The sequence below is a fragment of the Kurthia sp. FSL E2-0154 genome (assembly GCF_038003625.1).
GTDB classification, from domain to species: Bacteria; Bacillota; Bacilli; order Bacillales_A; family Planococcaceae; genus Kurthia; species Kurthia gibsonii.
The window spans coordinates 576,713-692,055 of record NZ_JBBOPO010000001.1; the positions used below are offsets into that span (position 1 = coordinate 576,713).

107 protein-coding genes, 1 other RNA gene and 1 riboswitch (1 of these 109 cut by a window edge) are annotated in these 115,343 nt (G+C 36.0%); of the genes, 79 read left to right on the forward strand and 29 right to left on the reverse strand.

What is annotated here, in order from left to right; translation table 11 throughout:
• Nucleotides 1–465 carry the 5' portion of an asparaginase gene (locus MHB75_RS02745; protein WP_141272559.1) on the reverse strand. It extends 510 nt beyond the left edge of the window, so 465 of the gene's 975 nt are visible here — the first part of the coding sequence; the start codon lies at nt 463–465; its stop codon lies beyond the left edge, outside the window.
• A gap of 74 nt (nt 466–539) precedes the next feature.
• On the opposite strand from MHB75_RS02745, the gene prsW reads away from it, so the two are divergent.
• The 28 genes from prsW to MHB75_RS02885 all read left to right on the forward strand — a co-directional run bounded on the left by prsW (nt 540) and on the right by MHB75_RS02885 (nt 26,394).
• A complete protein-coding gene (gene prsW, locus MHB75_RS02750; RefSeq protein ID WP_340995819.1) occupies nt 540–1,211 on the forward strand; it encodes a glutamic-type intramembrane protease PrsW in 672 nt (223 codons plus the stop codon).
• A gap of 126 nt (nt 1,212–1,337) precedes the next feature.
• Entirely contained in the window at nt 1,338–1,994 is a 657-nt protein-coding gene (locus MHB75_RS02755) for a flagellar brake protein (RefSeq protein ID WP_340995821.1), read from the forward strand.
• Nucleotides 1,995–2,115: 121 nt separating this feature from the next.
• On the forward strand, nt 2,116–2,790 hold the full coding sequence (gene cmk, locus MHB75_RS02760) for a (d)CMP kinase (RefSeq protein ID WP_174795781.1): 675 nt from the start codon (nt 2,116–2,118) through the stop codon (nt 2,788–2,790).
• A 1-nt stretch (nt 2,791) separates the two neighbouring features.
• Entirely contained in the window at nt 2,792–3,391 is a 600-nt protein-coding gene (locus MHB75_RS02765) for a lysophospholipid acyltransferase family protein (RefSeq protein WP_340995823.1), read from the forward strand.
• 69 nt (nt 3,392–3,460) lie between these two features.
• The gene (rpsA, locus tag MHB75_RS02770) at nt 3,461–4,639 is read left to right on the forward strand and encodes a 30S ribosomal protein S1 (protein ID WP_141272569.1); all 1,179 of its coding nucleotides are present in this window, start codon (nt 3,461–3,463) and stop codon (nt 4,637–4,639) included.
• Nucleotides 4,640–4,868: 229 nt separating this feature from the next.
• Nucleotides 4,869–6,179: a ribosome biogenesis GTPase Der gene (gene der / locus MHB75_RS02775; RefSeq protein ID WP_068454440.1), complete on the forward strand. Its 1,311-nt coding sequence runs from the start codon at nt 4,869–4,871 to the stop codon at nt 6,177–6,179.
• A 16-nt stretch (nt 6,180–6,195) separates the two neighbouring features.
• Nucleotides 6,196–7,209, forward strand: coding sequence for an NAD(P)H-dependent glycerol-3-phosphate dehydrogenase (locus MHB75_RS02780; protein ID WP_141272571.1), 1,014 nt, complete (start codon nt 6,196–6,198; stop codon nt 7,207–7,209).
• Nucleotides 7,210–8,161: 952 nt separating this feature from the next.
• Nucleotides 8,162–8,434 carry an HU family DNA-binding protein gene (locus tag MHB75_RS02785; RefSeq protein WP_068454434.1) on the forward strand — a complete coding sequence of 91 codons (273 nt, stop codon included), beginning with the start codon at nt 8,162–8,164 and terminating at the stop codon, nt 8,432–8,434.
• 200 nt (nt 8,435–8,634) lie between these two features.
• Nucleotides 8,635–9,219, forward strand: coding sequence for a GTP cyclohydrolase I FolE (gene folE, locus MHB75_RS02790; protein ID WP_255314695.1), 585 nt, complete (start codon nt 8,635–8,637; stop codon nt 9,217–9,219).
• 61 nt (nt 9,220–9,280) lie between these two features.
• Nucleotides 9,281–9,502 carry a trp RNA-binding attenuation protein MtrB gene (gene mtrB, locus MHB75_RS02795; RefSeq protein ID WP_141272575.1) on the forward strand — a complete coding sequence of 74 codons (222 nt, stop codon included), beginning with the start codon at nt 9,281–9,283 and terminating at the stop codon, nt 9,500–9,502.
• Nucleotides 9,503–9,563: 61 nt separating this feature from the next.
• The gene (locus MHB75_RS02800) at nt 9,564–10,328 is read left to right on the forward strand and encodes a heptaprenyl diphosphate synthase component 1 (RefSeq protein ID WP_170214692.1); all 765 of its coding nucleotides are present in this window, start codon (nt 9,564–9,566) and stop codon (nt 10,326–10,328) included.
• 20 nt (nt 10,329–10,348) lie between these two features.
• A complete protein-coding gene (locus tag MHB75_RS02805; RefSeq protein ID WP_068454425.1) occupies nt 10,349–11,053 on the forward strand; it encodes a demethylmenaquinone methyltransferase in 705 nt (234 codons plus the stop codon).
• Nucleotides 11,054–11,073: 20 nt separating this feature from the next.
• Nucleotides 11,074–12,048: a heptaprenyl diphosphate synthase component II gene (gene hepT, locus MHB75_RS02810; RefSeq protein WP_174795782.1), complete on the forward strand. Its 975-nt coding sequence runs from the start codon at nt 11,074–11,076 to the stop codon at nt 12,046–12,048.
• 100 nt (nt 12,049–12,148) lie between these two features.
• Nucleotides 12,149–12,571 carry a nucleoside-diphosphate kinase gene (gene ndk, locus MHB75_RS02815; protein ID WP_068454418.1) on the forward strand — a complete coding sequence of 141 codons (423 nt, stop codon included), beginning with the start codon at nt 12,149–12,151 and terminating at the stop codon, nt 12,569–12,571.
• A 248-nt stretch (nt 12,572–12,819) separates the two neighbouring features.
• A complete protein-coding gene (locus tag MHB75_RS02820; protein WP_068454413.1) occupies nt 12,820–13,593 on the forward strand; it encodes a CheR family methyltransferase in 774 nt (257 codons plus the stop codon).
• Between the two features lie 179 nt (nt 13,594–13,772).
• Nucleotides 13,773–14,954 carry a chorismate synthase gene (aroC, locus tag MHB75_RS02825; RefSeq protein WP_340995826.1) on the forward strand — a complete coding sequence of 394 codons (1,182 nt, stop codon included), beginning with the start codon at nt 13,773–13,775 and terminating at the stop codon, nt 14,952–14,954.
• Nucleotides 14,955–14,956: 2 nt separating this feature from the next.
• Nucleotides 14,957–16,030 (forward strand): 3-dehydroquinate synthase, encoded by a 1,074-nt coding sequence (gene aroB, locus MHB75_RS02830; protein ID WP_340995827.1) that lies wholly within the window; start codon nt 14,957–14,959, stop codon nt 16,028–16,030.
• 12 nt (nt 16,031–16,042) lie between these two features.
• The gene (aroH, locus tag MHB75_RS02835; RefSeq protein WP_340995829.1) at nt 16,043–16,405 is read left to right on the forward strand and encodes a chorismate mutase; all 363 of its coding nucleotides are present in this window, start codon (nt 16,043–16,045) and stop codon (nt 16,403–16,405) included.
• Nucleotides 16,406–16,435: 30 nt separating this feature from the next.
• Nucleotides 16,436–17,536: a histidinol-phosphate transaminase gene (hisC, locus tag MHB75_RS02840; protein WP_340995830.1), complete on the forward strand. Its 1,101-nt coding sequence runs from the start codon at nt 16,436–16,438 to the stop codon at nt 17,534–17,536.
• Complete coding sequence (locus tag MHB75_RS02845; protein ID WP_340995831.1) at nt 17,533–18,633, forward strand: prephenate dehydrogenase; 1,101 nt, start codon at nt 17,533–17,535, stop codon at nt 18,631–18,633. The genes hisC and MHB75_RS02845 overlap by 4 nt, the downstream gene beginning before the upstream one ends.
• Before the next feature lie 13 nt (nt 18,634–18,646).
• Nucleotides 18,647–19,933, forward strand: a complete 1,287-nt coding sequence (gene aroA / locus MHB75_RS02850) for a 3-phosphoshikimate 1-carboxyvinyltransferase (RefSeq protein ID WP_445666991.1) — start codon at nt 18,647–18,649, stop codon at nt 19,931–19,933.
• A gap of 192 nt (nt 19,934–20,125) precedes the next feature.
• On the forward strand, nt 20,126–21,382 hold the full coding sequence (locus MHB75_RS02855) for a tetratricopeptide repeat protein (RefSeq protein WP_340995834.1): 1,257 nt from the start codon (nt 20,126–20,128) through the stop codon (nt 21,380–21,382).
• Nucleotides 21,383–21,439: 57 nt separating this feature from the next.
• Entirely contained in the window at nt 21,440–21,979 is a 540-nt protein-coding gene (locus MHB75_RS02860; RefSeq protein WP_340995836.1) for a ReoY family proteolytic degradation factor, read from the forward strand.
• A gap of 55 nt (nt 21,980–22,034) precedes the next feature.
• Nucleotides 22,035–22,196, forward strand: a complete 162-nt coding sequence (locus MHB75_RS02865) for a hypothetical protein (RefSeq protein ID WP_340995838.1) — start codon at nt 22,035–22,037, stop codon at nt 22,194–22,196.
• A gap of 80 nt (nt 22,197–22,276) precedes the next feature.
• Complete coding sequence (locus MHB75_RS02870; RefSeq protein ID WP_340995839.1) at nt 22,277–23,845, forward strand: IS1182 family transposase; 1,569 nt, start codon at nt 22,277–22,279, stop codon at nt 23,843–23,845.
• Nucleotides 23,846–24,022: 177 nt separating this feature from the next.
• Entirely contained in the window at nt 24,023–24,628 is a 606-nt protein-coding gene (locus MHB75_RS02875) for a DUF1405 domain-containing protein (RefSeq protein WP_141272596.1), read from the forward strand.
• Nucleotides 24,629–24,678: 50 nt separating this feature from the next.
• Nucleotides 24,679–25,359 (forward strand): zinc metallopeptidase, encoded by a 681-nt coding sequence (locus tag MHB75_RS02880; protein ID WP_087680177.1) that lies wholly within the window; start codon nt 24,679–24,681, stop codon nt 25,357–25,359.
• A 327-nt stretch (nt 25,360–25,686) separates the two neighbouring features.
• Entirely contained in the window at nt 25,687–26,394 is a 708-nt protein-coding gene (locus MHB75_RS02885) for a C40 family peptidase (protein ID WP_082701448.1), read from the forward strand.
• Between the two features lie 165 nt (nt 26,395–26,559).
• Here MHB75_RS02885 and MHB75_RS02890 read toward each other — a convergent pair whose 3' ends face one another.
• On the reverse strand, nt 26,560–27,189 hold the full coding sequence (locus tag MHB75_RS02890) for a nitroreductase family protein (protein ID WP_340995841.1): 630 nt from the start codon (nt 27,187–27,189) through the stop codon (nt 26,560–26,562).
• 135 nt (nt 27,190–27,324) lie between these two features.
• On the opposite strand from MHB75_RS02890, the gene MHB75_RS02895 reads away from it, so the two are divergent.
• Nucleotides 27,325–27,684 carry a winged helix-turn-helix transcriptional regulator gene (locus MHB75_RS02895; RefSeq protein ID WP_340995842.1) on the forward strand — a complete coding sequence of 120 codons (360 nt, stop codon included), beginning with the start codon at nt 27,325–27,327 and terminating at the stop codon, nt 27,682–27,684.
• Between the two features lie 63 nt (nt 27,685–27,747).
• Here the strand turns inward: MHB75_RS02895 and MHB75_RS02900 are convergent, their stop codons facing one another.
• Nucleotides 27,748–28,617, reverse strand: coding sequence for a YitT family protein (locus MHB75_RS02900; RefSeq protein WP_340995843.1), 870 nt, complete (start codon nt 28,615–28,617; stop codon nt 27,748–27,750).
• 209 nt (nt 28,618–28,826) lie between these two features.
• Between MHB75_RS02900 and dapB the strand changes: the two genes are divergently transcribed.
• The 12 genes from dapB to MHB75_RS02960 all read left to right on the forward strand — a co-directional run bounded on the left by dapB (nt 28,827) and on the right by MHB75_RS02960 (nt 41,642).
• The gene (gene dapB, locus MHB75_RS02905; RefSeq protein ID WP_340995844.1) at nt 28,827–29,621 is read left to right on the forward strand and encodes a 4-hydroxy-tetrahydrodipicolinate reductase; all 795 of its coding nucleotides are present in this window, start codon (nt 28,827–28,829) and stop codon (nt 29,619–29,621) included.
• Nucleotides 29,622–29,633: 12 nt separating this feature from the next.
• Entirely contained in the window at nt 29,634–30,041 is a 408-nt protein-coding gene (gene mgsA, locus MHB75_RS02910; protein ID WP_340995845.1) for a methylglyoxal synthase, read from the forward strand.
• A gap of 19 nt (nt 30,042–30,060) precedes the next feature.
• A complete protein-coding gene (bshA, locus tag MHB75_RS02915) occupies nt 30,061–31,200 on the forward strand; it encodes an N-acetyl-alpha-D-glucosaminyl L-malate synthase BshA (RefSeq protein ID WP_340995847.1) in 1,140 nt (379 codons plus the stop codon).
• Complete coding sequence (locus tag MHB75_RS02920) at nt 31,200–32,369, forward strand: CCA tRNA nucleotidyltransferase (RefSeq protein WP_340995849.1); 1,170 nt, start codon at nt 31,200–31,202, stop codon at nt 32,367–32,369. The genes bshA and MHB75_RS02920 overlap by 1 nt, the downstream gene beginning before the upstream one ends.
• Nucleotides 32,353–33,339: a biotin--[acetyl-CoA-carboxylase] ligase gene (locus MHB75_RS02925; RefSeq protein ID WP_340995850.1), complete on the forward strand. Its 987-nt coding sequence runs from the start codon at nt 32,353–32,355 to the stop codon at nt 33,337–33,339. The genes MHB75_RS02920 and MHB75_RS02925 overlap by 17 nt, the downstream gene beginning before the upstream one ends.
• A gap of 44 nt (nt 33,340–33,383) precedes the next feature.
• The gene (gene panB, locus MHB75_RS02930) at nt 33,384–34,223 is read left to right on the forward strand and encodes a 3-methyl-2-oxobutanoate hydroxymethyltransferase (RefSeq protein ID WP_340995851.1); all 840 of its coding nucleotides are present in this window, start codon (nt 33,384–33,386) and stop codon (nt 34,221–34,223) included.
• Nucleotides 34,220–35,050, forward strand: a complete 831-nt coding sequence (panC, locus tag MHB75_RS02935; RefSeq protein ID WP_340995853.1) for a pantoate--beta-alanine ligase — start codon at nt 34,220–34,222, stop codon at nt 35,048–35,050. Before panB ends, panC begins: the two co-directional genes overlap by 4 nt.
• 181 nt (nt 35,051–35,231) lie before the next feature.
• Nucleotides 35,232–38,006, forward strand: coding sequence for an ATP-dependent DNA helicase DinG (gene dinG / locus MHB75_RS02940; protein ID WP_340995854.1), 2,775 nt, complete (start codon nt 35,232–35,234; stop codon nt 38,004–38,006).
• A 30-nt stretch (nt 38,007–38,036) separates the two neighbouring features.
• The gene (locus MHB75_RS02945) at nt 38,037–38,519 is read left to right on the forward strand and encodes a cell wall elongation regulator TseB-like domain-containing protein (RefSeq protein ID WP_340995855.1); all 483 of its coding nucleotides are present in this window, start codon (nt 38,037–38,039) and stop codon (nt 38,517–38,519) included.
• Between the two features lie 108 nt (nt 38,520–38,627).
• A complete protein-coding gene (asnS, locus tag MHB75_RS02950; RefSeq protein WP_141272617.1) occupies nt 38,628–39,923 on the forward strand; it encodes an asparagine--tRNA ligase in 1,296 nt (431 codons plus the stop codon).
• A gap of 178 nt (nt 39,924–40,101) precedes the next feature.
• The gene (gene epsC, locus MHB75_RS02955) at nt 40,102–41,031 is read left to right on the forward strand and encodes a serine O-acetyltransferase EpsC (RefSeq protein WP_141272619.1); all 930 of its coding nucleotides are present in this window, start codon (nt 40,102–40,104) and stop codon (nt 41,029–41,031) included.
• A gap of 62 nt (nt 41,032–41,093) precedes the next feature.
• The gene (locus MHB75_RS02960) at nt 41,094–41,642 is read left to right on the forward strand and encodes an NUDIX hydrolase (protein WP_340995857.1); all 549 of its coding nucleotides are present in this window, start codon (nt 41,094–41,096) and stop codon (nt 41,640–41,642) included.
• A 116-nt stretch (nt 41,643–41,758) separates the two neighbouring features.
• On the opposite strand, the gene MHB75_RS02965 is transcribed toward MHB75_RS02960, so the two are convergent.
• Nucleotides 41,759–42,862 carry an ABC transporter ATP-binding protein gene (locus MHB75_RS02965; RefSeq protein ID WP_340995858.1) on the reverse strand — a complete coding sequence of 368 codons (1,104 nt, stop codon included), beginning with the start codon at nt 42,860–42,862 and terminating at the stop codon, nt 41,759–41,761.
• A 510-nt stretch (nt 42,863–43,372) separates the two neighbouring features.
• Here MHB75_RS02965 and ahpC point away from each other — a divergent pair.
• Both ahpC and ahpF read left to right on the forward strand, forming a co-directional pair.
• Nucleotides 43,373–43,936, forward strand: coding sequence for an alkyl hydroperoxide reductase subunit C (ahpC, locus tag MHB75_RS02970; protein WP_141272625.1), 564 nt, complete (start codon nt 43,373–43,375; stop codon nt 43,934–43,936).
• Between the two features lie 275 nt (nt 43,937–44,211).
• The gene (gene ahpF / locus MHB75_RS02975) at nt 44,212–45,762 is read left to right on the forward strand and encodes an alkyl hydroperoxide reductase subunit F (protein ID WP_141272627.1); all 1,551 of its coding nucleotides are present in this window, start codon (nt 44,212–44,214) and stop codon (nt 45,760–45,762) included.
• A 163-nt stretch (nt 45,763–45,925) separates the two neighbouring features.
• Here the strand turns inward: ahpF and MHB75_RS02980 are convergent, their stop codons facing one another.
• The 6 genes from MHB75_RS02980 to MHB75_RS03005 form a co-directional block, all read right to left on the reverse strand.
• The gene (locus tag MHB75_RS02980) at nt 45,926–46,519 is read right to left on the reverse strand and encodes a 4'-phosphopantetheinyl transferase family protein (RefSeq protein ID WP_340995859.1); all 594 of its coding nucleotides are present in this window, start codon (nt 46,517–46,519) and stop codon (nt 45,926–45,928) included.
• The gene (locus MHB75_RS02985; RefSeq protein WP_340995860.1) at nt 46,485–50,018 is read right to left on the reverse strand and encodes a non-ribosomal peptide synthetase; all 3,534 of its coding nucleotides are present in this window, start codon (nt 50,016–50,018) and stop codon (nt 46,485–46,487) included. The genes MHB75_RS02980 and MHB75_RS02985 overlap by 35 nt, the downstream gene beginning before the upstream one ends.
• Nucleotides 50,019–50,102: 84 nt before the next feature.
• Complete coding sequence (locus MHB75_RS02990) at nt 50,103–51,179, reverse strand: methyl-accepting chemotaxis protein (RefSeq protein ID WP_340995861.1); 1,077 nt, start codon at nt 51,177–51,179, stop codon at nt 50,103–50,105.
• 142 nt (nt 51,180–51,321) lie between these two features.
• On the reverse strand, nt 51,322–52,539 hold the full coding sequence (locus tag MHB75_RS02995) for a hypothetical protein (RefSeq protein WP_340995862.1): 1,218 nt from the start codon (nt 52,537–52,539) through the stop codon (nt 51,322–51,324).
• Nucleotides 52,540–52,820: 281 nt separating this feature from the next.
• Nucleotides 52,821–55,124: a 5-methyltetrahydropteroyltriglutamate--homocysteine S-methyltransferase gene (gene metE / locus MHB75_RS03000; RefSeq protein WP_340995863.1), complete on the reverse strand. Its 2,304-nt coding sequence runs from the start codon at nt 55,122–55,124 to the stop codon at nt 52,821–52,823.
• A 152-nt stretch (nt 55,125–55,276) separates the two neighbouring features.
• Nucleotides 55,277–55,456: riboswitch (cobalamin riboswitch) on the reverse strand.
• 582 nt (nt 55,457–56,038) lie between these two features.
• Complete coding sequence (locus MHB75_RS03005; RefSeq protein WP_340995864.1) at nt 56,039–56,575, reverse strand: TetR/AcrR family transcriptional regulator; 537 nt, start codon at nt 56,573–56,575, stop codon at nt 56,039–56,041.
• Between the two features lie 224 nt (nt 56,576–56,799).
• Here MHB75_RS03005 and MHB75_RS03010 point away from each other — a divergent pair, with 224 nt between their 5' ends.
• The 7 genes from MHB75_RS03010 to MHB75_RS03040 all read left to right on the forward strand — a co-directional run bounded on the left by MHB75_RS03010 (nt 56,800) and on the right by MHB75_RS03040 (nt 61,188).
• The gene (locus MHB75_RS03010; RefSeq protein ID WP_141275087.1) at nt 56,800–57,534 is read left to right on the forward strand and encodes a glucose 1-dehydrogenase; all 735 of its coding nucleotides are present in this window, start codon (nt 56,800–56,802) and stop codon (nt 57,532–57,534) included.
• A 222-nt stretch (nt 57,535–57,756) separates the two neighbouring features.
• The gene (locus MHB75_RS03015; RefSeq protein WP_340995866.1) at nt 57,757–58,002 is read left to right on the forward strand and encodes a LacI family DNA-binding transcriptional regulator; all 246 of its coding nucleotides are present in this window, start codon (nt 57,757–57,759) and stop codon (nt 58,000–58,002) included.
• The gene (locus MHB75_RS03020; protein WP_340995867.1) at nt 57,932–58,438 is read left to right on the forward strand and encodes a substrate-binding domain-containing protein; all 507 of its coding nucleotides are present in this window, start codon (nt 57,932–57,934) and stop codon (nt 58,436–58,438) included. Before MHB75_RS03015 ends, MHB75_RS03020 begins: the two co-directional genes overlap by 71 nt.
• Before the next feature lie 4 nt (nt 58,439–58,442).
• Entirely contained in the window at nt 58,443–59,321 is an 879-nt protein-coding gene (gene rbsK, locus MHB75_RS03025) for a ribokinase (protein ID WP_340995869.1), read from the forward strand.
• Nucleotides 59,322–59,462: 141 nt separating this feature from the next.
• Nucleotides 59,463–60,185, forward strand: coding sequence for a DnaD domain-containing protein (locus tag MHB75_RS03030; RefSeq protein WP_340995870.1), 723 nt, complete (start codon nt 59,463–59,465; stop codon nt 60,183–60,185).
• A gap of 2 nt (nt 60,186–60,187) precedes the next feature.
• Nucleotides 60,188–60,847 (forward strand): endonuclease III, encoded by a 660-nt coding sequence (nth, locus tag MHB75_RS03035; RefSeq protein WP_068454306.1) that lies wholly within the window; start codon nt 60,188–60,190, stop codon nt 60,845–60,847.
• Nucleotides 60,844–61,188 carry a YpoC family protein gene (locus MHB75_RS03040; protein ID WP_141275089.1) on the forward strand — a complete coding sequence of 115 codons (345 nt, stop codon included), beginning with the start codon at nt 60,844–60,846 and terminating at the stop codon, nt 61,186–61,188. Before nth ends, MHB75_RS03040 begins: the two co-directional genes overlap by 4 nt.
• A gap of 321 nt (nt 61,189–61,509) precedes the next feature.
• Here MHB75_RS03040 and MHB75_RS03045 read toward each other — a convergent pair whose 3' ends face one another.
• Nucleotides 61,510–64,116 (reverse strand): transglycosylase domain-containing protein, encoded by a 2,607-nt coding sequence (locus MHB75_RS03045; RefSeq protein WP_340995872.1) that lies wholly within the window; start codon nt 64,114–64,116, stop codon nt 61,510–61,512.
• 28 nt (nt 64,117–64,144) lie between these two features.
• On the reverse strand, nt 64,145–64,759 hold the full coding sequence (gene recU, locus MHB75_RS03050; protein WP_340995873.1) for a Holliday junction resolvase RecU: 615 nt from the start codon (nt 64,757–64,759) through the stop codon (nt 64,145–64,147).
• Between the two features lie 210 nt (nt 64,760–64,969).
• Between recU and MHB75_RS03055 the strand changes: the two genes are divergently transcribed.
• The 9 genes from MHB75_RS03055 (at nt 64,970) to MHB75_RS03095 (ending at nt 75,398) form a co-directional block, all read left to right on the forward strand.
• Complete coding sequence (locus MHB75_RS03055; RefSeq protein ID WP_141274754.1) at nt 64,970–65,347, forward strand: YppE family protein; 378 nt, start codon at nt 64,970–64,972, stop codon at nt 65,345–65,347.
• Nucleotides 65,322–67,673: a DEAD/DEAH box helicase gene (locus MHB75_RS03060; RefSeq protein WP_340995875.1), complete on the forward strand. Its 2,352-nt coding sequence runs from the start codon at nt 65,322–65,324 to the stop codon at nt 67,671–67,673. The genes MHB75_RS03055 and MHB75_RS03060 overlap by 26 nt, the downstream gene beginning before the upstream one ends.
• Complete coding sequence (locus tag MHB75_RS03065; RefSeq protein ID WP_255314784.1) at nt 67,630–68,856, forward strand: ribonuclease H-like domain-containing protein; 1,227 nt, start codon at nt 67,630–67,632, stop codon at nt 68,854–68,856. The genes MHB75_RS03060 and MHB75_RS03065 overlap by 44 nt, the downstream gene beginning before the upstream one ends.
• Nucleotides 68,857–68,932: 76 nt before the next feature.
• Nucleotides 68,933–69,250, forward strand: a complete 318-nt coding sequence (gpsB, locus tag MHB75_RS03070) for a cell division regulator GpsB (RefSeq protein ID WP_340995877.1) — start codon at nt 68,933–68,935, stop codon at nt 69,248–69,250.
• Nucleotides 69,251–69,328: 78 nt separating this feature from the next.
• Nucleotides 69,329–69,717: RNase P RNA component class B (gene rnpB, locus MHB75_RS03075), an RNA gene on the forward strand.
• A gap of 110 nt (nt 69,718–69,827) precedes the next feature.
• Nucleotides 69,828–71,561: a putative bifunctional diguanylate cyclase/phosphodiesterase gene (locus MHB75_RS03080; RefSeq protein WP_340995879.1), complete on the forward strand. Its 1,734-nt coding sequence runs from the start codon at nt 69,828–69,830 to the stop codon at nt 71,559–71,561.
• A gap of 2 nt (nt 71,562–71,563) precedes the next feature.
• Nucleotides 71,564–72,700 (forward strand): THUMP domain-containing class I SAM-dependent RNA methyltransferase, encoded by a 1,137-nt coding sequence (locus tag MHB75_RS03085; protein WP_141274751.1) that lies wholly within the window; start codon nt 71,564–71,566, stop codon nt 72,698–72,700.
• Between the two features lie 72 nt (nt 72,701–72,772).
• Nucleotides 72,773–74,677 carry an ATP-dependent DNA helicase gene (locus tag MHB75_RS03090; protein WP_340995880.1) on the forward strand — a complete coding sequence of 635 codons (1,905 nt, stop codon included), beginning with the start codon at nt 72,773–72,775 and terminating at the stop codon, nt 74,675–74,677.
• A gap of 505 nt (nt 74,678–75,182) precedes the next feature.
• Nucleotides 75,183–75,398: a dihydrofolate reductase family protein gene (locus MHB75_RS03095; protein WP_340998543.1), complete on the forward strand. Its 216-nt coding sequence runs from the start codon at nt 75,183–75,185 to the stop codon at nt 75,396–75,398.
• 30 nt (nt 75,399–75,428) lie between these two features.
• On the opposite strand, the gene MHB75_RS03100 is transcribed toward MHB75_RS03095, so the two are convergent.
• From MHB75_RS03100 to MHB75_RS03115, 4 genes are all read right to left on the reverse strand, one after another.
• On the reverse strand, nt 75,429–76,067 hold the full coding sequence (locus MHB75_RS03100; protein ID WP_340995881.1) for a hypothetical protein: 639 nt from the start codon (nt 76,065–76,067) through the stop codon (nt 75,429–75,431).
• Nucleotides 76,068–76,590: 523 nt separating this feature from the next.
• Nucleotides 76,591–78,234: a b(o/a)3-type cytochrome-c oxidase subunit 1 gene (locus MHB75_RS03105; RefSeq protein WP_141274748.1), complete on the reverse strand. Its 1,644-nt coding sequence runs from the start codon at nt 78,232–78,234 to the stop codon at nt 76,591–76,593.
• Nucleotides 78,231–78,713, reverse strand: coding sequence for a cytochrome c oxidase subunit II (locus MHB75_RS03110; protein WP_141274747.1), 483 nt, complete (start codon nt 78,711–78,713; stop codon nt 78,231–78,233). Before MHB75_RS03110 ends, MHB75_RS03105 begins: the two co-directional genes overlap by 4 nt.
• A 439-nt stretch (nt 78,714–79,152) precedes the next feature.
• A complete protein-coding gene (locus tag MHB75_RS03115) occupies nt 79,153–79,608 on the reverse strand; it encodes a chemotaxis protein CheX (RefSeq protein WP_340995882.1) in 456 nt (151 codons plus the stop codon).
• A 502-nt stretch (nt 79,609–80,110) separates the two neighbouring features.
• Here MHB75_RS03115 and MHB75_RS03120 point away from each other — a divergent pair.
• The 4 genes from MHB75_RS03120 to MHB75_RS03135 all read left to right on the forward strand — a co-directional run bounded on the left by MHB75_RS03120 (nt 80,111) and on the right by MHB75_RS03135 (nt 86,364).
• Entirely contained in the window at nt 80,111–83,725 is a 3,615-nt protein-coding gene (locus MHB75_RS03120; RefSeq protein ID WP_340995884.1) for a dynamin family protein, read from the forward strand.
• A gap of 80 nt (nt 83,726–83,805) precedes the next feature.
• Complete coding sequence (locus MHB75_RS03125) at nt 83,806–84,789, forward strand: CAP domain-containing protein (RefSeq protein WP_340995885.1); 984 nt, start codon at nt 83,806–83,808, stop codon at nt 84,787–84,789.
• A 12-nt stretch (nt 84,790–84,801) separates the two neighbouring features.
• Nucleotides 84,802–85,617: a sulfurtransferase gene (locus tag MHB75_RS03130; RefSeq protein ID WP_340995886.1), complete on the forward strand. Its 816-nt coding sequence runs from the start codon at nt 84,802–84,804 to the stop codon at nt 85,615–85,617.
• 72 nt (nt 85,618–85,689) lie between these two features.
• Nucleotides 85,690–86,364, forward strand: a complete 675-nt coding sequence (locus tag MHB75_RS03135) for a TerC family protein (RefSeq protein ID WP_340995887.1) — start codon at nt 85,690–85,692, stop codon at nt 86,362–86,364.
• A gap of 87 nt (nt 86,365–86,451) precedes the next feature.
• Here the strand turns inward: MHB75_RS03135 and MHB75_RS03140 are convergent, their stop codons facing one another.
• Entirely contained in the window at nt 86,452–86,661 is a 210-nt protein-coding gene (locus MHB75_RS03140) for an HTH domain-containing protein (protein WP_340995889.1), read from the reverse strand.
• 219 nt (nt 86,662–86,880) lie between these two features.
• Between MHB75_RS03140 and MHB75_RS03145 the strand changes: the two genes are divergently transcribed.
• Entirely contained in the window at nt 86,881–87,369 is a 489-nt protein-coding gene (locus tag MHB75_RS03145) for a hypothetical protein (RefSeq protein WP_340995890.1), read from the forward strand.
• Between the two features lie 15 nt (nt 87,370–87,384).
• On the opposite strand, the gene MHB75_RS03150 is transcribed toward MHB75_RS03145, so the two are convergent.
• From MHB75_RS03150 to gdhA, 4 genes are all read right to left on the reverse strand, one after another.
• On the reverse strand, nt 87,385–87,942 hold the full coding sequence (locus MHB75_RS03150) for a hypothetical protein (protein ID WP_340995891.1): 558 nt from the start codon (nt 87,940–87,942) through the stop codon (nt 87,385–87,387).
• A 60-nt stretch (nt 87,943–88,002) separates the two neighbouring features.
• On the reverse strand, nt 88,003–89,811 hold the full coding sequence (gene pepF, locus MHB75_RS03155) for an oligoendopeptidase F (RefSeq protein WP_340995893.1): 1,809 nt from the start codon (nt 89,809–89,811) through the stop codon (nt 88,003–88,005).
• Between the two features lie 125 nt (nt 89,812–89,936).
• A complete protein-coding gene (locus MHB75_RS03160; protein WP_141274872.1) occupies nt 89,937–90,626 on the reverse strand; it encodes a phosphoribosylaminoimidazolesuccinocarboxamide synthase in 690 nt (229 codons plus the stop codon).
• A gap of 780 nt (nt 90,627–91,406) precedes the next feature.
• Nucleotides 91,407–92,774: an NADP-specific glutamate dehydrogenase gene (gene gdhA, locus MHB75_RS03165; RefSeq protein ID WP_141274871.1), complete on the reverse strand. Its 1,368-nt coding sequence runs from the start codon at nt 92,772–92,774 to the stop codon at nt 91,407–91,409.
• A 194-nt stretch (nt 92,775–92,968) separates the two neighbouring features.
• Between gdhA and MHB75_RS03170 the strand changes: the two genes are divergently transcribed.
• Nucleotides 92,969–93,427, forward strand: a complete 459-nt coding sequence (locus MHB75_RS03170) for a YaiI/YqxD family protein (protein ID WP_141274870.1) — start codon at nt 92,969–92,971, stop codon at nt 93,425–93,427.
• Between the two features lie 908 nt (nt 93,428–94,335).
• On the opposite strand, the gene MHB75_RS03175 is transcribed toward MHB75_RS03170, so the two are convergent.
• Nucleotides 94,336–95,163, reverse strand: a complete 828-nt coding sequence (locus MHB75_RS03175) for a squalene/phytoene synthase family protein (RefSeq protein ID WP_174795803.1) — start codon at nt 95,161–95,163, stop codon at nt 94,336–94,338.
• Nucleotides 95,164–95,380: 217 nt separating this feature from the next.
• On the opposite strand from MHB75_RS03175, the gene coaW reads away from it, so the two are divergent.
• From coaW to MHB75_RS03190, 3 genes are all read left to right on the forward strand, one after another.
• Nucleotides 95,381–96,217 (forward strand): type II pantothenate kinase, encoded by an 837-nt coding sequence (gene coaW / locus MHB75_RS03180; protein ID WP_141274476.1) that lies wholly within the window; start codon nt 95,381–95,383, stop codon nt 96,215–96,217.
• A gap of 113 nt (nt 96,218–96,330) precedes the next feature.
• Nucleotides 96,331–96,729: a MarR family winged helix-turn-helix transcriptional regulator gene (locus tag MHB75_RS03185; protein ID WP_141274477.1), complete on the forward strand. Its 399-nt coding sequence runs from the start codon at nt 96,331–96,333 to the stop codon at nt 96,727–96,729.
• Nucleotides 96,730–96,735: 6 nt separating this feature from the next.
• Entirely contained in the window at nt 96,736–97,926 is a 1,191-nt protein-coding gene (locus MHB75_RS03190) for an MFS transporter (RefSeq protein WP_255314770.1), read from the forward strand.
• Nucleotides 97,927–97,955: 29 nt separating this feature from the next.
• Here the strand turns inward: MHB75_RS03190 and MHB75_RS03195 are convergent, their stop codons facing one another.
• Nucleotides 97,956–98,354 carry a reverse transcriptase-like protein gene (locus tag MHB75_RS03195; RefSeq protein WP_141274478.1) on the reverse strand — a complete coding sequence of 133 codons (399 nt, stop codon included), beginning with the start codon at nt 98,352–98,354 and terminating at the stop codon, nt 97,956–97,958.
• Nucleotides 98,355–98,468: 114 nt separating this feature from the next.
• Here MHB75_RS03195 and MHB75_RS03200 point away from each other — a divergent pair, with 114 nt between their 5' ends.
• The 3 genes from MHB75_RS03200 to MHB75_RS03210 all read left to right on the forward strand — a co-directional run bounded on the left by MHB75_RS03200 (nt 98,469) and on the right by MHB75_RS03210 (nt 101,799).
• Entirely contained in the window at nt 98,469–98,663 is a 195-nt protein-coding gene (locus tag MHB75_RS03200) for a zinc-finger domain-containing protein (RefSeq protein WP_141274499.1), read from the forward strand.
• Between the two features lie 240 nt (nt 98,664–98,903).
• Nucleotides 98,904–100,265: an aspartate kinase gene (locus MHB75_RS03205; RefSeq protein ID WP_141274479.1), complete on the forward strand. Its 1,362-nt coding sequence runs from the start codon at nt 98,904–98,906 to the stop codon at nt 100,263–100,265.
• Nucleotides 100,266–100,482: 217 nt separating this feature from the next.
• Nucleotides 100,483–101,799 (forward strand): hemolysin family protein, encoded by a 1,317-nt coding sequence (locus tag MHB75_RS03210; protein WP_340995897.1) that lies wholly within the window; start codon nt 100,483–100,485, stop codon nt 101,797–101,799.
• A gap of 115 nt (nt 101,800–101,914) precedes the next feature.
• On the opposite strand, the gene MHB75_RS03215 is transcribed toward MHB75_RS03210, so the two are convergent.
• Nucleotides 101,915–102,121: a cold-shock protein gene (locus tag MHB75_RS03215; RefSeq protein WP_068454205.1), complete on the reverse strand. Its 207-nt coding sequence runs from the start codon at nt 102,119–102,121 to the stop codon at nt 101,915–101,917.
• 232 nt (nt 102,122–102,353) lie between these two features.
• Between MHB75_RS03215 and MHB75_RS03220 the strand changes: the two genes are divergently transcribed.
• Nucleotides 102,354–104,033 carry a formate--tetrahydrofolate ligase gene (locus MHB75_RS03220; RefSeq protein ID WP_340995898.1) on the forward strand — a complete coding sequence of 560 codons (1,680 nt, stop codon included), beginning with the start codon at nt 102,354–102,356 and terminating at the stop codon, nt 104,031–104,033.
• A gap of 307 nt (nt 104,034–104,340) precedes the next feature.
• Here MHB75_RS03220 and MHB75_RS03225 read toward each other — a convergent pair whose 3' ends face one another.
• Nucleotides 104,341–104,598, reverse strand: a complete 258-nt coding sequence (locus MHB75_RS03225; protein ID WP_170214769.1) for a GntR family transcriptional regulator — start codon at nt 104,596–104,598, stop codon at nt 104,341–104,343.
• 130 nt (nt 104,599–104,728) lie between these two features.
• Between MHB75_RS03225 and MHB75_RS03230 the strand changes: the two genes are divergently transcribed.
• Nucleotides 104,729–106,117, forward strand: a complete 1,389-nt coding sequence (locus tag MHB75_RS03230; protein WP_340995899.1) for a right-handed parallel beta-helix repeat-containing protein — start codon at nt 104,729–104,731, stop codon at nt 106,115–106,117.
• Between the two features lie 56 nt (nt 106,118–106,173).
• Here MHB75_RS03230 and MHB75_RS03235 read toward each other — a convergent pair whose 3' ends face one another.
• Entirely contained in the window at nt 106,174–107,475 is a 1,302-nt protein-coding gene (locus tag MHB75_RS03235) for an aminotransferase class I/II-fold pyridoxal phosphate-dependent enzyme (protein WP_141274484.1), read from the reverse strand.
• Nucleotides 107,476–107,663: 188 nt separating this feature from the next.
• Here MHB75_RS03235 and MHB75_RS03240 point away from each other — a divergent pair, with 188 nt between their 5' ends.
• From MHB75_RS03240 to MHB75_RS03255, 4 genes are all read left to right on the forward strand, one after another.
• Complete coding sequence (locus tag MHB75_RS03240) at nt 107,664–108,293, forward strand: HD domain-containing protein (protein ID WP_068454168.1); 630 nt, start codon at nt 107,664–107,666, stop codon at nt 108,291–108,293.
• On the forward strand, nt 108,290–110,179 hold the full coding sequence (locus MHB75_RS03245) for an ABC-F family ATP-binding cassette domain-containing protein (protein WP_141274485.1): 1,890 nt from the start codon (nt 108,290–108,292) through the stop codon (nt 110,177–110,179). The genes MHB75_RS03240 and MHB75_RS03245 overlap by 4 nt, the downstream gene beginning before the upstream one ends.
• 15 nt (nt 110,180–110,194) lie before the next feature.
• Nucleotides 110,195–111,325 (forward strand): conserved virulence factor C family protein, encoded by a 1,131-nt coding sequence (locus MHB75_RS03250; RefSeq protein ID WP_340995901.1) that lies wholly within the window; start codon nt 110,195–110,197, stop codon nt 111,323–111,325.
• Nucleotides 111,326–111,418: 93 nt separating this feature from the next.
• Nucleotides 111,419–111,652, forward strand: a complete 234-nt coding sequence (locus tag MHB75_RS03255) for a hypothetical protein (RefSeq protein WP_338838788.1) — start codon at nt 111,419–111,421, stop codon at nt 111,650–111,652.
• Nucleotides 111,653–111,885: 233 nt separating this feature from the next.
• Here MHB75_RS03255 and MHB75_RS03260 read toward each other — a convergent pair whose 3' ends face one another.
• The 3 genes from MHB75_RS03260 to MHB75_RS03270 form a co-directional block, all read right to left on the reverse strand.
• Nucleotides 111,886–112,167, reverse strand: a complete 282-nt coding sequence (locus MHB75_RS03260) for a hypothetical protein (RefSeq protein WP_141274487.1) — start codon at nt 112,165–112,167, stop codon at nt 111,886–111,888.
• Between the two features lie 301 nt (nt 112,168–112,468).
• Nucleotides 112,469–112,621, reverse strand: coding sequence for an HAD family hydrolase (locus MHB75_RS03265; protein WP_340995903.1), 153 nt, complete (start codon nt 112,619–112,621; stop codon nt 112,469–112,471).
• A gap of 5 nt (nt 112,622–112,626) precedes the next feature.
• The gene (locus MHB75_RS03270) at nt 112,627–113,121 is read right to left on the reverse strand and encodes an HAD family hydrolase (protein WP_340995905.1); all 495 of its coding nucleotides are present in this window, start codon (nt 113,119–113,121) and stop codon (nt 112,627–112,629) included.
• A gap of 325 nt (nt 113,122–113,446) precedes the next feature.
• On the opposite strand from MHB75_RS03270, the gene MHB75_RS03275 reads away from it, so the two are divergent.
• Both MHB75_RS03275 and MHB75_RS03280 read left to right on the forward strand, forming a co-directional pair.
• Nucleotides 113,447–114,007 carry a GNAT family N-acetyltransferase gene (locus MHB75_RS03275; RefSeq protein WP_340995906.1) on the forward strand — a complete coding sequence of 187 codons (561 nt, stop codon included), beginning with the start codon at nt 113,447–113,449 and terminating at the stop codon, nt 114,005–114,007.
• Nucleotides 114,008–114,097: 90 nt separating this feature from the next.
• Nucleotides 114,098–115,270 carry a hypothetical protein gene (locus MHB75_RS03280; RefSeq protein ID WP_340995907.1) on the forward strand — a complete coding sequence of 391 codons (1,173 nt, stop codon included), beginning with the start codon at nt 114,098–114,100 and terminating at the stop codon, nt 115,268–115,270.
• Nucleotides 115,271–115,343: the final 73 nt, after the last annotated feature.

The window sequence follows — 115,343 nt, forward strand, 5'->3', positions numbered from 1 at the left end:
AGCATGAATTTCATCATTCATAACAACTAAAACACCTAATCCATGGGCTTTTTCTTCACTAGCAACACGAATCGCTGCAACTAAATTATAAATACCATCTGAACCAATTTCGTTAGATGAACGCATGGCGCCTGTTAAAATAATGGGGATGTCTGTATGAATAGTTAAATCTAAGAAATAAGCTGTTTCTTCTAATGTATCAGTGCCATGTGTAATGACAATACCATCATAAGCTACTTTTTTTAGTTGCTTTTCAATTATTTTACGTAGTGTCAACATGTGCTCAGGTGTCATATGTGGAGAAGGAAGATTGAAGGCATCAATCTCTGTAATATGTGCAAACTGTTCTAATTTTTCACTCTCTTTTGTTAAAGGGTTGACTTCATCAGGGACAACCGCACCATTTTCTTCAACGTGCATCGAAATTGTACCACCTGTATGAATCAATAAAATTTGTTTTTTCAATATGAATACCTCCTATTAATATCGCGTTTGCTAATGCTATAATAAGCAGTAATAAAGGTGAGAGGAGCTTAATTATGTTCATCTTATTATCTGTTGCGATCGCACCAGGACTTGCTTTATTTAGCTTTTTTTATTTACGCAATCAAATGGCAACAGAACCTAGAAAAACATTGCTACAGTCATTTATCTATGGCGTAATTTTAACATTTCCAATTATGTTTTTACAGTATGTATTTAAAGAAGAACAAGTTTTTCAACATATAATTGTGCAAGATGTCTTTTTTACAGGTGTTATTGAAGAATTTTTTAAATGGATTTTTCTTATTTTAGTTATTTATCATCATGTTGAATTTGACGACCCCTATGATGGCGTATTGTACGGGGCAGCTGTATCTTTAGGTTTTGCAACGGTTGAAAATGTGATTTATTTAATGTCTTATGGCATGGATACAGCGTTTTTACGCGCAATTTTACCTGTTTCAAGTCATGCTTTATTTGGTGTTGTGATGGGTTATTATCTCGGTAAAGCGAAATTCCAATCTTCTCAGGGGAGTTTACGTTACAGGGCACTTGCCTTATTTGCACCGATGACCTTACATATTTTATACAACGCGATTTTCATTTCTCAAAATCACTGGGTATATTATATGGTTCCATTCATGCTCTTTTTATGGTGGTTTAGTTTACGAAAAGTAAAACAAGCACATAAAGCACTCGTTCAACTCATGATTCAAAAAGCGAATTAGTCCAAAGGTTGTGTATCTGTATTCTAATATGTGTAAATCGAAAGGTTTTTTTGAAAGAATTGTGGAAAAAGTTGTGTTATAATGCCATTATATATACATATAATTAAACGGATATGGGTGAAAAGTATGGAGATCAAATTAGGTACAAACTTACTGTTAGCGCCTTATGATGAAGAAACAGATGAAAAGTTTAAATGCAAAGTAGTTGATCAACAAGGAGATATCTTATTTATTGATTATCCTGTTAGTACGCTGACGCATCGTACAGCCTTTTTAATGGAAGGAACTCGTTTTCGTGCATCTTATATTGATGAAGCGAAAATTGGGTTCAGTTTTAAAACAACAATTATAGGACGCGAAAAGGGGAACATTCCAACGTTAAAGCTTACTGTCCCACCAGATGAAGAATTTGAAAAAGTACAGAGACGAGAATATGTACGCGTCGAGACACCAGTTGATGTTGCAATCTATCGTAATGAACATTATAGTCAATATGTATCAGAAGATATTAGTGCAGGTGGATTAGCGATTATTGCTGCACAAGCAGATCAATTTAAGCCATTAGAACAAGTTGAGCTTACGATTGCACTTCCCTTTGAAAACCGAGAAGAAGGTGTAAAATACGTACAGACTTCAGCTGAAGTAATTCGTGTCATTGATCAAGAAGGTGTTATTATTGTACCGCTTAAATTTATGAATACAGACGAAATTGACAAGCAGCATATCTTACGTTTTTGTTTTGAACGTCAGTTGTTAATTCGAAAAAAAGAAACAAAAATTTAATTTTAAAAATGACATTTCATGGACAAATTCGTCATGTTGAAATGTCATTTTTTCATGTTCTCAAGTAGTACAGTTACGCATTTTTTATGGTACAATGTTACGAAAGAAAGGGTTGAACAAAGTGACAAAGAAAATTCAAATTGCAATCGATGGACCAGCTGGAGCTGGTAAAAGTACAATCGCAAAAATTGCGGCTGAAAAATTAGGTTATACGTATATTGATACAGGTGCGATGTATCGTGCTTTAACATATAAAGCATTACAACATCAAATTGATTTATCAAGTGAAGAAGCAGTAACAACATTACTAAAACAAACAGTAATCGAACTACAACCGTCTCCAAATGGCCAACTTGTATTTTTAGATGGACAAAACGTATCAAGTGAAATTCGTTCAAATGAAGTAACAAGTCAAGTTTCAACTGTTGCAGCTCATGGCACAATGCGTGAAATTATGGTTGAACGTCAATATGAGATGGCTGAAAAAGGCGGCGTCATTATGGACGGTCGTGATATTGGAACAGCTGTATTACCAAATGCAGAGTTAAAAGTATTCATGTCTGCAACAGTAGAAGAACGTGCACGTCGACGTTATGAAGATAATAAACAACGTGGTATTGACTCGTCATTTGAAGAATTAAAAGAAGAAATCGCACTTCGTGACAAGATGGATAGTGAACGAGAAGCTTCTCCGCTTGTACAAGCAGAAGATGCTATTTATTTAGATACGACGGAATTATCAATTGATGAAGCGGCAAATGCAATTTTAAAATTAGCGAGTGAAAGGATGGCATAAGATGGACTTTTACCATTTTGCACGATCAGTTGTTTATGCAGCACTAAAACCACTCTACCGTATTCAAATTATCGGGCAAGAAAATTTCCCTAAAGAGGGTGGTGTCCTACTTTGTTCAAATCACATTGACGAATTAGACCCGCCAGTTGTTGGTATAACAGCTCCTCGACCAGTTAATTTTATGGCGAAAGAAGAATTGTTTAAGCTACCAATCCTTAAGGGTATATTACCAAAGGTACACGCTTTCCCTGTAAAACGTGGTTTAAGTGACCGTCAAGCATTACGAACAGCAATCTCTTTATTAAAAGAGGGGCAAGTTGTCGGTTTATTCCCAGAAGGAACGCGAAACCGCACAGGACAATTAGGAAAAGGTTTCTCAGGTGCAGGCTTTTTTGCACTACGTGGTGGTGATGCAGTCGTCATGCCATGTGCAGTTATTGGACCCTATAAGATGTTCCGTAAAGTAACGGTAGTTTATGGTCAACCAATCGATATGACACCTTATCGTGAAAATAAGGCAAAACCTGAGGAAGTAACTGAATTAATTATGGCGAGTATTCAAAAATTGTTAGATGAATATCACCCAGATAATAAAAAATAAAGGGTAATTTTTGTCTTTCTGTTAGAAATCTACTAAAATAAAGGTAACTGAGGCGAAGGAGGATTACATATGTCTGAAGAGATGAATGTGAATGAATTACCAGAAATTCAAGAAGGTACGGTTGTAAAGGTAAAGGTTGAAACGGTTGAAGATAATCGTGTCATTGTTTCGATTCCAAATGCAAAGTACGATGGTATTATCCCTATTAGCGAGTTATCCAGTTTACATGTGGAAAAGGCATCAGATGCTGTATCAGTAGGTGATGAATTTGAAGCTGTAGTTACAAAAGTGGAAGACCCAGCAACAGATGCAGATGAAAAAACAGGTAACTATGTTTTATCAAAAAGAAAAGTGGACGCAGAACATGCGTGGGAAAAACTTGAAAAGCAATTTGAAGCGGGAGAAATTCTTGAAGCAGAAGTCAAAGATGTTGTTAAAGGTGGCCTAGTTGTTGATTTAGGCGTTCGCGGTTTTGTGCCGGCTTCTTTAGTAGAAGATCACTTTGTTGAATCATTTGAAGATTACAAAGGAAAAATGATTTCATTCAAGATTGTTGAAATGGACCGAGAAAAAAATCGTTTAATCTTATCACACCGCGCAGTTGTTCAAGAACAAAAAGAAGAACAAAAAGGCGAAATTATTCAAAATTTACAAGCTGGCGATGTCGTAGATGGTATTGTGCAACGTCTTGCAACATTTGGTGCGTTTGTTGATTTAGGTGGCGTAGATGGTCTTGTACACATCTCACAACTATCACATGAACATATTGAAAATGTGGAAGATGTACTAGAAGAAGGTCAAAAAGTAAAAGTGAAAATCTTAGCTGTTGACCCAGACGAAGGACGCATCTCATTATCAATTAAAGATACACTACCAGGACCATGGGAAAATATTCAAGAAAAAGTACAAAAAGATGCCGTTCTTGATGGTGTTGTACGCCGACTTGTCACATTCGGTGCATTTGTTGAAATTTCACCTGGCATCGAAGGGCTTGTGCATATCTCACAAATTTCTCATAAGCATATCAACACACCACATGAGGCTTTAAAAGAAGGTCAAGATGTGCAAGTGAAGGTACTTGAAGTGAATGAGAACGAAAAACGCATCGCATTAAGCATTAAAGCGTTACTCGAAGATGATACAGTAGTTGAAGAAGTAGTTGAGTATGAACTACCTGAACAAGAAACTGGCTTCTCATTCGGGGATTTACTAGGTGACAAATTAAAAGACTTCAATAAAAAAGACTAATAATAGAGCGTGTATAGCATCCTATAAAGACATGTTATGCACGCTTCTTTTTGTTATGTAATGAGATATGAAAAAGCAGAAAGTTTCTTTATATACGGTTTTCCTTTTCATAGTGCTTTATTTTTGATAAAATAGAAGCACTGTAAACAATGAGTGGTTAGGTGATGGAACCCCCATCATCTTTTTTATTGTATAATAAGTAATTTTGAAAGTGGAAGGATGAAACAAAATGACGAAACCAGTTATAGCAATCGTCGGCCGTCCTAATGTCGGAAAATCGACAATCTTTAACCGAATTGTAGGCGAGCGTATATCAATCGTTGAGGATGTTGCGGGCGTAACACGTGACCGTATTTATAGTTCAGCGGATTGGTTAACACATGAATTTAATATTATTGATACAGGCGGTATTGATATTGGTGATGAACCATTCTTAGATCAAATCCGTGAACAAGCTGAAATTGCCATGGATGAAGCAGATGTGATTATCTTTATGACGAATGGTCGTGAAGGTGTAACATTAGCAGATGAGCAAGTAGCGAAAATTTTATATAAAACAAAAAAACCAGTTGTCTTAGCTGTTAATAAAATTGATAACCCTGATATGAGAGATATGATTTATGATTTCTATTCATTAGGATTTGGTGATCCATTCCCAATTTCTGGTTCACACGGTTTAGGGTTGGGTGATTTATTAGATGAAGCAGCAAAACATTTCCCAGAACAAGATGAAGTAGAGTATGACGAAAATGTCATTAAATTCTCTTTAATCGGTCGTCCAAATGTAGGGAAATCATCTTTAGTAAACGCATTCTTAGGTGATGATCGTGTTATCGTAAGTGATGTTGCAGGCACAACACGTGACGCAATTGACTCAGAATACGAATACGACGGTCAAGAGTATGTCATCATTGATACTGCAGGTATGCGTAAGAAAGGTAAGGTATACGAGAGCACAGAAAAGTACAGTGTATTGCGTGCATTACGTGCAATCGAACGTTCCGACGTTGTTTTAGTCGTTTTAAACGGTGAAGAAGGTATCCAAGAACAAGACAAGAAGATTGCTGGTTATGCGCATCAAGCAGGTAAAGCAGTTATCATTGTTATGAATAAATGGGATGCTGTTGATAAAGACGAAAAAACAATGAACGAAAAAACAAAAGAAATTCGTGAACAATTCCAATTCTTAGATTATGCACCAATCGTTTTCACATCTGCTAAAACAGGTAAGCGTGTACACAATTTATTACCAGTTATTAATCGTGTAAGTGAGAATCACGCAATGCGTATTCAATCAAGTATCTTAAATGAAGTTATTTCGGATGCAGTTGCGCGTAATCCTGCACCAACAGATAAAGGTCGTCGTCTACGTATTTACTATGCAACACAAGTGGCAATTAAGCCACCGACATTCGTTGTGTTCGTAAATGATCCAGAGTTAATGCATTTCACATACGAACGTTTCTTAGAGAATCGTATTCGTGATACGTTTGAATTTGAAGGTACACCAATTCGAATTATTACTAGAGCGCGCGATTAGAGGAGGAAATGGACAGATGAGTAAAGTTACAGTATTTGGAGCTGGCTCATGGGGAACAGCATTAGCGACTGTTCTTGCCGAAAATGGACATGATACATTACTATGGTCTCATCGAGAGGACCAAGCACAAGAAATTCAACAGCAACATACAAATGAAAAGTATTTGCCAGGAATAGTACTACCGCAAAATCTTTGTGCAACTTCAGATGTAGCATCTGCAGTGGAACATGCTGAAGTTCTTGTGATGGCTGTGCCTACTAAGGGAATTCGTGAAACGTGCCAAAAAATTATGAAGACGTTAAACCGCCAAATTATTTTTGTACATGTTTCAAAAGGAATTGAACCAGATTCATTAATTCGTATTTCCGAAATTATGAAAGAAGAATTAGCAGAAGAAGTTGTAAAAGATATTGTGGTCTTATCTGGACCAAGTCATGCGGAAGAAGTTGTTAAAAAACATCCAACAACAGTTGCATCTTCTTGTGAAAACCTGGAATCAGCTGTCGTTGTACAAGATTTATTTATGAATCATTATTTCCGTGTTTACACGAATGAAGATGTTGTTGGTGTAGAACTAGGTGGCGCATTAAAGAATGTTATTGCTCTTGCGGCAGGTGTTTCAGATGGTATTGGCTTTGGTGACAATGCAAAAGCAGCGCTTATTACACGTGGTTTAGCTGAAATTTCACGTTTAGGTATTAAAATGGGCGCAAATCCAATGACATTCATGGGCTTAGCGGGTATGGGTGACTTAATTGTAACGTGTACATCTGTTCATTCCCGTAACTGGCGGGCAGGTAATTTATTAGGTAAAGGTTTGAAATTAGAAGAGGTATTAGAGCAAATGGGTATGGTTGTAGAAGGCGTTCGTACAACAAAAGCAGCGCACCAACTTGCTGATAAATACGAAGTTTCAATGCCGATTGTTCAAGCCTTATACGCAGTATTATTTGAAGATCAATCTGCAAAAGAGATGGTTGAGAAACTTATGTTGCGTATGAAAAAGTCAGAAATGGACGGACAATACTAAAAAAAGTTTCTACTATTATATAGTAATTTACAAATTAACACATAATGTTACAAGTTATATGTAATGTTATGTGTTTTTTTTTAGATTTTAGATTCCTTTTATGCAAATGATATAAAAATTTATCATTTCAGAAAAAAATTTTAACGAAAAAAATAGCAATATTACAAAGGAAATAAGCTGTAGAAAATATATAATTTTAAAAAAGAGGTATTTTTTATGGTTATCTCAAGAGAAAATATATACTTAGAAAATAAAAAGAAGTGAAAAACCTTTAAAAGATAACTCTTTTTTTGAGATAAAAAGTCTATTTACTTACAAAAAATAAAAAGAAATATATGTATTTAAAACGCATATTCGAGTGTATGAAAGTGATTAAGAGAAAGAATGATTTTTTTGAGAAATTCACTTTGTTTTATTTAAGAAAAAATAATCTTTTCTAATATATATACATTTCTATAAAAGAAATAAAAATATACAAGTTAAAATGGTATGAAAAGGTATTTTTTGCGCTTTAAACCCTTATAAAATCAATGTTTTCAAATAGAAATAAAAAAATAAAGTAAATGTGTTTAAAAGTTCTAAAGAACGGTAATCTATAAGGTGTAGAACGGTAATATGTGGTAAATGTTGGTGTAGCAATGTTTTAGAAAAAAATAAAATCATTTTTATTCATATATTTGAATAAAAAACCGATTTATTAAAACTTTAATTTTTTTCTGAAAAATGATGTGGTTTGTAAAATAAAGTTATTTTTGTTTCAATGAATGTTATGAGAAGTTATTTTCTGGTTATTTGAAATTTATATTTACTTTGAATTGGCATGAAGTAACTAAATAGTTTACAGTTGATTAAAGTTGGTAAAAGAAGTATAAATATTATTGCGAAGTAAATCGTGTTTATGATACTCTTTTACATGATTTAAAACAAAAGTCTTTGAGAGGAGGTGAATGGTGTGAACAAAACAGAATTAGTAAACTCAGTAGCAGAAGCTGCAGAACTTTCTAAGAAGGATGCTGCGAAAGCAGTTGAATCTGTATTTGAAACAATCCAAGAGGCTCTAGCTAAAGGTGATAAAGTACAGTTAATCGGTTTCGGTAACTTCGAAGTTCGTGAACGTGCTGCTCGTAAAGGACGTAACCCTCAAACAGGTGAAGAAATCCAAATCGATGCAAGTAAAGTACCTGCTTTCAAACCAGGTAAAGCACTTAAAGACGCGATTAAATAATCGAATCGAATGTGGTACATAAGAGTAGTTAATCTTTTGATTAGCTACTCTTTTTGTATGCTCTTTTATGTAAATCGAAAAAATTGCATATTTTCACAGAAATAATAAGTCTTAGCCCTTTGCCTTGCATGGTCGTATATGCTAACATCAAAAAGAGAATTTAACAGGCAGATTGATTAAGTGATAATGGGGGAGTAATTTTGACAAAGGAAATCAGTTCACAAGTTGACATAAATAAAATTCAAACAGCTGTAAAAATGATTTTAGAAGCCGTAGGAGAAGATCCGTCACGCGAAGGATTAATTGATACACCAAAACGTGTAGCTAAAATGTATGCAGAAATGTTTGAAGGTTTACATAAAGATCCAAAAGAGTATTTTGAAACGGTATTTCATGAAGGACATGATGAAGTAGTACTTGTAAAAGATATTCCATTCTTTTCAATGTGTGAACATCATCTTGTACCGTTCTATGGTAAAGCACATGTAGCATACATACCAAAAGACGGTGTTGTAGCTGGATTAAGTAAATTAGCGCGTACAGTTGAAACAGTCGCACGTCGTCCACAACTACAAGAACGTATTACAGATACAGTCGCACAAACACTTATGGATATGCTATCTCCACAAGGTGTATATGTAGTCGTAGAAGCGGAGCATATGTGTATGACGATGCGTGGCATTAAGAAGCCAGGCGCTAAAACGATTACATCTGTTGCTAAAGGTGTCTTCGAGGAAGATTCTGTAAAAAGAAATGAAATTCTCTCGTTCATTCAAATGCCTTAATTTTAATAGGCTTTTGTGGTATGATAGAATGAGAAAATTCGAATGATAGGAGAGCTGTCTTATGTCTCAAAATGATTTTATTGTAATTAAAGCAAAAGAAGATGGTGTACACGTAATAGGCCTTACACGAGGCGATGACACAAAATTCCATCATTCTGAAAAATTAGATCAAGGCGAAGTTATGATTGCGCAATTTACCGAACACACATCTGCGATGAAAATTCGTGGTAAAGCGATTATTCAATCTGCAAATGGTACAATTGAAAGTGACGCAAAAAAATAACAAGTATTAAACATCGTGTTGATTGAAACATCAGGAAATGAATTGAATGGAGATTTTTTTTATGAATGCAGCTAACATGGAGCAACTTGTAACAGAATTAAAAGATGAAATTTACAATAAATTGCATCATAGAACCCTCCTAGCATATACAGGTCAGCCACCAATTTGGGATGATCAATTATTTTATTTATTGCTACCAAGAGTAAACGGTGAACAGTGGACGAAACAACATCAAGTAGCTGCTCAAAGTGTTGCCATGATTCAGACAGCTTTAACAACGCATGATTTGGTAAAAGAACAACAAGCGACGTCAAAAGCACAACAATTGATGGTATTAGCTGGAGATTACTATAGTGGCATGTACTATGACACCTTAGCAAAACTACCAGATATTCAGTTTGTACAAAAATTATCAAATGCCGTAGCAGAAATCAGTGAGCAAAAAACTGCATTCTATGAACCGGAAGAGTGTACACTAGAAGAGTTGCTCCTTCGCTATGAAACCATCGTTAGTAGAGCAGTAGAACAATTTATGGGACATTTTGGCTTTACAGTATATATTGAATTGATGAAAAAGGGCATGTTACTTAGTCGTTTATCAGCAGAACTCAAAAAAGTAATAAATGATACAAGTACAATACGCCTTTTTCGTGTAATTTCAGAAAGATTTTCTTCAAAGGATGAAGCCATCCGAGTAATCCAACAAGAAATTACCACACGAGCTACAAAGCTAACAGAAGAAATTCATACTATGGAATTTTTAACGAATGTTGCAAAAACTGCCGTTTTAAGTCGAATTGAGGCGCTTAATCACAGTGCAACGTAGGAAGAGGGAAGGTTGAAAAATTGGCACAATCAAAATCAGAACGCGTACATGAAGTCTTTGAGAATATTTCAGGTGACTATGACAAAATGAACTCGGTGATTAGTTTCCAGATGCATAAAAGCTGGCGTAAAGATACGATGCAGCAAATGAACATCCAACCAGGAACAAAAGCATTAGATGTTTGTTGCGGTACAGCAGATTGGACAATTGCGCTTGGTGAGGCAGTTGGTAAAGATGGCGATGTTATTGGTTTAGACTTTAGTCAAAATATGCTGAATGTCGGCATCGATAAAACAAAAGATATGGACAATGTGAATTTAATTCAAGGGAACGCAATGGAACTGCCTTTTGAAGATAATTCATTTGACTATGTAACAATTGGATTTGGTTTACGTAATGTACCGGATTATATGCAAGTGTTGCGTGAAATGAATCGTGTTGCAAAACCAGGCGCAAAAATTGTTTGTCTTGAAACGTCACAATCAGAGATCCCAGTCTACAAACAGCTATTTAAATTTTACTTTAAATATATTATGCCGATTTTTGGTAAATTATTAGCTAAAAGTTACAAAGAGTATTCTTGGTTACAAGAGTCGGCAGATACGTTCCCAGGACGTAAAGAGTTGAAGAAAATGTTTGAACAAGCAGGTATGGTGAATGTATCTTATACCTCTTATAGCGGTGGGGCAGCTGCAACACATATTGGCTATAAAAAAGAAAAATAGGCGGGAGAAGGTTTATTCACGTGGAAAAGATGAAGCTAAAGATGCTCTACTCTGGTATGAAATCAGAGATTGACATCATCGAAAAAGAATTAGAAACGGCGCTGAATTCCTCTTCACACTTTTTGAATGAAGCTTCTTTGCATCTTTTAAAAGCTGGGGGAAAACGCATTCGCCCAGTTTTTGTTTTGCTCGCTGCAAAATTTGGACAATATGATATTCAACAAATCAAAAATGTTGCTGTGCCACTCGAATTAATTCATATGGCATCACTTGTTCATGATGATGTAATTGATAATGCGGAATTACGTAGAGGTCGCGAAACAGTAAAAGCACAGTATAATAACCGAGTAGCAATGTATGCAGGCGATTTTATTTTTGCAAAAGCATTAGAATATATGACGCAAATAAAAAAACAACAAGCACATCAAGTATTATCGAATACAATGGTTGAGATTTGTGTGGGAGAGATTATTCAAATTGAAGATAAACAGGTGCTTAAGCAGAACTTACGTGATTACTTCCGCCGGATTAAGCGTAAAACAGCTGTTTTAATTTCTTCAAGCTGTGAGTTAGGTGCAATCGCTTCAGGTGCATCGCCAGAAGTTGTGCGTCATATGCGCCGTTTTGGATATTATGTAGGGATGTCATTCCAAATTATTGATGATATTTTGGATTTTACGGCAACGGATAAGCAGCTAGGTAAACCAGCAGGAAGCGATTTAATGCAAGGGAACGTTACATTACCAGCGTTATATGCTTTAGAAGATGACCAAATTCGTCCAATGATTGAAAAAGTGATTGAAGGGCCGATTACTGAAAGCGAACGTCAACAATTATTGAAGGCGATTCGAAAATCTGACGCAATTCAAAAAGCAAATCATATAAGTGATTTATATTTACAAAAAGCGTTAAAAGAAGTAGACAAATTACCGAATCATCCAGTGAATAAATCACTTGTAGATATTGCAAATTTCATGGGGAAACGTAAATTTTAACCAAATTGTCATAGTATTTGTTGAACATTATGGCATTCAATGATAGAATTTTACGGTAGGTAAAATACCTGTAGATATTATTAAGGAGTGTAATTTAAACATGGCTATCCAACAAACATTTTTAATGGTTAAACCTGACGGCGTAAAACGTCAAGTAGTAGGTGATATCGTAGACCGCTTCGAACGTCGTGGCTTCGAATTAAAAGGCGCTAAACTAATGAACATCACAAAAGAATTAGCAGAAAAACACTATGCAGAGCATGCAGAGCGTCCATTCTTCGGTGAATTAGTAGAATTCATCACTTCTGGTCCAGTATTCGCAATGGTATGGGAAGGCGAGAACGTAATCGCTTTAGCTCGTCTTATGATGGGTGCTACAAACCCAGCTGAATCTGCTCCAGGAACAATCCGTGGTGACTACGCTACAACTGTAGCTGAAAACATCATTCACGGCTCTGATTCTTTAGCATCTGCTGAACGCGAAATCGGTCTATTCTTCGGTGAAGAAGGTTTAGTAAAATAATTTTCATCTACGAGATGAAAATTATAAGTAAAGTAAAAACATCTTTACTAACCGTAAAAATGATTTGATACTTTGAATGAAAGAGTTGCACATCTGTGTGGCTCTTTTTTTATTGTGCTTCAGATTATGTCCGTTTTTTAAAAATAAATGAATGAAAGCGCTCTGATAAACATCTTTTCACGTTACACTATTTCAGAATATGAAAAAATGTTTTATAATGGTAAGTATGAATAGAGGGAGGAAAAGGTATGACAGATTATGAAATGTTCGTTGAACGTGTAAAGACGAAAACCGGCATTGATTTAGCTCTTTACAAAGAGGCACAAATGAAACGACGCTTAACGTCTTTATATGAGAAAAAAGGTTTTAGTAATTTTGTAGACTTTTTCAAAGAGATGGATGTTAATCGTGAACTTATGGACGAATTTTTAGATCGTATGACGATTAATGTATCTGAATTTTATCGTAATGGTAAACGATGGGAAGTTTTGGAGAAAAAGATTTTACCACGTCTTTTGAAAGCAAGCCCACGCTTAAAAGTATGGAGTGCAGCTTGTTCAACAGGTGAAGAACCGTATTCACTTGCGATGGTACTATCAAATCATCAGCCATTATCTCAAGTATCTATTTCAGCTACAGATTTAGATGAGAATGCAATTGCTAAAGCAAAAGCAGCCATCTATCCGGAGCGCTCCCTTGCCGAAGTTCCAGCACAAATGAAACAAAAATATTTTGAGCAAGAAGGTTCTTTTTATAAAGTAACGCCTGATATTAAAAGAACGGTTACATTTAAAAAACATAACTTATTAAATGATCGATATGAACAAAATCATGATTTAATCGTTTGTCGTAATGTCATGATTTATTTTACAGAAGAAGCGAAAGATCAAATTTATCATAACTTCAGTAAAGCTTTGAAACCAGGCGGTGTACTATTTGTTGGAAGCACTGAACAAATTTTTAATCCAGCACAATATGATTTTGAAGTAGAAGATACCTTTTTCTATCGTAAAAAAGGTTAACTATAAGAGGAATGCGCTTTTCGCATATGTGAAAAGCGGTTTTTTATAAATAAAAATAAATTCAAAAAACATAAAAATTTCAGTTAATTTATTTTTATTATAAAATCAACTGAAATTTATAAAAATATATGTTATAGTGAAAAACATATACTTTAGCGATGTGAAGGGGGAAAGCGTAAATGAGATACTTAACAGCGGGTGAATCACATGGCCCACAATTAACAACAATTATTGAAGGACTTCCTTCATTACTACCAATTACAGCAGAACAGATTAATCATGAACTGAAAAGACGCCAAGGAGGACATGGTCGAGGTCGACGTATGCAAATCGAGACAGACACAGTGGAGATTACATCAGGTATTCGCCATGGTAAAACACTCGGTTCTCCTGTTGCACTTGTTGTAACGAATGATGACTGGAAACACTGGACAAAAATTATGGGTGCAGAGCCACTTCCAGAAGGTGTTGACCCGAATGAGATCAAACGTCAAATCTCGCGTCCACGTCCAGGACATGCCGATTTAGTAGGCGGTATGAAATATGGTCACCGCGACTTACGAAACGTCTTAGAACGCTCATCAGCACGTGAAACAACTGTACGTGTAGCTGTTGGTGCAGTAGCTAAAATTCTTTTAGAACAATTAGGTATTCGTATCGTAGCGCATGTTGTAGAAATCGGTGGTATTACAATCGACCGACAAGCAGTTGAAGGAAAATCGGTAGAAGAAATCCGTGCAATCGTAGAAGAAGATCCATGTTACTGCGTGGACCCAGAAGCTTCAGCGAAAATGGTTGCACTAATCGATGAAACGAAAAAAGCAGGCGATACAATTGGTGGCGTTGTTGAAGTCATCGTAGAAGGTATGCCGGCAGGTGTCGGTTCATATGTACATTACGACCGCAAGTTAGATGGTAAGTTGGCACAAGCGATGCTTAGTATCAATGCTTTTAAGGGTGTTGAATTTGGTATTGGTTTTGAAGCAGCGCATGTACCTGGCTCACAAGTACATGATGAAATCATTTGGGATGAGGAGCAAGGTTATACACGCCGTACAAATCGCTTAGGTGGTTTAGAAGGTGGTATGTCTACAGGTATGCCAATTGTTGTACGTGGTGTTATGAAGCCAATTCCAACGCTTTATAAGCCATTACAAAGTGTGGACATCGAAACAAAAGAGGCATTTAAAGCTTCTGTAGAACGTTCAGACGCATGTGCAGTACCAGCTGCATCAGTCGTAGCAGAACATGCGATTGCCTTTGAAATTGCGAATGCAATTTTAGACCAATTTCATGCAGATCAGTTACCGCAACTGCAACAACAAATCGAGCAAATGAAACAACAAGCGAAGGAGTTTTAATGATGCGTATTCCCGTACAAACACCATCTCACGTCTATGAAGTCGTGATTGGTTCACATCATTTAACAGAAGCTATTACATCACTTGCTGATAAAATCGAAACAGCCGATCAATTGGTTGTATTTACAGACGAACATGTTTGGGCAATTCATGGAGAGCATTTCACAAAAGCTTTTCCACATCCATTCAAGTTACATATTCTAGCTGCAGGTGAAGCATGTAAAACATTTGATAGTTATTACGCAGCACAAACATTCCTTTTAGAACAAAAATGTACACGTAAATCAATGCTTTTTGCATTCGGTGGTGGAGCAGTAGGAGATTTAACAGGTTTTGTAGCAGCTACTTTTATGCGTGGTATCCCATTTGTTCAAATTCCAACTACTATTTTGGCGCATGACTCAGCGGTAGGTGGAAAAACAGCCATCAATCATCCACTAGGTAAAAATATGGTTGGTGGATTTTATCAACCTGAAGCAGTTTTATATGATATTGCATTTTTAGCTTCATTACCTGAAAAAGAAGTACGTTCAGGCATGGCAGAAGCGATTAAACATGCCCTCATCTCGGATAAACAATGGTATGGAGAATTTTTAACGCAAGATATTCAAGGTTTATCAGAAGAGCAATTAGCACACTATTTAGAACGTGGAATCACAGTAAAGGCAGACATTGTTTCGCAAGATGAACAAGAGCATTCCGTACGTAAATACTTAAACTTTGGTCATACGTATGGTCATGCACTTGAAGCTGCTTGTGGATTTGGAAAGTTAGCACACGGTGAGGCGATTATGATTGGTATGGTCTATGCCTTATTGTTAAGTGAAAAGTACGGTCAACTAAATCGTACAAATACGTTAGAATTCTTAGCTTTCGCTCAAAAGAACGGCTATACATTCAAGCCAGTACATGATTTTACGTTTGATATGTTATTACCATACTTAATGACAGATAAAAAAGCAGAGTACGGTATTTTACAATTCGTTTTATTAGATGAAATTGGTAAACCGTTTGTTCAAAAAGTAACAGTAGAAGAATGTCGCGAAATCGATATACTACTACGCACACTTGTTTAGGAGGTGTCTCATATGATTCGAGGTATTAGAGGTGCAACAACAATTAGCATAAATGATGCTACACAAGTAGAGATTGAAACAACGAGATTATTAAAAGAAATCATTGAGCGCAATGAAGTAAAAGCAGAAGATGTATCATCCGTTATTGCAACAACGACGCCAGATATTACATCTGCTTTTCCAGCAAAAGCTGTACGCACGTATGAGGGATGGGGTTATGTTCCAGTTATGTGTATGCATGAAATGAATGTAGAGGGTGCGTTACCACTTTGTATCCGTCTACTTGTGAATGTAGAGACGCAAAAAGCACAGAAAGAAATTGCCCATGTCTATTTAAATGAGGCAGTGAAATTAAGACCAGACTTAGTAAAATAATGAGATGAGGAAGAAAGAGGCGACTTAACGATGAAGTGGAAAGAATCAGTAAAAGGGTTGAAAGCATACCAACCTGGAAAATCAATTGAAGCAGTGAAGAAAGAATTCGGGTTATCGGAGATTGTAAAATTAGCATCGAATGAAAATCCATTAGGATGCTCACCAAAAGTAACGGCTTATTTAGAGAATGCGGTGCATAACTTTGCATTATATCCAGACGGTTATGGTACAGAGATGCGTGAAGCAGTTGCAAAACATTTAGGTGTGAACGGTGACGAATTAATTTTTGGTAACGGCTCAGATGAACTGATTAGTATCGTGACACGCGCGTTACTTCAACCAGGTGTAAATACAGTTATGGCAACACCAACATTCTCACAATATAAATTAAATGCACGGATTGAAGGTGCGGAAATTCGTGAAATTCCATTAAAGAATCGTACACATGATTTAGATGCGATGCTTGATGCAATTGACGAAAATACAGCAGTTGTATGGGTATGTAGTCCGAATAATCCAACAGGTGTGGTTATTGAAGATGAACCACTACAAGCATTCCTGAAAAAAGTACCGAAAAATGTACTTGTCGTTTTAGATGAAGCTTACTTTGAATATGTAACAAATCCAAATTGTACAGATTCATTACCACTATTAAAGCAATACGACAACTTAATCATTATGCGTACGTTCTCAAAAGCATATGGTTTAGCAGCTTTCCGTGTAGGTTACGGGATTGCCAATAAAGAATTGATTGCACGACTTGACCCTGTACGTGGCCCATTTAACAATACAGTATTAAGTCAGGCGATTGTTCCGGTAGCAATTGCGGACCAAGCATATATTGAGTTATGTCGTGAAATAAATGAAGATGGTAAAAAACAATATATCGCTTTTTGTGAAAAACACCAATTAGATTACTACCCAACAGATACGAATTTCATCTTATTTGAAGTGAAGATGGATAGTGATGTTGTATTCCAAGAGTTAATGTCACGAGGCTATATTATTCGTAGCGGTAATCCACTTGGTGTTCCAAACTATATTCGTGTGACAATTGGCACAAAAGAACAAAATGAAGGCTTACTCGCACAGCTAGAAGAAGTGTTACAAAAACATGAGGTATTTGCTTGAATAAAAAGCGAATTCTCATCGTAGGTTTAGGTTTAATTGGCGGTTCGCTTGCGCTTGCTTTACAACGCTCTCCAGAACATGAAATTATCGGTTATGATGCAAATGCCGATACACTTCAAAGTGCGAAAGTATTGGGGGTTATTCATAAAGCAGCAACACATCCGAAAGAAGCCGTAAAAGAAGCCGACTTTGTCATTTTTGCGACACCTGTGAATGCGACACTTCAATGGATGAAAGAACTTCAAACATGGACTGTACCATCACATACCATTGTGACAGATACAGGAAGTACAAAAGCTATTATCATGGAAGAAGCGCAACATTTAGCTGAAAAAGGTATTACATTCATTGGTGGGCATCCAATGGCAGGTTCACATAAAAGTGGTGTTCTAGCAGCTAAACCAATTTTATTTGAAAATGCATATTATATGTTGACACCTTTGGGAAGTACAAAGGAAGAACAAGTGAAAGCTTTAGAAGGAATTTTAAAACTAACAAATGCCAAACTAATGGTTGTTCCTGCTGAAGAACATGATCATATGACATCGGTTGTTAGTCATTTCCCGCATGTTGTAGCAGCGTCACTTGTACATCAACTAGCAAATGAAAATGCAGAGCATCCTTTTACAAAAAGGCTTGCTGCAGGTGGATTTAGAGATATCACACGAATCGCTAGTTCTAATCCAACGATGTGGCAAGATATTACGGTGCAAAATCGCGTACAAATACAAGACCAATTAGAAAAATGGCAACAAGAGATGTCACGTGTGCAATCGATTTTAGAAGAAGGTACCGAACAAGACATTTATCAATTTTTTGAAGAAGCAAAACAATTTCGTGATGCATTACCTGATACATCAGGTGCCTTATTTACAACATATGATTTATATATTGATGTACCAGATTATCCTGGTAGTATCGCTGAAATTACAGGTTATTTTGCAGAAGAAAAAATTAGTATTACAAATATTCGAATTGTCGAAACAAGGGAAGACGTTTTCGGTATTTTAGTTGTAAGTTTCCAATCAAGTGGAGATCGTAAGCGAGCAGCAGAATGCATTCGTACACGTAGTCCATATGAATTTTATATTTCGTAAAGGAGAGATGACGATGCAAAAAATCGTTCAATTACAAAATCAATCATTAAAAGGAACGATTACGGTTCCAGGCGATAAATCCATTTCACACCGTTCCATCATGTTCGGAAGTATGGCAAAAGGTAAGACAACAGTTACAGGCTTTTTACCGGGGGAAGATTGTCTTCGTACAATTGAAGCCTTCAAACAAATGGGTGTTAAAATCGAACAACAAGGTACAGATGTGACGATTGAAAGTGAAGGTATGGACGCATTTCAAGAGCCGATGGATATTTTGTACATGGGAAACTCTGGCACAACGACACGTCTATTACTTGGTTTACTAGCTGGTTCACACGTACACGCAGTATTATCTGGTGATGAATCGATTGCCAAACGTCCAATGAAGCGTGTCATTAATCCTTTACGCGAAATGGGTGCACATATTACAGGGCGAGAAGATGGACAATTTACACCAATCGCAGTGAAAGGTACGATATTACAAGCGATTGATTACACATTGCCTGTAGCGAGTGCGCAAGTTAAATCTGCAGTGTTATTAGCAGGTCTAAATGCAGAAGGTACAACAATTGTTCGCGAAAAAGAAGCAACACGTGATCATACGGAATTAATGCTACGTCAATTTGGTGTAAATATTGATACAACAGATGGTGTGATTTCGTTAGCAGGTGGACAAAAGTTAACAGCGAGTCATGTCGCTGTTCCAGGTGATATTTCTTCAGCTGCCTTTTTCCTTGTAGCAGGTGCTATTACAAAAGGTAGTGAAATTACTCTTGAAAATGTAGGTCTTAATAAGACACGTACAGGTATCGTTGAAGTGTTAGAAGCAATGGGTGCAAATCTAGAAATTCAATCTTATGACCATGAGCATGCTGAGCCAGCAGGTCGTGTCATTATTCGTACATCACAGCTCACAGGTACAACTATTGGTGGAGATTTAATTCCGCGACTAATTGATGAAATTCCAATTATTGCTTTACTTGCGACACAGGCTGAAGGAACAACGATTATTCGTGATGCAGAAGAATTAAAAGTGAAAGAAACGAATCGTTTAGATGCAGTTGTTGCGGAATTATCAAAATTAGGTGCGAATATTACAGCAACAGAAGACGGTATGATTATTGAAGGTCCTACACAGCTTCATGGTGCAGCATTAAAGACATATGGCGATCACCGTATGGGTATGATGAATGCCATTGCAGCACTTATTACAGATGGTGCTGTAACATTAGATGATGCAGATTGTATTGCGGTATCTTATCCAACATTCTTTGAAGATTTAGACAGTCTAATGAAATAGTTCATAAAACAAGCTATCATGATGCGGTTTTTATCAGGGTAGTTTGTTTTTATTTTAAACAGAGAAATAAGAAGGTAATCAGTCATATTTTACCTGTAATTTTCTTCGATATTTCAAGCGTTTTTCCTTGTATATCCTACTTTCCTCATGTAGCATAAAGATGAAAATAATTTAGAAATAGGTGGATGACAGATGACAATCCAACAACAAATGGTTGAAGCAATGGAGCAAGGTGACCTTAATCAAATTCATGCACTAATGGAAGAATTCAAGTTACATGTCGATCCAGATATGCAATATGAAGTTGCTGGTTACTTGATGAATTTAGGTTTTATTCATGAAGCAACGAGTGTGTTAGAGCATTTACAATTTTTATTCCCAGAAGAAAATCAAATTAAGGTTGACCGTGCCTCATTATTGATGGAAACCAATCAAGAAGATGAAGCATTGGACTTATTCTTATCAATTCCACAAGATGCAGAAGAATATCCACAAGTATTATTGGCGCTTGCTGATTATTATCAAATGCAAGGTTTATATGAAGTAGCGGAAAAACATATGAATGAAGCGCTTGAGTTATTACCAGATGAACCACTTCTTCAGTTTGCAAAGGCAGAGTTATTAATGGAGATGGGACGTCTAAGTGAAGCAGCTCGTTTATATGAGAATTTATATAAAAATCAAAAAGAAATTGCAGGTGTTCGTCTAGTTGAACGTATTGCAGAAGTTCATCGTACGGGTGCAGCTTTTGAAGATGCCTACTATTATTATTTAGAGGCATTAAAAGAGAGTACATCGCCTGATTTATTATTTGGTGCAGCGTATAGTGCTTTTCAATTAGAGATGTACGAAGCGGCAGCACGCTATGGTGAAGATTTACGTGCGCTTGATCCAGATTACTTTGCCGGTTATCTATTATTGGCGCAAAGTTATGCCATGATGGAAGACAATGTCAAAGCTTTAGAAGTAATTAAAGAGGGTATTAAACGAGATGAGTATGACAAGGAATTATTCTTGTTTGCTGGTAAAATGGCAATCAAAAATAAATTGCCAGAGGAAGCAGAAGCATTTCTTCGTCAAGCTATTGCACTTGACCCAGAATATATGGAAGCAGTGCATACACTCGTATCAATCTTATCATCGGAAGAGCGCGATGAAGAAGTTGTTGAACTCATTGAAGGTCTATCGAAAGACGACTTTGAATGGACAGCACTTTCAATTTTTGCGGCGCTTGCCTATGATCGTTTAGAAATGTATGAAGAAGCTTACACACATTACCGTCAGGCATTCGAAGATTATAAAGAAGATGTGGACTTCTTAGAGAAATATGTTTATTTCTTAATCGAGGATGGGAAAAGACAAGAAGCCTTACAGATTGTAGCACTTTTACGTGACTTACAACCTGAAGAACCGCAATGGATTGATTTACAAGCAAGCTTTGACGCTTAAGTTACACCCGGTTCAGCAAGTGATTGGAAAGAATTACTTACTAAAGGAGGGGTATTTATGAAGGCATCTGTGACAAATGTAGAGAAAAAGGTATTTATTAAATGGTTCTTAAAGCGTTACGATATGAAACGAAGAGAATGTGTTTGGATTCTTAATTATATTGTAGGGCACGATGATTTATTAGAAAGAATTCATTTCGTAGAAGAAGCGCATTTTTGTCCAAGAGCAATGGTCATGTCGACAATCGATTCATCTGGAATCCCATTCCGTTTTTATAAAGGAAATTTAATGACGGCTGATGCAGAAAAGTCATTTCATGATTTAAGATTGAATTCGGAAGAAGATATATACATTCAGCTAAACTTCCCTAAAATACCACCTAATCCGGCTTACTTAGCTGTTTTAGAAGAGAATCCGTATATTCCAAAGTATTTACAATCGAATTACGGTGATCGTGAAGTTGCTGAAAAATTACTCGATGTAACCATGAAAAATTTCCAAAAGAAAGTGTTATTACAACAAATTGATGAAGCAATTGATAATCGTGATAAAGAACGGTTTTTACAGTTGTCGGATCAGTTGAACCAATTACAGTAAATAGAAAAAAGAGGCTGGGACAAAACCCTAGTTAAAAGTAAGAGAGCTTCGGCACATGAAAATGCCGAAGCTCTTTTTGGTCTGTCTGCGGATGTTCGTTTTGGGCGATGCTTTTCGCGGGCACGGCTTCATCTCATGTTGGCGATGCATCGCCAACATGGATATTCCGCTCGTGCTGTTCCCGCAGAAGTCACGCCCACACGCCCATCCAAAATAAAAAAATGGATACAAAAAAAGAGCCTTTCCTGTTAAAATTTAAGTATCTCACCACAAAAATAATAAAAGGAAGTGCTCTTTATGTATAAAAACTATAACATGAATCAAGTGATTTTACCATTAGATTTTGAAATGAAACTAGCTGAAAAGGATATTGCTTTTTCGATCCATCATTTAGTTGAAAGTATTCCAGAAGAAGCTTTCGCTCCTTTCTACAAAGCGACAGGTTGTCCTTCTTATCACCCTAAAATGATGTTAAAAATTATTTTATGTGGTTATACACAATCTATTTTTTCAGGTCGTCGGATTGAAGATTTAACAAAAGATAGTGTACGTATGATGTGGTTAGCACAAGGTTACGAACCAAGTTACCGTACGATTAATCGTTTTCGCGTTCATCCACAGATGCAAGAACTTCTAAAACAATGCTTTATCCAATTCCGTTGTCGATTAATTGAAGAAAAATGCATTGACCAACAAGCGATTTTCATTGATGGCACAAAAATTGAAGCGAATGCCAATAAGTTCACTTTTGTATGGAAGAAGTCGGTTGAAAACTATCAAGCTAGTATGATTGAAAAGTCTAATGCCTTATACGAGCAACTCGTAGAAGAACGTATTTTGCCTGCCATTCAAAAGGAACAAAAAGAGGCTTTATCTGAAGAAGAGCTAGAACAAGTCGCTTCGACATTAGAAGAAGTGATTGATGATTATACAGAAAAGCTGGAAGCTTCCTCTGATTCAACCGAACGAAAACAATTGCGTGCAGCACGTAAAACACCGAAACAATATTTAAAACAAGTGAAAGATTGGATTGTCCGAAAAAGACAATATCGTCTTCATTTACAACAGATGGGTACACGAAATAGTTATTCAAAAACCGATGTCGACGCGACATTTATGCGTATGAAAGACGATTATATGAAGAATGGACAACTGAAACCCGGTTACAATGTTCAAATCGCAACAGAAAATCAATATGTCCTTGCTTATGAGGTGTATCCGAATCCGACAGATACAAAAACGCTCGTGCCCTTTTTACAAGATATTCAAGCTCATTATTTTGAATTACCTGAACATATTGTCGCCGATGCAGGTTATGGTAGTGAACCGAACTATCAATACGTGGTAGAAACACTCCAACGTAAAGCATTAATTACATATGGTATGTATCGCAAAGAACAGCAACGAAAATATCTTAAAGATCCTTTTAAAACAAGCAATTGGGCATATGACGCAACGACCGATTGTTATACTTGCCCGAATGGACAATTAGTAAAGTACCAATATGATTCAACACGTACGGATAAGACAGGATTTACACGTCATTTTAAAATCTATACATGTGAAGACTGTTCAGGATGTCCTTTCCGTTCATCTTGTACAAAAGCACGTGAAGGAAACAATCGAAGATTAGCCATCAATACGCATTGGGAAGAACAAAAGAAAATGATTCAAGCGACGCTTTCAGAAGCAAAAACAGGCGCCATTTATCGAAAACGAAAAATCGATGTGGAACCAGTTTTTGGATTTTTGAAGGCGAATTTGGGTTTCACTCGATTTTCACTTCGCGGAAAATCGAAGGTCCGAAATGAAATCGGACTTGCCTTAATGGCGACCAACCTAAGAAAGTATGCGATGAGAGGGTAAAACCCTCCCATCACTGATGAAAAAAATCACACAAAAAGGAGATTGCCTGCGCAATCTCCTTTTTTGTGTGACTGAGAGCTATTTATGTCCCAGCCTCTTTTTCTCAGAAAAAGAAATGATAGTAGACCGTTTGAAAACATCTACTATATAATGGATAGAGATAGAGGTGGGGATTTCATGCGCTACATATGGGCGAGATTATGGATGGTTTTAATATCAAAATTATTTTTAACCATGTTATTAATCGTTAATCTATTAGGTTCTATTTATGGATACATTTGGTACGGAGATCAGTTGGCTGAAACAAAGCCCATCTTTTTAATATTTATACCAGATAGTCCAACAGCTACACTATTCTTTTCAATTGCGATTATTGGTTGGTTGTTAAAAAAACATTGGCGCTTATTTGAAGCGTTAGCGCTTGTGACGCTTGTAAAATACGGTGTATGGGCTGTGGTCATGAATTTAATGGTCTTAAACGAGTTAGGTTCACTTGGATTTGGTGGTTGGATGCTTGTAGTTAGTCATGGTTTAATGGCTGTCCAAGGTTTGCTTTATATGCCGATGTATGACTTTAAAAGTGTTCATATCATCATCACAGCAATTTGGACATTACATGATGTCGTGATTGACTATGTCTTTAAGTATATGCCTTGGTACCATATGTTAAATCAATATATGACAGGAATTGGATACTTTACATTTTGGTTGTCAATTGTGTGTCTAATCATTGCAATCTTTGCAATGAAAAAGAGGTTTTCAGTTGCCCCAAATTTTGTTTGACCTTAAAATAAAACTATGAACGAACTAGGAGGATGGTCAGATTGTCAATTATGATGTATATTATCTACTTTGCTGTTTTAATGTTATTACCACTGTATGCACAACGTAAAGTAAAGAAAACATATACACGCTATTCGCAAGAATATTCAACATCAGGAATGACGGGTGCCGAAGTTGCTCGTAAAATTTTAGACCAAAATGGATTAGGAAATGTAAAAGTTGAGCCAGTCGATGGTTTTTTGTCAGATCATTACGATCCATCTACAAAAGTAGTGCGTTTATCAACGCATAACTTTTATGAAACATCGATTGCAGGCACAGCAGTTGCAGCCCATGAATGTGGTCACGCTATTCAAGATGCGGAAGCATATTCATTCTTAACATGGCGCTCAAAATTAGTTCCAGCAGCGAATATTTCGTCAAACGCTTCATGGATTTTCATTATGATTGGTATGATTGCAACATTTAAGCCATTAATGTTAGTAGGTATTATCTTATTAGCCATTGGTGTACTTTTCCAAGTAGTAACATTACCAGTTGAGTTTGATGCTTCTAAGCGTGCGATGCGCCAAATTGATCAATTGGGCATCATTAACAATGAAGAATATCCAAAAGCGAAAAAAGTATTAACAGCAGCAGCATTAACATATGTTGCAGCAGCAGCAACAGCGGTCATGGAACTTGCACGACTTGTATTAATTTATACAGGTATGGGAAACCGCGAAGATTAATAACACAAAAACACCTTGTATTGTTACATTGACGTAATATACGAGGTGTTTTTTTATGTCATTTTTTAAAAAAAAGAAGAAAAATAAGAGGATGAAATTATTTTACAAGAAAAAAGCCAGAAAATAATAAGCATTCAACCATTGATTTAATAAGATTCTGCTAAATATAAGTCAAGCTCGTAATAATTTGTAATATATCTGTAACTTATTTGACGCTAGACTGTAAGCTAATTCGTGTAAAGTTAGTCTCAGTTAAAAAAGTTCGTACATAATAACAAATGACATATAAATCAATCAAATTAAAAACATGGGAGTGTTCATAAATTCATGAAGAAACATAAATTACTGACATCAATCTTAACAGGTGCATTGGCTTTAACAGTAGGTTTTACAGGGGTAGCCACTGAACAACAAGCATCTGCAGCTTCATCAAAAACAACAAAAGTTTCTAAAAATTACTATACAAAAGCAGCTTTAAATATGCGTACAGGTCCAACAACAAAAGCAAAACGTGTTTTAACTATTCCAAAAGGTAAAAAAGTATATGCATACCAACGTAAAACTGTTTCAGGTACTTGGTATAAAGTAAAATACAATGGTAAAGTAGGCTGGGTGTCAGGTAAATATCTTTCTTCAAAAAAAGCAAAGAAAACAGTGAAAAAAGCATCTGCAGCTTCTGGTAATGCGATTATTAATGCAGGTCGTAAATATGTAGGTACACCATATGTATGGGGTGGATCACGTCCAGGTGGATTTGACTGCTCTGGTTTCACATCTTATGTATATAAACAAGCAGGTATGAAATCATTACCACGTACAAGTAGAGCACAAAAAGCTTCTGTTAAACGTGTAAGTTCGCCAAAAGTAGGAGACTTAATCTTCTTCTCAGCAACTCCAGGTGGTTCATATATATCACATGTAGGAATTTACGCAGGTAACAATCAAGTATTACACGCAGCTGGTAATAGTGTGAAATTCCAATCATTAAGCGGTTACTGGAATCAACGTGTAGTAAGCTATGGTACAACACGTTAATTTAAATTAAATAGATGAATTACATATGTGAGAAACTATTTTCATATAAGTAAGGAGTTTCAATAAAAAAGGCTTGATTCGCTTTCATGTGAATCAAGTCTTTTTGTATGGTATATAAAAAGATTGTAGTGTCTAAAATAGCACTACAGTCTCTTAATTTAATGATTATACGAAGCGCACTACATCTTCAACAGATAAACGAGAAGTACCACGTGCTGGGCCTGTTCCTTTACCAATTGCGATTAGAACGATTGGGAATTCATTTTCTGGTAAGTTATATGATTTTGCAAATTCATCTTTATTGAATCCACCCATTACAACTGTATCTAGTCCACGATCTTTTGCAGCTAATAAAAGTTGCATTGACACTAATCCAGCATCGTACATAGCTACTGAATGACGCGTAGCTACAGGAATACCGCTGTAAAGTGTTTCAGCATTTTCTGTTAGTTTTTCAGCCACTTCTGGATCCATAACGCCAGCATCTACACTTAGCTGGTGAATTTTACGTGCATTTTTATGGAAGTCAGTATCACCTAAAACCGCGATAATAGCTGGAGCTGTTTCAACTTGTTCTTGATTGAATGCCATCGTACGTAATTCTTTTTTCTTTTCTTCATCTGTAATAACGATGAAGCGCCAAGGTTGTTGGTTTGAAGAAGAAGGTGCAGTCATTGCATCTGTTAATAAATCTGAAATTTCTTCTTTTGTTAATTTATATTCAGTATCGTATTTACGAATCGATTTACGTGCATACATATTTTCAATTACAGCTGATTTTGTTGTTGTTGACATGATAAAAATTCCTCCTATATTTAACTAACTTAAAGTAAGTTAGTAGGTATATAAAACATCTTACTTTAAGTTAGTTTTTATGTCAATCATTATTTCATTTGTGGTACAATAATAAATGTAAAGGAGCGATTCGACATGACACAGCCTATCTATTCAGAGCAAGTTTGTCAAAATTATCATCAAGCAATTGAATTTATCGGTAAGAAATGGATTGGGGCAATTTTATATAGTTTAGTTGATGGTCCATTACGCTACAATGAAATTCATGCGCGAATCGAAGGCATTTCGGATCGTTTATTAACACAGCGTTTAAACGAATTAGTCGATGCCGATATGATTGAAAAAGAATATATTAATGATTCTGTTAAAAAAACAAAATACTGTTTAACCGAAAATGGTCAAGCTTTTAAAGAAGTGATTCACTCGATTCAGAAGTGGGTTCATACATGCCAAACAACAAATCAGTGTAAAGAACCGACATCACCTAATATATAGTCTCATTCATTACACACAAAAAAAGAGAACTTCGCTATAGTAGCAAGAGTTCTCTTTTTGTTTTTAATGATGGAGTGGATTGCGTTCGTCGTCTAATGTGAAGCCCATTCCAGACACTTCATGCACTTCGGATATAGATACGAATGCATATGGATCGACCGAATTGACGAGACTTTTTAATTTGAATAATTCATTTTTAGATACGACACAATAAACAATTTTACGTTGCTCTTTCGTATAAAAACCTTCACCTTCTAAATATGTTACACCACGTTCCATCTGTGTTGTGATTTTTGAAGCTACTTCTTCATAATGGTCTGAGATAATAAGCGCACCGCGTGCTGCATACATCCCTTCTTGTACAAAGTCAATCACGCGTGCTGCAATGAAAACAGCTACTAATGTGTACATGGTTGTACGAATGTCTAAGAATGTTAATGCAGAAATCGCAATAACGAGCGCATCAAGTAAGAACATCGTCTTACCCATTGGCCAACCAAAATATTTATCCGCAAGACGTGCGATGATATCAGAACCACCTGTTGTACCTCCGAAGCGGAAGATAATGCCAAGACCTCCACCTAAAAATACACCTGCAAATAAAGAAACAAGTAATAAATCATCGTTTAATGGAATATGAACATTGACAATTTGGAATACTTTAATGAAGAAAGATACACTGACTGTACCAATAATCGTATAGGCGAATGCACGCTTACCAAGAATTTTCCAACCAATAAAGAACATGGGGATGTTCAATACTAAGTTCATGAGTGCAGGGTCCCATTTAAATAGAAAGTAAAGAATCAATGTAATCCCTGTAAAACCACCTTCACCTAGCTTGTTTTCTAATGTGAAATTTACAAGACCAAAACTAAAGATTGCTGCACCAAGTAAAATAAACAGCGTATTTTTTACTTTAACTAAACCCAAAAAAAAGACCTCCAATCGAATGAAATACGCGAAAATGAAGTTTTCTATCTTACTATTTATTTCGCATATTGTATAATGTGTAATAGAGATGAAATCAATTCAAACAATAAATGGATGGATAGACTTACATTATCATGTATTTTAACTATTTTTACAATAAAAAGATAAAGATACTACAGGGGTTACAAAATAAGGGAGGAATAACACACATGATTACAGTAGCAATAGCAGGACCAAGAGGGCGCATGGGAAAAGAAGCGGTACATACCGTTATGAGCAGAGAAGATTTTCAATTAGTAGGGGTGCTCGATCATAAAGAAATTGCAGAAAATCTACAACAATATCCACAATTTCCAGATACATATGATGTACCCGTATTTATGGATTTACAGACATTATGTAATGAAGTAAAACCAGATGTATTAATTGATTTAACAACACCAGAAGCTGTTTATGAACATACAAAATTAGCTTTAACACATGGTGTACGACCTGTAATCGGTACGACGGGCTTTACAGATGAGCAGTTACAAGAATTAACAGATTATGCAAAACAGCATGGAATTGGAGCTATTATTGCACCAAACTTCGCAGTAGGTGCTGTACTAATGATGAAGTTTGCGGCGATGGCAGCTCAGTATATGCCAGATGTTGAGATTATTGAATTACACCATGATCAAAAATTAGATGCACCATCGGGTACAGCAATTAAAACGGCTCAATTGATTCAAGAGAGTCGTCCTTCACATAAGCAAGGACATCCAGATGAAAAAGAAACGATTCCAGGTGCTCGTGGTGCAGATTTTGATGGTATGCGTATCCACAGTATTCGTTTACCGGGTCTTGTAGCGCATCAAGAAGTATTATTTGGTGGCGAGGGTCAAATGCTAACAATTCGTCATGATTCATATAATCGCGCTTCATTTATGTCAGGTGTAAAGTTATGTGTTGAAAAAGTGATGACATTAGATCATCTTGTATATGGTTTAGAAAATATTTTGTAAGGAGAGATTGACATGAAAATCGCATTAATTGCACACGATCAAAAGAAAGAAGATATGGTAGAGTTTGCAATCGCATATAAGCCCATTTTAGAACGGCATGAATTATTCGCAACAGGTACAACAGGGCAACGGATTATCGATGCTACTTCTTTATCTGTTACGCGTTTTCGTTCGGGGCCACTCGGCGGAGATCAACAAATCGGCGCAATGATTGCGAATAATGATATGGATATGGTTATTTTTTTCCGCGATCCACTTACAGCCCAGCCACATGAACCAGATATTTCAGCTTTGATGCGCTTAAGTGATGTATATCATGTGCCACTTGCGACAAACATGGGGACAGCAGAAGTGCTATTAAAAGGATTGGAACATGGTTTTATTGATTTTCGGTTATTAGCTGAAAGACGTTCTAAATAAAGAAAGTGATGTGCTCATTATGAAAAAGTTAAAAATCGGGATTACATGCTATCCAACAGTAGGTGGATCAGGCGTTATGGCAACGGAGTTAGGTAAGATGCTTGCAGAACGTGGTCATGAAATTCATTTTATTACGTCAAGCATGCCTTTTCGTTTAAATAAAGTGTATCCAAATATTTTCTTCCATGAAGTAGAAGTTAATAATTATTCTGTTTTTCAATATCCACCATATGATATTGCACTAGCAAGTCGTATGGCAGATGTTATTCGTGAAGAGCAGTTAGATATATTACATGTACATTATGCGATTCCACATGCTGTTTGTGCAGTTCTTGGACGCGATATGGCGGGACAAGCAGGGAAGCGTGTAGGAATTGTGACGACACTTCATGGAACGGATATTACAGTTCTAGGTGACGATGCACTACTAACAACGGCAATCCGTTATGGTATTGAAAAATCGGATGTTGTGACAGCTGTATCGACATCTTTAAAAAATCAAACATTGGAATTAATCCAGCCGAATCAAACCATTGAAACGGTTTATAATTTTGTGGATGAACGTGAATATTATCCACGAGACGGGCGTGAATTACGTGAAGCATTTGGTATTGAGCCAGATGAAAAAGTTTTGGTGCATGTATCGAATTTCCGTAAGGTGAAGCACGTGCCAGATGTGATTGATACATTCATCAAAACACGTAAATATGTAAAATCAAAATTATTATTAATTGGTGATGGTCCTGAAAAACATGAGGCGATGCAACTCGCAAAACAAACACCATATGGTGAGGATATTTTATTTTTAGGAAAGCAAGAGAATTTAGCAGAATTATATGCAATGGCTGACTTAAAACTACTTATGTCTGAAAAAGAAGCGTTCGGATTAGTGTTATTAGAAGCAATGGCTTGTGGTGTTCCAGGAATCGGTACACGTATTGGTGGAATTCCAGAAGTCATCTGTCATGAAAAAAATGGCTATATTGTTGAACTAGGTGATACAGATCAAGCTGCTCACCATGCGATTAGCTTATTATTAGATGATGAGAAATTACAGTTGTTTAGAAAACGAGCAATTCAAAGTGTACAAAATCGATTTCACTCGGAGAAAATTGTTGAGCAATACGAAGCGCTATATGAAAAGGTGGTTCAAAAGTGATGAAACATCCTGCATGGCAGTCGGCACATGACGTCATGGAAATATTAGAACAGCATGGACATGAAGCGGTTATTGTAGGCGGTGCTGTAAGGGATTATTTATTAGATAAACCAGCGAATGATGTAGATGTAGCAACGAGTGCAATGCCGCTTGAAGTAAAGGCATTATTTGAAAAAACCGTAGATGTAGGGATTGCACATGGTACGATTCTTGTGTTAGGTTTTGAAGAACCTATTGAGGTAACAACGTTTCGTACGGAAGGAACCTATACAGACCGTCGTCGACCAGATGAAGTAACGTTCGTTCGTTCATTAGCAGAAGATTTAAAAAGACGTGATTTTACGATTAATGCAATGGCACTTAGACGTTCTGGAGAGCTAGTAGACTTATACCAAGGTCAAGAAGATTTACAAAAGAAAATTATTCGTGCAGTGGGCGAACCGTATGCCCGTTTTTCAGAAGATGCATTGCGCATTATTCGAGGTGTACGTTTTGTAGCTCAATTAGGCTTTACATTGGAACAAGAGACACTTATCGCTATGCAAAAAACGTCGCATTATTTAGGTGAGATTGCTATTGAACGTGTGAAAGCTGAATGGGATAAAATTTTTGTGAGTCGTGCAACGGAAAGAGCGATGTACTATATGCAAGAATATAATCTTGGTGAAGCGATTCCAGGTACTTTTGAAGCCTATAGTAAATGGCAGAACTATGCTGCAAAAGATGCAAAATGGGGCTGGACATATTGGTGCATTTTAACGAATGACTTTACCTTACTTCAACAGTATCGTTGTTCAAATGATGAAAAGTCATTTGTGAAACAAGCGAAAGCTTGCTACGATATTTTGTTTCAGCACCGACCAACTAAGTTTGAGCTTTTTCAATATGATTTGAAGTATTGGGAATGTGCATGTGAGCTTCTTGCGTTGCAAAATGTAACAAAACTTATAAGTTATCCAGAATTAGTAAAAGAAAAGCAAGATTTACCGATTCAACATGTACAGGAGATTGCTGTTACGGGAAAACATCTCATGACCTGGATGAACCAAAAAGGCGGCCCATGGTTACGTGAAGTATTAGATGAGATTGTGAAGCGTGTTGTGAACGGTCAGTTAGAAAATAATGAACAAACAATAAAGGAATGGTTGCAAAATGAATGGTTCGTATAAATATAAAATTCTAAAAAAATTACAACAGTCCACTCCATCTCCTGTTTCGGGTCAACAACTTGCAGATGATTTCGGTTTATCGCGTACAGCTATTTGGAAGTATATTAAACAATTAGAAGAAGAGGGTTATACGTTTGAGACCATTCGAAAAAAAGGTTATATTTTGACATCGCAACCAAACAGTATTGATCCAGCAAAAATTAAAGCAGCACTTGAAACAACTACATTTGGTGAAACGATTATTTTTGAAGAAACACTTCCATCTACGCAGCCAGTAGCACATCAATTGGCACAGGAGGGCGCTAAAGCAGGAACCGTTGTCATCTGTGAGGAACAAACACTCGGTCGCGGACGTATGCAAAGGCCGTGGCAATCTCAAAAAGGAAAAGGAATTTGGATGAGTGTCATTTTACGTCCAGATGTGCCACCTTATGAGGCACCACAATTTACATTAGTAGCTGCTGTAGCAATCGCAAAAGGAATTGAAGATGTAGCAGGTATTCGTCCTCAAATTAAGTGGCCGAATGATTTATTAATCGATGGTTTTAAAATTACAGGGATTTTAACGGAGTTACAGGCAGACCCTGACCGTGTAAATGCATTAATCATGGGTATTGGTATTAATGTCAATCACACAATGGATGATTTCCCGGAAGAAATTCATGGTATTGCGACTTCTTTAAAATTACAAACAGGACGAGAAGTCGACCGTGCTGTATTAATTGCACGTATTTTATATTATTTAGAGCATTATTCGAATCAATACATTAAAGAAGGTTTCCCTTCAATTAAGAAGGAATGGGAAAGTTATTCTTGCACCATTGGTCAAACGATTAAAGTAACAACATTGACAGAAGTCTTCTATGGTAAGGCTGTTGCGATTACGAATGATGGTGTATTAAAAGTACAATTACCAGACGGTGAAACGAAAAGTGTGTATTCAGCTGATATTGAATTAAAAAAAGATTAATGTAAGTTACAGTGTCATCGTTCAACACATTTAGGAGGGTAACAATGAAAAGTGTTGCAGATTTTCCAAAAATGAAAGAAAAACAGGACAAGATTGTGATGATTACAGCCTATGACTATCCATCGGCTAAATTGGCAGAAGAACAGGAAGTCGATATGATTTTAGTAGGTGATTCTTTAGGAATGGTTGTTTTAGGATATGACTCGACTGTTCAAGTGACAGTCGAAGAGATGATTCATCATGGTAAAGCAGTTCGCCGAGGTGCTAAAGATACATTTATGGTTGTTGATTTACCATTTGGTAGCTATCATGGCGATTCTTATGAAGCGTTGAAAGTAGCTGTACGTGTTTTCCAAGAAACAGGTGCGAACGCTTTAAAAGTCGAGGGTGCAGGGAATCTACTGCCAACGATTCAGTTAATGATTGAAGCAGGCATTCCAGTTGTAGGACATTTAGGGCTACAACCGCAACAAGCAGCTGTATTGGGCGGTTATAAAGTACAGGGGAAAACACAAGAAGATGCAGAAAAAATTTTGCGTGATGCAAAAGCGCTTGAAGAAATAGGTGTCTGTGCGATTGTGTTTGAATGTATTCCGAAGCAAATGATGTTTGAAATTAATCAGCAGCTACATGTACTGACGATTGGAATCGGTGCAGGAAATGAAGCGGATGGTCAAGTGCTCGTATTCCATGATGCACTACATTATGGGCACCATCATATTCCTAAATTTGTACAACAATTTGCAGATGTCGGTGCTGAAATTGAGCTAGGTATTGCCAAATATAAAAAAGCAGTAAAAACAGGTGTTTTTCCAAGTGATGAGCAAAGTTTTCATTTGAAAGAACACCAATCGATTTCATTATATGGAGGCAAAAAAGGATGAAAATTATTGAAACCGTAGCAGAACTAAAAGAAGAACTTCAACCTTTTGCAATTCATTCCATTGGATTAGTACCAACGATGGGGGCTTTGCATGAAGGGCATGCTACGTTGATTCAACAAGCGCGACAAGAAAATGATGTTGTAGTCGTAAGTATTTTTGTAAACCCTACACAATTTGGTCCAAATGAAGATTTCGATCGCTATCCACGTGACTTAGACGGGGATGCTAAAAAATGTGAAGATTTACAAGTAGATTTTATCTTTGCGCCTTCCGTTGAAGAAATATATGGAAGTCATGGCGGCATTACATATGATGCAGGTCCTGCTTCGCATATTTTATGTGGTGCAAGTCGACAAAATCACTTTAATGGTGTTCTACAAATTGTTTCAAAATTATTCATGCTCGTTCAACCGACACGTGCCTATTTTGGTCAAAAAGATGCACAACAACTCGCATTGATTGAAACGCTTGTACGTGATTATTACTTTCCGCTTGAAATTGTGCCTGTTCCGATTGTGCGTGAAAAAGATGGGTTAGCTAAAAGCTCACGTAATGTCTTTTTAACGTCAGAAGAACGTCAAGAAGCGGTTGTCTTATCGCAAGCACTAACGCTTGCAAAGGCACGCTTACAAGACGGTGAAGAAGCAGCGATTGTCTTGGAGCAAGCACGTAAAAAAATCGAAGAAACTTCTGCAAAAGTAGAGTATCTCGAATATCTTGCCTACCCAGATTTGCAACGAGCTCCTAAAGACGATGAACGAAAAATTTTAATGGCAGCGATTCGCTTTTCAAATGTCCGTTTGATTGATAATGAATTATTTGATTAATAGAATAGACAAAGGGTTCTCGCAAATGAATGTGAGAGCCTTTTTCTATGAAGTTCGCAATAGAAAATAAAGGTTCTACTTACCCACAGCCGTCTTAAGTATGATAAAATCGTCTGTATGAAATAAAGGACGTATTATTGAAAGATGTCTATAATAAAATGATTTGAAAGACGTGAAGAACATGGAGAGTCAAATGTATGCAGTTGTTGATTTAGAAACAACTGGGCATTCATCAAAGCAAGGCGATCGTATTATCCAAATCGCCATTGTATTTATGAGAGATTGGCAAATTGAAAAGACCTATACCTCTTTCGTCAATCCTAAACGAAAAATACCACATTTCATTCAAGATTTAACACATATAAAAGAAGAAGATGTTAAGCATGCTAAGCCTTTTGAAGCCATTGCCCATGAAGTATATGACATGCTCCAAGACTGCGTGTTTGTCGCCCACAATATCGACTTTGATTTACCATTTTTACAAGAAGAATTTAAGCGCTGTGGTTTACCAAAATGGTTTGGTAAAAGTATGGATACCGTAGAGTTGGCAAAAATACTCTATCCAACGGCTTATAGTTATAAACTTTCAGAAATTGCTCTTGAATTAAATATTGGTTTAGAGAACGCGCATCGCGCAGATGATGATGCGATGGCAACAGCGCGATTATTGAAGAAGTGTTTTGAACAGTTAATGTCTTTGCCGCTTGAAACGATTCAGCATCTACATACGCGTTCGTTTAAATTGAAATCAGGTTTAGCACATTTATTTTTTGAAGCATTGCAAGTAAAAAGAACGAAATCTTCTCAACTACAGCAGCATTTCTTATATCGTGGTGTACCAATATTACAACCACAGCAACAAGAAATAGATGTACAGTCAGTTAGTTATCCATCGAGTACGGAAGCAAAGACACAGCTTTTCTCAAAAGTGATGACGCACTTTGAAGTGAGAGAAGGTCAATTTAATATGATGGATGCTGTGTGGAATAGCTTGCAACATCGTACTGAGATTTTAACAGAAGCATCTACTGGTATTGGTAAGACATTAGCGTATTTGATTCCAAGTATTATTTTTGCAAAACAACAAAAACAACCCGTTGTTATTAGTACGTACACATCTCATCTACTCGATCAACTCATTCAAGAGGAACTACCAAAAGCGAAAGAATTATTAGGTTGTGATGTTCGAATTGCTGTTTTAAAAGGTATGGAACATTATATTGATCTCGACCGTTTTATTGAATCGCTTGTGATTACAGAAGATAGTTATGATGAGAATTTTGTGAAAATGCAAGTGCTTGTTTGGCTCGCTATCTCTTCAACAGGTGATTTGAATGAAGTGAATGTTTCGGGTGGAGGACGTACTGTACTCGATCGAATTCGTCGTACAAGTACAACTGCAGAAACAAAACAACAAAATGCATTTGATTTTTATTTAGAAGCGATGAAATCATGTGAAGAAGCTGAATTAATCATTACAAATCATGCGATGTTATTGGCTGATTTAAAACGTGAAACACCAATTGTGCAGCAAGTCGGCGGATTTATTTTGGATGAAGGACATCAGATGATTCAAGCAGCGACCATGCGAGAGGAAAAAGTATTTGCATATCGTCGTTTTAAATATTGCTTTGGTCAGATTGGTCATTTTGAAGATCGTGCGCTACACCATGCATTTTATCGGTTATTACAACAAGCAGATCGTGTGCCAATGCGTTATTTATCAAAGCTTGAAAATCAATTCTTTGACATGATTGATGTTTTCGAGCATGCGATGAATCATCTCGTAAGTCGTATGAATTTATCTTCGTCTCATGGTGGAGTACAAAAAAAGACAATTCTTTTAAATACACTCACATTGAAGCAACCTTTATTAGAAGAAGTCGGTCATATGATGGAACAGTGGTTACAGTTAGCACATGAGGTCACACGTATTTTTAAAAGTTATCAAGATGATTTAGAAGCTTCTAAACGTGTATGGCTGACAGATTGGGAATATTGGTTACGTGATTTACAACAATTACTCGAACAATGGCGCGCGATTTTCTATGTACATGAACAAAATCGAACGTCTTGGATTGAAGCAGATCGTAGAAGTTTGCCAAATAGTATTCAAATTTACGACCGTCCGATTCACATTGCCGACCATATTACGCAAGCGTTTGATCAATTTAGAGGAAGAGATGGAGTTGTCTGGGCATCCGGTACACTAACTGTACCAGGAAATCCACGCTTTATTGCGGATCAGCTAGGATTATCAAGAGAAGTAGCTCTTTATCAATTCCAAGCGCCAGCACATTATTATAAAGGTGCTAACGTGTATATTGTGGACGATATGCCAGATATTCAACAAGTGCCACAATCGGCTTATATTGAGGCAGTAGCAGAAGCAGTGACACAAGCTGTACTTGCTACGGAAGGACGTTGTTTCGTTCTTTTTACATCGCAAGATATGCTTCGTAAAACGGTCGATTTAATTCAAGAAATTGGTGCATTAGAGGATTATATGATTTTTGCACAGGGTATCTCAACTGGGAGTCGTATGCGTTTATTAAAGATGTTCCAGCGTTTTGAGCGCTCGGTTTTATTTGGAACAAATAGCTTTTGGGAAGGTGTCGACGTACCAGGAGACGCACTATCAGCTGTCGTTGTCGTGCGTCTACCATTCTCAGCGCCAGAAGAACCACTCTTTAAAGCAAAAGCAGATAAAATGCAACAACAAGGTTTAAATGCCTTTTATAAACTATCTCTACCCGAAGCAATCCTACGTTTTAAGCAAGGTTTCGGACGATTAATTCGCTCATCTCAGGATAAAGGTGCATTTATCGTGTTAGATCGTCGAATCGAAACAAAATCATATGGACCAGACTTTTTACGCGCATTACCGAATGTAGAAGTCCGCCATGTCTCACTCAGTGAACTAGTCTTCGATTTGGAAGATTGGTATAATAAATAAGCAAAATCAATCAAAAGTTCAGGTGATGGAATGAAAAGTTGGATTAAATTCTTCGCCATCTTCTTCGTCATGTTAGCAGTCGTATTAACAGTACTTGTAACGATTAAAGCCTATGCGCCTTATCATAGTGCTACACAAGAAGCGGAAGATGTTGTGTTGAAGGAACGATTATTAAAAACAGTAGATGAATCTTACGTATATAACAGTACAAACCATTATGTTACCGTTATCGGTAAAAATGATAAGAATCAATCAACAGCAGTGATTGTAAATCAAGATCAACCGAAAGCTAAAAAAGAAGTCATTGAACTTTCAAAAGGCATTACAGAAAAAGAAGCTGTTAAGATAGCTACTGAAGGACAAAAAGTGAAAAAAGTGCTTCATGTCCATTTAGGTATTGAAAAGCCAGGTCCCGTTTGGGAAGTAGCATTCAAAAATAACCGAGATGAGCTCAATTATGTCTATGTGGTATTTGAAACAGGTCAATGGTGGAAAAAAATCACGAATTTATAATATTTCGAAAATAGAAATGCTCTCGTTTTTTGTATATAATAAAAGAGAATAAATCAAGAAGTAGATAGGAGACTATTTACTTAATCCCAGATGTGATGGAGGATTCCTATGAAAAAAATTACAATTCAAGAAATGCCAAAACATGTTGGCGAAACAGTAAAAATTGGCGCTTGGCTTGCAAATAAGCGTTCAAGCGGTAAGATTGCTTTCTTACAATTACGTGATGGTACAGGATTTGTACAAGGCGTTGTTGTAAAAGCAGAAGTTTCTGAAGACATGTTTGCAACAGCAAAAGGTCTTCATCAAGAAACTTCATTATATGTAATCGGTGAAGTAACAGAAGATACACGTTCATCATTCGGTTATGAATTACAAGTGAAGGACATCGAAGTGATTTCAGAATCACACGACTACCCAATCACACCAAAAGAGCATGGTACAGAGTTCTTAATGGACAACCGTCACTTATGGTTACGTTCAAAAAAACAACATGCAAAAATGAAAGTGCGTAACGAATTAATTCGTGCAACATACGAATTCTTTAATGACAATGGCTTCGTTAAAATGGACCCCCCAATTTTAACAGCTTCAGCGCCTGAAGGTACATCAGAGTTATTCCATACAAAATACTTTGATGAAGATGCATTCTTATCACAATCAGGACAATTATATGCAGAAGCATCAGCAATGGCATTAGGAAAAGTATTTTCTTTCGGTCCAACATTCCGTGCTGAGAAATCAAAAACACGTCGTCACCTAATCGAGTTCTGGATGATTGAACCAGAAATGGCGTTTGTGGAACATGATGAGAGCTTAGAAGTACAAGAACAATTTGTATCGTATATCGTGCAATCTGTATTAAAAAACTGCAAACTAGAATTAGAAATTTTAGGTCGCGACCTTTCAAAATTAGAAAAAGTAAAAGCACCATTCCCACGTATTTCATACGATGAAGCCATTGAATTTCTTCATAAAGAAGGCTTTGATGATATTAAATGGGGCGATGATTTCGGAGCACCACATGAAACAGCGATTGCAAATCACTTTGATTTACCTGTTTTCATTACATGCTATCCAAAAGATATTAAACCATTCTATATGCAACCACATCCAGACCGCGATGATGTCGTGCTATGTGCCGATTTAATCGCTCCAGAAGGTTATGGTGAAATTATCGGTGGTTCTGAGCGTATTTGGGACTATGATTTATTAAAACAACGTATCCAAGAACATGGCTTAGATGAAGAAGCATACAACTGGTATTTAGAACTTCGTAAATACGGTTCTGTACCACACTCAGGTTTCGGTCTAGGGCTAGAACGTACAGTATCTTGGGTAACAGGTGCTGAACACGTACGTGAAACCATTCCATTCCCACGTTTATTAAACCGTATTTATCCATAATAGAAGATGAAAGCTCATGTGATGTTAAGTCATATGAGCTTTTTCTTTTGAGAATTAAAGTATGCTATAAAAATAAAAAACAATTTAGTTGGAACACTGTACATTGTGCGTTAAAATAGAACAAAGATGAGCGAGCGTAATGAATACGCTTTAGAGTAGATGAGGAGGATTTTGTATTATGGAATTAAATGATTGGTTAAATACAAAGGTACCTGAAATTTCAAATGACTTGATTGAAATTAATCAAGATTATTTTGATTTAGAAAATTCAATTGGTTTTAAAGGACGCGATCGCATTTATCGTGTCATTGAAAGTTTCCGCATTGCGTTATTCCCAGGAATCTATGATCAAAAACCGATTGATGAAGTGCGTCTGAATGTCGCAATTAGTAATAATTTACGAAAAGCAGCGCTTGATTTACGTGATATTTTAGAAAAAGCGCTATTTTATAATAAAGAAGATGAAGATGTATGTGAAAACGTTGCACGTGAGCGAGCAGATCAAATTGTTATTCAGTTGATGAACAAGTTCCCGAAAATTCGTCGTACATTACAGACAGATATTCAAGCAGCTTATAATGGCGACCCTGCTGCAACATCAACAGAAGAAATTCTACTGAGTTATCCATCTATTCAAGCGATTTGCATTCACCGCATTGCGCATGAATTATATAAATTAGATGTGAAAATCATTCCACGTATTATGTCAGAGTATGCACATGAATTAACAGGAATCGATATTCATCCAGGCGCATCCATTGGCGATTCATTCTTCATCGACCATGGTACAGGTGTTGTAATTGGTGAAACATGTACAATAGGTAACAATGTTAAAATTTATCAAGGTGTAACATTAGGTGCGCTTAGCTTCCCGTTAGACGATGAAGGCAATCCAATTAAAGGCATCAAACGTCATCCTGACATTGAAGATAATGTCGTGATTTATGCGGGTGCAACGATTTTAGGTGGCAAAACAAAAATCGGTCATGATACCGTACTAGGCAGTAATATTTGGTTAACACATTCTGTTGTGCCGCATTCGCGCGTATACCATTCACAACCTTCGCCAAGTATTAACCAATCTGTAAATATTGAATATGAAATTTAAAAAAAAGGAGGGGTAGTTCAGCTGCCACACCTCCTTCTTTTTTTATGAAAGGAAGTCAAATAATGAACTGGCAAGAAAAGCTATTACAATACCAACCTGTAAATGAACAAGAGCAGCAAGACTTAGCATCATTTCGCTATGCATTCACACATTTTCCAGATGTTTTAACGCGTCAAAACCCAATTGCACATATGACAGTTTCAGCTTTTGTCGTGAATCAAGCACGCACACATGTGTTAATGGTCTATCATAATATTTATCAGTCATGGGCATGGACAGGAGGACATGCGGATGGTGAATCAGATTTTTTAGCTGTTGCATTAAGAGAAGTGCAAGAAGAAACAGGGGTAGAAGCAAAACCTGTTCAACAAGAGCCCATTTCGATTGAGCAACTAACGGTTTTAGGGCATGTGAAAAAAGGGCAATATGTATCAGAGCATTTACATATGAACGTCACGTATCTAGTTGAAGCAGATGACCAAGCGGCACTCGTTGTGTGTGAAGAAGAAAATAGTGGTGTGGCATGGATTCCATTTGATGAATTGAATACATATTGTAGGGAAGAACATATGCTACCGATTTATAATAAAATCATTGCACAAATGAAGTAAAATAAGAAAAAGACTGGGCATAAAAAAACTGGAACCGTGTTATGGCGCGGTTCCAGTTTTTTCGTTGCGAACTTTAAAAAGAGAAGTGAAATGTTTTGTCTCAGTCTGTTAGAAAATTATTCAGCTGTAATGCGCATTTCTGTTGTCGTATCAAAGAAGTGTGATTTTTGTATTTGAATCGCAAGTGATAATATTTGTCCAGATGACACCTGTTCATTTGCATCAATGCGTGCGATAAAGTTTTGTTCCTCTAGTTGCGCATAAATCATAAATTCTGCACCCGTTAATTCGGCTACATCAATTTTCACTTGAACTGTATGCTCAGGTAATTGCTTTAACATACTCTCTTCGTTATGAAAACCTTCTGGACGAATTCCTAAAATAATTTCCTTTTTGTTATAACCTTTGTTGTGTAGTAAAGTACGTTGGTCTGTAGTCAGTGGTAGCTGTAATGTGCCTACTTGTACAAAATCATCTTGAATACGCGCTTTGAAAAAGTTCATAGCTGGTGAGCCAATAAAGCCAGCAACAAAGACATTCACAGGTTTTTCATATACTTCTTTTGGTGAACCCACTTGTTGAATGAGACCGTCTTTCATTACAACAAGACGTGTCGCCATCGTCATCGCTTCTGTTTGGTCATGCGTTACATAAATTGTAGTGGTTTGTAAACGCTGATGTAACTTAATAATTTCTGCACGCATTTGTACACGTAATTTAGCATCTAAGTTCGATAAGGGTTCATCCATTAAAAATACTTTTGCATCGCGTACAATCGCACGACCAAGTGCCACACGTTGACGCTGACCTCCTGATAATGCTTTTGGTTTTCGTTCTAAATATTCTTCTAACCCTAAAATCTTCGCTGCTTCAGATACGCGACGTTTAATTTCTTCTTTTGGTAGTTTGCGCAGTTTTAAGCCAAATGCCATATTTTCATAAACCGTCATATGTGGATAGAGCGCATAGTTTTGGAACACCATCGCAATATCACGATCTTTTGGTGGTAAATCATTTACACGTTCCCCATCAATGTAAAAGTCACCTTTTGAAATTTCTTCTAATCCTGCAATCATGCGAAGTGTTGTCGATTTTCCACAGCCAGATGGCCCAACAAAAACAATGAACTCTTTATCCTGAATTGCTAAGTTAAAGTCCGTCACAGCCGTTATCTTCTTATCGTAAATTTTATAAATATTTTGTAATGTTAATTCAGCCATCATAGATCTCCTCTATGTTTAAATTCTATACATGTCATATTCTATTATAGTCAAAGTACTTATGAAATAGCAGTAACTTTAATTATGACATTTTTTTATTCTCAATTAAACGAGTAAAAGCTTTTAATTGAGATGAAAGTTTGCAAAAATATATAAAATAGAGGTTAGATTGTTTAGTGAATGAGAATGTGTAAAATACGTCTAAAATATGACAATTTATAAGGATATGGAAGGTGTATATAAAATTTTGGAAAATGCGTAAAATCAAGTATGTTCACTATTTCACTAGTAGCTTACGTGAAAAGTCTCACAAAGTTATTCAGAGTGGAAAATGACTGTAAACACTTGGTTTTACTATATTCTTGGACAATGAATGAATAAATTTGTTAAGATATATGTATAAGGGTTGACATTGAAAGTCTTTTGTATGATAATTTTAATGTAAACAATAATAATTCTAATTAAGGATTTATTATTAATATTTGATTATATATCTAGGAGGAATTGAATATGTCATTAGTAAACAAAGAAATCGCACCATTCACTGCACAAGCATTCCAAAACGGTGAATTCAAAACAGTATCAGAAGAAACTTTAAAAGGTAAATGGGCTGTAGTATGCTTCTACCCAGCTGACTTTACATTCGTTTGCCCAACTGAACTAGAAGATTTACAAGCTGTATATGGCGAATTAAAATCTCTAGGTGCTGAAGTATATTCTGTATCAACTGATACACACTTCACACATAAAGCTTGGCACGATCATTCAGAAGCGATTTCTAAAATCGAATACACAATGATTGGTGACCCAACGCATACAATTTCTCGCAACTTCGACGTATTAGACGAAGAAACAGGTCTTGCACAACGCGCTACGTTCTTAATCGATCCAGACGGTGTAGTACAAACTATGGAAATCAACAATGATGGTATCGGTCGTAACGCTTCTCAATTAATCGACAAGATTAAAGCAGCTAACTACGTACGTAACCACCCAGGTGAAGTATGCCCAGCAAAATGGAAAGAAGGCGAAGAAACATTAACGCCTAGCCTAGACCTAGTAGGTAAAATCTAATTTAACGCCACTGTAGTCATATGGGGCACTAGACAAGCGACAAACATCAGTCTACAGATTGGTATTTGTCGCTCTGTTTTTAGCAAAATTGCATAAATGTACGGAAAAATGAATCGTTTTATGGTTTGGCGTCACTCTCTTACCTACCTGAAACGAAATGAAGAGGTGAAAATACTGCTGTGAAAGAGGGCATTCAACATATATAGTTCCATCGTTTTTTTGCGAAAAAATGATGGAAACATATAATTAGAAGTGAAAAAGCAGCAGTTTCAATTATGTTATTAGACGATCAAATTAAAACACAACTAAAGCAATACCTGGCCATGTTAGAAGGCGACTTAGTTTTAAAAGTACATGTGGGTGAAGATGAAACATCAAAAAATATGTTAGAGCTTGTCCAAACATTAGATGATATGTCACCACGTATTACAATTGAACATGCAGAATTAGAACGTACACCAAGTTTCAGCGTTAATCGCGTAGGTGAAGATACAGGTGTTATTTTTGCAGGTTTACCACTTGGTCATGAGTTCACATCGCTTGTACTTGCGTTATTACAAGTAAGTGGTCGTGCACCAAAAATTGATGAATCAACAGTAAAACGTATTCAAGCGATTAAAGAGCCAATGAACTTTGAAACATATGTTAGCTTAACATGTCATAACTGTCCTGACGTTGTCCAAGCATTAAATATTATGTCTGTATTAAATCCAAATATTACACATACAATGATTGAAGGCGGCGCTTTCAAATCAGAAGTAGAAGAAAAAGAAATCATGGCTGTACCAGCAGTTTACCGTGATAAGGATTTCTTTGAAGGTGGTCGCATGACATTAGATGATATTCTAGATAAATTAGGTTCTACAGTTGATGCTGCCGAATTCAATGATAAAGAACCATTTGACGTGTTAGTAGTAGGTGGAGGTCCAGCAGGTGCAAGTGCAGCAGTTTATGCAGCGCGTAAAGGTGTGCGTACGGGAATTGTTGCAGAACGCTTCGGTGGACAAGTAAACGATACAATGTCGATTGAAAATATTATCGGTATAAAAGCAACAGAAGGTCCAAAATTTGTTGCAAGTCTTGAAGCACATGTATTAGATTATCCAGTTGATGTGATGAAAGCACAACGTGTGAAAAATATTGAGAAGAAACAATTAATCGAAGTTGAATTAGAAAATGGTGCAGTTTTAAAAAGTAAAACTGTTATTCTCTCAACAGGTGCTCGCTACCGTCAATTAGGCGTAAAGGGTGAGCAAGAATTTAAAAATAAAGGCGTAGCATATTGTCCACACTGCGATGGCCCATTATTCAAAGGTAAAGATGTAGCAGTAGTAGGTGGCGGTAACTCAGGTGTTGAAGCAGCAATCGATTTAGCTGGAATTGTGAATCATGTAACACTTCTACAAAACACAGGTGAGTTAATTGCAGATACAGTTCTACAAGAACGTTTACGTAGTTTACCAAATGTAACAATTATCACGAATGCTTTAACATCTGAAATTACAGGTGATCGTACAGTGAATGGTATTGAATATATCGATGCTGTAACGAAAGAAAAACATCATGTAGCACTTGATGGTGTATTCATTCAAATTGGTTTATTACCAAATACAGAATTCCTAGAAGGTTCTGTTCAATTGAATGAACGTGGAGAGATTGTTACAGATCGTAATGGAGCAACAGATATCGCAGGTGTGTTTGCAGCAGGTGACTGTGCAAATAGTGCCTATAAACAAATCGTTATCTCAATTGGTGCAGGTGCAACAGCGGCATTGAGTGCATTTGATTACCTAATTCGTCATACAGAAGAGTTAGTAGAAGTATAATACTTTTCCATAGTTAAGCATTAGAAAATAGGCTGGACATAAGAGTAAAAAGCACTTCTCATATGAGCAACAAAAAACTGGAACTGCGCCACAGCGCGGTTCCAGTTTTTTGTTGCGAGCGCTAAAAAGAGAAGTGAAATGTTGTATTCTAGCCTGTTTTATATTACAAATACTTTTCTTCTATCAAAATTAATTTACTTATTTTTTCTTGAGAAGAAACAAATGCATACGATAATTCACCGTATTTTTCTGTTTTCACAAAACAGCGCTCTTTTTGAATTGTCCAATGACTATTCTTTTTTTCGCATTGAATTTTTTGTGGATCAATTCCATGAAATCCTAGTGAACGCCATTTAGAATAAGCCTCTTTAATTAACCAAAGTTGTTGAGCTTCCTGTTTGAACATTTTTTGTTCATATGAACTCATGAAGTACTCAGTTCCTTCTAAAAGAGGCTGTTGTAACTCTAAATCTACCCCGATTTTACAATTAGCATAGGCAACCATCACATATCCTTCGCAATGTGAAATACTGACATAATAAGGACTGTCAGGTAAGTAAGGTTGCCCATCTTTTGTTTGTCGAATACCATCGACACCTAGATATTTTTTAATCATAATACGTGCAATCAAAGATTCATACGCACGCTTAAAAGAAGTAAACTTACGCACATAAGAACGTTCATCAGCCGTTAATAATGGAAAAAAACTTCTGAAAATCGATTTATTGTATGAAATAGGGGTTAGTAATATTTTCATTTTTTATCTCCGGAAAATAGTGTTGCTGAATTGCTTGTTGAATCATCTGTTCAAAGAATGCTTCATTAGGTTTAGGGCACGTTAATTGGTTCTGTGTCATAAACAATTCGGATTGTGGACATGCATATAATAGAGATGAATTTTTTGCTCCATCGCCTTCTAAGTCAGCCATAGCCAGAGCAAGACCTTCAGCATCTTTTTTAGAATCATCATATAAGAAGTCAATGAACTCTTGTTCATCTACAAGTTCGATTGTATAACCGAATTTTCTAAAGTGTTGTAAAACATCTTTGAATGAAATAAGCGTTGTATTGCAAATGTTGTAAATTCCGCCGATTGTATCATTTGAAAGAGCGATATTTGCAATTAGAGAACTTGCGTAATCAACCATTGTAAAGTCCATCATAAAGTTAACATTCGGTGCTTTTTCTAATAAAATAAATGATTTAAACATGCGATATACAGCGTTTGAATCAATATTTTTTTGGAATATCCCTGTCGTTGATTGGCAAGAAATATTACCAGGACGATAAATTGTTATAGGAAGACCTTCTGTATGAGCTTGTTGTAACAATTTTTCAGATGCTAACTTACTATTTGTATAAAGACTTTCAACATCTGGTGCATCTAAAATGGAGTCTTTTGTTAAGAAATCGTCCCATTTACCTTCAGACGCTAAATCTTCTTGAATGCCTAATGTAGAAACATAATGGAAACGAATTTCCGTACATTGTTTTGCGAAATTAATTAAATAGGCAGTGCTATCAATATTTGTCTTTTTAAAGTGCCCTGCATCACCAAAGTGACGTACGTCTGCTCCGCAGTGAATAAGTGCTTGTACATTTGTTTGTAACCACATAAGATCTTCAGAACTTACTCCTAAGTTAGGTTGTGTGAAGTCACCTAAAATAATACGTAAAGAAGTATTTCGTAAAAGTTCTTCCACTGGTTGGCTTGGTTCATAATAGCGTAACTGCTCAAGAATACGTTCTAAACCATGCTCTTTTGATGTTGCACGTACAAGTACGGAAACTTCCGTAACCTCAGGACGTTTTAATAAATCGATTAGTAAGTGTGCACCTAGATAGCCTGTGGCACCTGTTAATAAGATCAATTGCTGTGTAATCGGTTTGAAAACAGTCATGTTGTGTAGTGATTTTGGATGTTCAAACAATTCTTTTTGTTTCGTCTCTTTTACAACTTCTTCTGGAGCTCCAGCAGTACGTACATAATTAGAAAGTGCTTGAACTGTGCGATATTCAAAGAAATCATTAATTTTTAACATAGGGAACTGCTTTTTCAATTGTGTTAAGATTGCTAACACTTTTAATGAGTGACCACCAATTTCAAAGAAATCTTCATTTGTGCCAATGTCTTGTTGTAATAATACATCTTGCCATGCTTTTAAAATGATAGCTTCTTCGTCATTTACTGGAGCTAATTGATTCTCTGTATACTTCACTTGAACTTGCATATCTAGACTGCGCTCTTTTAAAGCTGTACGATTAATTTTCCCACTTGGTAATAGAAGGAATTCTTCAAGTTCAATCACATAAGAAGGCAACATATATGCTGGAACTTGTTGTTTTAAAGCATCTACTACCTGTTCAGTTGAATAAGTAACCCCATCCTTTACTTGATAGTATGCCACGATGGATAGATCACCTTGAATCTCTTTTGCGATAATCGCTCCATCTGTAATTTCAGGTATTGCAAGAAGATGTTCTTCGATTTCTCCCAGTTCAACACGATATCCACGTATTTTGACTTGTGTATCTTTTCGACCAACAAATTCAATTTGCCCATTTGGTAGTAAACGTACTAAATCGCCACTTCGATACATTCTATTTTCACTAATGGGTGTCGTTACAAATACTTCATCAGTTTTTTCAGGGAGATGTAGGTAGCCTTCAGCTAGAGCAGTTGTCTCAATATATAGTTCACCTGTAACGCCTATTGGACAATAAGTCATCCCATCATTTAAGACATGTACACGATAATTCGGTAAAGGTGTTCCAATTGGGATTGTCGTCAAATCTTTTGGTAACAGTGTGTCGATTGTATAAGTCGTCGTTAAAACAGAACATTCTGTAGGACCATATACATTTTTTAAAGGAATAAGACCGAATTTTTCTTGAAAAAGTCGAACCGTATCTAAAGGAAGTGTTTCGCCACCTACACCAAAACATTGTAGACGTTGTAATTTTTCGATATCTTCTTCTGTCGCAAATAAAAGGTACTGCTTTAAAGCACTCATTGGAACCATCATGACATAGTCAATACCATGTTCATGAATTGCTTTTGCAAATAAAGAAATATCAAGTCGCTCTTCTTTAGATAACATATACAGTGTATTCCCATGGAAAATCATTGGACATAATTCAAGTAAAGATGCATCAAATGTGAGTGTATAAAATTGTGTTAGAATGTGATGCTCTGAAAATCCATAGGTTTCTCTTTCAGCATAAGCAAATGTTGCGATACTTTTATGTGGTATTTTCACACCCTTTGGTCTACCAGTAGAGCCAGAAGTGTAGATAATATAGGCGAGATCAGTTGGTTTGACCTTTGGCTTTTTCACAAGTACTTTTTCTTCGATTTGAGTATAAAGTGCCATTGGAATTTGTTCATCCCAAGTAATTGCTTTTTCAGTAGTAATCGCATCTGTTAATACGAATTTGGCTTGTGTGTCTTTTAAGATATACTCATTTCGTTCGTCAGGATTATCAGGACTAAGTGGTACATAAATTGCTCCAGCTTTCATTACGCCTAACATAGAAATAATCGCTTCCATGCTGCGTTGCATATAAACTGCAACATAATCACCTACTTGAATCTCTTTCTCCATTAATAGTTGAGCAATACTATCTGCTTGTATTTGAATCTCTGAAAAAGTAAGTGTTTTTGTGGCATCTTGTAAAGCAACTTTTTGTGGATATTTTTGTACCGTCTGATCAAATACATCATGCATCGTTTGATAGATTGGTGCATCTAGTTCTGTCTCGTTTAATTTTTGATAAAGTTGATGCTCCCAAGTAGTCATAAGATTAATTTGAGAAATTTTCACGTTTGATTCTTCTAAAATCGTTGTCAAAATAATATCGTAATATTGTTCATAACGTTCGATATTTGTTTCATTTAAAAAACACGTATAACTCTCAAAATAATAGTTATTTGAAGAAAAGATGATTTTTAAATCGTTTGATAAACGCTCAACTGATTCTAAAAAAACTTGTTCATAAATTTCTTTAGCAGTCGAATCTTTAGAAAAAGACATGTGGACTACAGATTGTTTTCGATCTAATTCAACTGCAAGTTCAATAGATGCTTCATTTGTTAAACGGTGCATCCAAATACCAAATGCCGTAATATGCCATTGGATTGAATAATCTAAATTTTTTTTAGCAGATTGATACATCGAGACATCTGAACGAAAAGATATATCAACAGGGAATAGAGAATTTTGCGTGATTTTCAAATCTTTTTGTAAAGTAACCAAGTTAATAAACCTCCAATTTTTCATAATTCATACAGTTATATTGTGAAAAAGGTGAGAGACCTTTCAATCTCTCACCATGTTTTGTTAGCTTTTCACATCAGAAACTAATTGTTCTAATTCAGATACGATATCATTCATTGTTTTTGTTGACTCAACAATTTTACTAAATGAAACTTGTTGATTACGAATGTTGTATTTGATTTTTTGACTTGCATCACTATTTTCAGTTGATGTATGTGCAAGTTGTTCAAAAATTGCAGCTACTTCCTCATTTTCAGCAGCGATTTCTTCAATTGCGGCTGATACTTCTTGAATACTACTTGAAACATGTGATGTTTGTGACAGAATATCTTGGAAAATGGCACCCATATTTCCAACTAATAATGAACTTTCAGAAACAAGAGCAGCTTCTGTACGGAATGATTGTACGGCTTTTTCTGTTTCTACTTGTACATCTTGAATAAGTGTCTCAATTTGTTTAGCTGATTTTGAAGATTGTTCAGCTAATTTACGGACTTCGTCTGCCACTACAGCAAACCCCTTACCATGTTCACCGGCACGTGCAGCTTCAATTGCAGCATTTAATGATAATAAATTCGTTTGATCTGCAATATCTGTAATTAATTGAACAATACTACTAATTTCTAATGAACGATTTTTAAGTGATGAAACATTACTCTCAGAATGTTGAGAAGAATCTTTTAGTTTCACCATTTGATTTTTCAATACATTAATTGCCTCTGTGCCTGCTTTTGCATGGTCTTCTGTTGTGAGAGATAACTCTGTTACGTTCATAACATTATTTGTAATGGAGTCTACAGAACGAGAAAGTTCTTGAATCGAAGTCAGAACTTCAGTAGTGGATTCATTTTGATCTTGTAATCGACCTGTAATTTTATCTGTATAGTTTGTAATTTCTTCTAATGTTTGATTCACTTCATCAGCTTCTTTATAAAGGCTATTTGCTTGAATACTAGAAGCAGTTGATGATGAACGAATGGAATCTAACATACCACCAATTGTTTCACTCATTGTATTGAATTGCTTCGATAATTGTCCTAATTCATCATCTCCTTCTTTTAAACGAACAGAATAGTTACCTTCACTTACAAGAGCCATACTTTTCTTCATCTTTGTAATAGGACGGAATAGCTTGCTCATAAATGCGTATTGAATAGCACATACGAGTAATAGTAGTCCAATTAAAGTGAAAATGGTTGTTTTGATTTTTTATATTCACCATTTAAAAAAGAACTTTCCTCTAATTAATGAGTCAAAGTTCTTTAAGTGAAAAGTTAATATTTTAAGATAGTTGATTAGATATTTCAAAAAAGTTTTTATAAATCGCTGTGTAAATTTTTTGAGAGAGTACAGGGTTATGAATAATTGCAATAATACCCTTGTATAGAACATCTTGGTTTGGTTTTTCTATATGAATCAATTCGGATAGAATTTCTTTTTCGGTAATATTCATCCGTCCTCTTAGATTCATGCTATTTAACCATGTAGAGAGTGATAAAATCATATATGGGTTAGCTAATTTAGCGATTTTTTGATGTTGTTCTTCTTGTAATAGAACTCGTCTAATATATGGATTTAAATCTTTTTCATTTTCTAAGAAAGAATGAATATCCATAGATAATAACATAGATTGTTTTGATAGTTGACCAAGGTTCGTTGGCTCCATACCATATAAATTTACAGGTTTTTTCTGTTGTTCGTCGAGTTGTGTTAATAAGATGTTTAGCTGTTTGGATAATTTACCTAACTCATCTTCACTTTCCTTTAAACGAACAGAATAATCTCCTTTATTTAAACGAGCGATTTTCTTTTGCATAATCGTAATGGGACTAAATAGACGATTCATAAAGAAAAGCTGTATTAAACAAACAACAAGTAAAAGAACAACTAAAATAATAATCGTTGTTTTAATTTTATTATATTCTCCTAAAAGATATGCGTTAGCATCAAAATCTATTCCGTAATAGGCGAACATTTCACCATCTTTATTAAATAAAGGCTTTAAGACCGTAATCCATGTACCAAAACGATCGGTATAAATTTTAGAGTATGTTTGTTTTTTCGTTACTTTCATATCTGCAATTGCATCCGCAATGACTTGTGGTTGTGTATAAAAGTCGCCAATTAATAAGCCCGATTTTTCAAAGGCGTCCATAAGGAATGTTGGGCCTGAGATGACACTTGTTTGACTCCCGTTACGCAACTCGACACCAAATAAATAGCCTTGAGCAACTTGCGGTTGGTAATTGGCTAATTTATCAAATTTTGCAATCATTTTTTTTTGTAGTTCTTCATCATGTGTTGCAACAAGCTTTTCGACATCCGATGTTAATACTTCTTTTGACCATGCTTTCATCGTACGTTCTGAATCTGTAGAGAGACGACTCACTGTTGCATTCATATTCATATAGTAGTTAATGGAAGTAATGATTAAAGAGACTAAAATCGTAATAATCGATGCAAATAAAATACTTTTGGATTTTAATGACAAATATTTCATTGAATCTCCCTTGTCTCGTGGAATAATAATATACATAACCATACCACTTTATATTAAAGAAGTTAATACTTTCGGTTCAATTTTCACTAATTAAAATAAAACAAAAAGTGTACAAATAAAATGATTAGCATAGTATATATTACTTTACGAAATTGATAGAATTTGATGCATGCAAAAGATTTATAAGCATAAAAAGTAAAAATCCTTAGAATAATATATAATTCAATCATTCTAAGGATTCTTTAGATTTAAATTATTTTATGTTGAAAATTTGAGGTGAGTTAAAGTGAAATAGGTTGTTTTTTAATCTGGCTTCTTAATTGCTTTGCAGCACTTACCATATTTTTTAGTGCGTCAACGGTTTCTTTTTCGCGACGTGTTTTAAGTCCGCAGTCTGGATTAATCCAAAATCTTTCTTTTGGAATGATATTCAAACTATCTTCTAAAATCGTATACATTTCTTCTACACTCGGTACCCGTGGACTATGAATATCATATACACCTAAACCAATACCATAAGGATAAGGTGTATGCTGTAATGAGTGAATTAGTTCACCGTGACTACGTGAAGTTTCTAATGAAATAACATCTGCATCTAGTGCAACAATCGGTTCAATAAAATCATTAAATTCACAATAGCACATGTGTGTATGAATTTGCGTACTTGGTTGAACGGCAGCTGTAGCTAATTTAAATGCATTGATTGACCAATCTAGGTAATCTTGTTGACGCGACTGTCGTAATGGTAAACCTTCTCGTAAGGCAGGTTCATCGACTTGAATGATTTGGATACCACTTTTTTCGAGTGCAAGAATCTCTTTTTTAAGTGCAAGTGCAATTTGGATAGCGACTTTACTACGTTCGATGTCATCACGTACAAATGACCAATTTAAAATGGTGACAGGTCCCGTTAACATTCCTTTGACTAAACGATCTGTTTGTTCTTGAGCATCGGTTGTTTCTTTAACAGTCATCGGTTCAAGCCATTCAATATCGCCATAAATAATAGGGGGTTTTACACAACGCGAACCGTAAGATACAACCCAAGCTTTTTTAGTAAATGCAAACCCAGCTAGTTTTTCTCCGAAATATTCCACCATATCTGTTCGTTCAAATTCACCATGAACTAATACATCTAAATCTAAATCTTCTTGAATTTTAATCCAGCGATTTGTTTCTGCACGTAATTGAGTTTCATAAAGCTCTGTTGAAATTTCTTTTTTACGCCATTGCGAACGTATTTTTTTGATTTTTTCTGATTGTGGAAAGCTTCCAATAGTTGTTGTTGGAAAATCAGGTAAGCGTAATCTATTTTTTTGTGTAATAATACGTTCTTCGAAAAGCTGTGAACGATTAAAATCTTTCTTGTTAAGTTGTTTGATTTCTTGTGCAACAGTCGAGTTATTCCGAGATACATCGGTAGCTAGTTTTTCAATAACCATTAAATTTTCTTTTATTATAGATGGGGTTTCAAAAGATTGATTACGAATATAATAAGTGATATGACGCAATTCATCTAATTTTTCATCTGCAAATGCAAGTGCATTATATAAGACAGTTGGTAATGCTTTTTCAGCAGCAGTTGTGACAGGTGAATGTTGTAAATTACAAGAAGGTTGTAGCCACAATACTTTTGGCGAAACTAATTGTAAGATAGCTTCAACTTTTTGTGTGACCTCTTTTAAAGAGCTGACCCAAATATCACGACCATTAATAATGCCAGCAGCTAACACTTTATTTCCTGGGAAACTGTATTGCTTGATTGCTTGTAAATTATCTTTGTATCCATGAACAAAATCCAATCCAATACCTGCTACAGGTAGTTGTACAATTCTTTCATATTGTGGAATTGCTTCAAAATAAGTGGAAATCATTAAATTCGCACTTGGTACATGATCAGCTAATTGTTGATAGATCACATCAATTAATTGTAGTTGTTCTTCGTCTAACTCTTGCGTGAACATTGGTTCTTCAAGTTGAATCCATTCAGCTCCTGCATCTACAAGTTGTTGAATTACTTGTTCGTAAAGTGGTAATAGTTGCAAAATAAAAGACGCGACTGTTTTTTCACAATAGCCTTTTGTTAGCTGAATAAAAGAGTATGGACCAATAAATGTTGGTTTTGGATTTGTTGATAAAACAGATTTTGCTTCATTGAATAAATCAAGTAAGTAGTTGTGTCCTAATGATAGTTTTTGTTGTTCGTATTCTGGAACGATGTAATGATAGTTCGTATTAAACCATTTCGTCATTTCGCACGCAATGGTTGTGTCTGAACCACGTGCCATTGCATAATATGTTTTCAATGAAGGTTCTGATTCTAATGTATGATATCTCTCGGGAATTAGACGGAACATAAAAGCTAAATCTAACATACGATCATAATAAGTAAAGTCACCGACTGTTATTTGTTCAATTCCTTTATCTTGTTGTTTTAGTAAATTTGCTATGCGTTGATTTTTTAATTCTTTTTCAAATTGACTTTCTGAAAGTTGTTGATTCCAAAATTGTTCTACGGTTCTTTTCCATTCGCGGTTTTCACCAATATATGGATATCCAATCGTTGTACTTGATACAGTTGTCATTATAAAACCCTCCTTTTGAATTTACATAAACCAAAATAAAAAGACTATTTCTTAAAGGAAATAGTCTGAAGCGTTACCTATGCATACTGAAAAAGAGGAATAATTTCCCCGTCTATGCGCACAGAACACCACCTATCTCCACGTAGGCATTTGGTGTGTACTAGAAGATGGCTGGTCTCCTGACTTATGCTCAACATTTTTCAAGCCTTCCCATTAAAGAACAGTGGCGTTGTTTGAAAAACTCCCAATTACAGTTGCGGGACAGTGGCGAATTTACATCGCTCTTCCCATTTAAACTTATTTTCATAAGTACCATTTCTTACACGTTATGTAATTAGAGATTACTATAACATAAAACTATTAGAATAAAAAGAAAAAGAAGAATATTCAGAAAAACATATATAACTATTTCATCTGAGAGATTTAATTATTAGAAAGAACTTAGGAAATAAAAAAGTACTGTATATCAAACACGAAGAAGTAAATCAATATGAACGTGTAGAAAACCACCTTCAGCAAAAATAGCTTGAGCTGAAAATTTTACAGGAAAGTAGTTATTAGAAGTTTGAATTTATATCCATATGCTACTGACTTAATGTAACGGAAAAAAAGAAGAATTCTGTATGATTTTCAGGTGGCACTTCAGTTTGAATAGGATGGTACATAACTGTGAAAATATCATCTTATATGAGCATGAAAAATTGGAATCGCGCTATGGTGAGTTTCCGATTTTTCGTTGAGAACTCTAAAAGAGAAAAGTGAAATGTTTTGTCTCATCTTCTTTTCTTCTGATGAATATTTAGTCATTTAAAAACTACATCCTAATTTTTAGACATATCTAAAAATTAGAGATGTAGTTCAATCATACTTTTATAAAACTTCAGCTTCTTGAAACACCTTGCTTTGCAAATAGGTTAGTTTTTTGCCATGACTTCCGGTTTCTCTTTGACATCTTGATTCATCCAATAAATAAAAAAGCCAAGACTTGCATATGTTGAATAGTAACTAAGCGCAGGTACTTCAATTGGTAAGTCATCTTTTAGTGCAATCTCTTTACCTGTTAGTTGTACGAGACTATCACAAAAACGATTTTGAGAACCAGGTAGTATTTCTCCTTTAATAATGAGAGAGAAAATGAATTGATTTTGATAAATATATTCAAAAATAGCTAAATGGAGTCGTTCATCTGTAGCTGAAATTTTACCAAGCGCTTGATAACTTTCTCTAAAATAAGTGAGTAGTTCTGTAAGATAGTCATCAAAGATTGTACAAAGAAGATCATCTACATCTTTATAGTGGGAGTAGAATGTGACACGATTACACGTAGCTTGTTGTGCAACTTCCATTACTGAAAGTGAACGTAAATCATGTCCTTCTTTTAAAAGATGGATGAGTGCAGCTTTTAGTTTTTTCTGTGTGCGTAAAATTCTACGATCTTGTGAAGAAGACATCAAATCATTCCTTTCATAATGTCATTATGCCATTATTTCCATTTAACAGAAAGTTTATAATTACCTAAATTAAACTATGTGTAAATAAGTTGTGTTATAATTAATTTAAAATTAAATAGTTTATTATTAAAATATTTAACGATTTTCTATTGATGTTATGTATGAAAGTTTGTTAATTTACAAGTGTAGTTTATTTCTGAAAGATTTTAAGGAGGAGTTTTATAATGGCTCGTTTAGAAGGTAAAGTAGCAATTATTACAGGTTCAGCTCAAGGTATGGGAGCTGCACACGCAAAAAAATTCATCGAAGAAGGCGCGAAAGTCGTTCTTACTGATTTAAATGAAGAAAAAGGTAACGCACTTGCTGCAGAACTTGGCGAAAACGCTATTTTCGTAAAACAAAACGTTGCAAACGAAGAAGATTGGAAAAATGTTGTAGCGAAAGCTGAAGAAGCGTTCGGTCCAGTAAACGTACTAGTAAACAATGCTGGTATTACGATGGCTAAATCAATCACTGATACTTCAGTAGAAGATTACCGTAAAATCGTTGAAATCAACCAAGTTTCTGTATTCTTAGGTATCAAATCAGTTGTTTCTTCAATGGAAAAAGCTGGTCAAGGTACAATCGTAAACATTTCTTCACTTAACGGTTTAGTTGGTGGCGCTGTAGGTTACACCGATACTAAATTTGCTGTACGTGGTATTACAAAAGCAGCAGCTCTTGAGTTAGCTCCTAAAAACATCCGCGTAAACTCTGTACACCCAGGCGTAATCGCTACTCCAATGGTTGTTCAAGAAGATACAAAAGCTGCTGTTGAAGCATTTGCTAAACATATTCCACTTGGTCGCGTTGCTGAATCAGAAGAAGTTTCTAACTTAGTTCTTTACTTAGCTTCTGAAGAATCAAGCTACTCAACTGGTTCAGAATTCATCGTTGATGGCGGTATGTCAGCACGTTAATTCGTTTTACCAAACATTTATAGCTTCTATTGATTTTTTCCTATTGTATCTTGTGGTATTAGCAGGTAGAGAATCTTTAAAAAGAGGGATTGCGCATTGGCGTAGTCCCTCTTTTTATATAAAAATATGTGTTTGACATGATGATAAGAAGTCGTTATATTTATGCGGAACCGATACCATATAAGTTTCAAGGGAAATGAAAAGATACCGACAATTCGAAATATGGCAAAGGAAGCGGGTGTGTCTTCAACTCTTGTTTCACGTTATCTAAATAAAAATGGGCATGTAAGTGAAGAAGCGAAGAAATCCATTCATACGGCAATTGAGTTACTACATTATCGCCCTAATGAAATAGCACGTTCACTTGCGACGAAGAAAAGCCAACTGGTTGTTTTGCTTGTTCCAGATATTACGAATCCTTTTTTCAGAATTAGCAAAAGCAATCGAAGAACAATGCTACCAATATGAATTGTTAATGATTCTTTGTAATATCGGAAATGAACGAATAGCAGGATTTTATTCTTGCGCACAAACATTACAAACAGACGAAGTAATCAGTACGTATAAAGTGGAAGTGGTAAAAAATTCTGTGTTCGAAAAACTACAAAATCGAACATATAAAGCAATCTTTTCAAGTAGCGATGTGATAGCAGTTAGCGCGTTAAAAGCGATTCAACAAATGAATTTACGTATTCCAGAAAAAATTCAGTTGATTGGCTATGATGGTATTCGCATGACGGAATGGACAACACCAACAATTACAACGATTGCTCAACAAATTGCACAAAACGGGCAACGGGCTGTGCGCTGTTTATGGAAGCAAATGCAAAATGAGGATATTCTAGAACGTCACCAACTTATAGTACTTATTTTAATAAAAAGAAATTCAACTAAAGGAGAGTAAAATTATGATTACAGTCATTGGTAGTATTAATATGGATGTTGTTGTAGAAACAAATCTATTTCCGAAACAAGGAGAAACCGTTTTAGGGGAGAGCTTTCATACCGTTCCAGGAGGTAAAGGAGCAAATCAAGCGGTGGCAGCAGCTCGATTAGGTGCGCACGTACATATGGTAGGCGCACTAGGTAACGATGCTTTCGGACAAGTGTTACGAAATTTATTAAAAGTAGAAGGCGTGCAAGACCAGTTTGTAGAGACAACATCGACTGCTACAGGAATTGCCAATATTATTTTATTCGAACAGGACAATCGAATTATTGTAGTACCTGGTGCAAACCATGATGTTACAAAGGAGTCAATCGATGCAGCGCGTGAGCAAATTGCTAAAAGTGAGTTAGTCATTATGCAATTAGAAATCCCTCAAGAAACGGTAGAATACGCACTTGATGTGTGCCAAGAATTGGGTGTAAAAGTACTGTTAAATCCAGCGCCAGCTGAGAATTTTAAAGAAGAGTGGATGGACCGTGTCGCATACTTCACGCCAAATGAAACAGAGTGTGCAGATATCTTTAAAGACGATGTAGAAAATGCACTTGAACGTTATCCAAACGGTCTAATTGTGACACTAGGAGCGAATGGTGCACGTTATTATGATGGTGAAAAACATGTTATTGTGAAAGGTTTTAAAACAGTACCAAAGGATACAACAGGTGCGGGGGATACATTCAATGGTGCTTTTGCTTATGCTCTAACTACAGGTGTAGGAATCACAGAAGCGGTAAAATTCGCGAATATTGCAGCTTCTTTATCTGTTGAAAAATTTGGTGCACAAGGCGGTATGCCAAAAGTGGAAGCAGTGCAAGCTCGTTTAAAAGAAGCAAGATAGATGAGAAGTGATGAGGATTAAACCTCGTCACTTTTTTATATGAAATAAAAACACAAACCATGCAATTTCATGTTCATACTTTTTACTTCAGTGTTATAATGTACGTTGAAACTTTTGAAAAAGAGAGGAGTCAACAATCAAATGCAAAATGAACAAATGAGGCTCCAAGCGTGGGTTGAAAGTGGGCAAGTTACTGTACCACAATTATTTTTTAAGCATTATAAAAATCTTGCATTAACAGACGAAGAAGCATTATTGTTACTACAACTTCATTCCTTTATAGAGCAAGGTGTTGATTTCCCGTCACATACTGATTTAGCACAACGAATGAATGTAAAAGAACAACAAATTATGTTTTGTCTACAAGGGCTTTTACAAAAAGGTTTGATTCAAATCGAACAAAAGACAAATCAAGACCATATTTTATATGAAAAAATAAATTTATTTCCACTTTGGATGCGTCTATTAGATTGTGAACAAAATACACAACAGCAAATCGAAGTGAGTCAGGAACAAATGGAGGAAGGGCAGTTATTCCAAATGTTTGAACAGGAGCTAGGTCGTCTATTATCACCGATTGAGATTGAAACGATTTCGATGTGGATTGATCAAGATGGACATACGCCTGATTTAATTCGTCAAGCTTTAAAAGAAGCAGTACTAAGTGATAAAGTAAGTTTGAAATATATGGATCGTATTCTTTTTGAATGGAAAAAGAAAAATATTACAACGACGAAAGCGGCTTTGCGACACGCAAAAGAGTATCGTGAACATACAATTAAAACACCGACTAGAATCGATGAGGATGTACAGCCAGTCGTGAAAAAAGCGCCGTTTTATAATTGGTTAGAGGAGAGAGAATAGCGATGTTAACAAAAAAACAATGGCTTGAATGTTTGGATAAAATGGACGACATGTATCCAGATGCGCATTGTGAATTAGTGCATGAAAATCCATTTGAATTAACAATAGCGACGTTATTATCTGCACAATGTACGGATGTTTTAGTAAATAAAGTGACGAAAACATTATTTCAGAAATATAAAAAACCAGAAGATTATTTAGCTGTGCCTCTAGAAGAACTAGAACAAGATATCCGTTCTATTGGTTTATATCGTGCAAAGGCTAAAAATATTCAAAAGTTATGTCAGCGATTACTAGAGGTATATAATGGAGAAATTCCAGACCAGAGAGAAGAACTGGTGACATTGCCAGGTGTTGGACGAAAAACAGCGAATGTTGTATTGTCTGTTGCGTTTGGAGTTCCAGCAATGGCTGTAGATACACATGTAGAGCGTGTAACCAAACGACTTGGTTTATGTCGTTGGAAAGATAGTGTGTTGCAAGTCGAAGAAACAATTATGAAAAAAACACCGATTGAACGTTGGAATAAAGCGCACCATCAGCTTATATTCTTTGGACGTTATCATTGTAAATCGCAACGTCCAGGTTGTCATGCATGTCCATTATTTGATGTGTGTCGAGAAGGTCAAAAACGTTTTAAAAAGGGGTTAGTGGAACAATGATTCAATGCAATCAAGAAAAAATTCAAAAAGAACAAGTGGATACATGGTTCAATGAATGGAAGTCACTAGCCGAAAAGATTCATGAAGCACATGATCGACGCGATCGTTCGGCAGGAGATTATATGGAACAAGGTATTAACCTATATGAGACGTTCATTTTACAAGCTTCGAATCAAACACATTTTGATGTAAAAGAAGAATACGAAATATTGCCGATTAATGCAGGAGAACGATTAGCTTTTATTAAAAGAAGACCCGGACAATACGCATGTTATCGTCAATTAGATGAATTATTTCTGGAAACGAAAAAACGATGTGCACGTTTACGCTTAAAGAAATAGATGAACGATTAAAGAGCTTGGGACAGAACAAAATAATATGTCTCAAATGCGAATGATCAAATCAATTGAACGCGTAGAAAACGACTCCTGCGGGAATAGCATGAGCTGAAAACCCCACAGGAACGCAGTGACGAGGAGTTTGAAGCCATGCCCGAACGCTACGTGATGTAGTGGGGCAAGATTTGCAACAGGATGTTGCGTTCTTTTCTTGCCTACCTCTATTCGTTTTTCGAAGCGGAAATTAATCTGAACGAACAAATCCCGTATGATTTTGAAAAATCATACGGGATTTGCTATGTTGAAAATACTTTTGTCTAGACATTAATTTCCGTTACCTTGATTATTTTCAGCAGCCGGTTCATCTGTTTCGGGTTGGTCTGGTTCAGCAGGTTTTTCAGGTTTAGTTGTATTTCCGTTATTGGTATCATTCTGATTTCCATTGCCGTTATTCCCATTGTTTCCATTATTATTCCCGTTATTATTGTCATTCTGATTGTCACCTTGGTTATCACCAGGTTGATTTGTTTCAGGTTGATCGGTTTCAGGTGTTTCATCAGGCTGGTCTGTTTCAGGTTGATCTGGCTCATCTACTGCTGGCTCCTCCGGTTCTTCAGCAATTTTTACAGTAGCAGAAGCACTAGCACTTTCTTTGCCATCCACAACTGCTACAACGCTAAAGGTTAGAGAAGTAGCGCCTCCAGGAACACGATAAGAAGCTTTTGTATCGCCTGTTGTTGTAATGGTTTTGCCATCTACAGACACACGATATTTAGCACCATCTGTATCACTTTTATTCCAAGATAAAGATACAGTTTTTGAATCTGCATCATACGTTGCGCTTAAACCTGTTGGAGCAGAAACTTTCTCGTCTTTTTCTTCTTCTTTTTCCACAGGTGCTTGTGTGCCACGAACATATAATTCAGAGCCTGAGGAGATCACAGAGCTTGGTTGTTTAAAGTTCGGTGTATTTTTACCTGCAGAAATTTGGCTCATAATGATGCGGAATAAATTTTGAGCTAGTTGTCGTTCTTGAGGGGATACAATCCCTTGTTTACGACTAGAATAGCCTGTCCACACAGACATCGAGTAGCGCGTTGTGTAGCCAGAGAACCATGAATCTGGTACCGCATTACTTGGTAATCCGTATTCTTGTAACTGTTCACTTGTGTAGTTAGTTGTCCCTGTTTTACCTGCAATATCTAGTCCTGGTACAGCTGCAGCCCCACCAGATGCACCAGATTTTGAACTTACAACATCACGCATCATATCTGTTAGCATATAAGCTGTATAGTCACTCATCGCAGCTTGTGGTTCAGGTGTATATGTTTTCGCTGTGTTTCCATCGCGGTAAACAATCTTTTTAATTGAATAGGCTTTTGTGTAAATTCCGTTATTTCCAAATGAAGCATAGATTGCTGACATATCGATTGGTGAAAGGTTTACTGAACCACCACCGATTGCATCAGATTCATATAAATCATCAGGTTTTAAGCCAAAACCACTAATAAACTCTTTTACTTTAGAAGTACCTACTTCTTTAAAGGCTTTAATCGCTGGGATATTACGTGAGTTGTATAGTGCTTCACGCATCGTTAATGCACCTTTAAACTGGTTATCGTAGTTGTTGATTGCTTGTGATGTTCCAGAGTAGTTCATCGGTTCATCGACAAGTATGTGTCCTGTACTCCATTTTAAATATTCAATCGCTGGACCGTAATCCATGATTGGTTTCATTGTTGAACCAGGTTGACGTGTTTTCAGAGCTTGTGCATAGTTGAAGCCACGTTCTGGACCGTAATCACGAGAACCGCCAACTGCAGCGATTGCCCCTGTTTCTGTATCAACAACCGAAATTCCTGTTTGAATATCTTTTGTTGGGAAGTTTGCATCGTTGTTAATTGTTTTTTCAACAACTTTTTGTGCCTCAGGATCAAGTGTTGTATAAATATTAATACCATCTTCTAGCGCTTTTTCATCGCCATTTTCAGCTAATTCTTTTAATACGACATCGATGAAGGCATCATATTTTGAACTATTGTTCGCAATACGTTTGCTCTCTGGAAGTAGCCCTTGTTTTACACTAACTTTCATTGCAGCTTCCATTTCATCTTTTGTAATTTTTTTATTGTTATACATTAATTTTAAAACGGTATTACGACGCTTTTCAGCTAAGTCTGGATTTTTAAATGCATTATAGTTATTTGGCGATTGTGGCATACCAGCTAATAAAGCCATCTGTGGTAATGTTAATTGATCAATATCTTTACCGTAGAAATACTTAGCTGCTGTACCAAAACCATAAATACGTCCACTCATTAATACTTTATTAAAGTACATTTCAAAAATTTCATCTTTGTTATACTCACGTTCTAATTGAAGTGATAAATACGCTTCTTGTGCTTTACGTTTAATCGTTTTTCCATTATTAAAGAATGAGTTTTTAATAACCTGTTGTGTAATTGTACTCGCACCTTGTGAACCAAAACCATCGCGGAAATTGGCTAGTACAGCTCCACCTAAACGATAAAAATCAATCCCATGATGGTCGTAAAAACGTGCATCTTCTGTAGAAAGAATCGCATCTTGCATTTGTTTCGGGATATCTTCAAACTTGACATGTTCTCGTTCTTCCGTTCCCATTGTATAGAATTCTTTTCCGTTCTTATCGTAGAACTTCGAAGATACAGGATCTTTCAATGTTTCTTCATCTAATTTAGGTGCTGTTGCTGCATAATAAGCAAACAACCCCCCGCCTAGTAGTAATCCAATTACACCTAAAGCCACAACAGCTAATACAATTCGTTTTAGCCATGACTTTTTAGGCTTTGCTGATTTCACTTTTTTAGAAGATGAACGACCTCTACTTTTTCTTTGTTCATTTTCTAATCGTTTTCGTTCTTCTCGTGAATTATATCGTCTATTATCCACAAAAATCTCCTCTCTTTCTCACTTCCTATTATAAAGGAAGTAAAACTGTTACAGCCTTTAAATAATCAAGCTGTGGACTGTAACTTTCTTTTATTTCAATTGCATCTTGTTCGAAAACATCAAATGGAATCGATTTACGCCCACCTTTTTCCATCTCTGCCCATGCAGCGTTCAAAATAGAAAATGGCAATACAAAAGATCGATTTAAAATGGAAAAGCGAATGAGTAAAAAACAAACCCCACCTTGAGCTGTTACTGCACGCATATGTGTCACTTGGTGTAGATGCACATTTTTCAGTGGGAAAGATGTTTTATTTTTTGTTTCTTTCGCATCAAAATCGATATAATGCCCTTTATATACACCATTATAATCCGTTGTAGAAGGGGTTCTGAAATAAGCTTCACGTATTACAGCAGCGCTTCTCGACGGATATTCTACATTGACGATTTGAATAGGAACAGGTTTCTTATGGATGACTGCTTCTTTAACGGTTAAATAATAAGCATTTGCTTCATCAATCATATCTTCTAACGTTTTCCCACGATTGCTAAAAGTTAGGTCTTTTTTGACTTGTTTTTTAGAAGATGCTTTCTTTTCTGTCGCAGGTACATATTTTTTGCCATTAGGATATCGAATCGCCAAAAGATTCACCTCGTTCTTTACAAACATTGAGAAGTTCACAATGCGTAAATTTAAAACACTACCCAAAGATAGTAGCAATAACAAGCATATTTTGCAAATGGTAAAGTGAGATAAATGAACGAAAAAGGAATATTCGTTCGCCTACGTTAGTAGTGTAAAGCGTATGAATTTGTTAAAATAGAAAGAAGATGCGAGAAGGAGATAAAACAAATGCTAAAAGAATTAACAACAGCACTTTATTTAGAGTGTGATCGAAGCTATGAACGTTTTATGAATATACGCGAACAACAGCAAGATGCTGATTTTTATACAGAAGTAAAGCCTTATGCAGATGAAGTTCATGCAAAGCTAAAAAAGTGGAAGGAGTTATCTAAACAATTTATAGAAACAAATCATCCAAAGTATTTACATATGTCGCAAGTTGAACATGCGAGTGATGCAATGGAACAATTTGTCGTTCAATCTTTTTATGTGAAAACGAGTAAAAAAAGATTCATTCAATCGATTCAATCGACGAAATTTACATTTGAAACGTATTTGCGCACATTGGAGGAGGTGCAACATGATTCGAGAAAGAAAGACAGTTAAAGAACTAATTGAACAATGGCAGTCTGATCCGAAGATGCAAAATCGTGTACAACATGTGCGTGTCTTACCAGAACGACCAGCAAGCTATGCGACATTTCCTAAACAATTACATTCATCTATAAAAAAAGCGCTGCAATCAAGAGGGATTGAACAGCTCTATACCCATCAACGCGAGGCATTTGATTATGCAATGGAAGGAAAGTCTTTTACAGCTGTCACACCAACAGCTTCAGGAAAGTCGCTTTGTTATCATTTACCTGTGTTACAACGAATCTTGGAAGAATCAAAAACACGTGCGCTTTACTTGTTTCCAACGAAGGCATTAGCACAAGACCAAAAGTCAGAAATGAATGCGATGATTGAAGCGATGGATGAGGAAATTTTAAGTTACACATATGATGGTGATACATCACCTAGTATTCGACAAAAGGTGAGAAAAGCAGGGCAAATCGTCATGACGAATCCAGATATGTTGCATTCGGGGATTTTACCGCATCATACAAAATGGGTTTCGCTTTTTGAAAACCTTCAATTCATTGTCATTGATGAACTCCACACGTATAAAGGGGTATTCGGTTCGCACGTTGCGCATGTACTAAGACGATTAAAGCGAATTTGTGATTATTATGGAAGTAACCCAATCTTTATTTGCACTTCCGCAACAATTCAAAATCCAAAAGAATTAGCAGAGAATCTTACGAATACAAAACATCAGCTGATTGCGAATAATGGTGCACCAGCTGGAAAGAAAACATTCCTATTCTATAACCCACCAATTGTTAACGAGACATTTGGTGTTAGACGAAGTGCGATTTTAGAAGTAAAGGATTTAGCACGTAAATTATATGAATCTGAAATTCAAACAATTATTTTTGCAAAAAGTCGTGTACGTGTGGAGATGCTTGTAACGTATTTAAAATCATTAACAGCACAAAATATTCAAGATGAATCCGTGCGTGGTTACCGAGGTGGCTATTTACCTTCTGAGAGGCGGAAGATTGAAAAAGGACTACGAGACGGGACAATCCAAACGGTTATCTCGACGAATGCACTGGAACTAGGTGTTGATATTGGTCAATTACAGGCATGTATTATGACAGGTTATCCAGGGAATATTGCAAGTGCTTGGCAACAGGCAGGACGAGCTGGTCGTAGGCAAGATGATGCACTTATTATTTATGTAGCGCAGTCAACAGCACTCGACCAATATATTATTCAACACCCAGATTATTTACTCGGTAATAAACCAGAAGAAGCGCGTGTGTATCCAGAGAATATGCTGATTTTAATGGATCATTTAAAATGTGCGGCATTTGAATTACCTTTTAAACAAGGAGAGAACTATGCGGAGTTTGATGTAGATGATTTATTGGAATATTTAGCTGAGGAGAAAATTTTACTAAAGACAACCGATACATGGCACTGGATGACAGACAGATTCCCAGCGCATGATATTAGTTTACGCTCGGCATCACAAGAAAATGTTGTGATTATTGATCAAACGATAAAAGGGAATACAACAGTAATTGGTGAGATGGACCGCTATAGTGCGATGACATTATTACATGAAGAAGCCATCTATATACATCAAGGCACACAATATCAAGTTGAAAAGCTTGATTGGGAAGAAAAGAAAGCCTATGTAACAGAAGTGGATGTGAATTATTTTACAGATGCAAATTTAGCAGTAGAATTAAAAGTGATTTCAGAAGATCGTGTGCGTCAGCTAGGAAAAGCAAATGTAGCTTTTGGTGATTTAATGACATTAGCGAATGCAACCATCTTCAAGAAAATTCGATTTAATACGCATGATAATATCGGTTCAGGTCCAATTCATCTACCGCCAGAAGAATTGCATACATCAGGCACATGGTTACATTTCAAACAGCCAGATGATTGGACAGACGATGACTTAAATAGTGCGATGCTAGGTGTTGCCTACGCAATGAACAGCTTTATTCCACTGTATATTCAGTCAGACCGTTCGGACGTACATGTTGTACCACAAGTGAAAGCTATTCATAATGGTGAACCAACTTTCTTTATTTACGATCGTTATCCAGGCGGTATTGGACTGAGCGAGCGTATTTATGACTTATGGGAACAATTAATTCAACATGTATATGAACATGTCGAGGGATGTTCATGCCAAATTGGCTGTCCAGCATGTATTGGTGCTCAAGATCAAACGGGAAATACAAAAGATCAAGTACTTCATTTTTTACAATCATTTTTATTAGAGGAATTGATGGACGATGTCTTACGAGAAGAAGATTTTGCAAATGAAGCAAATGTTAAAAAAGGGTACGAAAACAGCGAAGACTGAAAAAACACCTTATCAAAAACCTCTTCCGCCTTTTTATACAGAAAAGTGGGAGAAAGCTGGTTTAAGTCAGATTGAAAATGATTTTGGAACGGTTTTTTTACGAGAAACACATTATGCGTTTAATCACCAACATGGCAAGTATCGGCTTGGCCAATTTTATGAAGCACTTGAAGCGTGGGAAGTCTATGAACAAGAACATCCTTTGAAAATGACATCAGATGAAAAAATCGTATTTTATGATACAGAAACAACCGGCTTGAAAGGTGTCGGAACACATATCTTTTTAAATGGGTTACTTGAAGAAACTTCTGATGGGTTTGTGTTGAAACAATATATTTTAGCAGACCCGGCGAATGAAGCGGCTTTTTTATTCGAATCGAAATTTTGGCAAGCAAACCAAACGATTGTGACATATAATGGAAAGAGTTTCGACTGGCCACAATTACAAACGCGTTGGACATTAAATCGAGAACATTTGCCACCATTACGTGAGCATCAGCAAATTGATTTGTTCCACAGTTCAAAACGTATTTGGAAAAATGATTTAAGTCGAATGAAATTGACAACGGTTGAACAACAAAAACTTGGTTTTCAGCGTATTGACGATTTACCTGGTCATTTAGCACCCATGGTCTATTTAGATGCAGTTCGAAGTGGTGACCATGACATGCTTTTTCAAGTGTTACGTCATAACGAATACGATTTACTATCATTAATTACACTATTTATTCAAGCGACAGAACTCGTATTCTCAGAAGCAAATCAAGAGCACGCAATTGTGCATACGAATATCGGAAAATGGTATCATGACTTAAAACAACTTGATTCAAGTCAGAGCTTATTGGAAAATGTGACAGAAAATTATGCAACAAATGAAGCGGCAGAAGCGTACTATTTATTAGCCATTCAGCAAAAAAAGCAAAAAAAATACGCCGAAGCGGCTGAAAGTTATGAAAAAGCTTTGCCATATTTAGAAGAGCGTCAGTGGATTGAAGCGTCCCTTGGACTCGCAAAATTATATGAACACCAACTACATGATTTAGAAGAAGCCGAAAAACATACGCTCAACGCATTATTTCGAGTAAGACAGTCTTTATTATTTAAAAAAGATGTGCAACAACGAAAAAGAGAAGCGATTGAAAAACGATTTTTGCGCATTCGAAAAAAACAAGGTATGAAATAGAGAAACCCCTTATTTATCCATGATTTCAAAGAAGTATATGCTATAATGGAATTACTTATTACAAGTTGAAAGGATTATGATTATGGACATTAAATTATCAGCTAAAAAGATTTTAGATAAAGATTTTAAAACAGGTATTCGAGGATATAGTCAAGATGAGGTCGATCAATTTTTAGATGAAATCATTATGGACTATGAAAACTTTGAAAAAGTATTATTGAAAAAACAAGAAGAAATTAATTTATTAAAACAAGAGCTTGAACAAGCCGAAAGTACAAGAAGAAATTCACCTACAACAGTTGCACCATCTGGTATGGGCGCAACAAATTATGATATCTTAAAGCGCATTGCGAATCTTGAAAAACATGTATTCGGGGATAAATTATATGATTAATGCGTGATTTCCTTAAAAACATAGTTTAAATATTGAATTATGCTGTTTTTGCGCATATAATGTAAATAGCATCAATAAGCGAATGAGTAATCGCTGCAACGCTTTGACGTTGTTGAGGAAAGTCCATGCTCACACGATTCTGAGATGAACGTAGTGTTCGTGCTTCGCGAAATCATAAGCGGAGGTAGCAGCAATGCTAACGGCGAAAGGAAAACCTAAGTTTTCGGATATGGTTGAAACTTTCTGAAAGTGCCACAGTGACGAAGTCGTATAGGAAACTTTACGAGTGGAACGAGGTAAACCCCACGAGTGAGCAACCCAAATTATGGTAGGGGCGTTCTCCTGAAAGAAATGAATGGATGGAGAGATAGGTATGCTTGCATATCTATAGATAGATGATTACTACCCGAGTAGTACGAGGCTTTTAGCTGTTTGAGTACGAAGGGCACAAAACATGGCTTACAGTTCCTTATGATGTTCTTATAACATGATTAGTCAGGCTCTCCGATTTTATAGTTGGAGAGCCTTTCTTACTAAAATACATAGATAGATTTCATATATGGATGCGGGGATCAGGATGAAAAAAAAAGACTGTTTATATAGCGAAAAATTAGATGGTAATAGCCCAATCTGCCCTGAAACAATGTGGGCATTATTTGACCATTTATCAGAAGGTGTCATGATTACAGATGCAGATAAAGTGATACTTGCCATTAATCCAGCTTTTGAATTTGTAACAGGCTATAGTGCAGGGGAAGCATTAGGGAGCAAACCGCACTTGCTGCAGTCGGGAATACATGCAAAAAGTTTTTACGATAAGATGTGGAAAGAGATTTATGCAACAGGTAAATGGTCAGGAGAAATTTGGAATCGTCGCAAAACAGGTGATGTCTATCCTGAATGGTTGACAATTATTGCAATTAAAAATGATGATGGGGATACAACACATTATTGTGGTATTTTTGAAGACCTTTCGGAAAAGAAAATTGCAGAGCGTGAAATTCAAATTCAAATGAATACAGATACATTAACGGGTTCTGAAAATAGCTATTCATTTATGAACCGCATGAATGTGCTCTTAGAAGCTTCTGAGAAGAAAAATTTTGAACATGCATTGCTATTTTTAGACATGGATCGTTTTAGTCATATTAATGAATTAGGTCATTCGATTGGTGATAAATTATTAACGGAAGTTGTACAGAGGTTGACACCGTTTATTCGCAACAAGGATATACTAGCGCGTTATGGCGGTGATGAATTTGTTATTACTTTGGCACACATTCACCATCCGAAAGAAGCAGTTCAACTAGCAAGCAAGATTATTGAAACATTTGAAGAACCGTTTTTAATTGATGAACATATACTCTACACAACGGCCACAATCGGGATTAGTTTGTATCCAGAAGATGGACATAATACTGAAATTCTGATTAACAAAGCAGTGAAGGCAATGGAATATGCGAAGAAGAATGGGCGTAATCAATTTGCTTTTTATTTTGACGAACTGAATATTGGAACGAATCGCGGTTTATTAATTGATCATGAATTACGTAGAGCAATTAAAAATAAAGAATTTATTTTACATTATCAACCAAAAATTGATTTAACGACAAATACAATCATTGGTTTTGAAGCATTGGTTCGCTGGTATAACGAGACCCTTGGCTTTGTACCGCCAAATGATTTTATTCCGTATGCAGAAGAAGTGGGATTAATTATTCCTCTAAGTGAAGTCATTATTGAAAAAGCATGCCTAGATTGGTTAGCCTTAGAACGTGCAGGTTACGGTCATATTCCAATCGCTATTAATATTTCAAGCATTCACTTCCATCAACCAAACTTTATTGAATCGATTCAAGAAATTTTACAACGCAATAATTGCTCTCCAAGAAATTTTGAAATTGAATTAACGGAAAGAACGGTGATGAATAATGAAAAAGAAACGATTCGTCGACTAATTCAGTTGAAGCAATTAGGTTTTAAATTATCGATTGATGACTTCGGCACGGGGTATTCATCATTGTCATATTTAGTACAGTTCCCATTAAACCATTTGAAAATTGATCGTAGCTTTATTCAATTAATTGGTTCTGTTAATGAGAAGCAGGCAGTTGTTGATGCCATTATTCAAATGGCACATCGTTTGCATATGAAAGTCATTGCAGAAGGTGTGGAACAAAAAGAACAAGTGGAATTGCTAAGAAATATGGGCTGTGATATGATTCAAGGATATTATTATTCTAAACCGTTGCCATTAGAAGAGGCGATTGATTACGTAGAATTTTGGAAATTGGAGATAGAAGGGAAATAAGCATGACAAAATTTAATTTAGTAGCTACAGCAGCTATGGGACTTGAAGCCATTGTAGCAGATGAACTAAAAGCCTTAGGATATGAAACACGTACAGAAAACGGAAAAGTGTACTTTGAAGGAGAAGAGCGTGATATTGCACGTACTAATTTGTGGTTACGCGTAGCAGATCGTGTAAAAATCGTTGTAGGTTCTTTCCCAGCAAGAACATTTGATCAATTATTTGAAGGTGTTAAAGCATTACCTTGGGAAAAAATTATGCCAGTTGATGCAGAGTTCCCTGTAACAGGTAAGTCTGTAAAATCAAAATTATATAGTGTGCCAGATTGCCAATCAATTACGAAAAAAGCAATTGTTGAGCGCATGAAAAAAGTACATGGCCGTTTAGGTATGCTAGAAGAAACAGGACCGAAATTCAAAATTGAAGTATCAATCTTAAAAGATATGGCGACACTAACAATTGATACATCAGGCGCTGGTCTTCATAAACGTGGATACAGAACAGAACAAGGTGAAGCACCATTAAAAGAAACATTGGCTGCAGCACTTGTATATATTTCAAAATGGACACCAAATCGTCCATTCGTAGATCCTTTCTGCGGTTCAGGTACTATTGCACTTGAAGCAGCGATGATTGGACAAAACATTGCACCGGGTTATAATCGTGAATTTATTAGCGAAGAATGGCCATTTATGAAACAAGAGATTTGGGATGAAGTACGTGATGAGGCAGACCGAGCTGCAAATTATGACCAACCACTTCAAATTTCAGGTTCAGATATTGATCACCGCATGGTAGAAATTGCAAAACGTAATGCACTTGAAGCAGGTTTTGGCGAATTGATTGACTTTAAACAAATGCAAGTGTTAGACTTTACAACACACGCTGAAGATGGCGTTATGATTGGAAATCCACCTTATGGTGAACGTATTGGTGAAGTGGAAGCAATCGAACAAATGATTAGTGATATTGGTCATATGATGAAAGCTTATCCAACATGGTCTGTTTATATGCTATCTTCGATGGAGAATTTTGAAGAGCTATATGGTCGACGTGCAACAAAAAAACGTAAATTGTTCAATGGTTTCATTCGAACAGATTATTATCAATTCTGGGGACGCAAATCACAGAAGAAATAAAAACAAGAGAGGTTGTCTATTTAGACAGCCTCCCTTTGTGTTGAAACATAGTAGATGAGAGGGGTAGATAGTATGCGACAATCACTACCATTTGAATTATCAAAAGAACAATCATTCTTTGATTCTTTAGGCGACTGGATGGGTGACGTATTATACGATGAACTTCCGGAAAAAGGATTGGAATGTCGTGATGAGCAGATTTTTATGGCTTATCAAATAGAAAAAGTATTACGTGAAAAGTCTATTTTATTCGCGGAAGCAGGTGTAGGTACAGGGAAAACTATTGCGTACTTATTACCAGCTATTACGTATGCTCGTTATACAGGTAAACCTGCATTAATTGCATGCGCAGATGAGACGCTAATTGACCAATTAGTTAAAGAAGGCGGCGACATTTATAAACTGCAAAAATTATTAGATTTAAATATTGACGTACGCTTGGCAAAATCGCGTGACCAATATTTATGTCTAAAACGCTATGAAGAAGCAGAGCAATTCATGGATGGAGAATACCTAGATGAGATTGCTGTCTCGATTCCAGAAGGCGTGTATGGTGCTGGTGGATTAGGACTTTATGGTGCACGCAGTGATTATCCAAATATTTCAGATGAAGAATGGCAACATGTGAATTATAACTATATCCAACAATGTCAGGTTTGTGATGTCCGTAATCGTTGTGGTCAAACATTACATCGTGCACATTACCGCGAAGCGACGGATTTAATTATTTGCTCACAAGATTTCTTAATGGAACATACGGCAACGAAAGAGTCGCGTGAACGTGAAGGGCAATTACCGTTATTACCAGAAGTATCGATGATTGTATTAGATGAAGGACACCTTCTTGAATATGCCGCGCAAAAAGCAATGACGAACAAAATTCAAGATTACACAATCGTGAAATTATTAGATCGTTTAATGGTTGATGGACTACGTGAAAAAACTTTATTATTGATGGAAAAATTACAAGATGGTCATGAATTATTCTTTGACCAATTACGTGATGATGTAATTGATACGGATGATGAGCGTAAACGAATTAAAAAAAGTCCAACGCTAATGAAGTTAGGTCAAAAAGTGATTGAAACAATTGACGAGTTAATGGAAGAATTCGTTTTTGAATCTGAAATGTATGTTATTCCAGAATACGAGCTACGCATGGCAGAAGAGTTTTTAGACCAATATGAAGCTGCAATGCGCATCTTTGTGTCGCAAAGTAATGCGATTGACTGGTTAGAAGAAACGGATGGCGAAGAAACATTAGTTATCATGCCACATTTAATTACAGAAGTATTAGAGAAGAAACTATTCTCTAAAAAAATTCCATATGTCTTTTCTTCGGCTACTCTATCCATTAATAAAGACTTTAGTTATATTGCGTATAGCTTAGGAATTAAAAAATACAACTCATTCTCTGTAGAATCACCATTTGATTATGAAGAAGTAATGAAGATTCATGTTCATGAACTTGAACAAGCTGAAAAAGTAGCGCGCGTTGCCTCTTTATTAGAAGAATCAACGGAGCAAACTTTATTATTATTCAAATCAAAACAAGCGATGCAAGCGTTTAAAGATGTTTTAACGGATGAACAAAAAGCAACAATTGGTTTTGAAGGTGATCGCGAGCTATCGTCATTAGTACGTGATTTCCAAGCAGGTAAATTACACACGCTAAGTTCATACCATTTATGGGAGGGACTCGACTTACCAGAAGAAGCATTAACACGTGTGATTATTGTAGACTTACCATTCCCACCGAGTGATCCATTATTTGATGCGAAGCGTTCATTCGCAGATGATCCGTATGTTGAAGTGGAATTACCATTCATGCTTCTTCGCTTGCAACAAGGTATGGGCCGTTTAATTCGTACAACAAATGATCATGGTACAATTCATATTTTAATGAATAAAGAGGAATTGAAAAACCTACCTGAGATTGAACCGATTTTTGCAGTAAAACCGACTTTTGAAAAATAGAAAAAAGGCTTTGACATGTACTAACTTGTCAAAGCCTTTTTCTATGTTACAACATGTATGAATGAATATGCGTTTTAAAAGTGAAAAATATTTATTTTTAAATTGGTGTGATTTCTGTTTGCTTTTTAAGGTTTTATTACTTTATAATAGAAAACCCAAGCGATTAAGAAAAGAGTGATGGGTATGGAAAATCGAAAAGTACGTCTTTTTATTGCGTCAAGTTTAGATGGCTATATCGCAACAAAAGAAGAGTTACTTGATTGACTAGAACAGGTGGAAGGTAAAGGAGATAATGGGTACTCACAATTTTATGAAACAGTCGATACCGTTATTTTAGGCAAAAAGGCATTTGATTGGTTAATCAGTTAATTATTATCTGAATGGCCTTATACGAAAAAAGTGTTATGTTTATACGTATCAACAACTTCAAGATATTCACTTTACAAAAGAGCCTGTAGCATCACTTATTCATACATTACGACAACAGCCAGGTCAAGATATTTGGATTGTCGGTGGAGGAGAACTCATCTATTCTTTTTTAGAGCAACACTTAATCGATGAGATTATTGTTACAATGGCGCCAATTTTATTAGGAGAAGGAATTCCTCTTTTTAAACCAGGTTTCTCACCCGTAGAATTAATATTACAGCAAACAAAAACATATGGTCAGTTTGTAGAATTACATTACAATGTAAAAAAGTATAAAAAAAGAGCGCTATAAAGTGCGCTCAAACAAAGTAGAATAACTAAGTTACATATAGACTTCTTTATACGAATTAAGATCTTCCAATAAATTTGTTTCTTGGAAAACTTCAAGTGAGTATTGTGTCTTTTCTGTAATTGGTAATTCTACGAAAATATTCATATCAAAATAAATTGGTAGTTCTTTAGAAGAATGTAAAATCGATTGTGCAGCACATTCTAGGCAATTCCCCACCTCTAAATGTTCGTCAATAAATGTAGCCAAATTGATTGTTTCACGATTATTTTTCACGTCAAATAGAATTTCTAAATCGCCATCAATCATAACGGATACCATTTCTGTTAATAAAAGAGCGTTCATAAAAGAGCTGCCCTTCTCAAGGCGATTGATATCGTGAATAATGTGGAAAGTTGGATGTTCGTAAATAGCTTTTAAAATTTCTGCAAGTACTTCATTTGAAAAATCTACCTTCTCGCTAAACTGAACGACTTCGTAAGGTTGTTCAATCATAAACCAGATATCTCTATATAAGGTAGGGTAGTATGCACTTGTTGTGGTCTTCTTTTTTAAAATTTCTTCTAATAATGGAACCTCAACAATATTCATATAAAAGAGTTCTTGATAATAATCGCTTACATAAAGAGAGCTATTATTCATCTTCTTATATTCATGGATCGTTGTTTGCATGTAAATCTCCCCTTTTAAAAAATTGGTTAATACTGATGGTGATTCTCAAAAGATGATATTTTGAGTTGCAAAGTATTTCAACTTCACATTGTCCAAAAAATAATGGACTCGTTTGGCTGGGCTATTTCGAAAAGTTTCTCACATGACAAAAGATGACGACAAAATAAATAAGTTATCTATATTTTGAGTCCCTGTGAAATACATGCTATGTATGATTTTGCTGTGCGTTTTCCGATGAAGAACCTTTGCCTATAAGTACATACTAGAAAAAAGCAATGCAATCAATAGAGAACTGCCATTATACAAATAACGTTAATATTTAGTGAATTATCTCTTTAAAATTTTACTAAAAAATTACCATAAAATAGATATTACACCTATTTGAATTAGCATTTTTTGTCATAAAACAGCGGGAATACAACAAATTCACGCTTTTATATTCACTAAATCGTAACATAAGTCTAAAGGTAAATCATGAAAAAATCAAACTTATATTAGAATATCATTCGAACGAGCTAGAAAATTACCACAATTTATATCCCTTTGAACCAAGTGGTGCATTTGAAATAATATCGTAAATTGGATATGAATAAGCAATTAATAATAGCGCAATTAAAATGATGATCCATAGTTTAAAGTTTTCTAAAATAGCAGGTGTTTTTTGAGCATGATTTGCAACTTCTGCTACTGGGAATACTTCAAAACCTTTCGGTGCGAAGAAAAGCATTTGAACAAGTATATACATAAATAATAAAATGGCAATAAATAGAATAGTCCCACCAACAGCTTGTGCGATTTGGTAGCCAATCCATGTTTGTGCAATTTCAGCACCTCCATATACTGAGAATGCAGAGCGTCTTGGTGCGCCAAGCAAACCAGCAATATGCATCGAACCTGACATAATCAACATACCAATTGCCCATAAAACTGTTTGGATTAGACCAAGTCTGTTTATTTTTTTTGTTAATTGTCGACCTGTTAAATGTGGAATTAAGAAATAAGAGGCCCCAAAGAATGTCAATGTGACCGTTGTAGCAATTGTTAAATGAAAATGCCCTGTCACCCAAATGGTATTATGAATTAATTGGTTCATTTGATAAGATGCATTAACAATTCCTCCAGCACCGCCAGGAATAAAGGCAAGCATACCGATAAAAGGTGCTAAGAAACGAGCGTCCGACCAAGGTAACTTTTTTAACCATCCAAAGAGTCCTTTACTCCCTAACTCACGACCGCGTAGTTCAAATGTAGCGAATAGTGAAAAAGCAGTAAGTAAAGAGGGAATGACAACCATCATCGTTAAAATAACTTGTAAAAACTTCCATGAACCACCGATACCAGGTTCAGTTAATTGATGGTGTAAGCCAACCGGTACGGAAAATAATACGAATAAGATGAACGAAAGTCTGGCAAGTGCATCCGAAAAAATCTTTCCGCCGATAATTTTTGGCACGGCGATATACCAAACCATGTAAGCAGGTAAGAGCCAAAAATATACAAGTGCATGACCAAATGACCAGAAAAGTGTACGCGATAATAACACATCTACACGTTCCATCCAACCAAGTGACCATGGAAGTAATTGAACTAATAATTCAGTTGTGACACCAATTGTAGCAACAAACCACATTAAATTATTACATACGACCATAAAGCTGAGTAGCGGTGTAAGCTGTTTTGGATTTTCTTTTTTCCATTGTATGTAACGATGAGCTTGTGCAAATGCTGCAATCCAAGAGCCTATCATGACAAGTGAAAGTCCAGCATAAAAAACCCAATGTGCTTGTAGTGGCGCATAAAATGTATAAAGTACAGATGCCTCATTTAATAAAACCATTGTAGCAGCCATAACTGTCCCAGTAGACATTACCCCGAAACCAATCCAGCCTAAACATCTTTCTTTAAAAGAAAATATTCCTGTTACACGACTCATAGCGGCTGTTTGAAAACCAAAAATGAAGAAGGTTGTAAAGACAAGTGCTAGAAGAACGCCATGTATAGTTAATACTTGATAATAGCCAATAGAGTAGGGAAGTTCGAGTGCGCCACTTCTCACGAATACTTGTACTAAACCGGCAATCCCACCAATTAATAAAGCAGCAAAAGCGAAAAGAAGGTAGGCAAGTGCTAGCTTACAATCGCGTAAATTGATTTGTAAAGATTTCATTTAGAATCCACCACCTTTAATGCTGCATGCATTTCAGCATGTCCCATCCCGCAGTATTCATTACAAACAACTAAAAATTCGCCCTTTTTATTGACGGTAGTTGTATATTCAGAAATATGTCCGGGCTCTAACATCATATTAATATTTGTTTTAGCAATTTCAAATCCATGCACAACATCTTTAGAGGTCGCAATAAACTTCACTTTAGAATTCACAGGAATTTTGATTTCCGATGGTTCATATAAAAAGGCAGATGCTACTACCACCACTTCATAATCCCAATCCTTTCCTGCTACTTTATAGACACCTGGCTTATTAAATGGTGCGATTTCACTCACTTTTTCAGGATTAATTGTTTTTTGTGAATTAGGTGTTTCATGACTATTATTTAATGCCATTAGACCAGTAATTAATAGAAAAATAATTAATGAGCCAATACCAAACATGAGCCAATATTTTTCATACTTATGCAAATACATGGGTGTAAACCTCCTCTAGATTAGAAACGATTCATAAAAATAGCGAAGCATACAAACCAAATGATGATTATGATGATACCGACTGTTATAGAGAGATAAAAAGTTCCTTTTAACTTTGAATCGGATGTATTTTTTTCTTTATGCATAAAAATCTCCTTTCTGTGTATGCTTATCCATAGTTTAGTCAAAACGACATAATATAGATGTGATTTTTATCACATCAAAATAAGAGAATGTGAAGTAAATGTGAAATTGTTTTGAAAAATGTAATAATTCAGTGTGTAAAAGAATAGAGATATTTATTATAATTAATATTTTAATATTAATTCGTTTATCGAAATAAAAGAATAGATCTACAAAATAAGACAAAAGGACTTGTACATATTTTGTACAAGTCCTTTTAGGGAAAAGAAATTTCATCGCTCTCATGTATGTCGACTTAAGAAGCTTCAATAGATAAAAGCATTGTTACATGACCAATCTCATCCATTGAGATTGGCAAAGTGAATGTTTGTGTAGATATTGGTAAATGTGTCTCACTTACCATGACAGTTGGGGTAGTAATGTCTAACTGAATATTGTGTTCAGCACTATAAATACATAATTTACCAGCAACCATATTTCCAAATTCTCCAACGAACGATTCTAAAAGTTCGCCATCAATCTGAAACCCATATAATGACTCACATAGTTTTTGAAATGAATTGTGATTGCTGTCAATAATCATACGTGCTTTTACATCACCAATTACATTGATCAAAACACTATATTCTAGATGCATATTAGGTGCAGTAAATGAAGAGGGAGACTGAATTGTAACTTGCTTTGGTGAAATTTCTTTGAAAGCGTGAATGATGCCGTTAAATAGTACTTGGTATTGAGCCGAAATACTCATACATACTCCCCTTTCTTCATGACTTTTAATCTATGATACACCGTTAGTTTAAAGAATACAATAAGAGAATTAATTGAGAAACTATTTCAATTAGATTGACAAAATAAAAAAAACTCGTTATGATAATGATAATCAATGACAATTAGAATTTAAAAATAAAAAATTATATTATCAAAAAGGGAGCGGTCATCATGCTTTTCGCACTTGTTGGAATGACAATCGTCGCTTGTGGTGTCACAGTTAAATACGTTTTATCAGAAACAACCGCACATTTGAAATAAATAAAATGATACTTTTGTTGCCGAATAGCTCGCTTAGAGTTATTCGGTTTTTATATTTTTAAATAAATTTAATTTTTTCACGTAAAAAAAATAACATAGAAGAAACGTAAAAATAAATAACTAAAATCTTCTGATTTGGAGCAATTTTTGTTTTTCCTTTTACAGACACATGATAGAATGGGATGAGTAACTACATATAGAAAAAGGAGATCGAGCCTTTCATGACTGTTTTTGAAGAAAAAATCCAATTATTATTGAAGAAAACTGCGTTACAGTACATGGTTTATAAAAAAAACGAAGACCATGAACGACTAGCAAAAACACAGCTTTTTGCTGAGAAGTTAATTAAGAAAGAATATGCAATTGGTTTTGCAGGTCATTTTTCTGCTGGTAAGTCGAGTATGATTAATGCGCTTACAGGTGACCAACTACTACCATCTAGCCCAATTCCGACAAGTGCTAATGTAGTTAAAGTGCATAAGTCAGAAGAAGATTATGCAATTGCTTATTTAGTAGGAGAAGATCCTGTTCGCTTTAACTCAGATTATGATATTAAAACTGTAAAAGAATTTGCAAAGAATGGTGCGTTAGTATCACAAATTGAGATTGGACATAGCCAGTCTGTATTACCGATGGGTGTTACAGTGATGGATACACCTGGAGTCGATTCCACAGATGATGCACACCGTATGTCAACAGAATCAGCACTTCACTTAGCGGATATTGTTTTTTACGTGATGGATTATAATCATGTGCAATCAGAATTGAACTTCCAATTTACGAAAACATTAATGAAGCGTAACCCGAATGTGTATTTAATCGTGAACCAAGTAGATAAACATAAAGAACAAGAATTATCATTTGAAGAATTCAAACAGTCGGTTGCAGATTCATTTGCAAACTGGGGTGTTTATCCAAAAGGTATTTTCTTTACATCATTAAAAGCGAAAGATTTAGCTTATAACGATTTTGACCATGTAAAAGAAATTGTTATGAACAGTATGGATGGTTGGCAAGAGCAATTAATAGAAAATGCCGAAAATACATTAGCACAAATGCATGATGAACATGGACAATTTTTAGAACAAAATAAACAAAGTATTATGGAAAGCAATGAAGATTTACTATCTCAAAATGATTGGGCACGTAAGTTAGATATTTTAGATGAGTACCAATCTGTAGAACGTCAACTTGAGTTATATTCAGTTGAGAAATGGGAAATGTCTTTCAATAATCAACGTGATGAATTACTTGAAAACGCTGTCTTAATGCCATTTGAATTACGTGATCGTTTAGCAAGCTATGCGGAATGTATGCAAAAAGACTTTAAAGTAGGTATGTTCTTTGCGGCGAAAAAGACGGAAGCAGAGCGCGCTCGTAGACGTGAAGACCTATATGATCGCTATAAATCAGTTGTTCAAAACCAAATTACAGGTCATATGTTGAACTTAATGAAGAGCTCTTTAAGAGAAGTTGGTGCTTTAACAGATGAATTATCACTTGAAATTGATGAATTCAAATTAGATATCCCATTCTCTGTTATTGAAGATGAGATGCGCATTGATGCAGTAGCAGGAGACGCTTTACTGAACTTCGCAAATCGTGTTGTTTCGGCTACACGTATGTGGTTCAAACGTGCAACAGATGACTGGAAGCGTGAGAAAATGGCGTATATTCAAGAATTATCGCTTGTAAAAGTAGAACCTCTGAAAAAGAAAAAAGCAGCGATGACTGAAAAAGTAGCAATCATCAATGATGTACTTCATATTGAAGAACAACAAAAATACTTTGAAGTTCAGAAAAATGTCGATGTACGTACACTGAATAAAGAAGCAGATGGTTATATGGAGCGCTGGATTAAAGGGGAAAAAGAAGCGCGTAAACATATGCGTGTATTCGATCCATCTATGATTGCTGTGGAAGAAAAACAAGAAGAGGAACAAGCGGATGACGATGTATCACAATCTACTTATAATGTTCAGCTAGACCAAGCAATTCAAAAAGCATTAAAAACAGCACATGCAGTAGAACCGATTGCTGGTTTCCAGGAAGTATCAAACTACTTGAAAAATAAAGTCGCACGTTTAGAAGAAAAAGACTTTACAATTGCTTTATTCGGTGCATTTAGTGCGGGGAAATCTTCTTTCTCAAATGCTTTAATGGGTCAAAAAGTGTTACCTGTATCACCGAACCCAACAACAGCAGCGATTAATAAGATTCGTCCTGTATCACCTGACCATCCACATGAAACAGCAGATGTAAAATTAAAAACAGTCGAACAAATGACAGAAGATATTGTGGCCTCTTATGGTGCAATTGGTGTTCACGTTACATCTTTAGATGATGCCTATGCAAAAGCACAAAAAGCACTTGATGTGGAATTAACAGATGAGCGCTTACATGTTCATAAATCATTTGTACGTGCATTTGCACAAAGTTATGAAGAATTTAAAGACGTATTAGGCACAACAATTCGTACAGAGCGCGAAGAATTCGAACGCTTTGTTGCACAAGAAAATCGTAGTTGTTTCGTTGATTCAATTGATTTCTACTTCGACTGTGAATTAACACGTCTAGGCGTTACGTTAGTTGATACACCAGGAGCAGACTCAATTAACGCGCGTCACACAGGTGTTGCTTTTGAATACATTCGTAATGCGGATGCGATTCTATTCATTACGTACTATAATCATGCTTTCGCAAAAGCTGACCGTGAATTCTTAATTCAATTAGGGCGTGTAAAAGATGCCTTCGAATTAGATAAGATGTTCTTCGTCGTAAATGCGATTGACTTAGCAGCAGATGAAGAAGAAGCAGAAGATGTAAAAGCGTATGTACGCAACGAATTATTACGTTTTGGTATCCGTAAACCACGTCTATTTGGTGTGAGTAGTCTACTTGCTTTACAAGAAAAAGTGGAACAGACAGAACTTGCTTCTGGTATGCCTGCTTTTGAGGAAAGTTTCCATCATTTCTTATCAGAAGAATTAATGGCTCTTGCAGTTCAAGCTTTAGTAGAGGAAACAGATAAGACGATAGAGCGTTTATCATCACTGATTCGTCAAACAGAGGAAAACTTATCGCGTAAAGATGAGCGTCTAAAAGAATTAGACCAAATTGAACAATTTGTTCGCTCGTCTATGGAAAAAACGGCAGCTGCTGTAATTGAACGTGATGTGGCACAAGAGCAAAAAGAGTTACTATACTATGTATTACAACGTGTATATTTCCGTTATACAGATTTCTTTAAAGAATCGTATAACCCAACGGTATTTAATACAAAATCAACATCAGATGCACTTGAGTTTGCACTCACTGAATTAATGCAAAGTCTAGGCTTCGACTTTGAACAAGAGATGCGTGTAACAAACTTCCGAATTTCAAAAATGATTGTGACAAAAATTTCAGAACGTTATACAGCAGATGTTCGTCGCCTACGTGATGTCAACGAGAGCTTCAGCTTCACACCATTTGAAGTAGAAGACCCAGCTATTTTAGATTATACAGGTCCATTTAAAGACCCATTCAAATATAAAGCTGTCAATAAATATTATAAAAATCAAAAAGCCTTCTTTGAGAATAATGATCGTATTTTATTACGTGATGCACTTGAAGAGATGTCAAAACCAGATGCACAAGCTTATTTAGATGAGCAGTCTGCACGTATGACTACGTGGGCAGAAGAACAGATTCAAGCGATTGCGGAGCAATTGAAACAACATATTGAAAATCAAGCACTTGAGCAACTTGATACAGAACGTTCGCTGCTTCAAGAAGATAGTAAACTAGCGGAATGGAAATCAATCTTTGAAGAGCTTGTAGAAGCAACAGTATAAATAAAAGAAGAACGCATGCGACTATAAAGCATCCATTGATTCCACAATTTCGTCTAATGATAATAGATTGAGGTGATCAAATGAGAAAATTATTCGCATGGGTTCTCTTTTTTGTCTTAATTTTAGGTTCCTATCAAGCTATTCAATATGCGCTTGATCGACCTGAATTGTCGAGAATGTTTTCAGAAGTAAAAGAAACAGTGGATCAATCTATTGATACTTTCTCAGATAAAAAAGAGGAAAAAGCGAAAAATATTGTATTGAAAGATACAACAGGTAAACAAAAAGGAACATTTACCAATGAATACGGTGAGCAATGGCAAATGACGCACAATGGTTATGAGCAATTCACACTTGAATCATCCAATGGTAAGGGCGGTTATATTGCAGGACAGGGGCGTACATTATTTAACACAACAATTGGTGAGACGACATATGGAGAGGCGCAAAAACAATACGGTGCACCTTTAGAAGAAATTCGTAAAGGCAATAAGATCTTTAAAATGAATGATGATAATAAAAAAGAGATGTTATTATATGAAATAGATGGATACTACGTGACGTTTTTTTTTGATGTTCATAATGCCAATCGCTTACGTGCAATTCAATATATTCCATATAATGTAGAACAGAAAAAAGAAGGATTTTATGGTCCTTCATCGAATGCTTTACGTACGGGGTTTGAACAGTTGATGATTGAACTGATGAATCAAGCACGTGTAGAACATGGATTAAAGCCACTTATTTATGACAAGGGATTAACAGCTCAAGCACGCGCACATAGTCAAGATATGATTGACCAAAACTATTTTTCACACACAGGAAGTAATGGAAGCACACCTGAATCACGTATGAAAAATGCGGGTTATTTGAACGAGCATTTCTATGCAGAGAATTTAGCTTATGGGCAGTACAGTAGTATTTTTGCTCATGAAGGTTTGATGAATAGTTTAGGACATCGTAAAAATATCTTAAACAAAGATCTGACACATGCAGGTGTGGGTGTTGCATTTGATGCTGAAAATGTGCCGTACTACACGATTAATTTTTATACACCATTTTAAGGGGGACTCTGTATGGGACACGTATTTATTCAAGCAAAGGATATACCAGCAAATGAACAAGCTGTATGGATTGACGCACGCTATGACTTAGCAGATAGCGTATATGGTCGTGCGCAATATGATATAGAACATATTGTTGGTGCGGTACACTGGGATTTAACGAAAGATTTATCTGACATGACAAAAGAAAAAAGTGGACGTCATCCGATGCCAACTAAAGAACAATTACACGACCTATTTGAAAAAGCCGGTATCACATATGAAACACCTATTTACATCTATGATGGTGGTGGTGAACCATTTGCTACGAGAGCGTATTGGTTATTACAATATGGTGGTTTTACAAATGCGCGCGTCATTGCAGATGGTCTAGAAGGCTTAAAGCAAGCAGGTTTTGAGACAACAACCGTTGAACCGAATCCAGTGCGTTCTAATTTAAATATTGATTGGCAAGATCAAATTTATGTAGATCGTGCCTATGTTAAAGAAGTAACAGAAGGTAAGCATGATAAAGTGTTAATTGATGCGCGTGCTCATCGTCGCTATATTGGTGAAATCGAGCCACTTGATCCTATTGCAGGACACATTCCAACTGCACGAAATTTTGATTGGGAACAGCTAAAAAAGGGGAATACGTTATTTATAAATGACGAAATAAAAAAAGTTGCTTCCAAAGATGAAAATATTATTGTGTATTGTGGTAGTGGTGTATCTGCGTCGCCACTTTACGCTGTATTAAAAGAATTAGGATACGAACATGTTCAACTTTATACAGGGAGTTATAGTGATTGGGTGATGCATTATCCAATTGCGACAGGAGAAGAATAGTCGATTTTTTCCTTTTTAAAACGCTAAAAGAGGCGTACAATAAAGGAAGTAACTGTAGAAAGAAGGAACAACATGGATATCGAATTTCTATCCAAAATTTTATCCATCATCTTACTTGATTTAGTATTAAGTGGAGATAATGCGGTTGTTATTGCGCTCGCAACTCGAAAGTTGAAGCCTGAACAACGGAAAAAAGCAATATTGATTGGTACAGGTGGAGCAATTGCTTTACGTGTTATTTTAACAGTCATTGCTGTTCAATTATTAGCGATTCCATTTGTTAAAGTGGTCGGTGGTTTATTACTATTCTATATTGCATGGGATTTACTGAAGTCAAACGGAGAAGATGCAGATGTAGAGAGTGGTAGTACGTTATTCGCAGCTGTACGTACAATTATCGTCGCTGACTTCGTTATGAGTTTAGATAATGTTCTTGCGATTGCAGGTGTAGCAGATGGGCATGTTGGTTTAGCAGCACTTGGACTATTAATTAGTATTCCGATTATCATTTTTGGTAGCCAATTAATCATTAAACTGATGAATAAATTCCCGCTACTTATTTGGCTGGGGGCGCTCTTGATTGCCTACACAGCAGGCAGTATGATAGTTAGCGATCGTTATGGTAAGTATCTAGTTGACTGGACATTCCCGGCGATGACACAATTAATTCCAATTATTTTCTGTATTTTATTAGTATTAATTGGTGTTTGGACAAAACGTGTACAAACAAGAAAATACCGTTCATAAAAAACTTGAGTCACTTATATGTGGCTCAAGTTTTTTGTGCAATTACTTATAAATGGTGATTTATCAACCAATGAATTCCGTGCATAGTTAAACATTCAACTGCAATTGATAAATTTTGCGTGGTCGTCCTGTTTGACGGGGGCATTCTTCTACAACCACTTTTGCAAGCCCTGTCATTTCAAGTTCATTTAAAATACGGCGCGCACTACGCGGTGTCATGTGTAAGTATTGAGCGAGTTCATTAGCAGAAAATTGTTCTGTACCATGCTTATGAATAATCGATGATAATTTTTGCACAGTAAAGTGAGAGACTATATATAAATTGAAAGAAGGGGATTACTACTATGCAATCCTCTTTCATTTTACATAAAATTAAATATTAAGAGATAATTACTTCTTTTCGTATGATTTGATGGTTGTTATAGTTTTTTTCTTGCAATAAGTTCAAAAGAGAAGGAGGATATAGATGAAAAGGATACAACATCTATTTTAATGAATTAAGAAAGAGGTATGAAAATGGCTGTTTATCATAATTTTGAATTTGTTAATGAAAGAAATGATTGTATGATTGCAAAAATTAATATAGAAGATATTTTTTTAGATTATGTAATAGAACAACAAGCATATGAGGTTGATCGTCTTTATAATTTGATCCCATCAATTAATCCTAGCTATGTTAAAGAATCTTATAGAAGTAAAGTCCCAAGTGATAAGGGGCTCAATTATTGTGGGATATCTGTTATTAATCATTATAGTTTTGATTACTTGAAAAAAATATTTCTAGAATGGATAGGTGTATTAGAAGAACTAGATGATGAATATTATTATCCTTATTTAGTTGATTTGAATGAAGATCAATTAGTTGAGATTTCTTTTGAAGAAATGAAGAGATTAAAAGAAACGTTTTTTGTTAAGTCTGAAGTTCTGAAAAAACTAAATATATGTATGCATTATCTAGAAATAATGAATTCTGCTGATATTGTAATTTATTATTATGGAATTTAATGTGAATGTACTTTTTTATTCATGCATATGTAAGACGCCGACCACTTCTGAAACATATGCTTTTTTAGTAGCTACGCATTTTTTCTGATGAAAGACGTAGGCATAGACCTCATCAAAAAAGTTTTTAGCACTTTCTTGTGAATACGTTCTAAAAATTAACATTGCTTGCGGGACATTGCACATCTTTTTGACATGTTGAAGTAATTTTTCAATGCGTTGATCGTTTCGAACATTTAAAATGCCGATTGCATGCATGGGTGAAAATTTACGTTTACAAAATAATTTTTCCAATGTTTCCATATCTTTTTTAAAATAATTTTCACGTTCTAAATGTAAAATAAAATCGTGCCAATATGTACCGTCAAAACCATCCCACCAAGTTAAATCCATCGGGCGATTTAAACCATTGCACGTATCTTCCGTATAGGCATGGTATCCGAGCATCGAACCAAGTCGTGAAAAATATGCTATTTCTGTCATTGTAAAAGAGTGTTTACCGTGGTCGACTGTTAAATGGAATGTATGATAATTTCCCACATACCCATCAAATAATTTCATTAAATCAAATTGCATTCATGTTCCTCATTTCATAAGAAAAAAATCGTGCGATGATTGCACGATTTTTTCTGTCTATTAATCACCAATTTGTTCAGTTAGTTCTTCTAATTGTGTAATTAATTCACCAATAAAGGCGATTGTATCTTGTAGTGGTTGGTCTGTTGTTAAGTCAATACCAGCCATTTTTGCTAAATCAACAGGTGATTTTGTACCGCCTGCTTCTAATGTGCGAATCCAATCTTGTACCGCAGTATCACCTTCTTTTAGAATACGTTGTGATACTTGTGTTGAGATCGTTAAGCCAGCGCTATATGTGTAAGGGTATAAGCCCATGTAATAGTGTGGTTGGCGCATCCATGTAAGTTCGGCACCGTCATTAATATCAACCGCATCACCCCAGAATTCTTCTAAAACCGAGCGTTTTAAGTCATTTAAAATCGAAGCAGATAGCGATTGACCTGCATCAATTTTTTCATACACTTTGCGCTGGAATGCAGCTTCTAGTAAATGCGTTACAAAATTATGATAGTATGTGCGTGCAACAATTGTTGAGATTACCCAGCGTTTGAAACGTGGATCTTCTGAGTTTTGTAGCAGGTGATTCGCCATTAACATTTCGTTCATAGTTGATGGTGCTTCGACAAAGTAAGTCGATGATTCACTATTTAATAGTGATTGTTCACGCTGTGCATATCGGAAGTGTCCAGCATGACCTAATTCATGTGCTAGAACGAATACTTCATTCATACGACTTGTCCAAGAGATTAAAATGTATGAATGTGAACCATATGGACTTGCACAGAATGCACCTGTTGATTTTCCTTCATTTTGCGCAAAGTCAATCCAGCGCTGCTCGAAAGAATCGTCAATCATTTGAAGATAATCTTCACCCATTACACCAAGTGCCTTCTTCAAGTATTCTTTTGATTCTGGAATCGTAATACTTGGTTCATAAGATGGATCTAATGAAATTTTTAGGTCAGCGAATGTCATGTTTTCTAAACCATGTACTTTTTGAAGTAACTTTGCATAACGGCGCATATGCGGTGCAAGTTCTTTCATTGTTACATCAATTTGACGGTTATAAAGTGTGCGGTCAACTTCCTGCTCATCAAGTAAATAATCAATAACTGAATCGTAACCACGTAAATCAGCCATCGTTTTTTCAGTTTGTACATGTGTTTGATACGTTTTGGCAGTCGTGTGTAAGTAATGACGCAGTTGTTTTGAAAAAGCATCAAATGCTGCACGACGAACCGGAGTATTACTCTCTAATTCCCAATCGCCTTCAAATAAATTATAATTTAGCGGATAATTTTCACCATCTACTGTGAAGTCAGGGAATTTTAAATCGACTAATTTCGTTGTGTTGTATAGACCGTAAGCTGCTTGGAATGTACCTGACAGAGAAGCTAGAACACGCTCTGTTTCAGGGCTAAGTTGATGTGCTTTTTGGTCGATTAAACGTTTAATATAATGCGCATAAGTAGGTGCAAGTTGTTTTGCTTCTTCTAAAACTTCATTTGATAAAGCAAGTAAATCACTCATCACAAATGATAATTTTGCATCGATTTTTGCCGCCATTGTTGAAAAATCACTTGCACGAATTGCAGCAGCTTCGTTTGTTTGATCTGTTTCAACATCTAACTCGGCATAAGAGCCAATGATATATAAATCAGCTAAAACTTTTTCATAATCAACAAATAATGTTGATAAATCTTCTGCTTTTTGAATATGATTTGTCCATTTTTCTACAAAAGCATCAACATCTTGTTGGATTTTTGTAATGGCAGCATCATATGCAGCATCATCTTGGATTAAATAACGTAAGTCCCATTTTTCTTGTTCTGGAACATCTTGACGAAGTGGAAAACTTTCGTACATAAAAAAACCCCCTTGATTCTTCGGTATTCGAAGTAATAACTTTAGTATATAATACTTCGAATAATTCGACAATTATTGTTCGAAAAAAAAGACCCTATCTCTGAGTTGAGACAGGGCAATGCGTATTATTCAGGAGCTAACATAATTTTTTCAAGTTCAAGAGGCTCGATATATTCAGTTCCGCGGAACGCACGCATGTTACCACCTGAAATTTCATCAATTAATAAAATTTCATTTGTTTTCGCATCGCGACCAAATTCAAGTTTAATATCATATAACTCAAGATCTTTTTTCGCTAGTTCATCTTTAACGAAAGACGCAATTTTTTGTGTAGCTTCTTTTAGCGTCGCGTACTCATCTTTTGTTAAGATAGCAAGTTGTGCAAGTGCATCTTCTGAAATGGGTGGGTCTAAACGGTCATCATCTTTAATCGTTACTTCTACAAAAGCATCAAGAGGTTGACCTTCTTCAACATATGCACCGTAACGTTTTAAGAAACTACCAACTGCGCGGAAACGACAGATCACTTCAAGACCTTTACCAAAAACAGTTGCAGGTTTTACCGTCATTGTTGCCTCATCCATATTTGAAGAAACGAAGTGTGTTGGTACACCTATCTCATTTAATTTTTCATAGAAAAATGTTGTTAAACGTAACCCAGCAAGACCTACACCATCAATTGTTAAACCAACTGTATTAGCGCCTGGATCGAATACACCGTTTTCACCTGTAACATCATCTTTGAATTTTAATAAAAAGTGACCATCTTCTAATTCGAAAACATTCTTTGTTTTACCTTCGTACTTCAAAAACATGATAAATCCCCCTGATGTTCGTTTATTATCTCTAAAAATCTTTTTAAAATACATTTAGTTCGTTTTTAACGCTTTTAAAACGATTATTTATAGTTATATTATAATTTATAATTCGTATTTTGCGAAGGGTGCATACCCATTTTTTAACTCTTGTTAGGTCATGAAAAGTTAATCGCTCATTTTAACCGAGTGACCCGTTTTTGCCCTCGAGTGACCCAAATAGATGGGTGAATGACCCGATTGTTAGAGCGAATGCCCCAATCACTTCGACGAGTGGCCCGTTTCGCCACCCGAATGTTCGATTTCACCCAATCATAGTGAAATGAAGTCCTCTTGAATTACTCAAAAGCCTTGAAGAAAGTACAAAAGTGAGTAATTAAGGTTTTTTAGGCGAGTGACCCGTTTTCGCCCTCGAATGTCCCGTTTGAACGGGTGAATGACCCGAACCGAGGAACGAATGCCTCATTTGGAAATACGAATGCCCCGTTTTGCTACTCGAATGTTCGAATTCACACAATCATAGTGAAATGAAGTCCTCTTGAATTACTCAAAAACCTTGAAGAAAGTGCAGAAAGTGAGTAATTAAAGTCTTTTAGGCGAGTGACCCATTTTCGTCCTCGAATGACCCAGATAGACGAGTGAATGTTCCAAACTAACATCCGAGTGACCCGTTTCGTCGCCCAAATGTTTGATTTCGTCCTAGACAAGGTAACTTAAGACGCCCGAAACCATAAAAAAACAGAAATCGTTCATACCGATTTCTGCTTTTTTTCTTTATAATTAGATGATGCCTTGTGCGATCATTGCATCGGCAACTTTTAGGAAACCAGCGATATTTGCGCCGATTAAAAGGTTGTTTTCGTGACCGAATTCTTTTGCAGCTTCACGACTATTTTTATAAATGTTACGCATAATTTCATGTAATTTTGCATCAACTTCTTCAAATGTCCAGAACATGCGCATGCTGTTTTGTGCCATTTCAAGAGCAGATACAGCTACACCGCCAGCATTTGCAGCTTTTGCAGGTGCGAATAATACGTTATTTTCAAAATATAAATCAATTGCTTCCAATGTTGAAGGCATATTGGCACCTTCGCCGACAGCTTTAACACCGTTTGCGATTAATGTTTTCGCAGCATCTGCATCAATTTCATTTTGCGTTGCACATGGAAGTGCGATATCACAAGGAATTGACCAAATGTTTTCGCATCCTTCTACATAAGTTGCTTCTGGATGTGCGTCGATATATTCTTTAATACGACCACCGCGAACTTCTTTAATATCTTTCACTGTATCTAACTTGATGCCAGAAGGGTCATGAATGTAACCATCTGAATCTGAGCAGGCTACAACAAGTGCACCGAGTTGTTGCGCTTTTTCAATTGCGTATGTTGATACATTACCTGAACCAGATACGACAACTGTTTGGTTTTCAAATGTTGCATTGATTTCTTTTAACATTTCTTGTACAAAGTAAACTGTACCGTAACCTGTTGCTTCTTTACGTGCAAGAGAACCACCAAAACGAGGTAACTTACCTGTAATTACGCCTGGTAAATAAGAAGCTTTAATACGATTGTATTGTCCGAATAAGAAACCAATTTCGCGTGCACCAACACCAATATCACCGGCAGGAACATCTTCGTGTGGTCCAATATACTTGTGTAATTCTGTCATAAACGCTTGGCAGAAGCGCATGATTTCTGAATCAGATTTTCCTTTTGGATCGAAGTCCGATCCACCTTTAGCACCGCCAATCGGTTGGCCTGTTAAAGAGTTTTTGAAAATTTGTTCGAAACCTAGGAATTTAATGATGCTTTCGTTTACAGAAGGATGGAAACGTAATCCACCTTTGTAAGGTCCAATCGCTGAACTGTATTGTACACGGAAACCACGATTTACTTGTACTTTACCATTATCATCTTCCCAAGCAACGCGGAATTTTACAACACGTTCTGGTTCGATAATGCGCTCAAGTAAACTTGCTTCCATATATTCTGGACGTTTTGCGAAAACAGGTGCTAGAGAATAGATGATTTCTTTTACTGCTTGTAAAAATTCTGGCTCATGTGCATGTGTTGCTTCTAAGTTTTTATAAACTTCATCGATATAATGCATTGCTACTTGTTCTGAATTCATTGTTACCATAAATTAAAAACCCCCATGTGTTATTCTTGTATTGGCATAACTATAGCGAAATTTTTAATTTTTTTCAATTGTCCGATTTTTATAATTATGCAATATTAACGTATTTTTATTCATGTAAGCGTTACCGAATGAATATGCCAAAAAGAGATTGATTTCATCTCTTTTTGTAATTTAAAAGGAAAGGAAGGATTTTTTTGTTAAAAGTGCATATCGACGCAGATGGTTGTCCAGTTGTTTTATCGACAGTCAACATCGCTCAAAAATCTCAAATAACGCCTATCATTTATTGTGATACATCGCATGAAATTCGTGTGGAAGGAGTAGAAACGAAAATCGTGTCAAAAGGCATGGATGCTGTAGATTTCGCTATTTTAAATACCGTTTCAAAAGGCGATATTGTCGTGACACAAGACTATGGTTTAGCGGCAATGGTACTGGCTAAAGGTGCTTATTGTATCGATCAAAACGGACGTGAATTCACGAACGAAAACATCGATCAATTATTATTTACACGTCATGTTGGACAAAAGATTCGACAAGCGGGAGGACGTACAAAAGGACCGAAAAAACGTCAAAAGGATGCAAATGAAATATACGAAAAAAAATTCAAACAACTTTGTGAACGAGCAAAAATACAGGCTGAGAAAGCATAATTGATATCAAAAAGAGATAAGACTAATCGAAAGGGAATATATATTTATGCATTTTCACTTCTAAAAATATATTCGGTCAAAAGACGAAGAGGTGTTGAATAGGAATCATGGCATTTGAAAGGGACAAAACCGCGCGCGAAAGGGAATCTTGGCGTTTGAAAGGGACAAATGGTCGCGCGAAAGGGAATCATGGCATTTGAAAGGGACAAATCCACGCGCGAAAGGGAATCTTGGCGTTTGAAAGGGACAAAACCGCGCGCGAAAGGGAATCTTGGCGTTTGAAAGGGACAAATGGTCGCGCGAAAGGTCGCGCGAAAGGGAATCATGGCATTTGAAAGGGACAAATCCACGCGCGAAAGGGAATCTTGGCGTTTGAAAGGGACAAAACCGCGCGCGAAAGGGAATCTTGGCATTTGAAAGGGACAAAACCGCGCGCGAAAGGGAATCTTGGCGTTTGAAAGGGACAAAACCGCGCGCGAAAGGGAATCTTGGCATTTGAAAGGGACAAAACCGCGCGCGAAAGGGAATCTTGGCGTTTGAAAGGGACAAATGGTCGCGCGAAAGGGAATCTTGGCGTTTGAAAGGGACAAAACCGCGCGCGAAAGGGAAACTTGGCATTTGAAAGGGACAAATGGTCGCGCGAAAGGGAATCTTGGCGTTTGAAAGGGACAAATGGTCGCGCGAAAGGGAATCTTGGCGTTTGAAAGGGACAAATGGTCGCGCGAAAGGGAATCATGGCATTTGAAAGGGACAAAACCGCGCGCGAAAGGGAATCTTGGCGTTTGAAAGGGACAAATGGTCGCGCGAAAGGGAAACTTGGCATTTGAAAGGGACAAAACCGCGCGCGAAAGGGAATCCAATCATACAAAAGCCTGATGTAAAACTTCGCATCAGGCTTTTAATTTTCTTTATTTAGTTGATTCATCAAGTGCAGCAACAGTTTGTTCTACTTCTTGGCGGGACATTTTTTCGTGTCCTTTTTTCATGGCATCGAGAGTCTTATGTGCAAGTGCTAATGGAATTTTACAGAACATGAGGATACTGCGTTTTTTGATTGAACGGTTGTATTTATCGCCTTTCGCTAAGTTTTCTTCTGCGTAAGCGAATAGGTCATCTCGTGTCCAACCTTCTGGCAGGAAGCTTACACCACGCTCTGCATCCTCATCTTGATTGCGTAAGATGTTCACTGCTTGTAAGCCACGACCGTAGCCAATTGCTAAATCGCGATCTGTTTCGATGCCAGATCCCCATAACCAAATGTCCGAAAGCATTGTGCCGACAAGACCAGCTACATAGTAAGTGTAATCGTCTAAATCTTCTTTTGTTTTACAAATCCAGTTTTTACGAGCCCATTTCGCCATGCCAGAAGCCATCTCACTTGTTGAAGCAGCAACTTCTGGACGAATGCCTTCTGGTGTTAAAGCTAACCAGTCATTTAAACGTAATGATACTTCGGGTAATAGATGACGGTAATCTTGAATAACTGCTTCATAAGCTTGTTCGTCGAAAGAAGGTTGTAGTAAAAGTGCCGCTATTGCATCAAGCATTTGTGCTTTTGCTTCGTTCTCGATTTCTTCGTGATCTTCAATTTCATCAATTGCGCGCATACATAGGTAAGCCATCGCTACCGTTGTTTTTAAATCTTTCTCTAAAAAAGTAATTGGAATAAAAAAAGTACGGCTTGTTGCTTTTAAAATGGCCATTGCTTCTTTATACATTTTCTTTGTGTCAGTCAAAGTATAGACCTCCATTTAATATAAGTAGATAGTTTCTATTCTATCGTACTTCAAGTAGAAGGAAAATAAAAATTAAAAGTACATGGGAAAGCTTCTCAATTTTTTGTTTGTAATGTGTTTTTTTGTTGTGTATTCTATATGAGAACGGATTCATACTTTAAAACGAATCAAACTAGTTAAAAGATGTACATAATTTACGTACGCTAAGGAGATTATTATGGTAAGAGCAATCGGTATTGATGCGGGTGGTACATTAACCAAAATCGCCTACATAAACGAGGAACAACAACTAATCTTAAAACACGAACCATCGACAAATTTACAAGAGGTTGCGGCATTTATCGATGCACATCCAGAAGTTGAAAAAGTAGGTTTGACAGGTGGACGTGCAGAGCAATTACGACAGCTCGTCACAGCAGAAAAAGAATTTGCTTATGTTGTGGAATTTGAAGCGACACTAAAAGGAGTTCGATTCTTATTAGAGCGTGAAAATATCGATTTAAAGCGAGCGATTATTACAAATATCGGTTCAGGAACGTCGGTTCATTATATGAACGATGATACGTATAAGAGAGTAAGCGGTACAGGAATTGGTGGTGGTACACTGATTGGCTTGAGTGCTTTATTAACAGGTGTTTTTAACTATAATGAAATGAGTGAGTTGGCTCAGCAAGGTAGTCGAAAGTCGATTGATTTAATGGTAGCAGATATTTTTAAAGGACAAGAAATTCCAGCACCCCTTCATCCAGATTTAACTGCGAGTAACTTTGGGAAAGTGGGGATTGATTTACGTTCAGATTATAAACAAGAAGATGTCCTCGCGACTGTTGCCCGTTTAGTGGGAGAAGTGATTACAACATTAAGTATTCAATTAGCACAACAATATGAAGTAGACGATATTATTTATATCGGTACGACATTAAAAGATCATCCGGTTTTACGCGAAGTAATTGCAGATTATACTGTGATTAAACAGAAGAATCCGATTTTCTTAGACGATCAAGGTTATAGTGGTGCAATTGGTGCTTTAAATAAAATGCGTACAATGAAGTAGCAGTAACATACTGCTGCTTTTTTAAAACAATCAAACAATTATTTACATAGGTAAATAAATACCGTACAATAAAGTAGATGTTTACCTAAGTAAATTTATCTTTGGAGGTCAAAATGAATTTATTATTCCATGAACTATTACAAAAAACACGCGAATTTACAAATGGCATGAATGGTGTCTTAAAACATCATGGTATTTATAGCAGTCAATGGACAGTGCTTTTCATCGTAGAACAACGCGGAGAGATGTCACTTACATCGATTTGGAAATACTTAAATGTAGAAGCGCCAACTATTACAAGAACAGTTGCACGTTTGGAACAACTAGGACTTCTTCAACGAAAAAAAGGGGACGATTTACGTGAAAAAATCGTTTCGCTAACAGAAGAAGGAAAGAAAAAATTCGAAGAAGTAAAAGTAACAGTTTCTGCATACGAAGATCAATTTGCGAAAGGTCTAACAGAAGAAGAGCAAGAACAATTGAAGGGATTGCTCAGAAAAATGAAAGGATGACCTTTTTTGAGCCAGAATCAGAAAATCTGGAATAAACAATTTCTTAGTTTATTTTTTACAAATATGAGTGTATTTTTTGTTTTTTATGGGTTAGTCAATGTGCTACCGATTTATGTAACAAGTGGATTAAAGCGTGGGAGTGAAGATGCGGGGTTACTATTAACCATCTTTTTACTCTCTGCCATTGTTGCAAGGCCGTTCATCGGTAAGATTTTAGATGTGGTCGGAAAACGAAAGATGCTCGTCATGAGTATGGTCGGTTACTTTGTAACGACGATTTTATATGTTTTTATTAAACCTTTTGTACTTTTATTAGTATTACGATTCATTCAAGGGATTTTCTTTAGTGTATTAACCACTGCAAATAATGCGATTGCAGCTGACACAGTTCCGATGGAAAAACGAGGTCGAGGTCTAGGGTATTTTGCAATGTCACAAAATTTAGCCATTGTTTTAGGACCTTTTGTAGCGCTTCTACTCATTCAATATGTATCGTTTGATGCTTTATTTTGGGTGATGTCAGCTATTTTACTTATTGGAAGTGCGCTTGTTCTTACACTTCGTATAACAGAGCATGAATTCCCAGAAGGAAAGCCAAAATTAACATTTAAAATGAGCGACTTAATTGAAAAAGGTGCTGTTCCATTTGCATTAATCGGTTTATTCGTAGCTTTTTCTTATTCAGGTGTTCTATCGTTTTTAGCTGTTTATGCAAAGGAAAAAGGTGTGTTAGCAGTTGCAAGTTTCTTCTATGTCGTCTTTGCAGCAGCAATGCTCTTATCAAGACCATTTACAGGTAGAATGTTTGATACAAAAGGGCCGAACAGTATTATCATGCCTGGTTTTATCTTATTTGCAATCGGTCTACTATGCATGGCTTGGATGCCAAGCGCGTTCGTCTTTTTACTAGCAGGCGCATTGATTGGATTAGGATACGGTGCGCTTGTTCCAAGTTTCCAAACGCTTAGTGTTCAAAAGTCACCAGCCAGAAGAACGAGCTATGCAACAGCTACATTCTTCACTTTTTTTGATATAGGGATTGCACTAGGTTCGTTTATTCTAGGTTCGATAGCAGCACATAAAGGTTATGCGACGATTTATTTAGTAGCAGGTGCAGTGATTCTGATTGTAGGTGTTTTCTATATTTTAAACACATTGCGTAAAGGTAGAATAGCGACTAAACAGCAGCATATATAATTAGAAAAAAGAGGAGGCTAGTATAGATGCTAGCCTCTCTTTTCACTTGTGTTCATCAAAATAGCTTCACGCGCTAATCGATCTGCTGCTTTATTTTGATCGTCAGGAATCCACTTAATAAAAAATAAATCGAAGCGATCAATTAATGGAAGAGCTTCATCTATAAAGTGCGCATAATGTTTTGCATATCGCTTTTCAATAGAAGAAACCACAATTTTTGAATCAGAGCGAACGGATACGAGAGAAGAACCTAATTTTTGCGCTTCTTTCAATCCACGAAGGAGTGCATGAAATTCAGCAGTATGATTATCCATCATACCGATTGGTTCACTAATTCGTATTTGATGTCCTTCTCCTTTAATGAAAATACCGATGCCACTCGGACCTGGGTTTCCAGCGCTTGCACCGTCAATATAGACTTCTAACATAGATGATTGCCTCCTCAATTTCTTTACTTGCAAGAAAGGTTCTATTAATAGTAGAATAGACGAATGCCTAAAAAAAAGCTAGATGGATGAGAAAAAGAGGTGACGTATTACATGATCGATTTCACAACCATTGTACAAGATATTGATGCGTTAAACGAAAAGTATTGTGAAGGCTGTTTTGTAAAACAACAACTTCGTAAAGATCGTGGAAAAGCTGCAGCACATCGCTTTTGTATTGAATCATGTACAATTGGTGAGCAACTTCAGTTTTTGGGACAGGAATTATTAAAAACATCTAAGCGTTCTTAGAATAGTAACTCATATAAATAAAAAGTTCGATTTGGAAAGAGAAGTTGTGTTCATACGCAGTTTCTCTTTTTATATTTGTCTATTTTCTTTTAAAAATTTAGAATATTCTTCTATTTTTAAAAATTTCGTGATAAAGTACGTAATAATATTGACTTGAAAACAAAAAATTTGTACACTGTGAAGAAACATTTGTTTTTCTTGTAAGTACAAAACAACTAAAATAGATTGGGATGGATAAAGATGAAAGTATGTAAATTTGGCGGTACATCTGTAGCAAGTGCAGAACAAATCAAAAAAGTAGCAAATATTATTCAAGCAGATCCGACACGTCGTATTGTGGTCGTTTCTGCACCAGGTAAACGTACATCAGAAGACATTAAAGTAACCGACTTATTAATCGATTTAGCGCATACGGTCATCGGTAAAAAGCCTTATGAAGAAAAAATTGCAGCAGTTGTATCACGTTATGAAGATAATGCGATTGGTTTAGGTTTGGATCACGAAATTTGTGACATTATTGAGTTAGATTTAAAAGCACGCTGTGAGCAAGCTAGACATTTAACAGATGAAATGTTAATGGACTCCTTAAAAGCAAGTGGAGAAGATAATAATGCCAAAATGGTCGCTGCTTATTTTAACAGCATTGGCATCCCAACACGCTATGTAAGTCCAAAAGAAGGGCTAGTAGTGAATGATGTGCCAGAACGTACAATGGCAATTGCAGAAGCATATGAACAATTAGCTTCATTAAAAGATAGTGATGAAATTATTTTATTCCCTGGTTTCTTCGGTTATACAAAGTCAGGTTTATTACGCACATTCGATCGCGGAGGCTCAGATATTACAGGTGCGATTCTTGCGGCAGCAGTTGGCGCTGATTTATACGAAAATTTTACAGATGTAGATTGTGTATTCAGTGCGAATCCGAAAGTAGTCAACAATCCAGCGGAAATTACAGAAATTACGTATCGCGAAATGCGTGAATTATCGTATGCAGGTTTCTCTGTATTCCATGACGAAGCGTTGATGCCTGTCGTAAAACAAGGAATTCCTGTAAATATTAAAAATACAAATAATCCAAGTGCGCCTGGTACACGTATTGTAGCAAAGCGAGAAGAAAGCAAACGCCCTGTTACGGGTATTTCAGCTGACTCAGGCTTCTCAATTTTATATGTATCGAAATATTTAATGAACCGTGAAATTGGTTTTGGACGTAAATTACTACAAATTTTAGAAGAAGAAGATATTTCATACGAACATACACCATCGGGTTTAGATGATATCTCTGTTATTATTCGTAGCTATCAATTAGACGATGAAAAAGAAGCGCGTATTTTAAACCGCGTAACGAATGAATTGCATGCGGATGATGTGAATTTCCGTCATGGCTTCTCAATGATTGTGGTTGTAGGTGAAGGAATGAAGTATAAAACAGGTTTAGCTGCAAGTGCGGCAACAGCAATTGCACGCACAGGAGCGAATATCGAAATGATTAACCAAGGTTCTTCAGAAGTATCATTATCATTTGGTGTATTACGTCAATATGAAGATGTGATTTTAAAGGAGTTATACAATGAATTTTTCACAGCTGTAACTGCTTGAAAAATCCACATATTCATAATTAGCGATTAATTCCATAAAAGGATTTAAAAAAATGAATGGAAAATTTATAAAATTCATACTTATAAATTGCTTTTTGGAGTAAAAATCGTATAAATTTAAAGTATATTAAATTTGGGAGGTGAATTCTTTACAATACCCGAAAGTACGAACCGTATTGTAAAGGACATATTTGGACGTCGAGATAGCCATAAAACTTGTGTTATTTATTTTGTTAATCGCATTTACCGCATTCTTTGTAGCAACAGAGTTTGCGATTGTAAAAGTGCGTACAACACGAATTGATCAGTTAATAAGTGAAGGAAATCAAAAAGCGATACGTGCGAAAACAGTGATCACGCATTTAGATGAGTACCTGTCTGCGTGTCAGCTTGGGATTACAATTACAGCGCTTGGACTTGGTTGGGTAGGGGAGTCAACAGTGGCAACATTGTTACATCCACTATTTGAATTAGTAGGACTTGAAGGAAAAGCTATTACTGTTGTTTCTTTCGTGATTGCATTCTCTGTTGTGACATTTTTACACGTTGTTGTCGGTGAATTAGCACCGAAAACACTCGCTATTCAAAAAGCAGAAATGGTAACATTACGTTTTTCAGGACCGTTAATTCTGTTCTATAAAATCATGTATTTACCAATTCGTTTATTAAATGGTTCAGCAAGATTACTTGCACGTTTATTTGGATTAAAAATGATGTCAGAAAATGAAGAAGTGCATAGCGAAGAAGAGCTACGTATGATTATGTCAGATAGTTTAAAGGGTGGCGAAATTAATACTTCAGAGTACCACTACATGAATCGTATCTTTGAGTTTGATGATCGAATCGCAAAAGAAGTCATGGTTCCGCGAACAGAGATAAGTAGCTTTGAAAAATCAACGAAAATCCATGAAATTTTTGAGCGTATGAATATTGAACAATATACACGTTATCCAGTGTACGATGGCGATAAAGATCATATTATTGGTGTAGTAAACATGAAACAGATTTTAACTGAGATAGTGAGAGACGAATCTGTTCGTGACGAAGAAGTAAGTAAATTCGTACAACCTGTTATTCAAGTCATTGAAACATTCCCAATTAGTAAGCTACTTATTAAGTTTCAAATGGAAAGAATTCATATGGCCATCTTATTAGATGAATATGGGGGCACTTCTGGCCTCGTCACAATTGAAGATATCATAGAAGAAATTGTCGGCGAAATTCGTGATGAGTTTGATGCGGATGAATTACCGGAGCATCATAAATTAGGCGAAGGACACTACAATGTTAGCGGGAAACTTTTATTAGACGAAGTGAATCAATTGCTTGATTTAGACATGGAAGATGAAGATGTTGATACCATCGGTGGATGGTTCATGGCGAATAATGATGATATTGAAGTTGGTTCACAAGTACGCTACGAGAATTGTGTATTTACAGCAACAGAAATCAATAATCATCAAATCGTTCGTTTAGATATTTTAAAAGAAGAACCGAAAGAAGAAACTTCTATGGATGAAAAAGAAATAGAATAATTAGAATGAGAGAAGTAGGATAATCTTGCTTCTCTTTTTTCATCGACAAAATAAAAATCCAAACTCGTATTAGTTTACAGAGCGTGGATTTTCATTTACATGATGCATCATCTATTTATGGATGAATTACAACCACATGTGAGGCTTGTGGTCCCCGGTTGCCTTCTACAATTTCAAATTCAACGAGCTGATTGTCTTCTAAATTTTTAAATCCGTCTCCGACAATCCCTGTAAAATGAACAAAGACATCATCGCCATTTTCCGATTCGATAAAACCATATCCTTTTACCGTATCAAACCACTTAACTTTGCCTCTATGCATGAGAATCCCTCCAAGTATCATCTACCTATAAATGAAGTAATTTGTCTTTACAGGTGAATAAACTATAGCATGAATTTTAAAAAAATGTCAATTATTCAGATATTCTGAACTAAAAGACACAAATTTTGTAAAAAATTAAAATATTTTAGAAAAAAGTACTTTTTAGAATTGAAAGAGTATTTCCTTTTGTAGTAATGTAAAGGTAATCATCTCATAGATAGGAGACGGAATCATGTCACATACAACGAAGCCAAAAACAGATTTAGAAATTGCACTTGAATCACCAATGCAACATATTACAGCAATTGCTGAAAAAGCGGGTATTCCAGAGGATGCACTTGAACTATACGGGAAGTATAAAGCGAAAATTGATATAACACAGTTGAATCATTTAACAGCTGATGCAAAGGTCGTACTTGTTACAGCGATTAATCCAACAGCAGCAGGAGAAGGGAAGTCAACTGTAACAGTAGGTCTCTCTGACGCTTTAAACCAATTGAATGAGCGTGTAATGGTCGCACTACGTGAACCATCTTTAGGGCCTGTGATGGGTGTTAAGGGCGGTGCTACAGGTGGTGGATATGCACAAGTATTACCGATGGACGATATTAACTTGCACTTCACAGGTGACTTACATGCGATTACAACTGCAAATAATGCACTAGCAGCTTTTATTGATAATCACATCCACCGAGGAAATGAATTAAACATCGACCCACGCCGTATCATCTGGAAACGTGTTCTTGATATGAATGACCGCTCGTTACGTCATGTCATGGTCGGTTTAGGCGGTCCAGCACAAGGTGTCCCACGTGAAGACGGTTTTGATATTACGGTTGCTTCTGAAATTATGGCTATTTTCTGTTTAGCAAAAGACTATCAAGATTTGAAAAAACGTCTCTCTGAAATTGTGATTGGTTACACATATGATAAAGAACCAGTATTTGTCAAAGATTTAGCAGTGGAAGGCGCGTTAACACTATTATTAAAAGATGCATTCAAGCCGAACCTTGTACAAACGATTGAAGGGACACCAGCGATTATTCACGGTGGCCCATTTGCAAATATTGCACATGGTTGTAACTCAATTCAAGCGACACATACAGCGCGTAAATTAGCTGATATTGTTGTGACAGAAGCAGGCTTTGGTGCAGACTTAGGTGCCGAAAAATTCATGGATATTAAATCTGTACAAGGTGATTTTCATCCAGATGCGATTGTTATTGTCGCAACGGTTCGTGCATTAAAAATGCATGGTGGTATGGATAAAAAATCACTTCAACAAGAAAATGTAGAAGCTTTAACAATAGGTGTTCAAAACCTTGAAAAGCATATTCAAACAGTGCGCGAATTCGGAATTGAGCCTGTTGTAGCACTCAATCGTTTTATTACCGATACAGAAGCAGAACTTCAAACAGTCATTGCATGGTGCGAGGTACAAGGAGTCGAAGTAGCCTTAACGAATGTATGGGAACAGGGCGGTGCAGGTGGTTTAGAGCTTGCGAAAAAAGTATTAGATGTATTAAAACGTCCAAACCAGTTCAGCCCATTATATGATGCAAAAGATTCGATTGAACAAAAAGTAACGACGATTGTTCAACGTGTATATGGTGGTAGTGGTGTTCAATTTACAGATCAAGCAAAAAAACAAATGAAAGAAATTGAAAAATATGGTTGGGATCAATTAGGGATTTGTATGGCAAAAACACAATATTCTTTAACAGATCAACCTAATTTATTAGGTCGTCCAACAGACTTTACTGTAACAATTCGTGAGATTATTCCGAAGTTAGGTGCGAAATTCTTAGTATGTTTAACCGGTGATGTTATGACGATGCCAGGACTACCAAAAGAACCAGCAGCTCTTCGCATGGATATTGATGAACAAGGTCGGCCTGTAGGATTATTTTAATTAAGTAAAATGCACTACTGTTGCTAGTGATATTTAGCAACTGTAGTGTATTTTTTTGTTTATAACTATTCTAAAACCATTAAATTCCTTTTTTTATAGGAAATGACTTAGAATATATTAAGATAGAATAGTAAGGGCGTACATTAGGAGAAAAGAGGTTATATAGATGGGGGAAATCTTAGGACAAAAAGTAGTTGTACGTTTTACATTTTTCATATGTAATTCCTCCCTTGCTATTTTTTAATAGTATAGCGAATAAAAAGAAAAAAATGTATGAATATTAAAATACTAATATTTTTCGAGTTTATTAGCATCTTAATATTAAAAGATATTCACCATCATGAAATATATCGTCCTGTTTTTTCAAATAACCTTCAACTTCTAATTGTCGATAGGCGCTCATTACATCGGAATAAGATTGTTTAATTTGAATGGCTAGATCTCGTGGTGTTGGGAAAATTTTTATGTTTTCAAATTCTTTGTTTCGAATAATATTTTTTAAGTGGATGTAGATTTGTTCATCAACTGGTGAAAAATTATTAATTGGAAATTTAAAAACATTCACGTGATCCCCCCTTTTGCTTGAATCCATTATCTTCTACTCTATACCCATTTCACATGAAAACAATGAATGTTCGTTACGTTTTTTTATAAGTTCGTTATACTAGAGGTGAATTGAAAGTAGGTGGCAATAGATGAAAAAAATAATAGTGTTATTCTGTTTTTTGATGGCAACTTCTTTTGTATCCATTGCATGTGAGGCAAAAGAGGTCAAAACGATTTACGTAGCAACGAATGGACAAGATACATGGAGTGGTACGAAAGAGAAGCCTTTGAAAACATTAAAAAAAGCAGCTACAAAAGCGACAGCAGGAATGACGATTATCATTCGAAAAGGAACGTATAAAGAACCACTCATTATTCAACATAGTGGCACGAAACAAAAGCCAATTCGCTTCCAAGCAGCTCCACACGAAAAAGTAGTGATTAGTGGAGAAAATGTAAAGTCTGTGAACGGTGAAAAAGCTTTAATTCATATTAAAAGCAAGCAATATATTACAGTTAAAGGATTAACCCTTCAAAATGTTACAACGAAAAAAACGAATGAAACACCAATGGGGATTTATGTGACAGGTTCAAGTAAAGCAATTCGTCTACAACAAAATCACATACACCATATTCAAACGAATGCTAAAAATGGTAATGCACATGGGATTGCTGTGTATGGTACAGGTGCGATGAAAGATATTCGCATTCAGCAAAATACAGTTGAAAATCTAAAACTAGGTGCAAGTGAAGCAGTTGTTTTGAACGGGAATATTGATGGTTTTGATATCTCGAAAAATATAGTACGTCGAAATGATAATATTGGAATTGATGTTATTGGATATGAAGGTGTAGCGACGAATAAAAAATACGATTATGTTCGAAATGGTACGATTACAGCTAATACAGTCTCAAATATTTCATCTTATGGAAATCCAGCCTACGGTAAAAATTATGCGGCAGGTGGTATTTATGTGGATGGTGCAAAAAATGTACGTATTGCAAACAACCGTGTTTACCAGAATGACTTAGGTATTGAGGCAACATCAGAACATCGCGGGAAATATGCAGAAAATATTACGATTGAGCATAACATGATATATTATAATCGTTATACAGGTATTTCGGTTGGTGGATATGATGTAAAAAGAGGCGGTACAAAAAATACGACGATTCGCTTGAATACACTCTATCAAAATGATACGAAAAATTTATATGGTGGTCAGTTGTTGCTACAACATTATGTAGAAAACAATCGAATCGAACGAAATGTTATGACGCCAAGTCGTTCACGCTTATTCATTGTAAATGGTGCGAAGACAAATAAGAAAAATCTATTGAAACGAAATGTTTATGACCAAACGGATCAAAAGAATGGATTATGGATGTGGAAAACAAAAGAGTATGATCGATTTTTAGATTTCCAAAAAGCAACGAAAAGTCAGGATTCACTTTATACGAAAGTGCAGTATCGTAATGTGAAAAAGCAGGATTTTCAATTGGTAAAAGGCTCAAAAGCTGAAAAGTGGATTCAGTAAACAAAAGTAAAAGAGAGCTTTGGCATAGATAAATGCCAAAAAGCTCTCTTTTTTAATTAATCTTGTTTTTCAACGTCTTTTACAGCGTCGTAAATTAAGTGGAACATTTCTTCGATATCTTCTTCTTCGATACAAGAGAAAGCAACGCGAAGATCTGTATCACTTAATGAGATTGTACCAACACCGTATTTTTCAAGTGCAACTTGTCGTACTTGTTCAGCGTTTGTTGTTTTTAATTTTAAGCACATGAAGTAACCAGAGTTGAATGGGTAGTAATCCCATGCATCTTCAAATTTAGATGAATCAAGCACTTCTTTTACTTTGTTCGCACGATTTTTCATAATGTCGAATTTTTCTTGTCGTTGAGTCACGAATTCAGGACTCTTTAGTGCATCGAGTAAGAATGTTTGAGATGGGTGTGGACCTGAAGAAATTGTCGCACGAATGATGCCAATGGCTTTTTCTTCAAGTGCTTTTAATAACGCTTCTGATTTATTACCGAATGTAATGAAACCAACGCGGAATCCCCATACATATTCTTCTTTTGTTGCACCGTCTACTTTCACAGCAAGAACGCGCTCATGAATATTTGACAACGCACCGAATAGTGACTCAGTTAAAGAATCTTCAAAGAATAGTGAGAAGTATGCATCATCTGTAATCGCTACAACATTTACCCCTGCATTTGCACCATCAAGAATCGCTTGAACGATTGAAGCGCCTTCTTGTGCGTTTGGTGTGTAACCTGTTGGGTTGTTTGGGAAGTTTAATAGCACGATTGCCTTACCATGACCTTTTTGTGCAAGAATTGCTTCGCGTAAGCCGTCCGCATTGAAAAGACCGTTATCATCGTATAGTGGATATGTTGTAATCGTTGTACCACGACGAATATTGAAGACCATATCGTAGTTTTCCCAGTTTTGATCTGGAATGATTAATGTATCGCCTTTTTCAGCAAATAAGTCAGCTGTAATACTTAAACCATGCGTTAAGGCATTTGTAACGATTGGGTTACTAAATGTTTGACCTTCAAGTGCAGGGTTATCAACTAACATCTTTTTACGCCATTCTTTACGAAGTTCTGGTTTACCAGCAGGTGGTGCATACGGATATAAATCAGACGGATTGTATGCAGAAAGCTTATCTTGAATAACTTTCAGATGCATCGGTTTACCTTTTTCAATCGCTGTACCAATGGTTGCGTTAAATTTGAACGCTTTATTTTTCGCCTCGGCTGATTGACTTAAAATCCCTTCAGTCGGGAAGTACATCTGTTTACCAAGATCCGATAACATCTCAAATACATGTGGGTTTTCGTTTTGAATGATCTGGTTTAATTCAGTTGCTAATTTGTGCATGTTTTTCGCCTCTTTTTATCATATTTTGAAGGAGAGTTGAACTCCTGTTAGAGAAAAAAATAACAATGAATGAAATCTCTAACTTCATTCTAGTAGATTATGAGAGTTTTGGAAATAGAGAATACAATGATTCTTTTCTATATTGTCCATTTATCGTTATAATAGATAGAGGTCAAGGAGGAATACAGATGAATCGTATTGAACAGTGTGAACAATTAGTCGAAAAAATTTACAATCAATTTGACGCAAGTCATGATTTTCAACATATCCAGCGCGTACAAATGAATGCGCGTGCCATTTTAGCAGAAGAACCAACTGCAAATCGTGATATTGTTGAATTAGCGGTATTACTACATGATGTAAGTGACCCAAAATATACAACAGATAAAGAAAATGAACGTGTCATTTTAGATGCGCTACAAGTAACAGAAGAAGAACGTCTACATATCCAAGATGTCATTGCTTCTGTATCGTTCCGTGGTGGGAATGAGCAACCGACGAAAACAATTGAAGCAAAAATTGTCCAAGATGCAGACCGTTTAGATGCATTAGGCGCAGTAGGAATTGCGCGTACATTCGCATTTGGTGGTGCAAAAGGACGCGCACTCTATGATGATGCAGAAGAAGTGCGCATGAATATGTCTGAAGAAACATATCGCTCGAAATCAACAGCAAGTGTCACACACTTTTATGAAAAATTATTCTTATTAAAAGATTTAATGAAAACAAACAAAGGGAAGGAACTAGCGCAAGCACGCCATGAATTTATGGAGCAGTTCATTCACCAATTACAGTTAGAAAGAGATGGGAAGTTATGAGTCATTTAATCGTTTCCAATTTAACGAAAACAGTCGGTGAAAAAACACTGTTTAAAAATATTGAATTTACCATTGTGGAAGGGGAGCGCGCTGGATTAATCGGGATTAATGGTACAGGGAAATCAACACTCCTTGCGATTTTAGCAGGTATTCAAGATGCCGATTCTATCCATTTAGACCATCCGAATAAATACCGTGTGGCCTATTTACCACAGGACCCCCAGTTTGAAAAAGGGCTAACCGTACTTGATGCAGTATTTGAAGGAGATTCACCAAGCATTACATTGAATCGTCAGTATGAGGAAGTGGTGCGTGCTTTATCAGCAAATCCAACTTCTGAAAGTCTACAACAGCAAATGTTCCAATTACAGCAACAGATGAATCAGGTAGATGCTTGGGACGTCAATGCACTCGCTAAAACAGCTTTAACTAAATTAGGCATTGACCAATTCGATGCAGAAGTAGCTTCTCTTTCAGGTGGTCAGCAAAAGCGTGTAGCGCTAGCTCGCACGTTAATTGAACCAGCAGACCTTTATTTACTTGATGAGCCAACGAACCATTTAGATGTCGAGTCGACAGAATGGTTAACTGATATGGTTAAACGTCTAAAAGGCTCTGTTATTGTGATTACCCATGATCGTTACTTCCTAGACGCGGTATCCACGCACATCTATGAAATTGCCGACCAAACTTTATATAAACATAGCGGAAACTATGGTGATTTCTTAGAAGCAAAAGCGATGCGCCAAGAGATGCAACAAGCAACAGATGCGAAACAACAAAACCGTTACCGTTCGGAGTTGAAATGGATTCGACGTGGTGCAAAAGCACGTTCTACAAAACAAAAAGCACGTATTCAACGTTTTGAAGAATTATCAGATTCCCTTCAAAAAGATAATAGTCAAACGTCACTTGAGATGGGACTAGCTACTTCACGTCTAGGTAAAAAAGTTATCGAAGGCGAAGGCGTTTCGAAAGCATTCGACGAACGTGTTATTTTAGAAAACTTCTCCTTCTTATTACAACAAGGTGACCGTATTGGTATTATTGGACCGAATGGTGCTGGGAAGTCGACATTACTTAATTTATTAGCTGGCGTTTTAAAACCAGATGCTGGACAAATTGAAGTCGGTTCAACGGTAAAAATCGCACATTTTACACAGCACTTACCACAGATGAATACGAATGAACGTATGATTGAATATGTACGTGAATCAGCGAATGATATTGTGGATGTAGCAGGTGAACATCATTCAGCAGCACAAATGTTAGAACGCTTCTTATTCCCACTGCATACACATGGTACACAGATTGGTAAACTTTCAGGCGGTGAGCGTAAGCGTTTATATCTATTAAAATTATTGATGGAGCAACCGAACGTTCTTTTACTTGATGAGCCGACAAATGATTTAGATATTGATACATTGTCTGTACTTGAAGACTTTATCGAACATTTTGCAGGTGTCATCGTGACGATTTCACATGACCGCTTCTTCTTAGATCGTATTGCGAAAAAGTTGTGGGTTTTAGATGGCAAAGGACATGTTGAGGAAAGTCTCGACATTTATACAGACTTCTTAGCAAAACAAGAAGAACAACAAAAGCTTGAAAAAGAAGTCAAAGTCGAGAAGCCAAAAGTCGAAAAAGTTCGGACAGAGAAAAAGAAACTATCTTTCAAAGAACAAAAAGAATGGGAAACGATTGAAGCAGATATTGAAAAAATTGAGATGGCGATTATGGAACGAGAAGAAGGAATCGCAACAGCGGGTTCTGACTTTACACGTCTACAACAATTAACGAATGAATTAGACGAATTGAATGTGCAATATGAGCATTTGATTGAACGTTTTGATTATCTAAGTGCTATTGTAGAAGGGAAAGCGTAACAAGGAGGAAATCGTATGCAAATTAAATCAATCGAACCAACACCGAGTCCAAATACGATGAAGGTGATTTTAGATCAAGAACTACCATTTGGTACGGCGCATAATTACCGACCAGATGCTGCTGAAGATGCACCAACAGAGATTCAACAAATTTTAGCGATTGACGGTGTAAAGGGTGTATATCATGTTGCTGACTTTTTAGCAGTTGAACGAAATGCTAAATACGATTGGGTAACGATTTTGGCATCGGTTCGCCAAGTATTTGGCGAAGAAGCAGGAGAAGCAGCGCAACAGGCGAAAGAACAAGACCATTATGGGGAAGCGTATGTACACATTCAAATGTTCAAAGGCATTCCACTTCAAGTGAAAGTATTTGATTCAACTGAGGAACAGCGCTTTGCACTTGATCAGCGCTATGTGAATGCGTTCCAAGAAGTTCTTGGTACTTCGGATGACGATGACTTTATTTTACAACGTAAATGGGTTGATTATGGTGTTCGCTATGGTCAACTTGATGAAATCGGTCAAAGTATTGTTGCGGAAATTGAAGCAACTTATCCAGCAGAACGCTTGCAAGAACTTGTACAGGCAGCAACTGAACAGCGTGAACAAGTTCAATTAGATAAAAAACGCATTACAGTTGCCGATTTAGCACATGAAGATTGGGAAGTGCGTTTTAAATTACTCGATCAAATTCCTGACCCAACAGTAGAAGATCTACCGATGTTGGCGAAAGCATTAGATGATGAAAAGATGTCCATTCGCCGACTTGCGACAGTGTATCTTGGCATGATTGAAGATGTAGCGGTTGTACCCTACTTAAAACGTGCATTACAAGATAAAAGTGCCTCGGTTCGTCGAACTGCGGGAGATTGTATGAGCGATTTAAGCTTGGTAGAATTCGAGCCTGCAATGATTGAATCATTATCGGATAAAAATAAATTAGTACGTTGGCGTGCAGCTATGTTCCTTTATGAAAGTGGGACGGAAAAAGCATTACCTGCATTAGAGGCAGCACAAGATGATTCAGAATTCGAAGTAAGTTTACAAGTGAAAATGGCAATAGAGCGTATTTCACAAGGAGAATCTGCTAAAGGTTCCATGTGGAGACAGATGACGGAAATGCGTAAGCAATCGAAAGATTAATTAGAAGGTCGAACACACTAAAAATTTACTGTGTTCGACTTTTATTTTTGGTGTATAGTGTTTAAATAAGTATTAAAAATGACGATAATAGTCATGATAGAGGTGATTAACGTGATTTGTGGAAAATGTCAAGCGAATAAAGAAGCGGTGCTTATTACACAACAATATCAACTACAACAGTCTCTTGTAACTATTCATTATATTCCAGCGACTCGTTGCAATTGCCAAACTTATATTTCAACTACAGTGCAACAAGAAATTCAAGCATATTTAACGGAAAATGCTAATTTAACTCAACCAAAAGTTTTAGCCTATTCTGAAGTGTAACAGTAATTTGAAACAATGAAGTTTGTTAAAAACGATAATAGCGTATGTGAATAAGTTATATAGTTCATATGTATATCAAAAAACTGGGACATGCGTGTAAAAATACTATCCCACATGAGCATAAGAAAAACTGGAATCGCGTTGTTGTGCGGTTCCAGTTTTTCGTTGCGAACACTAAAAAAGAAAGTGAAATGTTTTGTCCTAGACTATATTTCATATATTCCTTTAGTTTATTAAGAACGTTTTAAGGAAGAAGTAGCAATTGCATGTTTTACTTGTGGTTTAATTGTATTTTGTTTTTCAGTAGCTTCACGATAAATCGTGAAAGCAGATTTTCTTTTCGTGCGCATTAAAAGTAAGGTACCTCTAAATAATCCATAAGCGATATAAAGTCCACCAAGTGTATAAAGGGCGTAGGGGATGATTGCATTTGAAAAAGGAGCGAAATAACCAACAACAATAATAGTTGTACCGACTAAGTAATAGAAGAGGATCGTATTTACATCTTTCATCATGTCTTTTCCCTCATTTCAATACGTGATTAGTATGTAGTATTCCTACTTTTAACATATTCAAAACATATCGAGTAAATAATGTTATTTTATTGGGAAAAGGGTATAGTTCCAAATAAGGTTATCATTCGAAAGCGTTTGTCTAAAATAGATGTCATCTTTAGTAAAGTATTTGCGTTCAGAATATAAAAAGGTTCTGTTGTAGATGACTTAACAATGAAAGCGATTTATATACAAACAAAAGTACAGATAAAATAGTGATACAATAAAATTTTTAGCAAGAAATTAGAAGTGTGTGATTAGTTCAGTCGGGTTCATTTATACACCAATCGGGGTGTTGTTGTAATAAAGCTTCTTTTGAATGGCTCCCCCATGTAACAGCGCACGTATGAACCCCAGCAGCCTTCCCCATTTGTAAATCAAAAATAGCGTCACCAATCATAACCGTATTCTCCAATTGAATTATATGCTCTTTTGAATTTGAAAAATACTCGCGGGGTCTGGCTTATAGTGCGTTACGCGGTCAGAACCAATTGCGTCTTCAAAAAAAGTATGGATTTTTAAAATTTCTAAGTTGCGCTTTAAAACAGCAGTTTTCTTACTCGATAAAACAAAACAGCGTTTCTTTTGTTCTTGTAATGTTTGCAGTACCTCTTCAATCTTCGGGAAAATACGTAATGTATCTTGTTCAATCTGTTGATAGATACTTCTAAATGTTGTTAATAATTCGTCTAAAGTAGTAGAATCAACTGTTTCACCAATCATGAGCGGGAAAGACTTTTCAATCGATACACTCATATAATATGTAATTTGCTCCGCATTAGGCACTTTATACCCTTGATGTTGAAAAGCATATTGTGTAGCTATCATATTACATTGTTCTGAATCAGCTAATGTTCCATCAAAATCAAAAATATAATTCTCCATTTCCATCATTTTCATTCCTATTTTTTTCATAAAAACAAAGTATATGAATATAAAGTTTGAACATTTTGTGACAATTGCGTATAATAAGCATATCAAAGAAAAAAGGAGCTTGCAGATGAACAGAGATTTAGAAGACAGTATTTCACCATACAATCCCACGCAAGTTTTGAGGAGTGTATGGAGCATGTCATTCGAAAAGATAGAATTAATAAATAAGATGTAGTGTTTTACAAAAGAACGATTGAAAAAATTTTGTATAGAAAAATACATAAACATACCATTCGTGCATCTTTTGTAAATTCACATACCGCCAAATCATCAGCAAGCACATATTTTACGATTTGGAGGGATTAAGATGCAAAAAGTATACTTACAAAAATTAGACATTTTCTATGCAGAAAGAATGTCACAACTAATTAGCGAACTAGCAGTAAGAGAACCACTCGGCTTAACAGAAAATGAAACATCTGTTGCGTCAATGATGGACTTCATTCGTGAAATGCAATTAGAAGAAATGATGGGAAATCATGTTGCACGTATGATTATGAATGAGGATTTTGAGTTGATTGGTGTCATTACATTACACAATATAGATGAAGAGATGCAAACAAGTCATATGAGTACTTGGATTGGTGAACCATACTGGGGAAAAGGGTACAATCGCTTAGCAAAAGAGAAGATGTTTTATCATGCTTTTATGGAACGTCATTTACGTACAGTATTTGCAGGTGCGCGTGTTGAGAATTTCCGATCACGTAAAGCACAGCGTAAACTACCTTATATGCGTTGTAATGTAGAGCGTATATATCCAGAAGAGTTACTGCGATTAGAACGTCGCGAACAAGCATATTGTATTCTTAATGCAGTTGAACGAACAGATTTTTTAAACTGGTATTATCAGCGTGTGGCAATCTAGTTGGAATGTCACACTTTTCAGATTCCCTTTACTTCAATGTAATTCCTATTATAAAATGGAGAGAGCGTTGCAATGAATAGGGAGGATTTTATGAAGATGAAAAAAATTGCAGCCATTATTGTAGGAAGTATTCTATTTCTATCAGTGGCTGTTTTTATAATGCTCAAGTTTATGAATCCAACAATTGGCAAAGAAACAAACGAAAAAGAATATGAAGGGCAACAATTTTTAAAAGAGCAAAAATTAGGATTTTATATTTCAAATGAAGCAAAATCATTAGAAGAGGATAAGACAAAGGGATATGTTTTATTCCTGGACAAAAATAATGATATAACAGAACATGAAATTCAACCAGTTGAATACGGTGGCATTACTTTTGCAAATAATCGTCTGATGATAGAAGAGTCGAATCAAATGACTTTGACCGAATATATTACGAAAAAGACAACATTTGAAAAGCCAGATTATCGCGGTATGCATAATGGTTATTTACCGAAAACAGAACAGTACTATAGTTTATGTAATAGTGGATTAAGTGAAAAGCATGATTATAAAATGACGGTTCGTTATGCAGGAGAAGATGGTCAATTTAAAAAGTTCATTATTCCCAAATTTGTATCGACAGCTGGTGAAGAGGGTGACCAAGTAATTGTCCTGACACAAGATTTAATCTCAGGTGCCTTTCAATTACAGCAAACACCACTCGAAGAAAAAGCAAAACTACAAAAGATTACAGATTTAAATTTAAAAAGTCCAATGGATTTAGATGCGATTGCACCTATACTCGTTACAAAAAAGGCATATTATCTCGTCATGTCCCGTTATGTTTCAGAATCATATGAGGACATTATAGTGTATGAAGTGAATCGCAAAACAAAGGATGTTAAAGCAACTGTCTTAGCGAAGTATCGCTCAGAAAAAGAGACAACATCAAGTCTACCACTTAGCTTTAATGATAGTGCGATCATGTACAAAGGTGGTTTATATTATTTAAATGGTATGGGACAAGTTTATCGCTATGATTTAAAAACAAAACAAATAGAAAAAATTTTAAAATTAAAGGACCAAGCAAAAGATAAGAATCATATGCAAGCTGTTTTCTATGAAGGTAAATTGCATATCGTATATGTGAAAAATGGTAATACATATTATGATCAATATCATTTAAAAAAGAAAAAACGCGTGCAACATCAAGAAATTAAAAATATTGAACGCTACTTGAAAAATGATGCGATGATTTCAGATTTAACCATCATAAAATAGTGAGAATGAGAAATTGTAGAATAGGACAATTTCTCATTTTTCGGCTCTTTGTCAAATGACGTTGGTGAGACTA

What these genes read in the sequence shown, in the direction of transcription:
- prsW (WP_340995819.1), top strand. Translation starts at nt 540, where the DNA reads ATGTTCATCTTATTATCTGTTGCGATCGCACCAGGACTTGCTTTATTT.
- MHB75_RS02755 (WP_340995821.1), top strand. Translation starts at nt 1,338, where the DNA reads ATGGAGATCAAATTAGGTACAAACTTACTGTTAGCGCCTTATGATGAA.
- MHB75_RS02765 (WP_340995823.1), top strand. Translation starts at nt 2,792, where the DNA reads ATGGACTTTTACCATTTTGCACGATCAGTTGTTTATGCAGCACTAAAA.
- rpsA (WP_141272569.1), top strand. Translation starts at nt 3,461, where the DNA reads ATGTCTGAAGAGATGAATGTGAATGAATTACCAGAAATTCAAGAAGGT.
- der (WP_068454440.1), top strand. Translation starts at nt 4,869, where the DNA reads ATGACGAAACCAGTTATAGCAATCGTCGGCCGTCCTAATGTCGGAAAA.
- MHB75_RS02780 (WP_141272571.1), top strand. Translation starts at nt 6,196, where the DNA reads ATGAGTAAAGTTACAGTATTTGGAGCTGGCTCATGGGGAACAGCATTA.
- mtrB (WP_141272575.1), top strand. Translation starts at nt 9,281, where the DNA reads ATGTCTCAAAATGATTTTATTGTAATTAAAGCAAAAGAAGATGGTGTA.
- MHB75_RS02800 (WP_170214692.1), top strand. Translation starts at nt 9,564, where the DNA reads ATGAATGCAGCTAACATGGAGCAACTTGTAACAGAATTAAAAGATGAA.
- ndk (WP_068454418.1), top strand. Translation starts at nt 12,149, where the DNA reads ATGGCTATCCAACAAACATTTTTAATGGTTAAACCTGACGGCGTAAAA.
- MHB75_RS02820 (WP_068454413.1), top strand. Translation starts at nt 12,820, where the DNA reads ATGACAGATTATGAAATGTTCGTTGAACGTGTAAAGACGAAAACCGGC.
- aroC (WP_340995826.1), top strand. Translation starts at nt 13,773, where the DNA reads ATGAGATACTTAACAGCGGGTGAATCACATGGCCCACAATTAACAACA.
- aroB (WP_340995827.1), top strand. Translation starts at nt 14,957, where the DNA reads ATGCGTATTCCCGTACAAACACCATCTCACGTCTATGAAGTCGTGATT.
- aroH (WP_340995829.1), top strand. Translation starts at nt 16,043, where the DNA reads ATGATTCGAGGTATTAGAGGTGCAACAACAATTAGCATAAATGATGCT.
- hisC (WP_340995830.1), top strand. Translation starts at nt 16,436, where the DNA reads ATGAAGTGGAAAGAATCAGTAAAAGGGTTGAAAGCATACCAACCTGGA.
- aroA (WP_445666991.1), top strand. Translation starts at nt 18,647, where the DNA reads ATGCAAAAAATCGTTCAATTACAAAATCAATCATTAAAAGGAACGATT.
- MHB75_RS02855 (WP_340995834.1), top strand. Translation starts at nt 20,126, where the DNA reads ATGACAATCCAACAACAAATGGTTGAAGCAATGGAGCAAGGTGACCTT.
- MHB75_RS02860 (WP_340995836.1), top strand. Translation starts at nt 21,440, where the DNA reads ATGAAGGCATCTGTGACAAATGTAGAGAAAAAGGTATTTATTAAATGG.
- MHB75_RS02865 (WP_340995838.1), top strand. Translation starts at nt 22,035, where the DNA reads ATGAAAATGCCGAAGCTCTTTTTGGTCTGTCTGCGGATGTTCGTTTTG.
- MHB75_RS02870 (WP_340995839.1), top strand. Translation starts at nt 22,277, where the DNA reads ATGTATAAAAACTATAACATGAATCAAGTGATTTTACCATTAGATTTT.
- MHB75_RS02875 (WP_141272596.1), top strand. Translation starts at nt 24,023, where the DNA reads ATGCGCTACATATGGGCGAGATTATGGATGGTTTTAATATCAAAATTA.
- MHB75_RS02880 (WP_087680177.1), top strand. Translation starts at nt 24,679, where the DNA reads ATGATGTATATTATCTACTTTGCTGTTTTAATGTTATTACCACTGTAT.
- MHB75_RS02885 (WP_082701448.1), top strand. Translation starts at nt 25,687, where the DNA reads ATGAAGAAACATAAATTACTGACATCAATCTTAACAGGTGCATTGGCT.
- MHB75_RS02890 (WP_340995841.1), bottom strand. Translation starts at nt 27,189, where the DNA reads ATGTCAACAACAACAAAATCAGCTGTAATTGAAAATATGTATGCACGT.
- MHB75_RS02895 (WP_340995842.1), top strand. Translation starts at nt 27,325, where the DNA reads ATGACACAGCCTATCTATTCAGAGCAAGTTTGTCAAAATTATCATCAA.
- dapB (WP_340995844.1), top strand. Translation starts at nt 28,827, where the DNA reads ATGATTACAGTAGCAATAGCAGGACCAAGAGGGCGCATGGGAAAAGAA.
- mgsA (WP_340995845.1), top strand. Translation starts at nt 29,634, where the DNA reads ATGAAAATCGCATTAATTGCACACGATCAAAAGAAAGAAGATATGGTA.
- bshA (WP_340995847.1), top strand. Translation starts at nt 30,061, where the DNA reads ATGAAAAAGTTAAAAATCGGGATTACATGCTATCCAACAGTAGGTGGA.
- MHB75_RS02920 (WP_340995849.1), top strand. Translation starts at nt 31,200, where the DNA reads ATGAAACATCCTGCATGGCAGTCGGCACATGACGTCATGGAAATATTA.
- MHB75_RS02925 (WP_340995850.1), top strand. Translation starts at nt 32,353, where the DNA reads ATGAATGGTTCGTATAAATATAAAATTCTAAAAAAATTACAACAGTCC.
- panB (WP_340995851.1), top strand. Translation starts at nt 33,384, where the DNA reads ATGAAAAGTGTTGCAGATTTTCCAAAAATGAAAGAAAAACAGGACAAG.
- panC (WP_340995853.1), top strand. Translation starts at nt 34,220, where the DNA reads ATGAAAATTATTGAAACCGTAGCAGAACTAAAAGAAGAACTTCAACCT.
- dinG (WP_340995854.1), top strand. Translation starts at nt 35,232, where the DNA reads ATGGAGAGTCAAATGTATGCAGTTGTTGATTTAGAAACAACTGGGCAT.
- MHB75_RS02945 (WP_340995855.1), top strand. Translation starts at nt 38,037, where the DNA reads ATGAAAAGTTGGATTAAATTCTTCGCCATCTTCTTCGTCATGTTAGCA.
- asnS (WP_141272617.1), top strand. Translation starts at nt 38,628, where the DNA reads ATGAAAAAAATTACAATTCAAGAAATGCCAAAACATGTTGGCGAAACA.
- epsC (WP_141272619.1), top strand. Translation starts at nt 40,102, where the DNA reads ATGGAATTAAATGATTGGTTAAATACAAAGGTACCTGAAATTTCAAAT.
- MHB75_RS02960 (WP_340995857.1), top strand. Translation starts at nt 41,094, where the DNA reads ATGAACTGGCAAGAAAAGCTATTACAATACCAACCTGTAAATGAACAA.
- MHB75_RS02965 (WP_340995858.1), bottom strand. Translation starts at nt 42,862, where the DNA reads ATGGCTGAATTAACATTACAAAATATTTATAAAATTTACGATAAGAAG.
- ahpC (WP_141272625.1), top strand. Translation starts at nt 43,373, where the DNA reads ATGTCATTAGTAAACAAAGAAATCGCACCATTCACTGCACAAGCATTC.
- ahpF (WP_141272627.1), top strand. Translation starts at nt 44,212, where the DNA reads ATGTTATTAGACGATCAAATTAAAACACAACTAAAGCAATACCTGGCC.
- MHB75_RS02980 (WP_340995859.1), bottom strand. Translation starts at nt 46,519, where the DNA reads ATGAAAATATTACTAACCCCTATTTCATACAATAAATCGATTTTCAGA.
- MHB75_RS02990 (WP_340995861.1), bottom strand. Translation starts at nt 51,179, where the DNA reads ATGAGCAAGCTATTCCGTCCTATTACAAAGATGAAGAAAAGTATGGCT.
- MHB75_RS02995 (WP_340995862.1), bottom strand. Translation starts at nt 52,539, where the DNA reads ATGAAATATTTGTCATTAAAATCCAAAAGTATTTTATTTGCATCGATT.
- metE (WP_340995863.1), bottom strand. Translation starts at nt 55,124, where the DNA reads ATGACAACTGTATCAAGTACAACGATTGGATATCCATATATTGGTGAA.
- MHB75_RS03005 (WP_340995864.1), bottom strand. Translation starts at nt 56,575, where the DNA reads ATGTCTTCTTCACAAGATCGTAGAATTTTACGCACACAGAAAAAACTA.
- MHB75_RS03010 (WP_141275087.1), top strand. Translation starts at nt 56,800, where the DNA reads ATGGCTCGTTTAGAAGGTAAAGTAGCAATTATTACAGGTTCAGCTCAA.
- MHB75_RS03015 (WP_340995866.1), top strand. Translation starts at nt 57,757, where the DNA reads ATGGCAAAGGAAGCGGGTGTGTCTTCAACTCTTGTTTCACGTTATCTA.
- rbsK (WP_340995869.1), top strand. Translation starts at nt 58,443, where the DNA reads ATGATTACAGTCATTGGTAGTATTAATATGGATGTTGTTGTAGAAACA.
- MHB75_RS03030 (WP_340995870.1), top strand. Translation starts at nt 59,463, where the DNA reads ATGCAAAATGAACAAATGAGGCTCCAAGCGTGGGTTGAAAGTGGGCAA.
- nth (WP_068454306.1), top strand. Translation starts at nt 60,188, where the DNA reads ATGTTAACAAAAAAACAATGGCTTGAATGTTTGGATAAAATGGACGAC.
- MHB75_RS03040 (WP_141275089.1), top strand. Translation starts at nt 60,844, where the DNA reads ATGATTCAATGCAATCAAGAAAAAATTCAAAAAGAACAAGTGGATACA.
- MHB75_RS03055 (WP_141274754.1), top strand. Translation starts at nt 64,970, where the DNA reads ATGCTAAAAGAATTAACAACAGCACTTTATTTAGAGTGTGATCGAAGC.
- MHB75_RS03060 (WP_340995875.1), top strand. Translation starts at nt 65,322, where the DNA reads ATGATTCGAGAAAGAAAGACAGTTAAAGAACTAATTGAACAATGGCAG.
- MHB75_RS03065 (WP_255314784.1), top strand. Translation starts at nt 67,630, where the DNA reads ATGAAGCAAATGTTAAAAAAGGGTACGAAAACAGCGAAGACTGAAAAA.
- gpsB (WP_340995877.1), top strand. Translation starts at nt 68,933, where the DNA reads ATGATTATGGACATTAAATTATCAGCTAAAAAGATTTTAGATAAAGAT.
- MHB75_RS03080 (WP_340995879.1), top strand. Translation starts at nt 69,828, where the DNA reads ATGAAAAAAAAAGACTGTTTATATAGCGAAAAATTAGATGGTAATAGC.
- MHB75_RS03085 (WP_141274751.1), top strand. Translation starts at nt 71,564, where the DNA reads ATGACAAAATTTAATTTAGTAGCTACAGCAGCTATGGGACTTGAAGCC.
- MHB75_RS03090 (WP_340995880.1), top strand. Translation starts at nt 72,773, where the DNA reads ATGCGACAATCACTACCATTTGAATTATCAAAAGAACAATCATTCTTT.
- MHB75_RS03100 (WP_340995881.1), bottom strand. Translation starts at nt 76,067, where the DNA reads ATGCAAACAACGATCCATGAATATAAGAAGATGAATAATAGCTCTCTT.
- MHB75_RS03105 (WP_141274748.1), bottom strand. Translation starts at nt 78,234, where the DNA reads ATGAAATCTTTACAAATCAATTTACGCGATTGTAAGCTAGCACTTGCC.
- MHB75_RS03110 (WP_141274747.1), bottom strand. Translation starts at nt 78,713, where the DNA reads ATGTATTTGCATAAGTATGAAAAATATTGGCTCATGTTTGGTATTGGC.
- MHB75_RS03115 (WP_340995882.1), bottom strand. Translation starts at nt 79,608, where the DNA reads ATGAGTATTTCGGCTCAATACCAAGTACTATTTAACGGCATCATTCAC.
- MHB75_RS03120 (WP_340995884.1), top strand. Translation starts at nt 80,111, where the DNA reads ATGACTGTTTTTGAAGAAAAAATCCAATTATTATTGAAGAAAACTGCG.
- MHB75_RS03125 (WP_340995885.1), top strand. Translation starts at nt 83,806, where the DNA reads ATGAGAAAATTATTCGCATGGGTTCTCTTTTTTGTCTTAATTTTAGGT.
- MHB75_RS03130 (WP_340995886.1), top strand. Translation starts at nt 84,802, where the DNA reads ATGGGACACGTATTTATTCAAGCAAAGGATATACCAGCAAATGAACAA.
- MHB75_RS03135 (WP_340995887.1), top strand. Translation starts at nt 85,690, where the DNA reads ATGGATATCGAATTTCTATCCAAAATTTTATCCATCATCTTACTTGAT.
- MHB75_RS03145 (WP_340995890.1), top strand. Translation starts at nt 86,881, where the DNA reads ATGGCTGTTTATCATAATTTTGAATTTGTTAATGAAAGAAATGATTGT.
- MHB75_RS03150 (WP_340995891.1), bottom strand. Translation starts at nt 87,942, where the DNA reads ATGCAATTTGATTTAATGAAATTATTTGATGGGTATGTGGGAAATTAT.
- pepF (WP_340995893.1), bottom strand. Translation starts at nt 89,811, where the DNA reads ATGTACGAAAGTTTTCCACTTCGTCAAGATGTTCCAGAACAAGAAAAA.
- MHB75_RS03160 (WP_141274872.1), bottom strand. Translation starts at nt 90,626, where the DNA reads ATGTTTTTGAAGTACGAAGGTAAAACAAAGAATGTTTTCGAATTAGAA.
- gdhA (WP_141274871.1), bottom strand. Translation starts at nt 92,774, where the DNA reads ATGGTAACAATGAATTCAGAACAAGTAGCAATGCATTATATCGATGAA.
- coaW (WP_141274476.1), top strand. Translation starts at nt 95,381, where the DNA reads ATGGTAAGAGCAATCGGTATTGATGCGGGTGGTACATTAACCAAAATC.
- MHB75_RS03185 (WP_141274477.1), top strand. Translation starts at nt 96,331, where the DNA reads ATGAATTTATTATTCCATGAACTATTACAAAAAACACGCGAATTTACA.
- MHB75_RS03195 (WP_141274478.1), bottom strand. Translation starts at nt 98,354, where the DNA reads ATGTTAGAAGTCTATATTGACGGTGCAAGCGCTGGAAACCCAGGTCCG.
- MHB75_RS03205 (WP_141274479.1), top strand. Translation starts at nt 98,904, where the DNA reads ATGAAAGTATGTAAATTTGGCGGTACATCTGTAGCAAGTGCAGAACAA.
- MHB75_RS03215 (WP_068454205.1), bottom strand. Translation starts at nt 102,121, where the DNA reads ATGCATAGAGGCAAAGTTAAGTGGTTTGATACGGTAAAAGGATATGGT.
- MHB75_RS03220 (WP_340995898.1), top strand. Translation starts at nt 102,354, where the DNA reads ATGTCACATACAACGAAGCCAAAAACAGATTTAGAAATTGCACTTGAA.
- MHB75_RS03230 (WP_340995899.1), top strand. Translation starts at nt 104,729, where the DNA reads ATGAAAAAAATAATAGTGTTATTCTGTTTTTTGATGGCAACTTCTTTT.
- MHB75_RS03235 (WP_141274484.1), bottom strand. Translation starts at nt 107,475, where the DNA reads ATGCACAAATTAGCAACTGAATTAAACCAGATCATTCAAAACGAAAAC.
- MHB75_RS03240 (WP_068454168.1), top strand. Translation starts at nt 107,664, where the DNA reads ATGAATCGTATTGAACAGTGTGAACAATTAGTCGAAAAAATTTACAAT.
- MHB75_RS03245 (WP_141274485.1), top strand. Translation starts at nt 108,290, where the DNA reads ATGAGTCATTTAATCGTTTCCAATTTAACGAAAACAGTCGGTGAAAAA.
- MHB75_RS03250 (WP_340995901.1), top strand. Translation starts at nt 110,195, where the DNA reads ATGCAAATTAAATCAATCGAACCAACACCGAGTCCAAATACGATGAAG.
- MHB75_RS03255 (WP_338838788.1), top strand. Translation starts at nt 111,419, where the DNA reads ATGATAGAGGTGATTAACGTGATTTGTGGAAAATGTCAAGCGAATAAA.
- MHB75_RS03260 (WP_141274487.1), bottom strand. Translation starts at nt 112,167, where the DNA reads ATGATGAAAGATGTAAATACGATCCTCTTCTATTACTTAGTCGGTACA.
- MHB75_RS03270 (WP_340995905.1), bottom strand. Translation starts at nt 113,121, where the DNA reads ATGAAAAAAATAGGAATGAAAATGATGGAAATGGAGAATTATATTTTT.
- MHB75_RS03275 (WP_340995906.1), top strand. Translation starts at nt 113,447, where the DNA reads ATGCAAAAAGTATACTTACAAAAATTAGACATTTTCTATGCAGAAAGA.
- MHB75_RS03280 (WP_340995907.1), top strand. Translation starts at nt 114,098, where the DNA reads ATGAAGATGAAAAAAATTGCAGCCATTATTGTAGGAAGTATTCTATTT.